The sequence below is a fragment of the Caballeronia sp. ATUFL_F2_KS9A genome (genome assembly GCF_023630765.1).
Classification (GTDB): Bacteria; Pseudomonadota; Gammaproteobacteria; order Burkholderiales; family Burkholderiaceae; genus Caballeronia; species Caballeronia zhejiangensis.
In genome coordinates this window covers 1-115,343 of record NZ_JALQEK010000011.1, presented here as the reverse complement: position 1 = coordinate 115,343, position 115,343 = coordinate 1, and the positions used below count along the sequence as shown (strand labels likewise).

Genomic DNA, 115,343 nt, shown 5'->3' with positions numbered 1-115,343 from the left:
GACGTTATCCCGCCACGGGCGACACACCCACCAAGATCAGCGGCATTCGGGGAAACTGGGCGGTGCTCAAGGTCTTGTTCAAAGCCTGCCTCGGGCATTACAACCCCTGACTGGCCCATTTCGCCACGATGAAACAATTCATTCTGTTCGCTGTCGCCGGAACCGTCGGCTTTCTCGTCGATATCGCAGTGCTCTACCTGATGCTCGCGTGCGGCCTTGGCTACTTCGCGGGCCGGGCGATCTCGTTCATTGCGGCGGTCGTGGTCACATGGCAGATCAACCGGCGTTTTACCTTCGACGCAGAGGCGCCGGGCGGACTATGGCGCGAGTGGTGGCGCTATCTGGTGGCGATGTCGGCGGGCGGCGTGGTGAACTATTGCGCGTATACGGCCGTGGTGCTGCTGCTGCCGAAGACGCACTATCTGCCCGTCATCGCGGTCGCGGCCGGTTCGATCTGCGGCCTGGGCGTCAATTTCCTCTCTTCGAAGTTCTGGGTTTTCAAGCAGGCGTCCGCGTCGGAGTGAGTGTGTCCGGCGCGCAGCATTTGCCTACCAGTTCAGCCGCGCGATGTTCCCGTCGAACGGATCGGTATGGAAGCGATTCTGCCGAGGAAAAGGCCGATGTTGCTCTGATGCTCCGGAACGTGCGAAGCCCATACGCAATCGCATTCGGCGGGGAAGTCGATGTCTGCCCGTGCTTCAAGAAGATCTTCGAATGAAGCCGCGCGCCCCCATGCACCGTCCGATCCCAGGCGCTGAAGGCGCGCCGATTCAGCGGACTTCAGTTCGCCGAAAGCGCCATGCGCCGTTGCGCGAGTCTCGTTCTGACGGCGTCGGCTATCCGAATGCCTCTTCGACGCAGTGGATCTTCGATGATCCGGTGTGTGAATTCGGTAAAGGCGGCCGTCAGCACGATGAAGATCAGAATGGGCGGCAGAATATTGGCCGCATCCAGCATGGCGAAACGATGCGACAACGCGCGCCATATCGCGCTCGCGCAAAAGAGCGCCGGATAGTGGGTGAGATACATCACGTAAGACCGCGCGCCGATGGCGACCAAGATTCGTTTGAGAAGACCCGGGAGCTTGATGTAGTTCGCGTCATACGAGGCGATCCAGACGATCGCAGCGGATACGAACGCGATCAGCCCCGTGGACACCGATCCAATCAATACCTTTGACCCGAGCGTGGCGAGCGCCGCAAACAGGATGGTCAGCACGGGTATCGCGAATAGGCGATGCCGGAGGATGCGCGGGTTCATCGTCGCGTAACCGGGCGTCCTGCTCCACAGCGCGATGAGCACACCCAGCGCGATCGCGTCAGTGCGAAACGCCCACAGCGGAGACGTGACGGGGCGCGGAATGAAGAACTGGGCGGCGACGACCACAAGCATGATCATCGCGAGCAGACGCCGGGAGCAGAAAGCAATGAGAAAAGGAAAGATCAGATAGAACTGCTCTTCGAGCGCCAGAGACCAGTAAATCGCAAGGCTGCCGCATTCGTTCTTTGGCCGGCACATCGCCACTTCGAAATTGGCGACCTGAAGAAGCGCCGTCAAACCTTCCTTGAAGTTGACGTTGAACGGCGCATAGAAACCCGTCTTGTCGAGTGGAAAGCTCAACGCCATGCCAACGACGATCCACAACCACGCCGACGGCGCGAGCCTGAAAAATCGCTTTATCCAGAAGGGAAATGCGAATTCGCCGAACGGCCCGCTATCCGGCCTGCGCGACCGGCTTTGGAGAATGGACCGCGTAATGATGAAACCGGAAATGCAGAAGAAGAGATCGACGCCGCTGCCGAAATTGAAATAGCGGTTGTTGGTCGGAAACTCGGATGCATACCAGAGCAGCGCGGGGAAATGAGCAAGAATCGTGAAGCCGATCGCGACCGCTCTGAGCACTTCGAGGTCTTCGTTCTTGGCATGCTTCGATGCAACGGCGGCGGGCAGGGCGCGATCGTTCTGGGGTCTCATCAGGGGAGGGCGCAACTTTGTAAAAAAAGATGATGCCACAACTCCCACCGTGCCATGCCTGATGTCGATGCACGCCTTCCCCTAAAGCGACGCGCGCTTGAACACGAACCGCGGCACGTTCCGGATGATCAGCATGATCCCCCACCAGAACCACGGCGTATAAACCACGTCCTTCTTCCTGTCGATTCCGCGCACGATATCCCTCGCGACCTTCTCTGGCGTGGCGACGAGCGGCCCCGGCAACGGCAGCCCCGCAGTCATTGGCGTGGCGACGAAGCCCGGCTTGATATCGACGACATGCACGCCGACCTTGAACAACCGCGCGCGCAAGCCTTCGAGAAACGCCTGCAACGCGGCCTTCGCGCTGCCATAAAGATAATTCGACGGACGCCCGCGATCTCCCGCCACCGACGAGATCACCGCGAGCGCCCCGTGCCGCTGCGCCTCGAGCCGATTGGCGATCGGCGTGATGAGCGCAATCAGCGAAAGCGCATTGGTATGAAACTCGCGCACCGCGACGGCGGGATCGCTCTGGCAGGCCGCCTGGTCCGGCAGCGTGCCCGACGCAATCAGCACGATATCGATCGAATCCATGTGCGCGGCGCAGTCAGCGAGCATCGCGGCGTGATCGTCGAGCTTGTCGATATCGAGCCGATACGTGGCAACCGAAGCCGCCCCCCGCGCCGTCAAATCGGCGGCGACCTGCTCCATGCGTTCCTGGTTGCGCGCGACGAGAAAGAAGCGCGCGCCTCTCGCGGCCCATTCTCGCGCGCAGGCGATGGCGATAGCGGACGTGGCGCCCACGATGACGATGTTCTTCATAGGCCGGTCATTCGTTTCCAGAAATGCGACAGCATGGCCGGATCGCGAAGCGATTCGAGCGCCTGCCATCGGGGATAAGCGGCGCGGAAATCGGCGCCCGACATGTGCGCGTCCTTGGCCGGGTAGATGCGTCCGCCGGCATCGCGCACGATCGCGTCGAGCCCGTCGAAGAGCTGCGAATTACGCAATTCATGCTGCGGAAAGTCGAGCGCGAGCGAGGTGCCTTCCATCGGAAACGACAGCAGCCCCGGCGACGGAATGTTCCCGCAGCGCTTGAGCACCGCGAGAAACGAACCCGTGCCGCTCGATGAAATGCGATCGAGCATCGCGCGCACCGCATCGCGCGCGCTCGCTGCCGGCACGACGCACTGATACTGCTGAAACCCCTGCGGCCCGTAGATGCGGTTCCATTCGAGCAGACTGTCGAGCGGATAGAAATAGCCGTCGTAACCGACGCGCGAAAGCTCGATCGCGCGTCGCTGCTTCCGGTAGTACAGCTCGTTGAACGCGCGCAGCGTGAGGCCGTTGATGAGCGAAACGGGCGGCGTGAACGGCACGCGGCGCGTGTTGCGCTGTTCGACATCGAGCGAGCCGTGGATTGCGTGATCGCCCGCCATGAAGATGCCGCGCCCGAGCGCCGGTCCGCGGCTCGCGCAATCGACCCACGCGACGCAATACTCGTGCTTCGCGTCGTACTCTTTCGAGAGATCGAAGAACTCGTCGAGCTTGCCGAAGCGGATGCTCGTCACGTCGATGAGACTCGTGCGGATCGGCATCAGCGAGAACTCGGCCCACAGGATGAGTCCCGTCAGCCCGAGCCCGCCGATCGTCGCATTGAACATCTCCGTGTTCGATTCCGGCGAGCATTCGATGAACGTGCCGTCGCTGCGCGCGAGGCCGAACGCGCGCACATGCCGCCCGAACGTGCCGCGCACGTGATGGTTCTTGCCGTGCACGTCGTTGGCGATCGCGCCGCCCAGCGTCACGTACTTCGTGCCCGGCGTGACCGGCAGCATCCAGCCGCGCGGCACCGCGAGCGCGAGAATCTGCTCGAACGTGATGCCGGGCTCGGCGCGCACGATGCCGCGCGTCCAGTCGGCGGCGATGATCCGGTCGAGCGCGAGCGTCTGAAAGACGTGATTCGAACTCGCGAGGCAGACGTCGCCGTAGCTTCGGCCATTGCCGAACGCGAGCGTCGTGCCGTGTTCGCGCTGCACGTCGCGCCATCGCGCCTGCGCTTCGTCGCGCCAGTGCGCGGCGTGCGCGGTCTGCGGCAGGCGCGGGTAGCGGCCCCAGGAGAGCAGTTCGCTCATCGCTCAGATCGCGAGCCAGAATGCGAAGCCGCACAGCGCGACGACGACGAGGCTCATGCGATCGCGCGCCGCGAACACGATGGGATCGTCGTTCATGCGTCCGCGATGCGTGATGACCCATGTCCGGCTGAACCAGTAGAGCATCAGCGGACAAACCATCCAGATGTATTGCGGATGCCGGTAAAGCACGGTGGTGCGTTCGTCCTGGATATAGAGCGCGAGCACGAGCACCGAGATGTAACCCGACGACGTGCCCAGCGACGACACGATGGCCAGATCGCTCGCCAGATAACCTCGCCCGCGCGCGCCTTCGCGCCCGGACTTCATCATCGCGTGAAGCTCGGTGTAGCGCTTGACGAGCGCGAGGCTCAGGAACGCGAACATCGAGAAAGCTAGCAGCCAGAACGTGAGCGGGACATGGATCGCCGCGGCGCCCGCGACGATGCGCGTGGTGTACAGCGCGGCAAGCACGACGACGTCGATCATCACCTGACGCTTGAGCGCGAGCGAATAGGCGAGCGTCAGCACGTAGTAGCCGAGCAGGACCGCATTGAATTTCCACGACAAGAACGTGAGCGCGATCGAGAACGCGGCGGCGAGCAGGACAGGGCAGAGCGCCATGCCCCATGCGAGCGGCATCGTGCCGGCGGCGAGCGGGCGCCGGCGCTTCACCGGATGCTGCCGGTCGTCCTGCAAGTCGAGCAGATCGTTCAGCAGATACACGCTCGATGCACACAGCCCGAACGCGAAGAACGCAATCACGGCGGACTCGATGGCCGCCGGCGACTTCAGCTGATGCCCTGCGAGCAGCGGCACGAAGATCAGCACGTTTTTCAGCCACTGATGCAGCCGCAGCGACTTGGCCCAGACCTTGAGCGTCGGCGGGCGATTCTCGAAGACCTGTTCGACGTTGTCGTGCTTCGATGCGGCGCGCACGACGCCCGCGTGCGGATTGACCACGTACGCGCGATCGGCGGCGGCCCAGACGGACATGTCATCGTGCGAATTGCCGACGTAATCGAAGCCCTTCTCGCCGTACTCGGCGACGAGCCGGTCGCGCTTGCGATGCGCGGAAAGGTTGACGCGCTCGTCGGTGGCGAACACGCGATCGAAGATGCCGAGATGCTCCGCGATGCGATGCGCGAACGATTCATGGCTCGCGGTGGCGAGCGCGATCGTGCGGCCCGCGGCGCGCATGTCCTTCAGCCAGTTCACGACCTGCGTGTTGTAGGGCAGCGTCGCGACATCGATGCTCACGTGCTCGGCGAGCCGCGACTTGAGCACGGACTTGCCGCCGCTGGAAAGCCACAGCAGCGGCTTGAAGAATTTCTGCGGTGAGGATCTCAGGAAGGCGAATCCGCTCTCGACGAGAATGTCGGAGTGAATCAACGTGCCATCGAGATCGACGACGATGGGCTTGCTCATTCAATTCACGTTGAGATGATTGCTTAAGCCCACGACCGGGCGGAACCGGGCCTGGCCGTCTTCTCAGCGACGGCTTCGGCACCGGCTTTGTCGAGTTTTCCAGGCACATCGTATATGGTGTCGATTTTTCCGCCAAGCAACGTGTGACGTAGCGCCGGAAAAACGCCGAACCACCGAACCATGTTCTGAACACATGCAACTCGCGCTGCTCTACACCTTTTTCGCCGCCATCGCGACGCTTGCCAACATCGGCGCGCAGGATCTGACTACGCGCGTCTATAGCGGCCCCTGGCATGTTTTGCTGTCGGTGTTCGTCGGCACGGGCGTCGGTCTCGTCGTGAAATATCTGCTCGACAAGAAATGGATCTTCCGCTTCAAGGCGGAGAATGCGCGTCACGACGCGACCATGTTCACGCTCTACGTCACGATGGGCCTCGTCACCACAGCGATTTTCTGGGGCGTCGAATTCGGCTTCAATCACGTCTTCGGAACGGCCGAAATGCGCTACGTCGGCGGCTGCATCGGTCTCGCGATCGGTTATGTGATCAAGTACCGCCTCGACAAGCGCTACGTGTTTCGCACGTTCGCCTGACGCGACGCCCCGCCGCCCGCGGTTGCCGAAACCTCCGACATTAAGGACAATCTTGGCGTCTTCCACCCGTCGATGCGGTCCGTTTTCCTTTCGTGGCGCGGACGCCCCATTTGTCCGATGAACGCGAACGCCCCGCCGATCACTCTCAGCATTTCCATCGTCGTCTACCGGCCCGATGCCGCGTTGCTCGCGCGCACCGTCGAAACGCTGGAATCCGCGCTCGCCCAACTGCACGATGTCGCCGGGCGCCCGTGCCTGTATCTGATCGACAACGGCAATCCGGGCGAGCTCGCCGACCTGCCGGCGCCCTCGGATGCCGAATTCGACACCGTGGTGCTCAAAGGGCACGGCAATGTCGGTTATGGACGCGGCCACAATCTCGCCATCGAGCGCGCGAACAGCCGCTTCCATCTGATTCTCAATCCCGACGTCGAACTCAATGCCGATGGCCTGCGCCGCGCGCTCGCCTTTCTGCACGGCTCGCCGGAAACCGGTCTGCTCGCGCCGTGGATCGGCGGCGACGATGGCCGTCAGCAGTTTCTTTGCCGCCGCTATCCGACCGTGCTCGACCTTTTCGTGCGCGGCTTTCTGCCGTCGGCGCTGCGCAAGCCGTTCGCGGGGCGCCTCGCGCGCTACGAAATGCGCGATGTCATCGGCGACAGCAATATCGTGTGGGATCCGCCGATCGTGAGCGGCTGCTTCATGCTCTTCAGAACCGATGTGCTCAAGTCGCTCGGCGGCTTCGATCCGCGCTATTTCCTCTATTTCGAGGACTACGACCTGAGCCTGCGCACGCGCCGCGTCGCGCGCATCGCCTATGTGCCGTCGGTGCGAATCCTGCATCACGGCGGCGGCGCGGCGAAGAAGGGCTCGGTACACATCAAGCTGTTCGTCACGTCGGCGTACCGGTTCTTCAACCGTTTCGGCTGGAAATGGCTATGAGCGAATCCGGCCGACGCATCGCGATAACCGGCGCCAACGGCTTCGTCGGCCGCGCGGTGAGCCGTGCGCTCGCGGCGCGCGGGATCGGCGCGACAGGGCTCGTGCGGCGCGACGCGCAGTGCGAACCGGGCGTCGACGTGCGCCATATCGACGGCCTCGATTCGATCGCGCCCGAAGCCTTTGCCGGTTGCGACGCAGTGATCCATCTTGCGGCGCGCGTCCACGTAATGGCCGACGCCGCCGCCCAATCGCAGGCCGTGTTGAAGGCGTATCGGGCGGTCAACGTCGACGGCACGCTCGCCGCCGCCGAATCCGCGCGGCGAGCGGGTGTCACGCGCTTTGTCATGATGAGCAGCGTCAAGGCGCTCGGCGAAAGCGCTCCGGGCCGCCCGTTCACCGAAGACGACGCGCGCAATCCGCCCGATGCCTACGGCGTGTCGAAAGCCGAAGCCGAAGTGAAACTGCTCGAATTCGGCAGCCGCACCGGGCTGGAAATCGCCATCGTGCGGCCGCCGCTCGTCTACGGCCCCGGCGTGCGCGCCAATTTCCTGGCGATGATGAACGCGATCGCGCGCGGCATCCCGTTGCCGCTCGGCGCGATCGATGCGCGCCGCAGCCTCGTCTCCGTCGACAATCTCGCGAGCGCGACGATCGAATGCGCGCTCCATCCGGCCGCGGCGGGCCGCCTGTTCCATGTCACGGACGGCGACGACCCGAGCGTCGCCGAACTCGCGCGCAAGCTCGGCCAACATCTCGGCAAACCGGCGCGGCTCGTGCCGGTGCCGGTGGGACTCTTGCGCGGCGTCGGGCGTCTGACGGGCAAGACCGCGCAGATCGATCGGCTGACCGGCAGCCTGCGCCTCGATTCGAGCCGCATCCGCGAGACGCTCGGCTGGCAAGCGCCGCAATCGCTCGACGAAGGCCTCGCCGTCACGGCCGCGTGGTTTCGCTCGACGCGCGCGCAATAAACGGTTCTCGCGATCGGAAACGTCCGTCGCGAACGTTAAAATATGCGCGGCTTCGATATCGGCGCGATTTTCGTTATCCGTCAGTTATTTACGACTCATTCCGGCGACCGTTCGCGTATCCTTGCGGGTTTGCCCGGGATAAAAGTCGCCGGGACGATCGGGGCTTCGTTTTCGACAACTCATAACAACGCATGCTGCATTCGTATTTCCAAGCTTCGCCGCCGCTGGCCGCGATGTCGGTCGCGGTATTGGCGTTCGCCGCCTGCGCGCTGATTCTGCGGACGCTCATCCGCACGGGCCTCGCGTGGCGCCTCGCCACCGATATCCCCAACGAGCGTTCGCTGCACGAACGGCCCACGCCGCGCGTCGGCGGCTGGGGCATCGTGCCGGTCGCCGTCGTCGCGCTTCTCGTCGCGGCCCCGTCGATGTGGCTCGTCGCGGCCTGCGCGGTCTTCCTCGCGGCCGTCTCGCAGATCGACGACCGACGCGGTTTGCCCGCGCGCGTGCGCTTCGCGGCGCATATCGTCGCGGTGACGCTCGTGATCGTCGCGCATCCGGCGAACGCGCCGTGGTGGGCGCTCGCATTCGTCGGCTTTCTGATGCTGTGGCTCGTCAATCTCTACAACTTCATGGACGGCTCCGACGGGCTCGCCGGCGGCATGGCGCTGTTCGGATTCGGCGGCTACGCGCTCGCGGCGCTCGCCGGACCCGCGCCGCAAGCCGATCTCGGCCTGGCGAGCGCGGCGATCGCCGGAGCGGCGGCCGGTTTCCTGACCCTCAATTTCCATCCGGCTCGGATTTTTCTCGGCGATGCCGGGTCTATTCCGTTGGGATTTCTCGCAGGCGCGCTCGGGTTCTGGGGCTGGCAACGGGGCGCATGGCCCGTCTGGTTTCCGGCGCTCGTGTTTTCTCCGTTCATCGCGGATGCCACGGTCACGTTGCTGCGACGCCTCGCGCGCGGTGAAAAATTTTGGCAGGCGCATCGAGAGCATTACTATCAGCGCATGGTGCGCCTTGGAATGGGGCACGCGCGCACCGCGCTCACGTGGTATCTGCTCATGCTGGCGGGCATGATCCTCGCGAACTGGGCGCTGTGGTTTTCCGTCACGGGGCAGTGGGCGGCGGTTGCTGGCTGGGCAGTCGTGGTTGTGGCAGCGGGCGCGGTCGTCGACGCGCAGTGGCGTCGTCATGAAACGCGCCATACCGGACAATCTTGAGGGTCCATGCTGATGAATCGAATAAAAGCTACATGGCTATCGGCGGGGGCGTTCGGCTTTGATCTCGTGGCCGTCGTCGGAGCCTGGGTCGTCGCTTACCTGCTGCGCTTCAACGGCAGCGTGCCGCATGATTTCCGCGATGGCGCGCTGCACGCGCTCTTGTGGGTCGTGCCGGTCTACGCCATCGTCTTTCGCGTCTTCGGGCTGTATCGCGGCATGTGGGTGTTCGCGAGCCTGCCGGACCTGATGCGTATCTCCAAATCGATCGTCGTGGGCGCGCTCGTCGTGATGGTGGGCGCGGTGATGTCGCAGCCGACGCCGATCATCCCGCGCTCGGTGCTCATCGTCTCGCCGCTTCTGCTGTTTCTCGCGATGGGCGGCGCGCGCGCGCTTTATCGCGCGGGCAAGGAGTTCTATCTGTACGGCGGTCTGGTCGGTCAGGGCAAGCCCGTGATCGTGCTCGGCGCGGGCACGGCGGGCGCGATGCTCGCCCGCGAGCTTGCGCGCTCCAGCGAATGGCGTCTCGTCGGCCTGCTCGACGACGATCCCGCCAAGCAGGGCCGCGAAGTGCTCGGCCACAAGGTCCTCGGCGGGTTCAGCGACCTCTCCCGATTCGCGGAGCAGTACAAGACCGACTACGTGATCATCGCGATTCCTTCCGCGTCGGTCGAGGAGCAGCGGCGCGTCGCCACGTTGTGCGTGCGCGCCGGCGTCAAGGTGATGGTGCTGCCCGCGCTCACGCCGCTCACCGAAGGCGGCAACTTCCTGTCGCGCGTGCGGCAGATCGACCTCGAAGACTTGCTCGGCCGCGAGCCGGTGAAGATCGACATGCCGCACGTCGAGCAACTGCTCCACGGGCGCGTCGTGATGGTGACGGGCGGCGGCGGCTCCATCGGCTCGGAACTGTGCCGTCAGATTCTGCGTTTCTCGCCCGCGCAGCTCATCGCCTACGACCTCTCCGAATATGCGATGTATCGCCTCATCGAGGAACTGCACGAGAAGTTTCCGGAGTGCTCGGTGATTCCGGTCGTCGGCGACGCGAAGGATTCGCTGCTGCTCGATCAGACGATGGCGCGCTTCACGCCGCACATCGTTTTCCATGCGGCGGCCTACAAGCACGTCCCGCTGATGGAAGAGCAGAACGCGTGGCAGGCCGTGCGCAACAACGTGCTCGGCACGCTGCGCGTCGCGCGCGCGGCGATTCGCCACAACGTGCGCCATTTCGTGCTGATCTCCACCGACAAGGCCGTCAACCCGACCAACGTGATGGGCGCCTCCAAGCGTCTCGCCGAGATGGCCTGTCAGGCGCTGCAGCAATCCGCGCCGCGCACGCAGTTCGAGACGGTGCGCTTCGGCAACGTGCTCGGCAGCGCGGGCAGCGTGATCCCGAAATTTCAGCAGCAGATTGCGAAGGGCGGTCCGGTCACGGTCACGCATCCGGAAATCACGCGCTTTTTCATGACGATTCCGGAAGCCGCGCAACTCGTGCTGCAGGCGTCGAGCATGGGGCGCGGCGGCGAGATCTTCATTCTCGACATGGGCCAGCCCGTGAGAATCGTCGATCTCGCGCGCGACCTCATCCGTCTCTATGGCTTCACGGAAGAGCAGATCCGCATCACGTTTACTGGGCTGCGTCCGGGCGAAAAGCTCTACGAAGAACTGCTCGCCGACGACGAAACCACCACGCGCACGCCGCATCCGAAGCTGCGCATCGCGCAGGCGCGCGGCGTGCCGGACGATTTCATCGACGAATTGCTGCCCTGGCTGATGCAGCATCGCGTGCTCTCCGACGAAGAAGTGCGCCGCGATCTGCGCCGCTGGGTGCCCGAGTATCAGACGGCGACGATGCCCGTGCTGCAAAGCGTGCCCGTCGCGAAGGCGGCGAACGAACGCGGCGCGGCCGGCTGACCGCAACGGGGTCACGCATGACGACGCTCGACGAAGTCCATGCGCTGACCCACGCGGGATCGCTGTTATCGCTAAGCGGCGAGATCGTCGCGCCTTACGATCTCGAAGTCGCGCACGCCGATGCATCCGCTTTCTCCGCGCTGCCCGCCACCATCCTGAACGCGGGCCGCGAACACTTCGACGCCGACTATGCGCGCGAGCGCCGCGTGCATCTCGTCAACGCGTTCGGCGTCACGCTCGGCGATTCGATCATCGGGCTTACGGCGCTCTCCGCCGTCAAGCGCCTTTATCCGCATCTTCGGTTCACGATCTATCGGCCGGCGCGCGCGCCGCGCTACGTGCAGCGTCTTTACGAGCTTGCCGCGCCGCGTCTCGCCGATATCGTCGGTCTGCCCGTGCCGCTCGCGAGCCTGCCTGCCGATGAACCGAAGATCGACGTCGGCAATCAGCTTTTCTGGCCGCGCTTCGCCTCGATGCCGATGATCGACTTCTTCCTTTGGGCGATGGGCATCGCGCCTTCGACCATCGCCGCCGCCGACAAGCGCAATCGCTGGCTCGCCGATGTGCCGCTCAAGCCGATCGCAAACGAGCCATACGCGCTGTTTTGCCCGAACGCGAGCACGCCGGTGCGCAGCATTCCGGCGTCGATGCGCGCGCGTATCGTCGCGCGTCTCGCGGATGAAACCGGCCTGCCGGTGATGGGTTTCGGGCCCGTCGACGATCCGCGTTATCGCGATATCGCGCCGTTTTGCATCGACACGGACGATTTCCTCGCGTGGATCGGGCGCGCGCGCTATCTCGTCACGGCGGATACGGCGGCGCTACACGCCGGCGCGGGATTCGACGTGCCGACGACCGCGTTCTTCACGACGATCCCCGCCAACATGCGCGCGCGCGATTATGCGAACTGCGTCAAGGTGGAATTCAGCTTGCCGCATCTGGAGGGCGTGCACGCGAGCGCGCGGCCCGCCGATCTGCGCGCGCTCGAGCGCGCCTATCGCGATTACGACTGGCGCGCGATGCCGTTCGCGGATGCATCGCCGCAAACGACGCCCGCGTTCAGTTTCCCTTGCTCACCTGAAACGACGGCAGGCGCGCATACAACTCCGCAACCCAGTCGATGAACACGCGCACGCGCCTCGGCTGATGCCGGTTGGCCGCATACAGCACCGACACCACGCGCGGATACGACGGATATTCCCGTAGCACTTCCTTCAACGCGCCGCTTCTGACGAGCGGATCGAGCGTATAGCTCGAGCTTTGAATCAGCCCGAGCCCGTTGGCGCCCGCCGCGATATACGAATCGCCGTCGTTCACGGCGATCTTGTGCTTCATCGCGATGGTGCGGGTTTCGCCATCGACGACGAATTCCCAATTGCGCACGCGTCCCGAGTTGTTCAGCACATAGCCGACGGCGAGATGCTGCTCGAGGTCATCGAGCGACGTCGGCTCGCCGTGCTTTTCGATGTATCCCGGCGACGCGCAGGTGATCTGCGTATACGCGCCGATGCGTTTCGCGACCAGCCCGACATCGCCCACCGCGCCCACGCGCACGACACAATCGACCGCTTCCTCGACGAGATCGACTTGCCGGTCCGTCAGCACCAGCTCGACGCCGATATCCGGATACGCGGCGAAGAATTCCGGCAGCGCGGGAATGATCGTGTTCTTCGCCATCACTTGCGGCAGGCTGACTTTCACATTGCCCTTGGGACTCAGCTTGGAATGCGACAGCGACGCTTCCATGTCGTCCACTTCGCCGAGCACGCGCACGCAGCGCTCGTAATAGGCTTCGCCGTCTTCGGTGATGCTGATGCTGCGCGTCGTGCGATTGATGAGGCGCGCACCGAGATGCGCTTCGAGCGCCTGAAGCGTGCGCGAGACGCTCGCGGGCGGCAGGCGCAGGGCATCGGCTGCCTTGGAGAAACTGCCCGCCTCGACGACTCGCGCGAAGACTTTCATTGCAAGGAAGCGGTCCATGCTCGATCCCGGAAACGTGATCGCGCGCCTCGATGGGCGCGCGAGAGAAAAGAGCCTGCGATCATACTGAAGTTCGTCAGCCCATGCGCTGCGAGTGAACTGACGCGAAGCTCAGAGCCCGAGTCCCTGACAGAGCCGCCACGAGTAGTGCTCGATCATCCGCTGGAACGGCGCGTGATGGCCGTAGGCGATCGACGAAACCGCCAGCAGCGCGCAACCCGCGACGAGTGCGCGCGGCATCTTGCGCGGCGTTTCGAAGACGCGCATGAGGAAGAGGGCGGCGATGACCGCGCCGAGCACCCAGCCCGCGACGACTTCGGCGGGCGTGTGCGCGTCCTGCATGATGCGGCTCGCGCCGATGGCCGCCGCGAGCGCGAGTCCGCCCGCCGCGCCCAGCCGATGCCAGCTTCCGCCGAATGCGCCGAACAGCAAGCCGCCCGCGACGGTGTAGATCGACGCGGCGAGCATCGTGTGTCCGCTGATCATGCGCAACTGGATCGCGGCGATCTCGACGCCGCAGCCGGCATAGAGAATCTTCGACAGACCGACGAGCCCCATGCCGATCGCGAGCAGCACGGCCCAGCGCACCGCGAGGCGCACGTCGACCGTGCGCAGCCACAGCGCGCAGACGAGCGCGAGTGGCAGCAGAAAGGCCGCGTCGCCGAGATTCGAAAGCGTCCAGAGTACCTTTGATTCCATGCGTATTTGTTCTAGGCCGGCTCCGGACGTTTACGAACCGTCGCCCTGTTTTCGGCGGCCTGCCATCCGGTATTCGGTCGGCGAGATCGAGAGCCGCTTGCGGAAGATTTTCGCGAGGCCGTCGCCGCTGCCCGCGCCGCAGCGCCGCGCGATCTTGTCGACCGGCAGATCGGTCGCGGCCAGCAACATGCAGCTCGCATCGAGCCGCGCGCGCAACAGGTATTCCGACGGCGTCAGCCCGATCTGCGCCTTGAAGCGGCGCAGGAAATTGCGCTCGCTCATCGCGGCGACGCGCGCCGCATCGGTGATCGAGATCGGCCGCACGTAGTTCTCGCGGATCCAGCGCGCGGCGGCGTCGATCTTCTGGCGCACGCTGCCGGCTTCGGTATCGTCGAGCACGGTGGCGAGCTTCTGCCACGCGCCCGGAATGGAGCGCTCCGATACTTCACGCGCGAGCGCCGCGCCGTGGTCGCGCTTGATGATCGACAGCGCCGCCGCGATCGGCCCTTTGGGATCGTCGAGCGTGAGCGTTTGTTCCGCGATGAAAAGCGGATTCGACAACGCCGGCGCAAGCGCGCGGCCTTGCGGCTCGCCGGCGAAATCGAGCGTGCGGTTCTGCACGTCGAGATTGGCCGCGGCGAGAATCTGCGCGCCTTCGCCGATCGCCTTGATGAACGGAATCTTCGGCGCCACGCGCGCGAGGCGCTTGCGCAGCGCGGCATCGTTACGCGCATGACGCGCGCCCACGCCGCCCGCGATGAACAGCGCGTCGCATTCGTTCATCCAGCGCGTTTCGAGACTCTCGGTCCAGATCCGCATCGAGCAACTGCTCGCCACGCTCCCGCCATCGCTCGACAGAAACATCAGCGAATAATTCGGCGCCTGCGCGCGTGCGTTGGCGTCGGCGGGCAGATGCACCTGATTCGCGACCGAGAAGACCTCGGAGATCGAGCTGACTTCGACGAGCGAAAAGTCCTCGAAGATCAGAATGCCGATTCGCTTCGCCGCGCTGGTCATATCGGCGGACGGCACGTCGGGCGCGACCGCGCGCACGACCTGAAGCCGGCCCGTACCATTGGCGTACACCATCGACTTCTCCCTGTGCGAACCGCGGCAGGCGTCGTGCCCGGCCGGGGTCCGATCGATGCAGGAACGTAAGTAGCGGGAAAGTGAGCTTACATGGGCGCACTATACGCGGCGCCCGGCAGCCGCCGCGCGCCGAGTCCGAAATTGACGAAGTGTTGGCAGATGATCTCGGTACGCGCCTTTTCGCGCGGATCAGCGGAAGTAGGCCTTGGTGTTTTCGTGCACGTCGTCGCGCGCGAGCAGTTCGTCGGGCATAAGCCATCGATAGTCGCTGTGCTGATCGAACCGGCCGATCGGAACCTTGCTGGAGAGCGTCAGCGCGTAGGCGAGCACGATGTAATGCGTGCCGATGCCATCGGCGCCCGCGAAGTTGTCGTCGTAGAGATGCTTGTAGACGCCGAAGAAGCGTGCGGCCGAACGCTGCGCGCTCGCGACGCCCAACTCGTTGCTGACGATGCGCCTGTAGGCGGCATCGAGCGATTCGTCTTTTCTGATGCGGCCGCCCGGCACGAACCATGTGCCCTGCGCGGGCCGGTTGCGCCGATGCCCCACGAGGATGCGCCGGTTGCCATCGGTGACGATCAGATCGATCGCCACGAGCGGCGCGAGCCGCACGACCGTCAGGAAATCAGCGTTGCTCAGCATCGTTGCTCCGGGTTGGCTTCGGTGAGTCGTGCGTCGCGCAAACGATGCCCGCTGCGACGCCGCATGACCGTGCGTGCGCGCACGCGCGAGGGAATTTCACGACTGAAACAAGCAAGGCTGACGAGCAACGGTCAGCACATTGTCAGCGCGGGCGGCAAACCTGACCGATTTGCGTGTCCGCGCGCTGTACGAAAATTTGCGTGAAGACGATTGCGAACGTACGCGCGATTCGAGCCGCATTCAGCCGATCATTGCAAAACAAGAATTGGGCGATTCGGCAAATAGTGTCAAAGCGTGCGCCGCCGCAAAAATACTAGCCGATGGCGGACGGTGACAGCGCCCGAGTCCCGCGCGCATGCAGGTTCGACGCGATCTCGCGTCCGCTGCAATGCAGCATCTAAGTTCATATGAAAATACCGCATTATGCCTTTGAATAAAAATAAAACGGGTTAATCAAAAATCACGTTGGGGACCTCGATTGCGTTATTAGAAAATCATTGAGTATTAATGCCGCAGCCGTTCGCGGATTTTAATCGGCGTCTGAAATGCGCATTACATATCGTTCCTAAATGTAACGGCGAAACCAAAACTTTCCGATTGCAGCGGTACGAACGTCCGCTTTCGCACACATCGATGTTTCATAAATGAATCAATTCGAATGATCGGGCTTGGCGGCCATCGCATCCGGCGGACCGCGCAGGGCCGTCCTGCGGAGCTTAGTGAGCAACGCTGTGTCCGATCTGGCGGCACGGGAATCAGATTGAGCTAAACCGCCGAATCAATCCTTGTATGACAAATCCGTATTTGTTTTCCATGCATTGAATGCAGGCTTTCCGGAATTTGGGGAAGGATTTCAATGTGCGCTCACCCTCATAGCGGAACAGATTTTGTGGTTTAAGCGCGAAAATCCAGAGCACAAAAAACATTGTCTGCTTATTATTCAAGCCAGCGGATCGATTCCGCCAACACTTCGTTCCAATCGGTCACGGCAACCCGGCGAAGTTCGGGAAGTCCATTGATGCGCCGCAATGACCGAACAACTCTTCCGCGCCTTCCAGGAAACAAGCTGCAGAGGATGACCATGCCTTACGCCACTCTTGAACCCGCAGTCATGGGTTGGACGCCTCCCGCGTCGAACGCCTCGCAGACCGAGGTGCGCCAGGTCGCGATCCTGCTGTTCGACGGCTTTTCGCTGCTCGGCGCGGGAATCGTCGCGGAGGTCTTCCACATGGCGAACGAGCTGTCGTCGGCGAAGTCGCGGCCGGATTGCACGTACGACGTGCGGTTCCTGTCGGTCGAAGGCGGCAACGTGGCGTGCTCGTCGTCGGTGCGCGTCTGGACGGACGGTCTCGATGCGCGCCACTACGGCGGCTTCGACGCGCTTTTCGTCGCCGGCGGCCGTGGCGCGGAAGAAGCGGCGAAGGACGATCGCATCATCGAATGGCTGCGTCGCGTGCAGACCAAGACCACGGTCGTGCGCGCGATTTCCGAGGGCCGCAAGGTGCTCGACGCCGCGGGCATCGGTCAGGCGCAGGACGCGCAGGCGCGCTACGGCAACGCGATGCAACTCGTGCGCGACGAGCAGCAGGGCGACGCCGGCGACCGCTACGAGTCGATGAAGGGCGCGCTTCTGATCGTGAAGCGCGATCTCGGCATCGACGTGTCGCGCAGCGTCGCTGAACGTCTGATGCCCGGTTCGGCCGCGAAGCTCGTGTCGATCCTCGGCGACAGCGGCGTGGCGTCGGCGGGCGACAAGATCCGCGCGGCGGCGCGCTGGCTGCAGGACAACTGCGAACGGCCGATTTCGGTCGTCGATGCGGCGCAGGTGGCCGCGATGAGCGAGCGCAACTTCTTGCGCCGCTTCAAGATCGAGATGGGCATCACGCCATCCGATTATTTGCTGCAGGCGCGCCTCGCCGTGACCTGTGCGCTTCTGACGGATTCGGAACTGCCGGTCGACAAGATCGCGCGCAGAAGCGGCATGGGCAACGGCGACAGGCTCGCGAAGATTTTCCGCAAGCGCCTTCTGATCTCGCCGACGGAGTACCGGATGCAGAGCAGACGCGAGGCGAACGGCTGACCCGCGCGCTTATGTGACGTGGGCCGCTCTGAGCCCGACTATGGCGTAAAACGTCGGACCTTTGGCCGGACCCGATCGGTCCGGCACTTAATCATTTCCCGAACGGTTCGCCGTTCGGACGAACAGGCAGGCAGGAGTTCTTTATGACGAATGAAGCACGCACGGAAGGTGGGGTGAAGCAGGGAGCAGCAGGTGTGGAGGCGGGCCCGGCCAAGGCGGCCGGGCCGTGCCGCCGCCTCGTCCCTGTGATCCTCGCCGGCGGCTCGGGCACGCGCCTGTGGCCGATGTCGCGTGAACAATTCCCGAAGCAGCTGATCGGCGTCGTCGGACGTGACTCGCTGCTCCAGGCGACGGTGTCGCGGCTCAAAGGCTTTGCCGGCAACTTCAAGGTCGATGGCGAGCCGATCATCGTGTGCGGCGAAGAGCATCGGTTCACGACGGAAGAACAGACGCGCGAAGCCGGCGTCGATGCACGCATCATCGTCGAGCCGGCGCGCCGCGACACCGCGCCCGCGCTCACGCTCGCGGCACTTGCCGCGGTGAAGGACGGCGAGGACGCGATCATGGTCGCGATGCCGGCGGATCACTCCATCGCCGATATTCCGGCGCTGCATCGCGCGATCGCGATCGCTGCGGAACATGCGGAGCGCGGCGTGATCGCGACGCTCGGCATTCCGCCGACGCGCCCCGACACCGGCTTCGGCTACATCCGTCTGGGCGCGGCGCTCGATGACGGCGCGCACGAGATCGACCGCTTCGTCGAAAAGCCGGCGGCGGAACTCGCGGCGCAATACGTCGCGGCGGGCACGTACTGGTGGAACAGCGGCATCTTCGTCGTGCGCGCGAGCGTGTGGCTCGCGGCGCTGCAAAAGCTCAATGCCGACATGCACGCGGCGTGCTCGGCCGCCGCGCAGGAGGGCGAGGCCGACGGCAAGTTCTTCCGCCCGCAGGCGGCGCAGTTCGGGCGCGCGCCGTCCGACTCGATCGACTATGCGGTGATGGAGCACATCGGCACGCCGACGAAGCCGTGCGACGGCGTGGTCGTGCCGCTCGTCGCGGGCTGGTCGGATCTCGGTTCGTGGGACGCCGTGTGGGACGCGATGGACAAGGACGAATCGGGCAACGTCGCGAGCGGCCGAGTCGTGTTCGAAGGCGCGACATCGAGCTATGCGCGCTCCGAAGGCGGACGGCTCGTCGCGTGTGTCGGCACGACCAACGTGATCGTCGTCGAGACGGACGACGCCGTGCTCGTCGCGGACCGTTCGCGCGTGCAGGACATCAAGGGGCTGGTTGCGCGCATCCGCGAGCAGCACGCGCCCGAAGCGGATACGCATCGCAAGGTGCGCCGCCCGTGGGGTTTCTACGATTCGATCGAGCACGGGGAGCGCTTCCAGGTCAAGCGCATCGTGGTGTCGCCGGGCTCGAAGCTGTCGCTGCAGATGCATCACCATCGCGCGGAACACTGGATCGTCGTGTGCGGCACGGCGCTCGTCACGCGCGGCGAAGAGCAGTTTCTGCTCTCCGAGAACGAATCGACGTTCATTCCGCTCGGCGTGCGGCATCGTCTGGAGAACCCGGGCAAGGTGCCGCTCGAAATCATTGAAGTGCAGTCGGGGAGCTATCTCGGCGAAGACGACATCGTGCGTTTCGACGACACCTACGGGCGCAGTTGAGCGTTCGAAGGCAGAAGACTTTCTTGCAACCGTTCACAAGAAGAAGACGGGGCTAACGCGAGGAGGAGACTGAAGGGCGGTAAAGGGCTGATTGCGTTCCGGGGAAAAAAACATGCGCGATTTACAGGGATTGCTCGCGCGCCTGTTCGACGTCTTGATGATCGTCGGCGGTGCGGCAGTGGCGTCGCAAATCAGGTTCGAGTACATCGAGGCACACACCTATTCGGTGGCGTTCGTCGCGTTCGCGGCGGCGTTCTCGCTTGCGCTCTTTCCTGGCTTCGGCGTCTACCAGTCGTGGCGCGGCCGCAGCAAGCTTCAGCTTGCGTGTCAGGTCTCGCTCGGCTGGCTCGTCGTGCAGGGCTGCGCGCTCGCGCTGATGTTCTCGCTGCATCGGCTCGACTACGTGTCACGCCTCTGGTTCGCCTACTGGACCGCGATGTCCGGCGGCCTCATGATCGCCGGCCGTCTCATCACGCACGCGATTCTCGCGCACATGCGCAACGCGGGCCTGAACCTGCAGCAAGTGGCGATCGTCGGCTGCGGCAGACATTGCGATTCGATGCTGCGCAAGATCGAGCGTTCGCAGGACACCGGTTTTCGCATGTGCGCGGCGTTCAACGCGGCGGCGGGCAAGTCGCGTCTGAACACGCGCCTGCCCGTGTATGACGATTTCGACGCGTTCGTCGCCTTCGTGCGCGCGCAGAACGTCCATGAAGTGTGGCTCGCGTTGCCGCTGTCGGAGGAGCCCACGATCCTGCGCTTCGTGAACGAATTCCGCGACGATCTCATCAACGTGCGCTTCATCCCCGACGTGCGCAGCCTCGCGCTGTTCGAAAGCGGCGTCACCGATCTGCTCGGCCAGCCCGCGATCAATCTCGTCGCGACGCCGTTGTCGGCGTCGGCGCAGCTGCAAAAGGAAATCTTCGACCGCCTGTTCGCGCTCGGCGCGATCATCGCGGTCTCGCCGGCGCTCATCTGCATCGCGCTCGCAATCAAGCTCACTTCGCGCGGGCCGGTGTTGTTCCGGCAGAACCGCAAAGGCGCGGATGGCCGCGTCTTCACCATCTACAAGTTCCGTTCGATGCGCCTGCACACGGAACAGGCCGGAGTGCTTCGCCAGGCCACGCGCAACGATCCGCGCGTGACCCGTGTCGGAGCGTTCCTGCGCCGCACCAGCCTCGATGAGCTGCCGCAGTTCTTCAACGTTCTGCGCGGCGACATGTCGGTCGTGGGCCCGCGTCCACACGCGCTCGAACATGACGACCTGTATCAAAAGGTCGTATCGGGGTACATCCATCGTTACCGGATCAAGCCAGGCATCACCGGCTGGGCCCAGGTCAACGGTTTTCGTGGGGAAACGGATCGGATCGAAAAGATGGAAGGACGCGTCGCTCACGATTTGTACTATCTGGGTAACTGGTCGTTCGGACTCGATATGAGAATCATCGCCGCAACGATCTTCAAGGGACTACGCCACACCAACGCTTACTGATGCAGGGGACGACCATCATGCACAACCAACAACAACCGGGCACCACCTCCATGGCCGCCAACACCAACGTGTCGCGTATCTTCCGCCTCACGAGCCTGGCTGCGGCAGCTTCCGTCGCCGTGATCCTGACGGGTTGCGGGCTCTCGCCGGGCATGCACATGGAAAAGCCCGCCCAGCTCGTCGAAACGTCGAACGATCAGGGCGATCCGGCCACGACCACCAACATTCCGATCACGACGATCGACGCCGCGCTCGTGAAGAAGATGCGCGCCGCGCAGCCGTCCGTGACGGGCGATCCGAACGCCTCGCTCTACGGCAAGCCCGCGCCTTACAAGCTGGGCGTCGGCGACGTGCTGCAGATCACGGTCTGGGATCACCCGGAACTCGTCGCGGCGCTCGGCCAGCCGGCGAACCAGACGCGCACGTCGGATGCCGCGCCCGGCTTCGTCGTCGATGCCGACGGCAATCTGCAATTCCCGTACGTGAACAAGCCGCTGCACGTCGCGGGCAAGACCGAGACGCAGGTTCAGCGCGAGCTGTATGCCGAGCTGTCGAAGGTATTCGTGAAGCCGCAGGTGACGGTGCGCGTCGCGTCGTTCCGCGCGTCGCAGGTGTATATCGACGGCGATGTCCGCACGCCGGGCGCGCAGCAGATCAACGACATTCCGATGACGCTCACCGAGGCGATCGGCCGCGCGGGCGGTTTCGCGACGACGGCGGATCAGAGCCGCGTCACGCTGATCCGCGATGGCGTCACGTATCACATCAACATGGCCGGCATGACGTCGAAGGGCCGCAGCCCGTCGGACATCATGCTCAAGCCGGGCGATGCGCTGCGTGTCGATTCGCGCGACGAAAACGGCGTCTACGTGATGGGCGAAGTGACCAAGCCGGCCACCGTCATCCCGATGCGCAACGGCAAGCTCACGCTCTCGGACGCGATCTCGCAGGCGGGCAGCTTCAACCCGGAAACGTCGAACCCGCGCGAGCTGTACGTGATCCGCAACGGCGCGACGGACCAGCCGGAGGTCTACAAGCTCGACGCGCTGTCGCCGGTGTCGATGCTGCTCGCGAACAACTTCGAGCTGCAGCCGCATGACGTCGTCTATGTCGACAACAACGGGCTCGTGCGCTTCTCGCGCGTGCTCAACCTGCTGCTGCCGGCGATCAACGCTGGTTTGACGGCGGCCGTGTTGACGAAGTAAGCATCTGGCATCAAGTGTCTGACCGGCGCGCGCGGGGCGCGCCGGAGCATCATGGTTCGACTTAAAAAATATAAGCGAGCGAGATCATGTCGATGAACTTTGATACGCGATACGTGGACGTATCGACGGGTGACGAACTGCGCCTGTCCGATTACCTGGCCGCGGCGATGCTCAACTGGAAGCTCGTGACGCTCGTCATGCTCGCCGTGATTGCGCTCGGCACCTCTTACGCGTATCTCGCGACGCCGACCTACAAGGCCGACGCGATGATCCAGGTCGACGAGCCGGCCAACACGAACAACGCGAACGCCGGCGCCAAGGCGCTGCAAGCCGCCGTTCCGCAACTCACCGAAACGAAGACTTCGACTGCCGCGCAGATCGAACTGCTGCGCTCGCGACTCGTCATCGACGATACGGTGCGGCGTCTGCATCTGGATATCGATGCCTCGCCGCGCGTGTTGCCGGTCGTGGGCAAGCTCGTCGGCAACGTGTTCGCGATGTTGAACCGGCCGATTCCGCAGGGTTATCTGTCGCGCTTCGCGTGGGGCGGCGAAGCCATCGACGTGCCGCTCTTCGACACGCCGAAGGAGCTCTACGACAGGAAGTTCACACTCGTCGCGCTCGAGCGCGGCGCTTACGAACTGCGCGATCCGAACGGACTGATCGTGCTGACGGGGCAGGTCGGCAAGGAAGTGTCGGGTGCGACGCCGCAAGGCCCGGTGACGCTCAAGGTCGACAAGCTCGACAGCAAGCCCGGCGTGCAGTTCGAACTGCAACGCTTCTCGACGATCACGACCATCGACCGTCTTCAGCAGCGCCTGACCGTGGCGGAGACCGCACTGCAATCGGGCATCATCGGCGTATCTCTGGAAGGTAGTAATCCGAAGCAAATCGCGGCGATCGTCAACAACATCGCGAATCGTTATGTGGAGCAGGACACGCAGAAGCGTTCGGCCGAAGCGGAGCACACGCTCGCGTTTCTGGAGCAGCAACTGCCGCTCGTGAAGAAGCAGCTCGATGAAGCCGAGCAGCGCCTGAGCGCGTTTCGCAACAAGCAAGGTTCCGTCGATCTCTCCGAAGAGAGCCGCTTGCTCCTGCAGCAGATCGTCGACAACAAGACGAAGCTCTCCGATCTTCAGCAACAGCGCGCGGAACTGTCGCTGCGCTTCACGGCGAATCATCCGTCGGTGCAGGCGCTCGATGCGCAGATTGCATCGCTCACCGCCGCGCAGACGCGCCTCGGCAAGAACGTGTCGACGCTGCCCGATACCGAGCAGACCGCGCTGCGCTATACGCGCGACGTGCGCTCCAACAGCGAGCTTTACGCGAACCTGCAGAACAGCGCGCAGCAATTGCGCATCGCGAAGGCGGGGCAGGTCGGCAACGTGCGGATCGTCGATCTCGCGCAACCCGCCGACGATCCCGTGCGTCCGAAGCGCGCGCTCGTGATCCTGATCTCGGCGGGCATCGGCCTCGTGCTCGGCATCATCGCGGCGTTCGTGCGCAAGTCGCTGTGGGGCGGCGTCGAGCGTCCCGAGGACATCGAACGGCAACTGGGCACGCGCGTCTTCGCCATCGTGCCGCGCAGCACGCAGCAGCTTCGTCTGCAACGTCAGGTCGGCATGCGCCGCGAAGGCATGCACGTGCTCGCGGCGCAGGCGCCGGAGGATGCGGCCGTCGAAGGCATTCGCAGCTTGCGCACGTCGCTGCAACTGCAGCTCGGCGAAGCGCGCAACAACGTCGTGATGCTGACCGGCTCGCGGCCCGAAGCGGGCAAGTCGTTTCTGTCGGCGAATCTCGCGACGCTCGTCGCATCGACGAGAAAGCGGGTGTTGCTGATCGACGGCGACATGCGCCGCGGCGACATCCACTCGCACTTCGGCGTGCGTCACACGCCGGGCCTATCCGACGTGCTGATGGGCGCCAACGCGATGGACGTCATCGTTCACGACGTGTTGCCCGGCGTCGATCTAATTCCGAAGGGCTCGCTGCCATCGCATCCGGCGGAACTGCTCGCGAGCGATCGGCTCGGCGAAATCCTCGGCGAACTGAAGCAGCTCTACGATCTCGTCGTCATCGATACGCCGCCCGTGCTCGCCGTCACCGACGCGACCGTGATCGGCCGGCACGCGGGCACGAGCCTGCTCGTCGTGCGGCACGGCAAGAATCAGGTGCAGGAAATCGGCGAGACGATGAAGCGCCTCTATCACGGCGGCGTGCACATGAAGGGCGTGCTCCTCACCGATGTGCCGCAATCGAAGGTGCTGATGGGCAGCACCTACGCGGGCTATTACAGCTACGAGAGCATCGCGGAGTAGGTCTTCTCAGTTCAATACGGCGACTTGTAGATGTCGCGCGCACGCGCGGCATTCGACGCCGGCGCCTTCAGACCCGAAGGCGCCGGATAAAGCGTCGCCGCCGCGCTTCGCGGCATCATCATCGCTTTTGCGTCGGCCTTGCGCGTGCCCGGACGCAGCCGCGCGCCGCCCGCCGGATTGCCCACATAGCCGTTCTGTTGCGCGAGCAGCGCGTCCATCGACGGAGTATCGGCCGAATCGCCCGCATACGCGAACGATGGCGCGAAGGCCGCGATGGCCAGCCACAAAAGCGCGTGTTTCATGTGTCTCCTCCTGATCGCGCGATACCGCACGCAAATGGTTGCCGAAAGCGGGCGTCGTTATAATCGCCGTCCGACCTGATTCTTTGGCTTTCCGTCCGTGAAAAAGCTCATCGCTCTCGCAGTCGCTTCCACCGTCCTCACCGCGTGCTCGTCCGTCGAGAAGGAGCAGACGAAGGAACGCACGTTCCTGCTCTCGCAGCAATCGCTCGATACGGCGCAACGCAACGCGACCGTCGCATGCCGCGACGCGGCGCAGTGCGATGCGGCCTGGAAGCTCACGAAGACTTACGTCGAGCAGAATTCGAAGGAACGCCTGACACGCGCCGACAATGCCGCGATCGAAACCGGCGTGCCTTCGGACACCGGCAAGCCGGTGTTCTCGGCGACGCGCGTCCCGAACGGCGACGGCGCGACGATCTCGCTCTTCGCGCAATGCAAGGGCATGTTCGAGGACGAGCGCGCGCGAGGCTCGGATTTCGACGACTGCGCGACGAAGATCATCTCCGTTCAAAACGGCTTCGCGCCTTATCTGCGGGCACATCTGCGCGCGCAGTGAGCGGACGGACCTTATTGCGCGGGCAGCGAACCTGACGCGCGCGGCGGATTCGCCGGACGTATCTCCGTGAGCGGCCCGTCTTGCGGATGCATGTCGGGCGGCGCGCCGTAAAAAGGCGCGCTTTGCTGCGGCGTGCGACCGGCCGCTTCGGCGGCGCGCGCGTGGATGCCATGCGCGATGCGCGCATACGACGCGACGACGAGACCCAGCGCGACACCGAACATCAGCCCCGGAAAACGCTCGCCGAGCGGATTACCGCCGATCGACGTCGCGGGCAGCGCAGCGAGCACGAAGAGCGCACGGCCGAGCACCGGCAGCCAGGGCGCATCGGGCGTGCTGTGCCGCCATGCGCGATACGCCCGCGAACCGCGCCAGAGCGCCCACAGAATGGCGATCGGCAGCGCGAGCCCGAACAGCACGCCGCCCGCGAAGAACTGATAGACCCAGAAGTCGCGGCCGGCCGCCCATTTTTTGAAGGCGTAGAAGTCCTGCTCGCTGATGTCGCCGGCAAGATCCGGCAGATACGACGGCGCGTAGCGATAGTCGTGTCCGTAGCCCATGCCGACGATAGTCGACATCGCCGACGACGTAGTCTGATCGATCTGATCCTTCATTTCCGCGAGACGCGCGATCATCACCGGATCGCGTGCGGGCGGCGCATCCTGCACGAGCGAGAGACGCTTCATCCACGGGGCTCCGATCGTCGGAAAGAACGTGGCCGTCGCGGTGGCCATCGCGATCAGCAGCGTCAGGATCGTGGCCGCGCGCAGACCGACGGCGAAGAACGCGCGCAGCGAAGGCGCGGCGAGCCACGTCGCATAAGCGATCAGCAGCACGGTGCCGACCAGGAGGCCCGGCGTGCCGAACAGAATCTCGATGACGATCGTCGCGAGAAAAAACAGCCCGGCCAGCTTCCCGATGCGCTGCGCGAAGACGATTTCGTGCAGCAACAGCCCTTGCAGGCAAAGGAACGTGACCGGGACGACGCGAATGCTCAAGGTGTCGATGCCGCCAGGCATCGCCATGCCGAAACCGCCGCCGAACACGAGCGATGCGATCATCGACCAGACCATCGCGCGTTCGATCTGCGCAAGACGCTGCGCATCCCACGGACGGCAGCCTACGAAATAGCCGAGCAGCATCAAGAGGAACGGCAGCACGACGCGCGCGTAGTTGCCGGCGTCGTTGCCTTGCAGCCATTGGGTTGCGACGCTGCCGAAGATCGTGAGCAGAAAGAGCGCGCTGACGAACCCGCGCATGCGCGAGCGGCGCGCGAAGCGCGGCGCGATGAGCAGCATCGCGCAGGCGGCGCCCATCGATGTCACGGTGAGCAGAACATCGATGGCCTTGCTGGCCGTCTCGACGCTTCGTAAGTCGAACGCGAGCGGAAGCAGGCAAAGCCAGATCCAGACGACGGCGAACTTGTTGCGCATGACGGCCCCGGCACCCCTATTTTTTGCGTCGAATATAGCAGCGGCTCTTGTCGTGCGCGGTTGCGGCGGCGTCTTGCGACTAGTCTTCGGCGCGAAACGACGGATGCGCGTGTGCGCCGGACCACGCTTCATCGGACGCTTCGAATCGATGTCCGCAAAGCACGGCATTCTGGCGGATCGCCGCCGTTCGATGGACCGAAGATGCAATGGCCGGAAGCGGTCCGATCCGGCTTGAGACCACTCAATATGCGCGATGTGCGTGCTACACGCCGGAACGAGGTGCCCCGCGATGCCGGGGAAGCAGGCCCACGAGGACGCGCGGTTCCGGCCGCGCGAGCCACTCGATAACAATCGACCCTCGCAGAAGGGAAATGGCATGGGCGGTTCGGCGCGACACGCATGCAAGGCCCCGATCGATCGATACGCTCGATTCATCCGGGGACTCGCGATCATCGCCGAGATGAGTGGTCCGCTTCGAGCGCGGCGCGGGAAAGTTTGGATATGATGGGCTCGCTTCATCATCCAGGAGACTTCCCATGTCCGAGACGCTCAGCATCTCCATCCCCGATGGCAATTTCGACGCTTACGTCGCATATCCCGCGCAAACGACCGCGCCGGCCGTGATCGTGATTCAGGAAATTTTCGGCATCAACGCCGACATGCGCGAAACCTGTGACGAATACGCGCGCCAGGGATACGTCGCGCTATGCCCCGATCTCTTCTGGCGGCTGGAGCCGAACGTCGAGCTCACCGATCGCACCGAAGCCGAATGGCAGCAGGCGCTCAAGTACTACAACGCATTCGACGTGAACACGGGCGTCGAGGACATCGCGGCGACGATCGGTTTCGCGCGCGGACTCTCACAAGTGCAGGGCAAGATCGGCTCGGTCGGCTTTTGTCTCGGCGGCTTGCTCTCGTTCCTGACGGCGGCGCGCACGGATGTCGACGCATCGGTTTCGTACTACGGCGGCGGCACGGATCAATACCTCGCCGAACTGCCGAAGATCAAGGTGCCGCTCATGCTGCATCTCGCGGAAGAGGACGAGTTCATTCCCGCCGATGCGCGCAATCGCGTGCTGGCGGCGGTGAAGGGGCAGCCGAATGTCGAGGTGTACACGTATCCCGGCTGTCATCACGCGTTCGCGCGCAATCAGGGCGCGCATTACGACGCGGCGGCCGCGCAACTCGCCAACGGCCGCACCGCGGATTTCTTCGCAAAGCACCTGAAATAAGGCTTCGAATGAAAAACGCCGCCTGGAACTCAGGCGGCGTCGCTTCATTTCTTCACCGTGTGCGGCCGGCGAAACACGAGCCAGCGCGGTGATTTGAAGCGCACGATGCTCATGTAGAGCCACACGTAAGTTGCCGCGAACACGACGACGAAGCAGAACAGATGCACCGTATGCCGCCAGAAGAGCGTCGCGGGAATCACGGCGACGAGACACAGCAGCCACAGATACGGCGACGTCAGCGAATTGCGCCGCGTCAGCTCATGCGCGTTCTTCACGCCGACGGCCCAGCGCATCAGACGCTTGTAGACGAGCATATGCAGATGCACGCCGTCCGGAATGCCCGGCGAAATGCCGCGAATGAACTTCTTGCGATAGATCGAGAAGCACGTCTCGAAGATCGGATACATGAAGAGCAGTACCGGATACCACGCGGAGACATCGCGGTTGCGCATCACGAGCATGATCGAGAGTTCGCCCAGCATGAAGCCGACGAAGTACGCGCCGCCGTCGCCGAGAAAGATCAGCCCGGCGGGGAAGTTCCAGATGAAGAAGCCCATCACCGCGCCCATCATGATGAGCGAACCGGAAAGCACGATCGGATCGTGCACCTGGAACGCCACATAGGCGAGCGAGGCGAACATCATGAAGCTGACCATCGATGCGAGGCCGTTGAAGCCGTCGATGATGTTCACCGCGTTGGCGAGCGCCGCGACGGCGAGCACCGTCACCGCGCATGAAATGACCGCGTAGGACAACAGGAAATCGAGCGGCGGCACGCTGATGCGCGTGACCGCGATGTTCAGGAACGCATAGGCGAGGCCCGCGGCGGCCATCGTGCAGACGAGGCGCGCGAGCGGCGAGACGCGCTTGGTCAGGTCTTCGATCAGCCCGGAGAGAAACGCCGGCAAGCCGCACGCGACGATGCCGAGAATGCCGCCCGATACGGCCGGATAGCCCCATCGCAACTGCACGGCCGATGCCGTGAGCCCGCAGATGATGCCCACGCCGCCGATGCGCGGAACGGGCCGCGCGTGAAACTTCTGCACGCCGGCGAGATCGGTGTCGCCGAGCACGCCTTCCTGCAGGTGTGCGAAGCGCACGATCAACAAGGTCACGAAGAGCGAGACCAGAAAAGCAAGCGCGAAACTGAGCATGAAATAGAACCGATGGAAAAAAGCGGCGCCGCGCGCAAAGCGCAGCGCCTCGACGCTTTTAAGCGAACCCTTGCGGATTCTGCGACTGCCAGCGCCAGTGATCCGCGCACATGCGTTCGATGCCATGCTCCGCGCGCCAGCCGATCAGTTCCGCCGCGGCGGCCGGATCGGCGTAGCAGGCGGCGATATCGCCCGGACGGCGCGGCACGAGCTCATACGGAACCGGCTTGCCCGACGCGGCCTCGAACGCCTTCACGACATCGAGCACGCTATAGCCTTGCCCGGTGCCGAGATTCACGACGAAGCTGCGGTCGAGCTTCTTGAGCGCATCGATGGCCGCGATATGCCCGCGCGCCAGATCCACGACGTGAATGTAATCGCGCACGCCGGTGCCGTCGTGCGTATCGTAATCGCTGCCGAACACGCGCAGTTGCGCGAGCTTGCCGACGGCCACTTGCGCCACATACGGCATCAGGTTGTTCGGAATGCCCGCCGGATCTTCGCCGATCAAACCGCTCTCGTGCGCGCCGACCGGATTGAAATAGCGCAGCGTCGCGATGCGCCACGACGGATCGGACACTTCGAGATCGCGCAGGATCTGCTCGGCGATGAGCTTGCTCTGGCCGTAGGGGTTCGTCGCGGAAAGCGGAAACGATTCGTCGATCGGCACGCTCTTCGGCACGCCATATACCGTCGCGGACGAGCTGAACACGAAGTTGCGCACGCCGCGCGCTTTCATGACCTTGAGCACCGCGAGCAGGCTGCCGATGTTGTTCTCGTAGTACTCGATGGGCTTCGCGACCGATTCGCCCACGGCCTTCAACGCCGCGAAGTGGATCGCGCCGGTGATCGCGTGCGCGTCGAAGATGCGGTTGAGCGCGGCTTCGTCGCGGGCATCGGCTTCATAAAACGTGACGCTCTTGCCCGTGATGCGCTCGACGCGCTTCAACGACTCCGCGCGACTGTTGACGAGATTGTCGATGACCACGACGCCATAGTCCGCGTCGAGTAGTTCGACGCACGTATGCGAACCGATGAAGCCCGCGCCGCCGGTGACGAGAATCGTGCCCTTCGTCGGCTGATTGCCATTCATCTTGTGCTCTCCCGATTGCATGAAATCAAAGTGAAATGCCGGTAATGGCATGTATTGTGCCCTTGTAGCGTTCGACGACATTTTTTTCGTCGAATTCGCTCGCGACCTTTTCGCGGCCGCGCCGCGCCATGGCGGCGCGCTCGTCGGCAGAGAGCGTCAGCATGCGCTCGAGCGCTTCGGTCAGGCTGTCGGCGCTTTTGACCTCGCAGAGCAGGCCGTTCACGCCGTCCTCGACCACTTCGCGGCAGCCGGGAACGTCGGTGGCGACGATCGGGCGGCCCATCGCCGATGCTTCCATCAGCGTGCGCGGCACGCCTTCGCGATACGAAGGCAGCACGACGCAATCCGCCGCGGCGACGAGCGGCCGCACGTCGTTCGCTTCGCCGAGATATTCGACGATATGCTCCGCTTCCCACTTTTCTACGTCGGTGCGGCTGATCGCGCTCGGATTGTCGACGCCGACCGGCCCGAGCAACTGAAAACGCGCGTGCGGAAACTTCGCGCGAATCCTGCGTGCGGCTTCGACATATTCCGCCACGCCTTTATCCCACAACAGACGGCCGATCAGGATGAACACGAAATCCTCGCGCGCGGGCAGCGGCTCGAACGCGAATTCATCGAGATCGACGCCTTCGCCATGCAGACGCCGCGCGCGATCCGGATGCGCGAGCAGATTCTCGTGCAGGAAGGCTTCGTGATCGTCGCGATTGAGGAACCACACTTCGCGCGGAAAGCGGAACGCGAAACGGTACAGCCGCTTCGCGACCTGCGCCGTGCGGCTCTTCTGGATGAAGACGTAGCCGAGACCCGTCGTCACCGCGATCGACGGCACGCGCGCGAGCATCGCGGCAAGCGAGCCGTAGATGTTCGGCTTGATCGTATAGTGAAACACGATATGCGGACGCGTCGCACGATATTCGCGAAAGAGCGCGGCGAGCGTCCTGAGGTCATCGCGCGGATCGGTGCTTTTCGATGCGACCGGCAACTCGACGCAGCGGCAGCCCATTTCGGTGAGCGGCTCGAAGGTGCGGTCGCGCGGCGCGATGATCGTGACTTGCGCGCCGCGCGCGGTCAGCATGCGCAGCACGCCTTGCCGGTAGGTATAGATCGCCCACGCCGTGTTGCACACGAGGGCGATACGAAGCTTCGACTTTTCTTTGGTCATCCGGAAGTCAGGAATAGGTTCACGCGGCGGATGCGCGCTTCAGCAAGCGCGCCTTCAATCCACGCAACGCGCGATACGGCAAAACGAGATGCGCGATGCTCTTCGCGACGCCCGCCCAGTCGAGCGGATTGGTCACGCGCAAATGGCGCAGTTGCAGACGCAGCGTCGACATGATTTGCGCACGCCGTTTGGTCGCGCTGATGCCGCTTTCGTTCAGTTCGTAGAAGAGACCGAACTCGGGCAGATTCGCGCCGTCGTGCCGTTGTAGCAGACGCAGGATCAGATCGAGATCCTCGGCGGCGCGATACTGCGCGCGATAGTTGCCCGCTTCGATCACGGCGTCGATGCGCAGCATCAGCGACGGATGCGTGAAGCATGTGCGCGCGAGCATCATGCGGCGGATCGCGGCGGGATCGGCGGGCGGCGTGAGATCGAAGAGCGGCGCGCCATCGGTCGATACGACGTGCGTCCACATGCCGAGCACCGCGACGCGCGGATGCGCCTCCATATACGCGCGCTGCTTCGCGAGGCGAGCGGGCGTCGCGAGATCGCCTGCGTCGATGCGCGCCGCGTAACGGACGCCTCGCGCGTGCAGCGCCGCGATGCCCGCTTCGAGCGCGCGCTCGATGCCGCCGTTTTTCGGCATGCGCAGAATGTCGATGTTCATGCCGTCGATGACGGGCGCGACGATAGGCGGCGTGCTGCCATCGTCGACGATGAGCACGTTCACCATCGACGTTTCGCGAAACGACGCGAGCGTGCGTTCGACATCGGCCTGGCCGTTGAACGCGGGCATCAGCACGGCGACATCGTGGAGTTCGTTCATGCGCGCAGCCGAAAACGGATGTAGTAGAAATTCACCGACGCCGCCGCGACATAACCCGCCGCGAGTCCGATCAGCGCGCCGTAGCCTTCCATGCGCGGTATCGCGAACCAGTTCACCGCGAACGCGACCGCGAGCGCGAAAAGCCATTTCGATAGCAGCACATACTTCGCCTGATATTTCAGCACGACGAGATTGCCGATCGCTTCGATGCCCGCGGGCACCGAAAGCCACACGGCCCAGCGGAAGATGTCCGCCGCGCCCGCGTAATTCGGTCCGAACACGCGCGCGATGATGAAGCCCGCGAGCGCATCGAGGACGGCCGCGCCTGCGATCATCAGCGCGGCGGTCATCGCGAAGAGGCGCACGAGATTGCGCTTCAGGCGCGCGGTTTCCTGCACGCGATACACGAACGCCGGCGCGATGGTCTGCGAGAGCATCAGCGCGAGCGCGATCCAGTTCTCGTTCAATTGCTGCGCGGCGGAGTAAAGCCCGAGTTCCGCGAACGACACGCGATGCGCGAGCATCAGCCGGTCGAGCTTCAGGAACAAATACATGCAGATGAGGCCGAGCCAGAACACCGTGCCCGCGCTCGCGAAATGTCTGAACAGTGCGCGGTCGAAACGCCAGCCGAGCGTGCCGCCGTGACGGCGCACGTAGTACGCGACGAGCGCGGCGCTGATCGCCGCGGCTTCGAGCGCCCAGAGCCAGCCGAAGCTCGACGGCGCGGCCGCGATGCGCACGAGCGCGAAGACGAGCGCCGCCTTGACGATGGCCGCCGCCATGCTCGCGATGAGCTGCGGCTTGCTGTAGGTGAGGCTTTGCAGCCACGAATTGACGACGCCGATGAACGGCTCGCGAAAGAGCATCGTGACGGCGAGTCCGGCGAGCATCAGCCCGACCATCGGGTCGGTGCCGCCGGCGGCGATCCAGATCCACGTTACGCAGAGTGCGACGACCGACACGCCCATGCGCAGCACGAACGCGCTGCCGAGTACGGCGCCGGTATCGGCGGGCTTGCGGTTGACGATCGTCGGCACGAGAATCTCCGCGCCGCACACCCACGTGATCGGCGCGATGACGAGCAGCAGCGTGTTCGCGTATTGCCATTTGCCGAAGTCGTCCGGGCCGAGGTAGCGCGCGAGCAAACCGGAGATGACGATGGCGACCGCGATCTGCGTGAGCCGCTCCAGCCCGAGCCAGACGATGTTGGCGAGCGCGCGGGCGACGTCCGGATTGCCGGAGCGCGTGAGCGCCTTCATGCGGTGAAGCGCTCGGCGTAATCGGGCACGGCGCGTGCTACCCAAGCCTGACCGCCTCGCGCAAACGTGCGATCGGTCAAGTTTTGTGTGTTTGCACGCAGACGCGCCTCATTCGAAGGCATCGAGGCGAAAGAGCGTTTGAGCATTGGATTAGAATGAACGCGCAGGCTCCAACCGGCTTCGTCAGAGCGAGCGCAACCACCAGAGCGCCGAAAGACAGCGATTATAAGTGCGATCCGTGGGCCGCCCGCTGCGCCGGTTTTGCATCCATTTGCTTCGAATTGTTTCTTTCGTATTGGTTTACCAGACGCATAGGCAGAATTCGATACGTCATCTGGCAGTCGTTCGCGCGCGCTGTGCATTGCAGCGGCGCGCCAACCGTCACGACCTGCATGCCCTCATGGCTGCATCGCCGAGAAACCATCAATTAATAGAGAGGAGGTAGCCATCTCATGAGCCAAGTTTCCCAATCCATTTTCAAGGCCTACGACATTCGCGGGATCGTCGGCAAGACGGTCGACAAGGACGTCGCTAAGAGCATAGGCCAGTCGTTCGGCAGCGAGATCAAAAAGCAGGGCGGCGATTCGGTCGTGGTCGCGCGCGACGGTCGTCTCTCCGGTCCCGAACTCGTCGGCGCACTCTCGGATGGCCTGCGCGCGGCGGGCGTCGATGTCGTCGATATCGGCATGGTGCCGACTCCGGTCGGCTACTTCGCGGCGAGCGTGCCGCTGCCGTTGCCTTCGGGCGAGCGTCGCGTCGATTCGTGCATCGTCGTGACGGGCAGCCACAATCCGCCCGACTACAACGGCTTCAAGATGGTGCTGCGCGGCGCGGCCATCTACGGCGATCAGATCCAAGGCTTGTACAAGCGCATCGTCGATAACGACTTCACGACGGGCGAAGGCACGTACACCGAATTCGACGTGTCGCAGATGTATCTCGACCGCATCGTGTCGGACGTGAAGCCGGTGCGCGCGATGAAGATCGTCGTCGATACGGGCAACGGCGTCGCGGGCGGTCTCGCGCCGCGTCTTTTCAAGGCGCTCGGCTGCGAGCTGGTCGAACTCTTCACGGAGATCGACGGCAACTTCCCGAATCATCATCCGGATCCGGCGCATCCGGAGAATCTGCAGGACGTCATCAAGGCGCTCAAGGAAACGGACGCGGAAGTCGGCTTTGCGTTCGATGGCGATGGCGACCGTCTCGGCGTCGTCACGAAGGACGGGCAGGTCATCTATCCGGATCGCCAGTTGATGCTGTTCGCGCAGGAAGTGCTGTCGCGCAACAAGGGCGGCCAGATCATTTACGACGTGAAGTGCACGCGCAATCTCGCGAAGTGGGTGCGCGAGCAGGGCGGCGAGCCGGTCATGTGGAAGACCGGCCATTCGCTTGTGAAGGCGAAGCTGCGTGAAACGGGCGCGCCGCTCGCGGGCGAAATGAGCGGCCACGTGTTCTTCAAGGATCGCTGGTACGGCTTCGACGACGGTTTGTACACCGGCGCGCGTATGCTCGAAATCCTGTCGCGCGTGGCCGATCCGAGCAAGCTGCTCAACGATCTGCCGAATTCGCTTTCCACGCCTGAACTGCAATTGAAGTTGCAGGAGGGCGAGAATTTCGAGCTGATCGCGCGTCTGCAGAAATCGGCGAAGTTCACTGGCGCGGACGACGTGCTGACGATCGACGGTCTGCGTGTCGAGTACCCGGATGGGTTCGGGCTGGCGCGTTCGTCGAATACGACGCCGGTCGTCGTGATGCGCTTCGAAGCGGACAACGACGCGGCGCTTAAGCGCATTCAGGAAGATTTTCGTCGGGTGATTCTGGCGGAGAAGCCGGACGCGCAGTTGCCGTTTTAAAAAGTTGATGAGATATCGGCGGCTTTCCGGAGCATGGAGGCCGCTGATTTGTTTGCGGACGCTGGGCGACGTCGCCGGGTGAGGCAACTGTTATTCGGAACAGGCGACCGTCAACACTAGTGATGCATGCCCGCACCAAGCCCGTGATGACAGGTTTACTTTCCTCAAGAAACGCAGTTTCGGCTCTCGCCTTCTTCGCTTCTGCCGCTATCAGATAGCACTGCCCAGTGCATCAGGCAGGCTTGGCACAGTGCATGAATAGGCGGAACCAGAGAAAAGTGACAAGGCACCAAGGGATCTACGGCACATGACCAACAATATGTGCCAGGATATGCCGCGGGCGTCGGCGGAGGGTCCTGCAAAGGCTGGACTATCCTTTCTAATTCGAGAGCTACCAGCAATTAATCGATCCTCTCTGGCATTGTTCGATCTCGGTATTGGACAGTGCTCGCTCCCGGATAGCATTCATGGCCTCCTCGGACTGTATTTCCATCGAAACTGCTATCCCCGTTGAGTCATCATTCCAATTGAAGCCAATTGCGCGGTGCAGATCCAGCCTTTCGCCCTTCACTCTATAAAAGTATCTTATGGCTTGAAATTCACCGCTGCTCGACGTCAAGCCGGAAAAATAACCCTGCATGAATCTGTCCTTGGCCAACAAGGGAGCACTTCCGAGATCAGTTATAGATCGTCCGTCCTTCGAGATCTTCCAATAGTGCATTCCGTTTGCATCGCGCCCTTCGCCAGTGGTGACACCAAGGCCTTGACTGATGCCATTGTCGAAATCGATCAATGAATCCAGCGAAAGCTGATAGGCTGAGTCCGCATAGACTGTTCTTGCCCAGGCGCGCTTTTCAGCTCCGACTAATACCGTCAGCGTGATCGTCCCGCCGCCTTCGTCGTCGGGGCAGGCTTCAACGAGTACGCGGCCGTTACTGACTTTAGATAGTGATAGATTCGCGCGTTGACATGACGCAAAGACGCTAGCCGATAGACAGCAAGAAATAGCGCCAATGGCGATTATGAATTTGCGTCGCATAAAATGTCCTTTGCCTTTTGGGAGCGAAGCTTCTTAGCCCGCTCACATGACCTCGGGTACGTGTCGTGGCATCGGTCGACAATGGGTTGAAATCTAAACTTCTTACCTGAAGCCGACAGCGCAATTTCTTCATCGGTTCAACCGTCTAGTTTCCGTCCTGCAAAGCTTCGGTTCGTTCCCGTCATAGTACGTGCTCACGAGTACATGCTTAAGGCGATCGACCCGCAAATTGACGAACTCATCCGCGCATTTCGGACGTATTTCCACGAAACCACGTCTGATTGGCGAGTAGAGAAAAACACGCGATATCGTGCTCGTTGCCATTCCTTCGTCCAAATACCACACAGAAAAGCCCCTGGTTCCATCGAAGCCGTAATCATCCACGCCAATATGAGGAGCGCTCTCTGTATCGAGTTCTATGTCTTGGGACGTTAAACCAAAGATGGTATCGCGGACATCCACATGTACCGACCGATCCTTCAATCGAACGGATGCTGACGCTGTTTCGGTCACTTTAAACGTCACGGTCTGAGCCGAGGCCCTTGCTAGTGCAAATAGGAAGGCGCAGACGACAATCATTAATGGTTTGTGGATCTTCATATCAATCGTCGCTCCTGGTCAGATCGGGCTTAATCGTGGTTCGTCGAGTAGGCGCGATTATTTCCGGGAAATAGCCGAGCGTTGCGTCCCATAATCCATTCATTATAAAAATGGTATAAGCCTGTCGTTCGTTGTATCCATTGAAACCGCCGTTGACCAGCCTGTTGATGAGTCCAATATTATCGGCGGAGTATTCTTTATCTGCGACGCGATTGATATTCTGACCTTGCGAGAATGCCTTTGAAACCCAGTAGAATCCTCCAGAATCACAGGCTAACGGAGGCTCCTCCGCAATGCGATCAGGATCGAAACGAGGGAACCAACGCATAGGCATCCCGCCATCTCGAGGATTGAAATTATAGTGCTCAGACGTCTCGGTAATTCTGACGGGCGAGTTAGGAAGTCGCTCAACGTAAGGCCCAACGTGCGCAGGCAATGCCCGATACGTTCCATACTCTGAAAAATTTCCCGCCCAAGTCAGTTGCATAATCCCGCGTCCGTAGAACGGTCCATAAAATTGAGTCGCTGGATTTACCGCCGAGTACTTACCGAAACCCCACTCACTCAACAATCGCCTTACGCCTCCCAAATTCCGCCACTGGGCAGTCTCCAGCAGAACCTGAGCGAGAAATATTGCAGTTCTACGGGCGTCTGCTCCCAGATATTTTCGAATCGTCTGATTCAGCGCGATTACATGATTTTGTATGCGCGCGATTGCAGTGGATTTTGTGATGACATACGTTGAATTGTTCGTTGTTATTGCTGATGCGGGCGATCCGTTATTCGTGTAATACGGATAGCGAGGAAAAGTGTTGGCGAACTCCTTGTGATTCAACCACCCACACTTCCTAAAATGCCGAATAAACGCAAGCGGATGAAAGAACCAAAATTTCTTTCCTTCGCCAAGCGGCGTTTGCGCCAGGAACTGACACCGCTTCACGAAGTTGATGAAGTTCTCGTAACCGTGCGGATCAGTATCCTTGCGTTTGCCAAAAAATCCCTCCGGCTCGTTCAACCAGCCGTAGCGCTGATCGTTGTTGCTCGCATCCCATTCGCTCCGGGCGTGACAGATGAACCCTTTGAGCTTGGCGCGCACGCTCACATCGCGCTGTACTAGCGCCGCTACCTGCTGATCGTGGCTGAATTCTGACGTCATATCGCTCGGAGTAATCGGCTGCGAATCGGTCGCACCCGCAATTCGACACAACGTGTCGTATCCGCACAGCCCATCCTGATCGAACGGCGTATTGCCATCTTCGATCTTCTGCCAGTGCATGAACGACGGAAAGTCCGCATCCGAAAGCTTCTGGATGCCGGCCTGATTGATGTCGATATAGCCCGTTTTGCCCTCAGCAAACGGCACCGAGACCCATGTAGCCTGTTCAGTGGCAGTCAAGGTCGGCGTATCCGTGCTCAGGATTCGCCCGAAACGCAATAACTCGAAGCCTTCGCTCGGACAGGTTCCATAGAGCGCAGTGGCACGCTCATAAAGGCCGTACTCGTATTCCTCGAATTTGTCCCGTGCGAAATCGGATGTCACCGGAACAGGCTTACCGTCTCCGCGATCAATCCACGCACGCATAAAGCGCTCGCCACGATTGAAATACGTCTCGACATAAAGCGTGCTGTTTTCGTTCAACGCACCAGTGTCCAAAGCCGGAAAGAACGGCTTGGGCGAGCGGCCCTTAGTTTTCAGATCACCTAACCCCGCCGGCACGCTGACGAACGTCGAACCGCCCGGAATCACAAAATACGTGCTTCCCCAGTAATCCTTCGACGCCGGCGTCGTTGGCTGCGCTTCGCCTAATGCGACCTTATGCCCGTCTTGCTCAAAATATGCGATGAAATCCTCCTCGGTCATGAAGATCTCAAAGTGCAGATGAGCCTCGCCCTGATACCGGCCGCGAAAACCCAACCGATCCTTCCGAAAAACCTTCTTGCCCGCGCCCGCCTGCACACCGTCCGTCTCGGCGAGCAGCCACGCGGGCAGCGCATTGGGCGAGCTGTCCGAAGCAGGATGGTTCGGCTGCGGGCTCAGTTCATTCGTTTTCACCAGATCAAGCAGGTGCATATACAGCGAATAGAACGTGATGGTGCGGCCTTCACCGGTATCGGTTACATGCTTGAGCAGTACGAATCCGATGTTGCTGTTCAATGCCTCGGTGCCATCGGCGTTTCTCTGTCCGTCCGAGATGGCCTTCAACGACACGCGATAGGCGACGACCTCTCCGTCTGCGATCGCGCGCACGGGCTCAAGCTGGCCGAGCCCTCCGAACGGCACCACGTGCATGCCGCAATGCCAGCGACGATCGAACGCGATAGGAAATACGCCACTGTGCGACAACTCGAAAGTATCGACCACATCCATCATCGGGTCGGTCTTCCATTTCTCAGCGGGCATGTTGAGGCCTTCAGCCGGAAGGAACGGCGGGCTGATTATCATGATTTAGCGTTACTAAATATACAGTGCGACAGAACTGAATCTTTCTCGGCTTATGGAGCAGCAGCGCGCCAATGCGACGACGTCCGAGTTCCGCTCAGCCAGCATTATTTCAGACCTGAACCGCCGCGAAAGTCACGAACTGTGCCCGTTCAGCAGGCAAGCCGCGCTAAAATCCCCGTTTTCCTGCTCACCGCGCCGCGCCGTCCGCGCTTCTCCATCTCAGCGTGCAAAAGATCCTGATCGTCCGCGTGTCGTCGCTTGGCGACGTCGTCCACAACATGCCGGCCATCGCCGACATCCGCCGCCGCTATCCCGATGCGCAAATCGACTGGCTCGTCGAGGAAAGCTTCGCGAGTCTCGTCGAACTCGTACACGGCGTGCGCCGCGCGATTCCGTTTTCGCTCAGGCGCTGGCGCAAGGCGTTCACGTCGCCGGCGAACTGGCGCGAGATCGGCAAGTTCAAGCGCGAGCTCGCCGCCGAAAAATACGATCTCGTCATCGACTGCCAGGGTCTCATCAAGACCGCGTGGGTCGCGAGCTGGGCGCGCGGGCCGCTCGTCGGCCTCGGCAATCGCACCGACGGCGCGGGCTACGAATGGCCGGTGCGCTTCTTCTACGACCGGCGCGTGCCGATCGAACCGCGCACGCACGTCGTCGAGCGCACGCGGCAACTCGTGGCGGCGGCGCTCGACCTGCCGAAGCCGCAAACGACCGACGACATCGACTTCGGCCTCGACACGCGACGCGCGACGCTCGCCGTCTCCGCGCTCGGGCTGAATCTTCCCGTGCCTTACGTCGTGTTCGTGCACGCCACCTCGCGCGCCGACAAGCAATGGCCCGAAGCCGCGTGGATCGAACTGGGCCAAGCGCTCGTGACGCGCGGCGCGTCGATCGTGCTGCCGTGGGGCAGCGAGGCCGAACGCGCAACGAGCGAAAAGCTCGCGAAGGAATTCGGCGCGGCCGCGATCGTGCCGCCGAAGATGTCGCTGCCCGCGGTCGTCGGGCTGATCGACGGGGCCGCGGCGACCGTCGGCGTCGATACCGGTTTGGTGCATATTGCCGCGGCGCTGAAGCGCCCGACCGTCGAGTTGTACAATTTCTCGACCGCATGGCGCACCGGCGGCTATTGGTCGCCGAACGTCGTCAATCTCGGCGACGCGAGCCGGCATCCGACGCTTTCCGAAGTGAAGACCGCGCTCGCGGGCTTCGGCCTGCTGTAGTTTTCACCGCGCTGCGCTGTGTGCGGGCAACTCAAGGTCGTAGACACATGACGGAATCTCAAATCATCGAAGTCGCCTCGGGCGATTGGCAAGGCAAGAACCTGTCCGTGCCGCGCGAGACGCTGCTCGCCGGCGTCGAGAACGGCAAAGTGCTGTATTTCCCCAACCTGCGCTTTCCGATCGAAGGCGGCGAGCTTTCGCTGCTCGATCCGGGCATCGCGGATCCGAAGCGCAAGAACATCAGCCTCGCGCCCAACGGCGGCGCGTTGAACGGCGTGCTCGGCGACAGCGTGATGCAGTCGGCGGTGCGCTCGCTCATCAAGCGCTATCAGGATCATGCGCGTTCGCTCGTCGACGGGCTCTTTCCCGAATACGACGGAAAGCTGCGCGTCGCGCCCACGAGCCTCAGGCTGCGTCAGGTCGAGACGCGCGAAACATCCTGGCGAAAGGACGATGCCCGTCTTCACGTCGATGCCTTCCCGTCGCGGCCAACGCACGGCGAGCGCATCTTGCGCGTGTTCACGAACATCAATCCGAAAGGCGCGCCGCGCGTGTGGCGCGTCGGCGAGCCGTTCGAGGACATGGCGAAGCGTTTCCTGCCCGGCATCAAGGCGCAGGCGCCCGGCTCGGCGTGGCTGATGAATCTGCTGCACATCACGAAGTCGCCGCGCAGCGAGTACGACCATCTCATGCTGCATCTGCATGATGCGATGAAAGCCGATCTCGACTATCAGAAAAATTCGCCGCAGGAGACGATGCCGTTTCCGCCCGGCTCGGTGTGGGTCTGCTTTTCCGATCACACCTCGCATGCGGTGATGTCCGGCCAGTTCATGATGGAGCAGACCTTCTTCCTGCCCGTCAAGGCGATGGCGCGCCCCGATCACGCGCCGCTCGGCATTCTCGAACGCCTGAAGGGCCGGGCGCTCGTTTGAGCGGCGCCGCCTCGTCCGCCGCTACGCCGGGCGCATCGGCTTCCGTGCTCCGGCTCGTCTATCGCGCGCTCTGGTGGATCGTCGCGCCGCTCGCGGTGCTGCGGCTCTACATCCGTTCGCGAAAGGAGCGCGGTTATCGCGAGCATATCGGCGAGCGTTTCGGCCACATCGCGCCGCGCCGCGCCGACGATCTCGCGCCGCTCATCTGGGTGCACGCGGTGTCCGTGGGCGAGACGCGCGCGGCGCAGCCGCTCATCGACGCGCTGATGAAAGCGCATCCCGAAGCGCGCGTGCTGCTCACGCACATGACGCCGAGCGGCCGCGCGACCGGCGTCGAGCTTTTCGGCGACCGCGTGTTGCGCAGCTATCTTCCCTACGATCTGCCCATTCTCGTGCGGCGCTTTCTGCGCGCGTGGCGGCCGTCGCTCGGCATCGTGATGGAAACCGAAGTCTGGCCGACGCTCATCGACGAATGCAAACGCGCCGACGTGCCGCTCGTCTTGACGAACGCGCGCATGTCGGAACGTTCGTACCGGCGCGCGGCGAAGTTCGGGCGCGCGGTGCGCGAGGTGTTTGGCGGCTTTTCGCGTGTGCTCGCGCAGACGCCGTCCGATGCCGAGCGGCTCACCGCGCTCGGCGCGCGCAATGTCGCCGTGCTCGGCAATCTGAAGTTCGACATGACCGCGCCGCCCGAACTGATCGCGCGCGGTCACGCGTGGCGCGCGGCGATCGGCGAGCGGCCCGTGTGGGTCGCGGCGAGCACGCGCGAGGGCGAGGAAACGCTCGTGCTGCGCGCATTCTCGGCCCTCAACGTGCCCGATGCGTTGCTGATTCTCGTGCCGCGTCATCCGCAGCGTTTCGACGAAGTGTCCGCGCTGATCGCGAGTCTCGGGCTGACGAGCGCGCGCCGGTCGGTGTGGGCGCCGAAGCCCGTCGCGGCGGGCTCGGGCGCGGACGTGCCCGAGCCGTTGCCGGCGAGCGTGCAGGTCTTGCTCGGCGATTCGATGGGCGAGCTCGGCGCGTATTATGCGGCCGCGGATCTGGCGTTCATCGGTGGAAGTCTGTTGCCGCTCGGCGGGCAGAATCTGATCGAAGCGTGCGCGGCAGGTGTGCCGGTGCTGATCGGCCCGCACACGTTCAACTTCACGCAGGCGACCAACGATGCGATCGCGGCGGGCGCGGCGTTGCGCGTGCAGGATCCGCAGGAGCTCGCGCGCGGTCTGCGCGAGATTTTCGGCGACAAGGCGCGGCGTCTCGCGATGAGCGCGGCGGCTTCGGCGTTCGCGGCGCGGCATCGCGGCGCGACGGAGCGTACCGTGAGCGTGCTGAGCGCGCTGCTTGAAGAGGACAGCGACGCGGCGAAGTGATCCGACGCGATCTCGCTGTTTCCTGCCGCCAACTGCGCTTTTCCTCAGATGAATCTTGCGAAGTAAGTTCGGAGGATAATGAACTTCCTCGAGCCGATCCTTTCGAACGCATAACAAGCGGCCGGGTGCCTGCGAACGTGCTTCCAATTTTCTTCGAGGACGCGCATGCAAGATCTCATCAAGTCCGTCGTCAAGGACATGTTGCCGCCAAGACTGTTGCGCCTGCTGCGGCCATCCCCAGGACCGACCGATGCATGGGGCACCGTCCGTTACGGCGCGCATGGCCTGATTCTTCCCGGCAATCGGCGCTTCGAATACCGGCCTTGTCCGGCGGATCGCTCGGTTTGTCGGCAGATCTTCTTTCTTCGCGAATACGCGACGGATCATCTCATGCGCGCGAAGGAAATCGCCGCGTTCTATGAGGCTTGCGAAAATCCGCTGATCGTCGATGCGGGCGCCAATATCGGCGCCGCCGCAGTGTGGCACGCGCTCACTTATCCGAAAGCGAAGATCGTCGCCATCGAGCCGGACATATCGAATTTCGCGCTGCTCAACAAGAATGCACAGGCGTTTCCGTCGATCAAACCGCTCAACGCCGCGATCGCGGCCAAGCGCGGCACGCTTTATCTGAACGATCCGGGCGGCGGCGAGTGGGCGTTTCGCACCGCGGAGCAGCCCACCGAGAAAGGCTATGCCGTCGATGCGCTCACGCTCGAAGACGTGATGCCGTCCGGCACGACGCCGTTCATCCTGAAGATCGATATCGAAGGCGCGGAGGCCGACCTGTTCTCGCGCCATTGCGATGCGCTGAACATGTTTCCGGTCATCATCATCGAGCTGCACGACTGGATGCTTCCCGGCGAATCGAACAGCCGCAACTTCCTGCAATGGCAAGTCGCGATGAAGCGCGACTTCGTGCAGGTCGGCGAGAACGCGGTCTCGATATCGAATTCGATCGCGCTGCCGTAACGCGTTGTCGTCACGCGATTTTCCGCGTCAAGCCAGCAGCAAACCCTTCTTCTCGATGAAGCGGATGACTTCGTCGAGCCCATCGAGCGCCTTCAGATTGCACATCACGAAGGGCCGCTCGCCGCGCATCTTCTTCGCGTCGCTCGCCATGATGTCGAGATTCGCGCCGACGTGAGGCGCTAGATCGGTCTTGTTGATGACGAGCAGATCCGACTTCGTGATGCCAGGCCCGCCTTTGCGCGGAATCTTCTCGCCGCCCGCGACATCGATCACGTAGATAGTCAGATCGGAGAGTTCGGGGCTGAAAGTCGCCGCGAGGTTATCGCCGCCCGATTCGATGAACACGATATCCGCATCCGGAAACTTCGACACCATGCGATCGACGGCTTCGAGATTGATCGACGCATCTTCGCGGATTGCCGTATGCGGGCAGCCGCCCGTCTCGACGCCCATGATGCGCTCGGCCGGCAGCGCGCCCGCGACGGTCAGCAGGCGCTGATCTTCCTTCGTGTAGATATCGTTGGTGATGGCGACGAGATCGTATTTCTCGCGCATCGCCTTGCAGAGCATTTCGAGCAGCGTGGTCTTGCCGGAGCCGACCGGCCCGCCGACACCGACACGCAACGGCGGCAGTTTCTTGGTTCGGCGAGCGGCGGAAGAGTAAGCGGGAGCGTTCATGGAGTGTCGGTTCAGGAGCGGAAAAGCCGCGAATATTGCGATTCGTGCCGCGCGGACAAAACGCCGAGCTGCGGCGCGAAGGTGTTGATGTGTTGAGGCGCTGTATCGAGCGCGCGGCGCACGGCGGCATCGATCGGCTCGCGCAACGCGACGATGATGCGCTGTCCCGCGAGCTGGCCGAGCGGCACGGCCTTGAGCGCGGCGGCCGCCTGATTCTCGACCCAGCTGAATGCGTAGGCCGCGAGCGCGGCGTCGGGTGCCGCATCGTACGCGAACGCGGCGAACGCGAAGGCGGTCGGCTGCGCGATCGGCTTGATCGCGGCGAGCGTCGCGCGGCGTGCTTCGTCGCCCCATTCGAGCGACACGCACAACTGCGCGAGCGACCAGCCCATCTGCTCCGTTTCGCGTCTCAATTCCGCCGATTCGCGGCTCCCGATGTATTCATCGTTCGCGGCGCTCAGCGCGGCTTCGTCGTGCGAACGCCAGTGTTCGATCTGATGCGCGAGCATCGGCAATTCGCCGCGCGCGAGCACGCTGGAAAGGCCGTTCGCGATCCAGTCGCGCGCGCTGTCGCCGTCGTGGATCAGGCCGTGCTCGATCGCCGCTTCGAGCCCTTGCGAATAGCTGAACGCGCCGATCGGCAATGCCGGCGACGCGAGATGCAACAGCGCGGTGAGCTCAGCGATGCGCATGGCCGTGGTGATGATGACCGTGATCGTGATCATGATCATGACTATGATCGTGGCCGCACGACGAATGATCGTGATCGTGCCCGTGATGCTCGTCGAATACCTTCTGCGCGAGCGCGTAGTCTTCGCTGAATGTCTCGTCGTGGCCGTGCTTGTGTCCGCCGCCGTACGCGCCCGTTTCGGGCTGGAACGGCTGCGATTCGTGCGCGACGAGCACGCCTAAGCGCTTCAGCATGTCTTCGAGCACGGGATCGGCTTCGAGCTTCAGATACTCCGCGCCGACTTCGACCGGCGTATGCCGGTTGCCGAGGTGATAGGCCGCACGCGTCAAGAGACGCACGCTCGGCGCACGCACGATGAGCACGTCCTCCGCCGCCGCGACGACGCGCACGAAGCCGCCGTCGTCGGCGACGAGCATGTCGCCATCCGCGAGCACGGTGCCGCGCGGCATGACGAGGGCGACTTCCTCGCCGTTGTCGAGCGTGGCGGCGAGGCGGCTCTTGCAGCGCGCATCGAAGGGAAGAGTCAGCGTGGGCGCGCGTTTTTTGAGGACGTCGGCAAGCTTCGCGGTCAGACGTTTGTCGATGGTACGCATATCAGAACAAGAAGTAACGCTGCGCCATCGGCAGAACGGTGGCGGGATCGCATGTGAGCAATTGTCCGTCGGCGATCACCTGATAGGTCTGCGGATCGACGCTGATGGACGGCTGCCATGCATTGTGAATCATGTTGGCCTTCGTCACATTGCGGCAGTTCCTGACCGCGACGATCTGCTTTTGCAAGCCATAACGATCCGCGATGCGCGCCTCCATCGCCATCTGCGATACGAATGTCAGCGACGTCTTGCCGAGTGCGCCGCCGCGTGTCGCGAACATCTCGCGATAATGCACCGGCTGTGGCGTCGGAATGGACGCGTTCGGGTCGCCCATTTGCGCGACCGCGATCATGCCGCCCTTGACGATCATCGCGGGCTTCACGCCGAAGAACGCGGGTTCCCAGAACACGAGATCGGCCCACTTGCCCGGCTCGATCGAGCCGACTTCATGCGCGATGCCGTGCGTGATTGCCGGATTGATCGTGTACTTGGCGACATAGCGCTTCGCGCGGAAATTATCGTTACGCGCGCTGTCTTCGGGCAACGCGCCGCGCTGCACCTTCATCTTGTGCGCGGTCTGCCATGTGCGAATGATGACTTCACCGACGCGGCCCATTGCTTGGGAATCCGAAGAAAGCATCGACAGCGCGCCGAGATCGTGAAGGATGTCTTCGGCCGCGATGGTCTCGCGACGAATCCGCGATTCCGCGAACGCGATGTCTTCCGCGATCGACGGATCGAGGTGATGGCACACCATCAGCATGTCGAGATGCTCATCGAGCGTGTTGACGGTGTAGGGGCGCGTCGGATTCGTGGAAGAGGGCAGCACGTTCGATTCGCCCGCGACCTTGATGATGTCCGGCGCATGGCCGCCGCCCGCGCCTTCTGTGTGATACGTGTGGATCGTGCGGCCCTTGAACGCGGCGATGGTCGTTTCGACGAAGCCCGCTTCGTTCAGCGTGTCGGTGTGGATGGCGACTTGCGTGTCGGTGTCGTCGGCGACGCTCAAGCAATTGTCGATCGCGGCGGGCGTCGTGCCCCAATCCTCGTGCAGCTTCAGGCCGATCGCGCCCGCTTTCACCTGCTCGATCAGCGGCTCCGGCAGGCTCGCGTTCCCCTTGCCGAGAAAGCCGAGATTGACGGGCCAGCCGTCGGCGGCCTGCAGCATGCGCTCCATGTGCCACGGGCCCGGCGTGCAGGTTGTCGCGTTGGTGCCGGTCGCGGGGCCGGTGCCGCCGCCGAGCATCGTCGTGACGCCGCTCGCGAGCGCTTCGTCGATCTGTTGCGGGCTGATGAAGTGAATGTGCGTATCGACGCCGCCTGCCGTCACGATCATGCCTTCGCCCGCGATCACTTCCGTCGCCGCGCCGATCGCGATGTTCACGTTCGGCTGAATGTCCGGATTGCCCGCCTTGCCGATGGCGAAGATGCGTCCACCCTTGATGCCGATATCGGCCTTCACGATGCCCCAGTGATCGAGGATCAGCGCATTGGTCACGACGGTATCGACGACGTCGGCGGCGGGGCGCTGCGACTGGCCCATGCCGTCGCGAATCACCTTGCCGCCGCCGAACTTCACTTCTTCGCCGTAGGTCGTGAAGTCGCGTTCCACTTCGATGATGAGATCGGTGTCGGCGAGGCGCACGCGGTCGCCGGTGGTCGGGCCGAACATTTCCGCATAAGCGCGGCGGCCGATGCGTAGCGTCATATCTGTCCTTTTTTAGAGCGGGCCCATGACGAGCGCGTTGAAGCCGTACACATGGCGATCGCCGGCCAGCGCGACGAGTTCGACGGTGCGTTCCTGACCGGGTTCGAAGCGGACTGCCGTGCCCGCCGCGATGTTCAATCGGAAGCCGCGCGCCTTCTCGCGCTCGAATTTGAGCGCCGCGTTGACTTCGTAGAAGTGGAAGTGCGAGCCGACCTGCACCGGCCGGTCGCCATGATTCGCGACGACGACCGTAACCGTCTCGCGGCCCGCATTGAGCTCGTGCTCGCCATCGTCGATGAAATATTCGCCGGGGATCATGGTGTCAGGGAATCGGATGATGAACGGTGACGAGCTTGGTGCCGTCGGGGAAGGTCGCTTCGATCTGGATGTCGGGAATCATCTCGGGCACGCCTTCCATCACGTCGTCGCGCGTGAGCAGCGTGGTGCCGTAGTGCATGACTTCGGCGACGGTCTTGCCGTCGCGCGCCGCTTCCATCAATGCCGCCGATATGAACGCGACCGCTTCCGGATGATTGAGCTTGAGGCCGCGCGCGCGGCGACGCTCGGCGAGCAGGGCCGCTGTGAAGATCAGCAGCTTGTCCTTTTCTCTGGGCGTGAGTTTCATGGGCTTCTTCTATGGAGAAAAGTGTTTCGGGCTTTGCAATGCTAGCACCGGAATGCCGCGTCTCATGCGCTTTTAAGGGGCTTTCGGTAGGCTTTCGGCTTACTGGATGAAGCGCTGCAACTCCACGGTCGACGGCCGCTCGAAGATGGCGTCCGGCGCGCCCGATTCCCACACGCGCCCCTGATGCATGAACACGACCTTGTCGCTCACCTTGCGCGCGAAGCGCATTTCGTGCGTGACCATGATGAGCGTCATGCCGTCGCGCGCGAGGTCTTCGACGACCGCTAGCACTTCGCCGACGAGTTCGGGATCGAGCGCCGATGTGATCTCATCGCAGAGCAGCACGGTCGGCTTCATCGCAAGTGCGCGCGCGATCGCGACGCGTTGCTGCTGACCGCCCGAAAGCTGATCGGGAAAAGCATCGAACTTGTCGCCGAGACCGACGCGTTCGAGCACGGTATGCGCCGTCGCGCGCGCCTTCGCCCTGTGGATCTTCCTGACGACGGTCTGCGCGAGCATCACGTTTTCGCCCGCGGTGAGATGCGGAAAGAGGTTGTACTGCTGAAACACCATGCCGACTTTCAGCCGCAGCGCGCGCAGGTCGGCATGACGCGCATCGATATGCTCGCCGTCGATTTCGATCGAGCCTTCGTCGATGCTCTCCAGACCGTTGAGCGTGCGCAGCAACGTGCTCTTGCCCGAGCCGCTGCGCCCGATGATCGACACGACTTGTCCGCGCTCGACGGCGAAGTCGATGCCCTTCAGCACCTGATTCGCGCCGAACTGCTTCTGAAGATTGCGGGTTTCAACGAGCGGCATTCCATTTCCTTTCGAGCGTGCGCGCATAGCGCGTCAGCGGATAGCAAAGCAAGAAGTAGATAACGGCGACGAGCCCATACACGAGAAACGGCCGGAAAGTTGCGTTCGAAATCATCGTGCCGGCCTTCGTCAGTTCCGTGAAGCCGATGATCGATACGAGCGCCGTGTCCTTCACCGCCTGCACCGCGAAGCCGACCGTCGGGCCGACCGCGATGCGCGTCGCTTGCGGCAGGATCACGTGACGAAGCTGCTCCATGTAACTCATCGCGAGCGACGACGATGCTTCCCACTGGCCCTTCGGCACCGCTTCGACCGCGCCGCGCCAGATCTCCGCGAGATACGCGCTCGTGAAGAGCGTGAGACCGACGCTCGCCGCGAGCCACGGCGACACGTCGATGCCGAGCAAGGGCAGGCCGAAGAACACGAGGAACAACTGCATGAGAAGCGGCGTGCCCTGAAAGAGCTGGATATAGCCTTTGACGAGCATGCGCAGCACTTGCGATTTCGACACGCGCATGACGAGCAGCACGAAGCCGACGATGCCGCCCAACACGAACGACACGATCGACAGCACGACGGTCCAGCGCGCCGCGAGCAGCAGGTTCTCGAAGATCTGCGCGAGCGTGAATTCGATCATCGCGCGGCGCTCCGGTGGTTCATCAGAAAGCGCTTGCCCATGGCGTTCAATGCGGCGCGCAGAGCGAGCGCCATCACGAGATACGCGGCCGTGATGAAGAAGCACGTCTCGAACGCGCGGAAGTTGCGCGACTGGATATAGCTCGCGGCATACGTGAGATCGGGCACCGATATCTGCGAGACGACCGCCGAGCCGAGCATCGTAATGACGATCTGGCTCGTCAATGCGGGGAACACTTTGGCGAGCGCTTGCGGCAACACGACATGACGGAACGTCTCGCCACGCGACATCGCGAGCGATGCCGCCGCTTCGAGATGACCCTTCGGCACGGCGGCGACGCCCGCGCGCACGATCTCGATCGAGTACGCGCCGAGATTGAGCGTCATCGCGAGAATGGCCGCGACATATTCGCTGAGATGAATGCCGAGCGCGGGCAGGCCGAAGAATACGAAGAACAGTTGCACGATGAACGGCGTGTTGCGGACCGCTTCGACATAGCCGCCGACGATCGCCGCGAGCCACGCATGCCGGCTGGTGCGCGCGGCGGCGCCGAGCACGCCGACCGACACGCCGAGCGCCGTCGAGACGGCGGTCAGCGCGAGCGTGGTCGCCGCGCCGCTCGCGAACATGCCCGCGTACTGCGCTAGATCGGCGAATTGAAGTTCATAGGCCATACGATGCCGCGCTCCCGATCAAAGGGTCGCGGGCAGCGGCTGGTTGAACCACTTCTTCGACATCGTGTTGAGCGTGCCGTCCTTCTTCGCCTGCGCGATGGTGTCGTCCACTTTCGACATCAGGCGCGGCTCGTTCTTGTTCATGCCGACGAAGCACGGCGAATCCTTGATGATGAACTTCGCTTCCGGCCGGCGCGGCGGATTCTTCGACAGGATCGCCGCCGCGACGATGTTGCCCGCCGCGATCAGTTGCACCTGTCCCGAGAGAAAGGCCGAGATGGTCGCGTTGTTGTCCTCGAAGCGCTTGATGGTCGCGTTGGGCGCCATCTGCGAGAGCGCGATCTCTTCGAGCGCGCCGCGCGTGGCGCCGACGGTCTTGCCGGTGAGATCGGCGGGGCTCGTCACCTTGATGTCGGCGGGGCCGAACACGCCTTGAAAGTAGGGCGCGTAAGCCGTCGAGAAGTCGAGCACCTTCTCGCGTTCCGGCGTCTTGCCGAGCGACGAGATCACGAGATCGACCTTGTTGGTCGTCAGATACGGGATGCGGTTCGCGCTGTTGACGGGCACGAGTTCGAGCTTCACGTTCATCGACTTGGCGAGCAGCGCGGCCATGTCGACGTCGTAGCCTTGCGGTTTCATGTCGGCGCCGACCGAGCCGAAGGGCGGATAGTCTTCGGGCACGGCGACGCGCAGCGTGCCGTTCTTCGCGATGGTGTCGAGCGCGTCGGCATGCGCGGCGAGAGGCGCGAGGGAAAGCAGCAGCGCGACGAGTGCGGTGCGCCGCGTGCGGGAAAAAGTCGTGAGCATCGATGATCCTTCGGTCTTGAACGGCCGCGTTGGAATGCGCGGCTCTCGAGCGAAGGCTTAAAGCGAGAGTCGTGCCATCGATGCTTATTTCTTATGCTGTCAGCGTTTGCCGGTTACGCATATATCGCCGCGCACAACGGATGTGCAGACGCGTGCGCTTCGTTGGTGCGTACTAGGTAGTCCACAAACGCAGAGGTCGCGCATCGACGCCATGCACGAGCGGACGAAGACGCGACCAGCAATCGGTGAGTGCGTTTTGCAGCGGTTCCATGGAGCGGCTGATCGCGCGCACGATCAGCACGCCCGGCGCGACGCACGATGCGCCTGCGCGGAGCTCATCGTCGAAGGGCAGATGTGCGGCGAGGGTCTCGGCGAGGGCATCGTCGCATGCGGGGCCGATCGCCCAGAGCGTGCCGTAAGCGGGGAAGCCCGCGAGACCTTGAGCGGAGTCGCGCAGCGGATCGCGCGCATCGAGCAGCGTGCGTTCGAACCAGAGCGTCGAACCATTGCGATGCGCGATACGCGATGTCGCCTTGATATGCCCTTGCGTCCACTTTTCGCCGGCGGCGGCGCGGCCGAGCAGCATCGCGTCCCAGCCGATCGCGCTCGCGCCTTCATCGAGTGTCAGGTTGAATTCGAGTTCGACGTTCGACGATTCGAACACGATGTTGTTTTGCGGCAGCCAGTCGAGCTTCGCATGCGCGGCGAGATCGATATCGATGCGCTGCGTCGCGAGCTTGCCGTTGGCCTTGTACCACTTGGTCGCGCCGGGCGTCGTGATGACGGCGTGCGTGTCTTGGTGCAGACGAACGTCGATGGAAAGACGATCGCCGCCCGCGACGCCGCCGGGCGGGTGCACGATCACCGAATGACAGATATCGCCTTCGGGATAGAGCGGCCGTTGCAGCCGCAATGGGCCTTCGTGCTTGCGATGAACGCAGACGGTGCGGCCGTGCTGACGCGCGTAGCCGAGTTCGAGCGAGCCGCGCCAGATGTTCGGATCGGCGAGTGTTGCGTGCGATTCGTGGTGCATGAGCGATGCGTTTTTCTAGAGCGGAGCCTCGATCATACGGCGATCAGCTCGCGCACTCCATGCGCGTCCATTTCCGAGCCCGCGCCGCCCGCGACGATTTCGCCGCGGCTCATGACCCAGTATCGATCGGCGAGTTCGCGCGCGAAGTCGTAATACTGCTCGACGAGCAGGACGGTCATGCCCATTTCGTCGACGAGTTGCCGAAGCGTTCGGCCGATATCGCGGATGATCGATGGCTGAATGCCTTCGGTCGGCTCGTCGAGGATGAGCAGTTGCGGCTCGCTCATCAGCGCGCGGCCGATTGCGAGTTGCTGTTGTTGACCGCCGGAGAGATCGCCGCCTCGGCGGTTCTTCATGTCTTTGAGGACGGGGAACAGCGCGTAGATGTGATCGGGAATCTTCGATGGCGCTTTGCGGCTCGCTGCGCCGACGAGCAAGTTTTCTTCGACGGTGAGACGGCCGAAGATGTCGCGGCCTTGCGGCACGTAGGCGAGGCCGTTTGCGACGCGCGCGTGGGTGGGCATCGAGGAGAGCTTGTTGCCGCGCCAGGCGATGGTGCCGCTTTTTGTCGGGACGACACCCATCAGGCAGCGAAGGAGCGTCGTTTTGCCCACGCCGTTGCGGCCCAGCAGGACGGTGAGTTTTCCATCGGGGACGGTGAGTTTCACATCGCGGAGGATGTGGCTGCCGCCATAGTATTGGTTCAGGTTTTCGACTTCTAGCATTTGCTTTGTCTCTTGGTCTGCGCTTGTTTGCTTACGCTTGCGTGGAATCCTGTGATCGCGTCCGTCTATTAGCACTGCCCCGCACAGGGGCAGTGCTAATCGACCACTAAGAAAACAGGCTTCCACGACGTCCCACGCCGACATAAAACACTAACGCCCAAGATAAGACTCAATAACGGCCTCGTCCCGTTTGACGTCATCGAGCGTGCCTTCGGCAAGAACACTCCCCTCAGCCATAACAGTAACCTTCCCGCTATCTCCCGAAAGCGCAGCAACAAACTCCATATCATGCTCGACGACCATCATCGAACACGACCCACGCAGCTTGTTGAGCAACTCCGCGAGTTCCATCGTTTCATGATCGGTCATGCCGGCCGCAGGCTCATCGAGCAGCAAGAGAGCAGGCTGCTGCATCAACAACATGCCGATTTCGAGCCGCTGCTTCTGCCCATGCGACAACTCGCCCGCAAGCCGCGTCGCCTGATGCTGAAGGCGAATCAGCTCGAGCGTCTCTTCGATGCGAGCCTGCGCGGCACCATCCAGCCGCGCCCTCAACGATGCGAACCAGCGCTTGTCCGTCTTCATCGCGAGTTCGAGGTTCTCCCACACCGGATGATTCTCGAACACAGTCGGCTTCTGAAACTTGCGCCCGATGCCCGTGCGCGCAATCACCGGCTCCGACATGCGCGTCAGATCGAACGTCTGCCCGAGAAAAACCTTGCCGTCGTCGGGACGCGTCTTGCCGGTGATGACATCCATCATCGTCGTCTTGCCCGCGCCGTTCGGGCCGATCACGCAGCGCAACTCGCCCACATCGATCGACAACGTCAGCTTGTTCAGCGCGCGAAAGCCGTCGAAGCTCACGGTGACGTCCTCGAGATAGAGGATCGTGCCGTGCGATACATCGATCTCGCCGGGCGCGAGCACATGCCCCAGGCCCGACGACACGTTGATGTTCTTGTGGCTCGTCTCCGGAATCGGCGGCAAATCCACGATCAATGCGTTATGTGCAGTCATTCGGCAGCGTCTCCATGCGCCTTCTTGCGGCGCGCGAGATCGATCAGTCCCATGATGCCGTTCGGCAGAAGCAAGGGCACGAGCGTGAAGATGAGGCCGAGGAAAAACAGCCAATACTCCGCGAAATAGGCGGTGAAAAAGCTCTTCGCGCCGTTGACGGCGAACGCGCCGACGATCGGTCCGATCAGCGTGCCGCGTCCGCCGACCGCGACCCAGATCGCCATTTCGATCGAGTTCGCGGGCGACATCTCGCTCGGATTGATGATGCCGACCTGCGGCACATACAACGCGCCCGCGATGCCGCACAACACCGCCGACACCGTCCAGATGAAGAGCTTGTACGCGAGCGGGCTATAGCCGAGGAACATCAGGCGCGCTTCGCCGTCGCGCACGCCGGTGACGACTCGCCCGAGCTTCGACGTGACGATCCATCTCGCCGCGAGAAACGCGAGCACGAGCACCGCGAACGTGATCAGAAAGAGGGCAGTGCGCGTGCCCGGATGCGTGATTGGAAAGCCCGCGATGCGCTTGAAGTCGGTGAACCCGTTGTTGCCGCCGAAGCCCGTTTCGTTGCGATAGAAAAGCAGCATCGCGGCGAAGGTCATCGCCTGCGTGATGATCGACAGATACACGCCCTTCACGCGCGAGCGGAACGTGAAGAAGCCGAACACCCACGCAAGCACGCCAGGCACGAGGACGACGAGCAACAGCGCATACCAGAGATGTTCCGTGCCCTCCCAGTACCACGGCAGCTTGTGCCAGTCGAGAAACACCATGAAGTCGGGAAGATCGCTTTGATACGTCCCCTCGCGGCCGATCGAGCGCATCAGGTACATGCCCATCGCGTAGCCGCCGAGCGCGAAGAAAAGCGCATGGCCCAAGCTCAGAATGCCGCAATAGCCCCATACGAGGTCGAGCGCGAGCGCGCCGATTGCGTAGCACATGAGCTTGCCGACGAGCGTCATCGCATAAGCCGAGAGATGGAACGTGCTCGTTTCCGGCAGCACGAGCGCGCTGACGGGCACGAAGATCACCATCGCGATGACGAGCGCGATCAACGCGAGCCAGCCTTTCTTCGGCAAGAGCGCGGCGCGCGGCGGCAGGCCGAGCGCGAAGCCCGCGCGCGCCGCGCCCGGATCGGGTTGCGGCGTGACGTCGAGGTTCGTGCCGACATTGGTCGAGGCGGTCATGTCTCAAGCCTCCGCGCTGCGGCCCTTGAGGGCGAACATGCCCTGCGGACGCTTCTGGATGAACAACACGATGAGCACGAGCACCGCGATCTTCGCGAGCACCGCGCCCCAGAACGGCTCGACCGCCTTGCTGACGAGCCCGAGCCCGAAGCCGCCGATCACCGTGCCCGCGAGCTGGCCGACGCCGCCGAGCACCACCGCCATGAACGAATCGATGATGTAGCTCTGTCCGAGATCGGGCCCGACGTTGCCGATCTGCGAGAGCGCGCAGCCGCCGAGTCCCGCGATGCCCGCACCGAACGCGAACGCGTACGAATCGACACGCGCTGTCTTGACGCCGACGCACGCGGCCATGCGGCGGTTCTGCGTCACCGCGCGCACGAAGAGGCCGAGGCGCGTCTTCGTGAGCACGCCCCACGCGATCGCGACGACGGCGAGCGAGAACGCGAGGATCGTCAGACGGTTGTACGGGAGGATGAGGTTCTGCATCACGGTGACGCCGCCGCTCATCCACGAGGGATTCGTCACCTGCACGTTCTGTGCGCCGAAGAGCGTGCGCGTCGCCTGAATCAGGATCAGGCTGATGCCGAAGGTCGTCAGCAGCGTTTCGAGCGGACGTCCGTAGAGATGCTTCAGCACGAGCCTTTCGAGCACGATGCCGACGAGCCCCGCGGCGATGAACGACGCAGGCACCGCGAAGAGCGGATACCAGTTGAACGCGGCGGGCGCGTAATGCTGCACGAGGTTCTGCACGACATAGGTCGCATAGGCGCCGATCATCAGGAACTCGCCGTGCGCCATGTTGATGACGCCGATCAGCCCATATGTGATCGCAAGCCCGAGCGCCGCGAGCAGCAGCACGCTGCCGAGCGAGAGGCCCGCGAAGATCGTGCCGAAGATTTCGCTGCGGCGCTGAATCGAATCGAGTGCGTAGATGCCTTCCTGAGCCGCGTTGCGTACGCGTTCGTCGGGTTCGTTGAACGTGCCGTCGGCCTTCTTCGCGACGATCGGGCGCAGCAGTTCGTACATGTCGAGGTCATGGCGCGCCGCGACGAGTTGCGCGGCTTCGAGACGCCTGTTCACGTCGGGATCGTGCAGCGCGGTCATCGCCCAGAGCGTGTCGAGGCGCTTCTTTAGTTCGGAATCCTTTTCGATTGCGCGGGCTCGGTCGATCATCGGCTTCATCGATGCGTCCGGGTTCTTCAGCAACGCAGCGATGGCGTCGCGGCGTTTGGCCGTATCGGGCGATGCGAGCTGCAGCCCCGACAACGCGCCCGCGACCTTCGTGCGCAGCAGATTGTTCAGCGTGATCGGCTGCGCATCGGGCGCTTCGGCGGTCTTGCCGGTGATCGCGTCCTTCGTGCCGTCATCGGTCTGAATGTAGACGTGACCGTTATCGGTCGCGACGAGCGAGCCATCGGACAGCGCGCCGAGCACGGCGATGGAAGGCGCATCGGCATTGGCAATGAGCTTGTCGATGGCGGCGGTCTTGGCTTCGAAGTCGTCGCCGGCGAGCGGGGCGAGATCGTCGTTGGTGAGCGCGTGGGCCGCGAGCGACGTCATCGCGAGGATGAGCGCAAAGAGCGCGCGCTTGAGGGAGCCGGTCATGTGGGCCTTTCCGTTAGAACTCGAAAGGCCGCGCGCATCGCATGAAACGCGCGGCCTCGCTGCATCGACGTCAGGCGTTACGCGACACGCACACGCTGACGGCGCAGGAACGCGGGAATCGAGCTGACGACATCCGGCTTGCCCTCGTTGCCCGCGATATACGGGCTCCACGGCTGCGCGCGTATGGCGGTCTTCGTCTTCCAGACGACGTTGAACTGACCGTCGCCGCGAATTTCGCCGATCATCACGGGCTTATGCAGATGATGGTTGCCGTCCATCGTCAGCGTGAAGCCGGAAGGCGCGGCGAAGGTCTGACCGACCATCGCGGTGCGGACCTTGTCGACATCGGCGCTCTTCGCCTTTTCGACGGCCTGTTTCCACATGTGGATGCCGACGAAGGTCGCTTCCATCGGATCGTTGGTGACGCGCTTGTCGCCGCCCGGAAGGTTCTGCGCCTTTGCGTACGCGAAGAATTCCTTCTCGAACTTCGAGTTGTTCGGGTTCTTCACCGACATGAAGTAGTTCCATGCGGCAAGATGGCCGACGAGCGGTTTCGTGTCGATGCCGCGCAGTTCCTCTTCGCCGACCGAGAACGCGACGACAGGCACGTCCGTCGCTTTCAGGCCCTGGTTGCCGAGTTCCTTGTAGAACGGTACGTTCGAATCGCCGTTGATCGTAGAGATGACAGTCGTCTTTCCCCCTTGGGCAAAGGTCTTGATGTTCGCGACGATGGTTTGATAGTCGCTATGTCCGAACGGTGTGTAGACCTCCTGAATGTCTGCATCTTTCACGCCCTTGGAGTGAAGGAACGCGCGCAGGATCTTGTTGGTCGTGCGCGGGTACACGTAGTCGGTGCCGAGCAGGAAGAAGCGCTTGGCGCTGCCGCCTTCCGGTCCCATCAGATATTCGACGGCGGGAATCGCCTGCTGATTCGGCGCGGCTCCCGTATAGAACACGTTGCGGGACATCTCTTCGCCTTCGTACTGCACGGGGTAGAAGAGCAGGCCGTTGAGTTCCTCGAACACCGGCAGCACGGACTTGCGCGACACCGAGGTCCAGCAGCCGAACACGACCGCGCACTTGTCCTGCGTGAGAAGCTGACGCGCCTTCTCGGCGAAGAGCGGCCAGTTCGAAGCGGGATCGACGACGACGGGCTGAATCTGCCGGCCCATGACGCCGCCGCTCTTGTTGATATCGGCGATGGTCATGAGTGCCGTGTCTTTCAGCGACGTCTCGGAGATCGCCATCGTGCCCGACAGCGAATGGAGGATGCCGACCTTGATCGGACCGGTATCGGCGGCGTGGGCTTTCGTGATCGGAAGTTGGCCCGCAAGGGCGAGCGCGCCCGACATGGAGCCGAACTTCAGCAGACTGCGTCGTTTCATTTCTGTGTTCCCCTTGCCGATGTGGTTGTTTGAGCAATGACGATTGCTCGGAGCGTTCTGCAAGGGGTATGCCAATTGGGGTCTTTTGCCCTAATGGCGGGGGTTTGCGGGGAATCGCAGGGAAGTTTTACTTCGGGGGATGTGGGTTAGCGGGCGAGGTTTTGGTGCATGCACGGGGGATGTGCATCGTTGCGGTGCGGGTTTCGTTCTTTTTCGCCGGCTTCCGATTACGCGTCGGTCTATTGGGACTGCCCTGCACAAGGGCAGTGCCAAAGACCGACGCGATCACAGGCTGCCGCGAAAAAAAGCGGAACGCAACCTTACCGATTAACCAACCGCGCCGGCACACTAAGCACAAGCACAGCCCCAAGAACGAGAAAACCCGCGAGCATATACATCCCACTCGAATTAGAAGCAGTGACCTGCTTCAACCACCCCACGAGATAAGGACTCAAAAACCCGGCGAGATTCCCAAGCGAGTTGATCATCGCAATACCCGCAGCCGCCCCGGTGCCGGCAAGAAACGCCGTCGGCAGACTCCAGAACAGCGGCAGCGTCGTGAGAATGCCCATCGTGGCGAGCGTGAGGCCGAGCATCGCGAGCGTCGTGTTGTTGAACCACACCACCGACAGCACCAGTCCGATCGCACCGATCAACGCCGGAATCGCGATATGCCAGCGACGCTCGCCGGAACGATCCGCGCTGCGCGCCGCGTACAGCATGCCGATCACCGCCGCGCCATAAGGAATCGCGGAGAGCAGGCCGACATGCAGCGCATCCTTGATTCCCATCGACTTGATGATCGTCGGCAGCCAGAAGCTCACGCCATACAGTCCCATCACGAACGAGAAGTAGATGATGCTCATCAGCCACACTTTCGGGCTCGACAAGATCTTGCCCAGCGACAGATCTTCCTTCTGGACGTTATCCGCCGCGATGTTGCGTTCGAGCAGTTCGCGTTCTTCCTGCGTGAGCCAAGAAGCCTTCGAGATACGATCGTCGAGCTTCAGGAACACGACGATGCCGACGATGATCGACGGAATGCCTTCGAGCAGCAGCAGCCATTGCCAGCCGTGCCAGCCGTTCTTCATGTGGAACGCATCCATGATCCAGCCGCTGATCGGCCCGCCGATCAGACCCGAAAGCGCGATCGCCGTCATGAACAGCGTCGTGATGCGCCCGCGCCGCTGCGCCGGAAACCAGTACGTCAGATAAAGAATGATGCCGGGGAAGAAGCCCGCTTCCGCCGCGCCGAGCAGAAAGCGCATGACGTAGAACATCGTCGGCGTGGTGATGAACATCGTGAGCGCCGAAATGACGCCCCACGTAATCATGATCCGCGCGATCCACACGCGCGCGCCGACGCGATGCAAGATGATGTTCGACGGAATCTCGAAGATGAAGTAGCCGAAGAAGAAAATGCCCGCGCCGAAGCCGTACACGGCATCCGACAGTTGCAAATCGGCGGCCATCTGCAGCTTGGCGAAGCCGACGTTCACGCGGTCGAGATACGCCACCACATAACAGATCAGCAGAAGCGGCGCGAGACGCCAGACGACCTTTCGGTAAGTGGCCTCCTCGAACGCGGAAGGCGTGCCCGCGCCGGGGCGCGGCATGGGTTTGGCGGTGCTGGCCATGATGCTTGTCTCCAATATTTTTTGTGTGCGCCAGGCGAGCGGACGGGCCCGCTCGCGATTACAGGCGCGTAAGGATTCTAGCCCGTCGGCCGCACCGCAAAACGCCCGTTTCTGCTAGGGAAAGCACCGATGCCCGCGCCCGCCGCACACGGCGCGCGGCGTGCGCGGGCAAGCGTCAGACGCAGCGTCCGCCGTCCACTTCGAGCGCGACGCCGGTGATGAACTCGGCATCGTCGGATGCGAGATAAAGCGCCGCGTTGGCGATGTCCTGAGGCGTCGAAAGCCGGCCGAGCGGTATCGTCGCGAGAAACTTGCGGCGGTTCTCGGGCGTGTCCTCCATGCCCATGAACTCGGAGAGCAGGGCGGTCTCGCCCATCACCGGATTGATGCAGTTCACGCGGATGCGGTCCGCGCCCAGTTCGACCGCGAGCGCCTTGCTCGCGATGATGACCGCCGCCTTGCTGCCGTTGTACCAGACGAGTCCCGGACGCGGCCGCACGCCCGCCGTCGACGCGATATTGATGAACGCGCCGCCGCCCCGTTCGCGAAAGTACGGCACGAACTGCTCGACGCTCCAATAGATGCTCTTCACGTTCACCGCGTAGACGCGGTCGAATTCGGCCTCGGTGACGTCGAGAACGGGCTTGTTACGGTGCGTCGTGCCCGCGTTGTTGACGACGACCTGCACGCTGCCGAAGTCCCCGATCGCGGCATCGAAGAGCGTTTGCCAGTCGGCGCGCTTCGTCACATCGCCTTGAACGGCGATCGCGCGGCCGTGCTTCACCTCCGGCGACGATGCGAGCGCGATCTCGCTCGCGACGCGCTCGGCGGCCGGCCCGTTCAGATCGTTGACGACGACGTTCGCGCCCTCACGCGCGAACGTCTTCGCGATGCCTTCGCCGAATCCCGAGCCGCCGCCCGTCACGATGACGGTTTTGCCTTGCAGTCGCATGCGTGTCTCCTTATCCGTGTTTGATGGCGATGGTCTTGAGCGTCGTGAAGCCGTACAGCGCCTCGAAGCCTTTCTCGCGTCCGTGTCCCGAATGCTTGACGCCGCCGAACGGCAATTCGATGCCGCCGCCCGCGCCGTAGTTGTTGATGAACACCTGTCCGGAACGCACGCGGCGCGCGAGCCGCATCTGACGCGCGCCGTCGCGGGTCCAGATGCCGGCGACGAGCCCGTAGTCGGTGCCGTTGGCGAGTCGGAGCGCGTCGGCTTCGTCGTCGAAGGGCATCGCGGCGAGCACCGGGCCGAACACTTCCTCGCGCGCGAGACGATGCGTCGGCGGGACGTCGCGCAACAGCGTCGGCGCCTGATAGAAGCCCGCTTCGGGCGCATCGCCGACGACTTCGCCGTGCGCGGCCATCGGAATGCCGTCGTGCTGCGCATCGGACAGAAAATCCCACACGCGCTGCTGCTGCTTCGCGCTGATGAGCGGGCCGCAGTCGAGATCGAGCTTGCTCGGACCGACCTTCAGCGCCGCGAACGCCTCCGAGAGACGATCCAGCAAGGGTTCGTACGCCGCGCGCTCGATCAGCACGCGGCTGCCCGCCGAGCACGTCTGTCCGGCGTTCTGCACGATCGCGGCGACGAGCACGGGGAGAGCGGCGTCGAAATCGGCATCGGCGAATACGATTTGCGGCGACTTGCCGCCGAGTTCCAGCGTGACGGGGACGTGATTGTCGGCGGCCATCTTGGTGACGGCCGCGCCCGTCGCGGGCGAGCCGGTGAACGAGATGTGATCGATGCCCGGATGCCGCGCGAGCGCCGCGCCCGCTTCGTGACCGTATCCGGTGACGATATTGAGCGCGCCATCCGGCAGGCCGGCTTCCGCCGCCAGTTCCGCGATGCGCAACAGCGACAGGCACGCGTCCTCCGCCGGCTTCACGACGCACGCGTTGCCCGTGGCGAGCGCCGCGCCGACGCTGCGCCCGAAAATCTGCAGCGGATAGTTCCACGGCACGATATGCCCGGTCACGCCGTGCGGCTCGCGGATCGTGAGCACGGTGTAGCCGTGCTGATAGGGCAGGGTTTCGCCGTGGAGCTTGTCGGCGGCGCCCGCGTAAAACTCGAAATAGCGCGCGATGCCGGTGGCGTCGGCGCGTGCCTGCTTCAGCGGCTTGCCGGTGTCGCGCGCCTCGACCTGCGCGATCTCCTCGTGGCACGCGCCGATCAGCATCGACAGGCGCGCGAGGATGCGCCCGCGTTCCGCCGCGCTCGTCGCGCCCCAGCCGCCGTCGAAGGCCGCGCGGGCGGCGGCGACCGCGCGGTCGATGTCCGCCGCGGTGCCCCGCGCGATCTGCGCGAAGATCTGGCCATCGGACGGATCGACGACCGGAATCGTCTCGTTGCCCGATGCCGCGATCCAGCGGTTATCGATGAAATGCTTCGCGTCTTCCATGCATGTCTCCTGAAATCGGATGTTCTGGAGCCGGAAACCGATTATCGCGCCAACCGGGAACGCGCGTCGGGCGTGCGGGGTCGATTGGCTATAATGGCGAAATCACGCGCAGACAAGCGCGACGGGCCGCAAGACACCGTCCGCCCGTGCGATTCCATCTCCGATCTCAACTTCTCCAGAGAGCGCTCATGAGCTTCAACAACGTACCTCCCGGCAAAGATCTCCCGCACGATTTCAACGTCATCATCGAAATTCCCGCGCAGAGCGATCCGGTCAAATACGAAGCGGACAAGGACATGGGCCTGCTCGTCGTCGACCGTTTCGTCGGCACCGGCATGCGCTATCCGGCGAACTACGGCTTCATTCCGCAGACGCTCTCCGGCGACGGCGACCCGGTCGACGTGCTCGTCATCACGCCGTATCCGCTGCTGGCGGGCTCGGTCGTGCGTGCGCGCGCGGTCGGCATGCTGCAGATGACCGATGAATCGGGCGTGGACGCGAAGCTCGTCGCGGTGGCGCACGACAAGGTCTGCCCGATGACGGCGAACATCAAGTCGATCGACGACGTGCCCGAGTATCTGAAAGACCAGATCAAGCACTTCTTCGAGAACTATAAGGCGCTCGAAAAGGGCAAGTGGGTGAAGGTCGAAGGCTGGGCCGGCATCGACGCCGCGCACAAGGAAATCTCGGAAGGCGTCGCGAACTACAAGAAGTAAGCGCGTTCTCCGACAAAACGCCGCCGCGGTGTCACCCACGCGGCGGCGTTTTTTATTCTTCTTCGCTTGCTTCGGTCTGAGGCAACAACGACTCCAGCGTCCTTTCCCCCGCAATCAACGCGCGCTTCTGCTGCGCGGTCAGTTGCTTGACGCGATATTCCGCGCGCAGCGCCTCCGATTTCCCCGCCAGTTCGAACGACGCCAGCACGCGCACCGGCTTTCGCGCCCGCGTGTAGCGCGCGCCCTTGCCGCTCGCGTGCGCGGTGAAGCGCGCCTCGACGTCCGTCGCGATGCCCGTGTAGAGGCTGCCGTCGGCGCATTCGATCAGGTACAGAAACCAGGGCATGGGAGAACGATGAAAGATTTGCCGCGCATTATCGCCGAAAGCACCGCGCCGGGGCGTTTTGTCCGCATCGGCGCGCCGCTGCGACTTGCGCGAGAATAGCCGCTTTCGGGCGCGCTCTGCGATGGTTCGAGCGCGCTCGTCGGTCAATCACAGCGAGGTAGCCTGTTGAATCGCGAGGTCGAAATTCATGTGGTCGATGCGCTCGCCGACATCGCCGCCGACGACTGGAACCGGCTCGCCGGCGAAAACCCGTTCGTGCGTCACGCGTTTCTCTCGGCGTTGCAGGATACGGAGTGCGCCGTCAAGCGCACCGGCTGGCGCGCGCATCATCTGATACTGAAGCGCGGCGGCGAATTTGCCGGCGCGATGCCGCTCTACATCAAGTCGCATTCGCGCGGCGAATACGTGTTCGATCACGCCTGGGCCGATGCCTTCGAGCGCCACGGTCTGCGCTACTACCCGAAGGCGCTGTCGGCGGTGCCGTTTTCGCCGGTCACGGGCCCGCGCCTCATCGCCGCGCATCACGAGGATCGCGTGCTGCTCGCGCGCGGCGCGATCGAATTGACGCGGCGACTCGAACTGTCGTCGCTGCACGTGCTGTTTCCGCACGCGCAGGATGTCGAGGCGCTCACCGACGCGGGCTACATGCTGCGCGAAGGCGTGCAGTTCCACTGGGAGAATCTGCCCGGCGATGGCTACGCGAGCTTCGACGCCTTCCTCGCGACGATGAGCCACGACAAGCGCAAGAAAGTGAAGCAGGATCGCCGGCGCGTGGCGGATGCGGGCGTCACGTACAAGTGGCTGCGCGGTGGCGAAATCGACGATGCCGCGCTCGACTTCTTCTACGACTGTTACGACAACACGTATCGCGAGCACTGGAACGCGCCGTATCTGACGCGCGAGTTCTTCGGCCGCATTCACGCCGATGCGCCCGACAGCATGCTGCTCGTCATCGCCGAAGCGGACGGCGAGCGCCTCGCGTGCGCGCTCAACATGATCGGCGGCGACACGATGTACGGCCGCTATTGGGGCACGCGGGAGTTCGTCTCCGGGCTGCACTTCGAGACGTGCTACATGCAGGGCATCGCGTATTGCATCGAACATAGGCTCGCGCGTTTCGAGGGCGGCGCGCAGGGTGTGCACAAGATGTCGCGCGGACTGTTGCCGACGCCGACATGGTCCGCGCACTGGATCGCGGATCAGCGTTTCGCGCACGCGATCGCCGAATTTCTCGATGCCGAAACGCAGGCGATGGATCAGCACATCGAGGAACTCGAAGCGCACACGCCGTTCAGGAAGAAAACCTGAGATGCGATAATCGATTCGACCCCCTTCGCTGCAACTCGCGCACATCCATGTCAGCCATGAGCAGAAATTTCTTCAACCTGTACAGCCACGATTTCGCGCGCGTCGCGGTCGGCGTTCCGTCCTGCAAGGTCGCCGATCCCGCGTTCAACGCGGCGCAGACGATCGAACTCGCGAAAGAAGCCGCCGCGCACGGCGCGGTGCTCGTCGCGTTTCCCGAGCTCGGGGTGTCCGCGTATACCTGCGACGATCTCTTCCATCAGCGCGCGTTGCTCGACGCGTGCGAAGACGCGCTGCAAAGCATTCTCGACGCATCGAAGCAACTCGATATCGCGATGATCGTCGGCGCGCCGGTGCGCGCCGAGCACAAGCTCTTCAACTGCGCGATCGTCATCGCCGGCGGCTTCATTCGCGGCGTCGTGCCGAAGAGCTATCTGCCGAACTACGGCGAGTTCTACGAGGCGCGCCAGTTCAGTCCCGCCGATGCCGCCGCCGAAAACACGGTCACGCTATGCGGTCAGGACGTGCCGTTCGGCGCGTCGCTGCTGTTTCAGATCGAGGATCTTCCGCTCTTCCGGTTTCACGTCGAGATTTGCGAGGACGTTTGGGTGCCGATTCCGCCGTCGTCGTTCGCGGCGCTTGCGGGCGCGACCGTGCTCGTGAATCTGTCGGCGTCGAATATCGTCGTGGGCAAGTCGGCTTATCGGCATCAGCTCGTCGGGCAGCAGTCTGCGCGTTGCGTCGCGGCGTATCTGTACACATCGGCGGGCAATGGCGAATCGTCCACCGATCTCGCCTGGGACGGGCAAGGCCTCATCTACGAAAACGGCGAGCTGCTGGCGGAGTCCGAGCGCTTCTCGGACCAGTCGCACCTCATTTACGCCGATATCGATCTCGAACGCCTCTCGCGCGAACGCATGCGGCAAACCACGTTCGGCCGCTCGACGCATCGCCACGCCGGCGAAGTCGCGCAATTCGACGTGATCGAATTTCCACTATCGATTCCCGACGATGAAAAGCTGCCGCTCGAACGCCGGGTCGCGCGCTTTCCGTACGTGCCCGCCGATGCCGCGCGCCGCGACGAACGATGCAACGAGGTCTACAACATTCAGGTGCAGGCGTTGCTGCAACGGCTGCAATCGTCGGGGATGTCGAAGGTGGTCATCGGCATATCGGGCGGGCTGGACTCGACGCATGCACTGCTCGTGTGCGCGAAAGCGATGGACCGCCTCGGTCTGCCGCGCTCGAACATCCTCGCCTATACGATGCCCGGCTTCGCCACCAGCGACCGCACGCTCAAGCAGGCGCGCGAGCTGATGGAAGTCGTCGGCTGCACGGCGAGCGAGATCGACATTCGTCCGAGCTGCGTGCAGATGCTCGCCGACATCGGCCATCCGCACAGCACGGGCGCCGAACAATACGACATCACGTACGAGAACGTGCAGGCGGGCGAACGCACGAGCCATCTGTTCCGGCTCGCGAACTTCAACCATGCGATCGTCATCGGCACGGGCGATCTGAGCGAGCTCGCACTTGGTTGGTGCACCTACGGAGTGGGCGATCACATGTCCCACTACAACGTGAACGCGAGCGTGCCGAAGACGCTGATCACGCATCTGGTGCGCTGGGTTGCCGAGTCGGGACAGATCGGCGGAAGCGGAACCGATGTGCTCGAAAACATCCTCTCCACCGATATCAGCCCGGAACTCATCCCCGGCAAGACGAGCGGCGTGGTGGAGCAGAAGACGGAGAGCGTCATCGGCCCGTACGAATTGCAGGACTTCAATCTGTACTACACGTTGCGCTTCGGCTTTGCACCAACGAAGGTCGCGTTTCTCGCGTTGCATGCATGGCGCGATCGCGATGCGGGCGCGTGGCCGGAAGGCCCGACCGTTACGCGGAATCAATACGACATCGGCGAGATCCGCAAAAATCTGCGCATCTTCCTGGATCGGTTCTTCCGCACGAGCCAGTTCAAGCGCTCATGCGTGCCGAACGCGCCGAAGGTCGGCTCGGGCGGCTCGCTTTCGCCGCGCGGCGACTGGCGCGCGCCGAGCGACGGCCAGGCGACGGTGTGGCTCGCGGACCTCGAACGCGTGCCGACGAAGGAGTGATATCCGACGTCCTCGCGAATATACGGACCGCCTGCTCGATGAAACGCGGCTAGAATCGAAAACATCTGTCCCGCGCGGGACACGACCTTTTTTCGAACCCCTTGAATCGATCTTTACGCGAGGCACGCCATGAAACGCATCACCGCCATCATCAAACCGTTCAAGCTCGACGAAGTTCGCGAAGCGCTGGCCGAAGTGGGCCTGACCGGTCTCACGGTCACGGAAGTGAAGGGCTTCGGCCGTCAGAAGGGGCATACCGAGCTTTATCGTGGTGCAGAGTATGTCGTCGACTTCCTGCCGAAGGTGAAGATCGAAGTCGTCGTCGCGAACGATCAAACCGATCAGGTCATCGACGCGATCATCGGCGCCGCGCGCACGGGCAAGATCGGCGACGGCAAGATCTTCGTCGCCGATGTCGAGCGCGTGATCCGCATTCGCACCGGCGAGGAAAACGAAGCGGCAGTCTGAGCGCCGTCGTTCTTTCGTTTTCATCGAGGCCCGCCATTTGCGCGGGCCTTTTCTTTGCGCTTGCACCAGCGCGATGCGCGTCCAAAAGATCGCTTGCCGGAGGGCAGGAATCCGCGTCCGTGCGGTAACATCGGCTATCCCATTATCATTTTGTAAGGAAATAGTTGATGCATCACGCGATCGGCTTCATTCAGGATCTCGCAGTGATCATGGCCATCGCGGGCGTGGTGACGGTGCTCTTTCACCGTCTGCGGCAGCCGGTCGTGCTGGGTTATATCGCGGCGGGCGTGATCATCGGGCCGTACACGCCGCCGTTCAATCTGATCCACGACGAAGCGACCATCCAGACGCTCGGCGAACTCGGCGTCGTCTTCCTGATGTTTTCGCTCGGGCTCGAATTCAGCTTGCGCAAGCTCTTCAAGGTCGGCGCGACCGCTTTCGTCGCCGCGCTTTCGGAAATCGTGCTGATGATCTGGGTCGGCTACGAGATCGGGCGATGGTTCGGCTGGAGCTCGATGGACTCGCTCTTTCTCGGCGCGATGCTCGCGATCTCGTCGACAACCATCATCGTGAAGGCGCTTTCCGAACTCGGTATGAAGGGCGAGCACTTCGCGCAGATCGTGTTCGGCATTCTGATCGTCGAAGACATACTCGCGATCGCGATGCTCGTGCTGCTCTCCGGCATCGCGCAGACGGGGTCCGTAAGCGCTGGCGTCGCGGTCGTCACGCTCGGCAAGCTGCTGCTTTTCATGACGGTGTCGCTGGTCGTCGGCATTCTCACGGTGCCGCGCGCGCTCAACTACGTCGCGAAGGCGAAGAGCGACGAGATGCTGCTCGTCACCGTGCTCGGCTTCTGCTTCGGCTTCTGCCTGCTCGTCGTGAAGCTCGATTATTCGATCGCGCTCGGCGCGTTTCTCATCGGCGCGATCATGGCGGAGTCGCGGCATCTCGCGCGCATCGAGCATCTGATCGCGCCGGTGCGCGACATGTTCTCGGCGATCTTCTTCGTCACCATCGGTTTGCTGCTGAACCCGACGGTGCTCGTCGACTACGCGTGGCCGATCGCCGTCATCACGATTGCCGTCGTGCTCGGCAAGATCGTGTCGTGCGGGCTCGGCGCGTTTCTCGCCGGCAAGGACGGCCGCACGTCGATGCGCGTCGGCATGAGCGTCTCGCAGATCGGCGAGTTCTCGTTCATCATCGCGTCGCTCGGTCTGTCGCTGAAGGTCACGAGCAGCTTTCTCTATCCGATCGCGGTGGCCGTGTCCGCGCTCACGACGCTCTTCACGCCGTATCTGATCCGCGCCGCCGATCCGCTCACGATGCGCCTTTCCCGCGCGATGCCCGCGCCGCTCGCGCATACCTTCGGCCTGTATTCGCAGTGGCTCGCGAGCCTGACGCCCGCGTCCGGCGGCCCGACGCTTTTCTCGATGACGCGGCGCATCGTCATGCAGATCGCGGTGAATCTCGCGCTCGTCGCGGCGATTTTTCTCGGCGCGTCGTATGCGGCGCCGTTCGCGTCGGGCTATCTCGCGCGCTGGCTCGACACCGATAACGCGCAGCGCGTCGTGCTGTGGGGCGCCGCGTTGGTGATCGCGCTGCCGTTTCTCGTCGCGGTGTATCGCAAGCTCGAATCGCTCGCGCTGCTGCTCGCCGAAGTGAGCGTGCAGCCCGCGAAAGCGGGGCGCTTCACGAGCGCGATCCGTTCGGCGATTTCCGGGCTCATTCCGATCGTCGCGATGTTCGGCGTCTTCCTGCTCGTCGCGGCACTGTCGGGCGGGATCCTGCCGCCGTTCGGGTTGATGGTCGGCGTGCTCGTGTGCGTCGCGCTGTTGCTGACGGTGTTGTGGCGCTGGTGCGTGAAAATCCACGCGACGATGCAGATCGCCTTGCGCGAGACCTTCGAGGAGCCGCGCGACCATTGAGGGTTTTCGTCACGGGATAGCCCCGACAGCGGCCCGCACCGGGTTCCCGCGATAATGTGAGCCAATGTGACCAAATGTGTGCTGGTTTGCCCCGTGCAGGTCTCAGGCGGATAATCGGGGTTTGTCCACTCTCCTTATGGCGTTCGAGCGCCTGAATCAGGAATGAGCGATAACAAAACGTCCAACGACGCAAGCAGCACCGACGCCCGCCGCAGCGGCGCCGATTCACAAGCCGCCCCGCGCAGCGCGAACCCGACGGCCTCGCCCGAAGCCGCCGCCGCGGCCTCGGCGCCCGGTCCGCAGGCGAGCGCGACCGAACGGGCATCGACGGATGCGCCTTCGAGCGCGTCGAACGTCGAGCCGGCCGACACGGCGCAAGCCCGCCGCGACGACGCGCTGCAGGACGCTCGCGAGGCGCGCGCATCGGCGGCTAGCGCGACCGCCGCGCAGGAAGCCGCGGTGCGCGAGAAGCAGCGCGCATCGGCGAAACCGCGTGCGAGCCTCGCCGAAAACTTCGAGGCCGCGACCGATGCGGAAGCCGCCAGCACCGCGAACGCGCAATCCGCGTCATCCGATTCCCCGACTGGCCGCGCCACCGTTCTGCCGCCCGAATTCACCGAGGCGCCGGACTTCGGCAAGCTCAATCCGCCGCCGCTGCCCGCCACCGAGCAGACGTCCGCGCAGCCTCAACCCGCGTATCTCAAGCAATCCGATTCGGCGTGGTCCGTCTTTGGCCGCGTGATCGCGGCGCGCGCGCGGCAGATTTTCGATCGCGCGGGACAGCGCATGACTCAGCGCACGTTGCGCATCGGCGTGTCGGCGCGGATCTTTCATCCGGAGCCGGGCGCGAAAGGCTTGCGCGGCAAGACGCTGCAATATCTCGAGGAATCCATCGCGCATTGGGTGATGTCGCGCGACGTGCTCGTGTTCATGATTCCGACGGTCGGCAATCAGGGCATGCTGCACACGAGCAATATCCGTCTGCGCGACTACGCGAAGCATCTCGACGGCCTGCTGCTGCAAGGCGGCGCGGACGTCTCGCCGCAGTCGTACGAAGAAGCGACGACGCGTCCCGAATGGCCGGGCGACCGCGTGCGCGATATGTACGAACTGGAGTTGCTGCATGAGTTCGTCGAGTCGGGCAAGCCGGTGCTCGGCGTGTGCCGCGGCTGTCAGCTCATCAACGTGGCGTTCGGCGGCACGCTTTACGGCGACATCGCCACCGATGTGCCCACGGCCGGCATCCACGTCAACGAGCAGTACGACCAGCATAGGCATTCGATCCGCTTCCCCGAAGGCTCCACGCTCGTCAACATGTTCCCCAACCAGCGCGAGGCGATCGTCAACTCGATCCACCATCAGGCGGTGAAGACGATCGGGCGCGATCTGAACATCGAGGCGGTGTCGGCCTCCGATGGGATCATCGAGGCGGTGCGCTACCGGAAGGCGCCGTTTGTCGTCGGCGTGCAGTGGCATCCGGAGTTTCATCGCGCGGGCGGCGCGGAACTGCTCGATTGCACGCCGCTGCTCGATACGTTTCTGCGCGTCGCGCGCGAAACACGCTTCTGACGCGAGACGCGTTTTCGACGTCGCCAAGCAGGAAGGCCCGCTCGGATCGAGCGGGCCTTCTTCGTTTTCAGATGCGTATCGCGCAGATCAACGCGACGGCGACGCGCTCACCGGCGCGAGTCCGGCTTCCGTCTGCTTTTGAAGCTGCTCGACCTGCAACTGCAGCGTGCGCAGCTTACGTTCGGCTTCGAGCTTGTCCGTCTGCAGCACGGCCGATTCGGCCTGCAATTGCTGCTGACGTTGCGACACCTGCGAATCCTGCTGCTGCGCGAGTTCGAGATCGGCGGTGAGACGGTTGGCGCGATCCGCCGATTTCGCGATCACGCGATCGAGCAGCGCTTTCTGCGCCTGCAATTGCGCGCGGCGGATTTCGCCATCGGCAAGCTCGAAGCTCTTGCGTGAGAACTGCGCGTAAATCGTTTCCGCGCGGGCCGCGTCCTGTGTCTTCACGACGCGCCACAAGCGCGCGTCCTGCGACAGCGCGACGTAATACAGCATTTCCTGCGCGAGGAAGTAGAGCCGCGCCCCGTAACTGCCGTTGCGCGTGGCGCGCAACTCGGTGAGGCTTCCCGCCTGCACGAGACTCTGCAACTCGGCGATGTTCCCCTCGACGCGCGGCGCGTTCGAGTTGGCGGTCAAGTCGGAGAGGTCTACGGGCGCGGGTTGCGCGGGCTCGCTTGCGGCGGATTTCGCCGCCGTTGCGGGCGCCGCGAACGTGCTGCCGAAAGGCGCAAGGAAACCACACAGGGACAAGGCGAGGGCGAGCGTCGCGTAACGGAGATGATGACGTAGTTGCTTCATGTTGGCGTCGTGGCCGGGAATGGTTGATCGTTCTGATGCGTATTGCGCGCTTCAGCGCGCGCTGTTCGCGGATGCGCGACCGGACGAGGCCGCGTTGCTGTCGAGTGTCGGTGAGTGCTGAAGCATCGCGTAGAGCGTGGCCGGATTCGTCGATTCCGACGCCTTCGACTGGCTCGCGATTGTTGCGGCCGGCGTCGAGCGCGTGCGCCGCGCGGGTCCGTGCTTGGCGGACCGGCTCGCGATTTTTTCGACCCGCGTCGCCAGCGCCGGTCGCGCCGATTCCTGCTTCACGACGCGCGCGTCCGACGCAGGGATGCGGTAAAAGGCCGGCTTCCCTCGCGGCGTCAGTACGGCTCGCACACGACCGCCGTTCTTTTCCGGTCCTGCCGTCGATGCCGCAGGTGACTTCGGATTGTCAGCAGTCACGATTCCTGGCGCGACGGAGTCATTGGCGGTTGCGGCCGGGAGCGAGGCGGGAGGCTCCGCGACCGAAGGCTGCGCGTCCGTCGCGGGTTGATCGGCCGTCGATACGGCGGTCGCCGCGACCGGCGCCGGAGCCGATGCGGGCTCGGCTTGCTGCGTGCGCGTCTCGCTCTGCGCGGCCGGTGCGGCGTCGCGCTTCGAGTCCGACGGATATCCGAGCACGAGCCATACGATGAACACGCCGCAAGCCGCCGCGATCGCAGTCGCGACCGGCGCGCTCAGGCGATAGGTCCGCGCGGTCTTCGGAGCGTTGACCGCCAGTTGGATGGGATCGGTGCGCGAGTCGCTGGCGTTGCTCGGGGCATTCGAGCCTTGCATGAGGCGCAGCATCGCGCGGGGAATGTCCTCTTTGCCGAACACGCCCCACAGGCTCGTGGCGCGATAGGGCGAACTGGTGTCGGACAGGCTCAGCGCCGGCACATAAGCCGTGGCGAAGCGCGCGGCGAACAGCGCGACTTCGGATTCCGACTGGACAGGTCGCGCGCACGCGGGCGTCCACTCGCAACCGAATTTCAAGGACGGATCCTTCAGCACGCGCAGCGCCGGCAGACGCAGATTGCCTTCCACTACGATCAAGGGTTCGGACATGAAGATTCCACATGCATGCGCCCGGGCGTGGGCAACGCGACAACTCACCCGGACCATCGTGGTGTATGGAGACAGCACCGCGGGTTCGACGCGAGAATCGCCGAAATTTCGACCCGCGATCATACGAAACGGTCACGTCCCCGACGACCAGAAGATTCCTATTGTCGATTTTTGACAGGAATGCTTATTGACCGAGCCGATCCTCGTGTGCTCAGTCGAGCGGATACACGTATCGAAGAGAGAAAAGCGCGACGCCCGCCATGTGATCCGCTTCGCGCGCCGCGAGTTGCCAGCCGCGCGATTCGTAAAAGCCGATCGCCGCGGCGTTCTGTTCGAGCACGGAAAGATACAGTTCCCGCGCCCCGCGCGCGCGTGCCCAGCGCGCCGCTTCCTCGAGCATCGCGGTGCCGGTGCCGAGGCCGCGATGTCCCGGCAGCGCGTGCAGATTGTCGACGAGCACGCTGCCCGCCGCATCCGGCTCGACGAGACAGATGAAGCCGACCGGCTCGCCCTCGTGCTCCGCGATGAACACGGTCGCCGCGCCGGCCGCGACATCCTTCATGCGTGCGATCCAATGTTCGGCGCGCTCCGCGCTCAGATCGCGGTCGAGATACTCGTCCGGCAGGATGCCCCGATACGCCGACGCCCAACTCGACGCGTGCATCGAGGCGATGAGGGCGGTGTCTTCGGCGGTCGCCGTGCGTAGCCTGATATTCGCGTTCATCTTTTGAGGTGCTGTCAGTTAAAAGTTAGGCATACGTAATCGTATTTTAAGCTTTATTTCGGCGATATTGCGCGAAGTTGTGTACAGTCGCGAGCGGCGCGGCGTTAAGATTGTCGACGTTGCGCTTACAAAAGATGGCACAAGTCGTCCCGTCGTCGCGGCCGGCCGAGCACGGCGACCGTCTACGGTCTTGCGGCCACGCCGAAACCAAAAACTGAAGTGCGCCCACAGCTCTTTCGAGAAATTCATGTCCACAGCCCACGTAGCACCCGCCAACGAGTCGAAGTTCAAGACGGTGTTTCGCGTCGTCAGCGGAAACTTCCTCGAAATGTATGACTTCATGGTCTACGGCTATTACGCCTCGGCGATCGCCAAAACCTATTTTCCGAGCGGCAACGAATTCGCCTCGCTGATGCTCGCGCTGTCCGTCTTCGGCGCGGGCTTTCTGATGCGGCCGGTCGGCGCCATCGTGCTCGGCGCCTATATCGATCATCACGGCCGGCGCAAGGGCCTGATCCTCACGCTCGGGCTGATGGCCGCCGGGACCGCGTGCGTCGCGCTCGTGCCGGGCTACGCGACCATCGGTGCGCTCGCGCCGGTCATCGTACTAGGCGGGCGGCTGCTGCAAGGATTCTCGGCCGGCGTGGAGCTGGGCGGCGTCTCCGTGTATCTGTCCGAAATCGCGACCAAGGGCAACAAGGGCTTCTATTGTTCGTGGCAGTCGGGCAGCCAGCAGGTCGCCGTCGTGTTCGCCGCCCTGATCGGCGTCATCATGAACCGGCTCCTTCCGCCCGAGCAGATGACCGCGTGGGGCTGGCGCGTGCCGTTTTTGATCGGCTGCCTGATCGTGCCGTTTCTCTTCATCGTGCGGCGCTCGCTGCGTGAAACAGACGAGTTCCTCGCGCGGAAGCATCGTCCGAGCATGGGCGAGATCGCGCGCTCGATCGGGCAGAACTGGGGCGTCGTGCTGGCCGGCATGGGCATGGTCATCATGACGACGGTGTCGTTCTACATGATCACCGCGTACACGCCGACCTTCGGCAAGGAAGTGCTGAAGCTCTCCGCGATCGATGCGCTCGTCGTGACCGTATGCGTCGGCATCTCGAATCTCGTCTGGCTGCCGCTGATGGGCGCGGTCTCGGATCGCGTCGGCCGCCGCCCGGTGCTGCTCGTCTTTACGATTCTCACCATTCTGACGTCGTATCCGGTCGTGCAATGGCTCGTCGCGGAGCCGTCGTTCGTGCGTTTGCTGATGTGCGAACTGTGGCTCTCGTTCCTGTACGGCAGCTACAACGGCGCGATGGTGGTCGCGCTGACCGAAGTAATGCCCGTCGATGTACGCACGACCGGCTTCTCGATGGCCTATAGCCTCGCGACGACCATCGGCGGTTTCACGCCCGCGATCTCGACGTATCTGATCCACGCGACCGGCAACAAGGCCGCGCCCGGACTGTGGATGGGACTTGCCGCGGTGTGCGGCCTGATCGCGACGCTCGTGCTGTATCGGTCGCCCGAGGCGCGCAATCAGTACAAGACGGCGTGATCCGGCTGAACAGTCGAAAAAAATCCCCGCCGATGAAGCGGGGATTTTTTATGCGGGAAGCGCCGCCAGCGCCGCCGCGGTGTCGTCGATGACTTCGCGCCATTGCCCCGGCGCGCGCTGACGCACGAGCCGCGCGCCCGGATACCACGCGCATTCGGCGCTGCCGATGCCCCAGCGCCAGTCGGCGGCGAACGGCAGCATTACCCAGAGCGGCTTGCCGAGCGCGCCCGCGAGGTGCGCGACGGACGTATCGACGGAGACGACGGCGTCGAGCCGATCGACGATCGCGCCCGTATCGGCGAAGTTTTCGAGCCGGTTTTCCAGCAGATGAATCGATGCCGCGTTCGGATGCGCGCCCAGCAAGTCACGCTCGCGGCCCGTGACGAACGGCTGCAGCACGACCCAGTCGATGCCTTCGAGCGCGAACAGCGGCGCGAGCTCGGCGACAGGGATCGAGCGCGTTTCGCCCGGCTGCATCCGTCCGGACCAGGCGATGCCGATCTTGCGCTTGTGCTGGCCACCGATCGAGCCGCGCCACTTGCGCCGGTATTCGGCGGGCACGACGAGATAGGGCGCGCGCGCCGGGATCGCGTCGAGCGCGGTCATGCCGAGCGCGAGCGGCAGGCTTAACAGCGGACAGAACGCGTCGGCGTGCACCGGGACGCCATCGGACTTGCTCTTCAGTTCCACGCGCGCGGCATGCGCGGCAGGCGCGAGCAGCGGCACGAGCGCGGGCTGCACTTCGAGCACCAGCTTGCCGGCGAGCTTCGCCGCGAACGGCACGAAACGCGCGAACTGCAAGGTGTCGCCAAAGCCCTGCTCGGCGCGCACGAGCAGCGTGCGGCCCGGCATCGGTTCGCCGTTCCAGCGTGGCAGGCGCGGCGGCGGCTCGCTGCCGGGCGTCTGCAGACGCCACTCGTAACCGGCGAGACCGCGCGCGTAATCGCCGATGGCGAGCAGGGCCAGCGCCCGGTTCAGATGCGCGGCGGGCATCGAAGGATCGATGCGCAACGCTTCGTCGAATGCGCGCAGCGCCGCCTGATGCGCGCCGAGCGCAAGCCGCGCGTTGCCGAGGCACAGCCAGGCGACGCCGTATTTCGGATCGAGCCCGACCGCGCGCTCGAAGTGCGCGATGGCGTCATCGTGACGGCCCAGCTTCGCGAGCGCGTGACCAAGCCCGAAATAGCCCGGCGCGAAATGCGGATGCAAGGCGACGGCTTTCTGCAGCGCTGGCAGCGCGTCTTCCGGATGGCCGTGCGTTTCGAGGAGATTGCCGAGATTGAAGTGCGCGGCGACGTAGTTGGGCTCGGCGTCGAGCGCGGCGCGAAAGTGCGCGATCGCGCCGAGGGTATCGCCGAGCGCGTTCAACGCCATGCCGAGATTGTTGTGCGCGCCGGCATGACGCGGACGCAGCGCGAGCGCGCGCCTGAACGCCTGCGCGGCGTCTTTGAAGCGCTGCAGCGCGGAAAGCGAGTTGCCGAAGTTGTTCCACGCGGCGGCGTCGTTCGGCTGCAGGCGCAGCGCCTTCTCGAACGCGTCGGCGGCGTCTTCGTGACGGCCGGCCGCCGTGTAGGCGTTGCCGAGGTTGTACTGCGCGAGCGGAAAGCCCGGCGCGAGCGTGAGCGCGTTGCGAAAGCGCTCGATCGCGTCGTCGAGACGGCCGAGCGCCTTCAGCGCGTTGCCGAGATTGAGCTGCAGGCCGGCATCGGTCGGGCGCAGGTCGACCGCGCGGCGCACGAGCTCGGCCGCCTCCGCGTGCTGGCCCTGTTGATGGCGCAGCACGCCGAGATAGTGCAAGGCGTCGACATGATGGGGTTCGGCGGCGAGCGCGGCCTGATAGTCGCGCTCCGCGTCGGTCAGGCGACCGTCGCGATGGGCCGCGAAACCGCGGGCGAATACGGTGTCCATGACGGGGAAACTGCTGTCCCGGAAAAGCAAACCTCGCATTTTCCCACACCGGGGACAGCGCCCTGCCAAAGCGACGTTGACTTGTTGCGGCGATGGCACTTAACATATGAACATCTATTCATATGTTGACGATGTCCGTGGCTTCCGATCCGGTTTCCGATTCTTCCGCCGCCGTCCCGATCACTTCGGATGACCGCGTCGTGCCGCTCGCCGATCTGTTCCGTCTGCTCGGCGACCCGACGCGCCTGCGCATCGTGCTCGCGTGCGTCGAACGCAAGCGCGCGGTGGGGGCGATCGCGGAGTTGCTCGGGTTGTCCGCGTCGCTGGTGAGCCATCATCTGCGGCTCTTGCGCGCGGCGCGAATCGTGCGGGCCGAACGCCAGGGCAAGCAGGTTTTCTACGTGGCGGCGGATCGCCATATCAGCACGATGCTCGCCGAGTTGCGAGAGCACATCGCGGAGCCGCAGGCCGATGCCGCGGACATCGAATGACACTCACCGAACAACGAGCACGCCGATGAGCACGCATCAGCACGACAAACACGAGCATCACGACGGGCACGAGCACGAGCACGGGCACGCGCACGGGCACGGGCACGGGCACGGCGGACATGGACATCACCATCATCACGCGCCGCAGGAAGGGCAGGGCCGCACGTTCGCGCTCGCGGTCGGCCTGAATCTGCTGATCGTGATCGTGCAGGCCATCTACGGCTTTCTCGCGCATTCGACCGCGCTGCTCGCCGACGCCGGCCACAATCTCTCCGATGTGCTCGGCCTGCTGCTCGCGTGGGGCGCCGTGTGGCTCGGCAAGCGCCGGCCGAACGCGCGCTATACGTTCGGTCTCGGCAGCTCGTCGATTCTGGCGTCGCTCGCCAACGCCGCGCTCCTGCTGTTCGCGTGCGGCGCCATCGTCCTCGAAGCGATCGAGCGTCTCTTCAACCCGGCGCCCGTCGCGGGCCTCGACGTGTTCATCGTCGCGACGCTCGGCATGGTCGTGAACGGCTTTTCCGCGTGGCTCTTCATGCACGGCAGCAAGGAAGACCTCAACGTGCGCGGTGCGTTCCTGCACATGGCCGCCGATGCCGCGATCTCCGCCGCCGTCGCGGTGAGCGGCCTCATCATCCTGTTCACGGGCGCGAGCTGGCTCGATCCGCTGATGAGCCTGATCGTCGTGTCGGTGATCGTCTACGGCACCTGGGGACTCGGGCGCGACGCGATGCGCCTCGCGATGGCCGCCGTTCCGCCTTCGGTCGACATGTCGCGCATCGAGCGATATCTGACCGGGCTTCCCGGCGTGCGCGACGTCCACGACCTGCACGTCTGGGCGCTCTCGACGACCGAAAACGCGCTCACCGTGCATCTCGTGATGCCGCAAGGCCATCCCGGCGATGCGTTCGTGCAGGACGTCGTCACGACCTTGCGCAGCGAATATTCGATGCATCACGCGACCGTGCAGGTCGAGTTCGGCGAGGCATGCCAGGCGTGCGTGCTCAGCGAGCGCGGCCACGCCCACTGAGCGAGCGGTTCGCGGGCGTACACTAGAGCGCGTGACGTTTCAGGGAGGACCGACTGCATGTTCGCGCCAAAGCTGAATCCGAACGACAAGCTGGACGTGGCGCCCGTTCTCATCGTCGGCGCCGGTCCGACGGGCCTCGCCGCCGCGATGAGTCTCGCGCGCGCGCACATTCCGGTGAGGCTCGTCGACCGCGCGCGCGAGCCGTCGCCGCATTCACGCGCGATCGGCATTCAGGCGCGCACGCTCGAACTCTTCGAACAGCATCGCGTCGTCAAGCCGTTTCTCGAGCTCGGCCATCGCGCGCGCGTCGCGAATCTCTATTCCAACGGCCAGCGCCTCGCGCGCCTCGATTTCGATCCGCTGCAGACGCGTTATCCGTATCTGCTCTTTCTCGAACAGTCGCAGACCGAACGTCTGCTCGCCGAGCATCTGGCGGGCTGTCGCGTCGATATCGAGCGCGGTGTCGAAGTGGTCGATGTGTCGCAAGGCTCCGCCGGTCTGCACGCGACGCTGCGCCATCCGAACGGGCGCGACGAGCTGCTGCGGCCTTCGTATCTGATCGCCGCGGACGGCGCGCACAGTTTCGTGCGGCATCGGCTCGGCATCGGTTTCGACGGCAAGACGTTCGATCAAACGTACCTGCTCGCCGATCTCGATGCGGACTCCGACTGGCCCGACGACGAATTTCACATCTTCGCTTCGGGCGAAGGCTTGGCCGCGCTCTTTCCGATGGGCGGCGACCGCGCGCGCCTGATCGCCGATCTGCCCGCGCCTGCCGCAAGCGCGGTCAACGCGGCCGGCGCGAAAGCCGGCCCGACGCTCGACGAATGCCGCGCGCTCGTCGAGCGGCGCGTGCATCACAAGATCGCGCTGTCGAACATGACGTGGTCGTCGTACTTTCATCTGAATAGCCGCATGGTCGACAAGCTTCGCGTGGAGCGCGTGTTCCTGGCCGGCGATTCGGCGCACGTGCATAGTCCCGCCGGCGCGCAGGGCATGAACACCGGCATTCAGGAAGCATTCAATCTCGGCTGGAAGATCGCTCGCATGCTCGCGGGCAACGCGCCCGAGCGGCTGCTCGACACTTATCACATGGAGCGGCATCCGATCGAGCGCGACGTGCTGCGGCAATCGAGCATGCTCACGCAGATGGCAGGCGCCGAGCATGGCCCGATGAAGCTGATGCGCGATCACGTGATGCCCGCGCTCGCCGCGATCGGTCCGTTGCGCGACGCGATGCGGCGCACGGTCAGCGAGCTGTCGATCAACTATCGCAAGAGTCCGCTCACGCTGGAGCGTCTGCTCGACGGCGGTCCGCGCGCGGGCGAGCGCGCGCCCGATGCGCGTGTGCATGTCGTCGACGGGCCGCTCGGGCGTTTGCCGGGCGTCGGCTGTCTTTACGATCTGCACGATCCCGGCTGCTTCTCGCTGTTTCTGCTGGTGAATCCGTCGGGCGAGGACGATATCGCCCTCGCGCCCGCGACGATCACCGTCGCCCACGCGATGCGCGATCCCGATCTCGACGGCCTCGCGCAGTCCGTCGAAGCGATCCTGCCGAACGCGGTGCGCGTGTGGCGCATCACCGATACGCAAGGCGACGGCGCGAACTCGCTCACCGACAACTATGGCCGCACGCGCCCCGCGTTCTATCTCGTGCGTCCCGATGGCTATATCGCGGCGCGCGGGCGGGCGCCGTCGGATGTGCACGCGCTCTTGCGTCACTGCGAAACGTGGTTCGGCGCGCAGGAGACGAACATCGAGCGGCAGCCGCAACGCGAGTATCGGGAGGATTGAAAAAGCCCTGCGGTGCAGGGCTTCGAGGGTTTCAGGCGGTCGCAGCTTTCGGCGTCAGATCTATTCGATGCAGACTGAGCGCCTCGCGCACGATCGGCTCCATCGTCGCGCTCGCTTCCGGATTGTCGAGCGCGGCGAGAATCGCGAGCCGCATGCGCGGCTCCCAGAACCGGCGGATGTGGTCCGCGACGCTATCGACGGCTTCGGGGCGGTCCGGCATCGAATCGAAGAATTCGCCGATGCGGTTCGCCATCTCGATCAGGTTATCGACATCCATTGCTTATTTTCCTGAAGAAGTCGTGGCGAGGTTGAGCAGTTCGAGCTGCTGCGTGTTGAAGCGCGAATACTCCTTCTGCCATTGCGACGGCTGCTCGACCGGCATCACCTGCACCGCCGTCACCTTGTACTCCGGACAGTTCGTCGCCCAGTCGGAAGAATCCGTCGTGATGACGTTCGCGCCCGACTCGGGGAAGTGGAACGTCGTATAGACGACGCCCGGCTGCATGCGCTCCGAGATCTTCGCGCGCAACACGGTCTGCCCCGCGCGCGACTCGATGCCGACCCAGTCGTCCATCTTGATGCCGCGATCTTCCGCGTCGACCGGATGGATCTCCAGGCGATCCTCGTCGTGCCATTGCGAGTTTTCGGTACGACGCGTCTGCGCGCCCACGTTGTATTGCGACAGGATGCGCCCCGTCGTGAGCAGCAGCGGATATTTGCGCGTGACCTTTTCCGGCGTCGCGACGAACTTCGTAATGACGAAGCGTCCCTTGCCGCGCACGAATTCGTCGATGTGCATGGTCGGCGTGCCGTCCGGCGCGCGCTCGTTGCACGGCCACTGGATGCTGCCGAGCTCGTCGAGACGTTCGTACGAGACACCGTGGAACGTCGGCGTGAGACGCGCGATCTCGTCCATGATCTCGGACGGGTTCGCGTAGTTCATCTCGTAGCCGAGCGCGCGCGAAAGCTTGATGGTCACTTCCCAGTCGGAGAAGCCCGCGAGCGGCGGCATCACCTTGCGCACGCGCGAGATGCGGCGCTCGGCGTTGGTGAAGGTGCCGTCCTTTTCGAGGAAGGTCGAACCGGGCAAGAGCACGTGCGCGTACTTCGCCGTCTCGTTCAGGAAGATGTCCTGCACGACGATGCATTCCATCGACGACAGCGCATCGGCGACGTGCTGCGTGTTCGGATCCGACTGAACGATGTCCTCGCCCTGGCAATAAAGGCCCATGAAGGTTCCGTGCATCGCGGCATCGAACATGTTCGGAATGCGCAGGCCGGGTTCCGGCTGCAGCTTCACATCCCACGCTTCTTCGAAGAGCGAGCGCGTCGCAGCATCGCCGATATGCCGATAGCCCGGCAGCTCGTGCGGGAACGAGCCCATGTCGCACGAGCCCTGCACGTTGTTCTGGCCGCGCAGCGGATTCACGCCGACGCCTTCACGGCCGACATTGCCGGTCGCCATCGCGAGGTTCGCGATGCCCATGACCGTCGTCGAGCCTTGCGCGTGCTCCGTGACGCCGAGGCCGTAATAGATCGCGCCGTTGCCGCCCGTCGCGTACACGCGCGCGGCTTCGCGCACCAGTTTCGCGGGCACGCCGGTGACGCTTTCCATCGCTTCGGGCGAGTTCTCTTCCGTCGCGACGAAATCGCGCCATTGGCCGAACGCGCGCTCCTCGCAGCGCTCGGCGATGAAATCGTCCTTCAGCAAGCCTTCCGTGACGATCACGTGCGCGAGCGAATTGACCATCGCGACGTTCGTGCCGGGGCGCAATTGCAGGTGATACTGCGCCTTGACGTGCGGCGTATCGACGATATCGATGCGGCGCGGATCGATCACGATCAGCTTCGCGCCTTCACGCACGCGGCGCTTCAGCCGCGAGCCGAAGACGGGATGGCCGTCGGTCGGATTCGCGCCGATCACGATGATCACATCCGACTGTTCCACCGATGCGAACGTCTGCGTGCCCGCCGATTCGCCGAGCGTCGTCTTGAGGCCGTAACCGGTCGGCGAATGGCAGACGCGCGCGCAGGTATCGACGTTGTTGTTGCCGAACGCCGCCCGCACGAGCTTCTGCACGAGATACGTCTCTTCGTTCGTGCAGCGCGACGACGTGATGCCGCCGATCGAATCGCGTCCGTACTTGTCCTGAATGCGGCGGAACTCGCTCGCCGCATAGTTGAGCGCTTCGTCCCACGACACTTCGCGCCACGGATCGGTGATCTTCGCGCGGATCATCGGCTTCTTGATGCGGTCCTTGTGCGTCGCGTAACCCCATGCGAAGCGGCCCTTCACGCACGCGTGGCCTTCGTTCGCCTGGCCGTTCTTGTTCGGCGTCATGCGCACGACGGTGTTGCCCTTCATCTCCGCCTTGAGCGAGCAGCCGACGCCGCAATACGCGCACGTCGTGATGGCGGAATGCTCCGCCTGGCCGAGCATGATGACGCTCTTTTCCTGCAGCGTCGCGGTCGGGCACGCGGCGACGCACGCGCCGCACGACACGCATTCGCTTTCCATGAACGGCACGTTTTCGCTCGCGGCGACGCGCGATTCGAAGCCGCGTCCGGCGATGGTCAACGCGAACGTGCCTTGCGTTTCCTCGCACGCGCGCACGCATCGATTGCAGACGATGCACTTCGACGGATCGTAGGTGAAGTACGGGTTCGACTCGTCCTTCTTGTCCTTCAGATGGTTTGCGCCTTCGTAGCCATAGCGCACTTCGCGCAAGCCGACGACGCCCGCCATGTCCTGCAACTCGCAATCGCCGTTGGCGGGACAGGTGAGGCAGTCGAGCGGGTGATCGGAGATATAGAGCTCCATCACGTTCTTGCGCAGCGATTGCAGCTTGTCGCTTTGCGTGCGTACTTTCATGCCCGCTTCGACGGGCGTCGTGCACGATGCCGGATAGCCGCGCTTGCCTTCGATCTCGACGAGGCACAGGCGGCACGAACCCCACGGTTCGAGCGAATCGGTGGCGCAGAGCTTCGGCACGTTGACGCCGGCTTCGATCGCGGCGCGCATCACGGACGTGCCGGCCGGAACCGTGACGCTTTCGCCGTCGATTTCCAGCGTCACGTCGACATCCGCATGACGCAGCGGCGTGCCGTAGTCGGTTTCGTCGAACGGATCGCGGCGCTGCACCGATGCCGCGCTCTTGCACGCGCAGTTGCCGGAGCCGCAGCCGTTGATGGTGTTGGACATGTTTGTCTCCTTTTCTTTACGCCGCCTTCTGCGCGGGCGTGCGGGGCAAGCCGAAATCTTCGGGGAAGTGATCGAGCGCGGACATCACCGGAAACGGCGTCATGCCGCCCATCGCGCAGAGCGAGCCGGACACCATCGTGTCGCACAGTTCGCGCAAGAGCGTGATCTGCTTCACCGACGTATCGCCCTCGCGAATCTTCGCGATGACTTCCTCGCCGCGCGTCGAGCCGATGCGGCACGGCGTGCACTTGCCGCACGATTCGAGCGCGCAGAAGTGCATCGCGTATTGCGCGAGCTCGGCAAGGTTCGACGTGTCGTCGTGAACGACGAGCCCGCCGTGGCCGACCACCGCGCCGACCTTCGCGTACTCCTCGTAATCGAGCGGAATATCCCACTGGCTTTCCGGCAGATACGTGCCGAGCGGACCGCCGACTTGCACCGCGCGCGCGGGACGTCCGCTCGCGGTGCCGTCGCCGTAGGTATAGATCAGCTCGCGCAGCGTCACGCCGAACGCGAGTTCGACGAGTCCGCCTTGCTTCACGTTGCCGGCGATCTGGAAGGGCAGCGTGCCGCGCGAACGGCCCATGCCGAAGTCGCGATAGAAGGCCGCGCCCTTCGCGAAGATGATCGGCACCGTCGCGAGCGTGATGACGTTGTTGATGACCGTCGGCTTGCCGTACAGACCCGTGAGCGCGGGCACCGGCGGCTTCGCGCGCACGATGCCGCGCTTGCCTTCGAGCGATTCGAGCAGCGCCGTTTCCTCGCCGCACACGTACGCGCCCGCGCCCTTTGCGACATACAGCTCGAACTCGTGCGACGTGCCGAGCACGCTCGCGCCGAGCCAGCCCGCGTCGCGCGCCTTGTCGATCGCACGGTTCAGCGTCGCGATCGAATGCGGATACTCGCTGCGCACATAGATGTAGCCCTTGGTCGCGCCGACCGCCACGCCCGCGATGATCATGCCTTCGATCAGCATGTACGGATCGCTTTCCATGACGAGGCGGTCGGAGAACGTGCCGGAGTCGCCTTCGTCGGCATTGCAGACGATGTATTTCTGGTCCGCCAGCGCGCCGCGCACGGTCTTCCATTTGATGCCCGCCGGAAACGCCGCGCCGCCGCGTCCGCGCAGGCCGGAATCGAGCAGCGCTGCGCAGACGGCGTCGCCGTTCATGTCGAGCACGTTGCGCAGGCCATCGAGTCCGCCGAGCGCGACGTAATCGTCGATCGACAACGGATCGGTAATGCCGATGCGCGCGAACGTCAGACGCTGCTGGTTCTTCAGATACGGAATCTCATCGACGATGCCGACGTTCTTTTCATGCGCGCTGCCTTCGTGGAAGCCCGCATCGAAGAGCGAGGCGACGTCTTCCACGTCGACGTTCGAATAGCCGATGCGCCCGTCCGGCGTCTCGACCTCGACGAGCGGTTCGAGATAGAAGAGGCCGCGCGAGCCGTTGCGCACGAGTTGGACGTCGAGGCCGCGCTTCAGCGCTTCGCTCGCGATGGCTTGCGCGACGGCGTCCGCGCCCAGCGCGAGCGCGGCGGAATCGATCGGTACATAGATGCGGGTCATGCCGTCACCTCCGCGACTTTCGTCTGCGCCGCTGCATACAGGCGGTCGAACTTCGCCGGCGTCACGCGCGCGTGCAGTTCGCCGTTGATCGTCATCGCCGGGGAGAGCGCGCATTGACCGAGGCAGAACACGGATTCGAGCTCGGTCTCTTCGGCATGGCCGCTGTCGAAGCGGCAACCCGTGTGTCCTTCGATGTGATCCTTCAGCGCTTCCGTGCCCATGCTGCGGCACGCTTCCGCGCGGCAAAGCTGCACGGTCACGCGCGCGGGCGGGGCGGACCGGAAGTGATGGTAATACGTGACGACGCCATGAACTTCTGCGCGCGACAGCGACAGCGTTTGTGCGAGCGGCGCGATCGCCGTCTCCGGCACATAGCCGACTTCGTCCTGGATGGCGTGAAGAATGGTCATCAACGTCGCGCCTTGTACTGCGTGGCGACGCACGATTTCAGCGGATGCAGCGGCGGAAAGCTGCGGATGTGTCATGGGGCTCCTCCAACACTCGGCATATGTTTTGTTGGTACATATTTGGACGGATATAATTACGGGTGCCGAGCCTGTAAAAGAACAATAGGCGTCGTGATATATCTTGGCAATAGGAAGGGGGAGTGCATATGGTGGACGTCGAATGCCGCGCGGAGCTGATCCTGCGCGACGCGGATGGCCGGGAAACCAGTCTCAGCGCGGTTGTGCCGCTTTTGAAGCTCGTCGCGCAGACGGGCAGCATCGCGAACGCCGCGAGCGCTAAGGGTTTGTCCTATCGTCACGCGTGGGGTTTGTTGCGCGAAATCGAAGCGCGGCTGGGCGGTGCGCTCATCACCAAATCGCGCGGTCGCGGCTCGGTGCTGTCCGAACTGGGCGAATCGGTATTGCGCGCGCAGCGCGTGTGCGGCGAGCGGCTCGAAACGCCGTTGCAGGCGGTGGCGAACGATGTGGCCATCGAGCTGAACCGGCGTCTCGCGGGCGGCGTCAGCCAGGTGCGGATTCACGCGTCGCACGGTTACGCGGTCGCGGCGCTCGTGCGCGCGCTGGGCGATCAACGCGTGCCGGTCGACATCAAATATCGCGAGAGCGCCGAAGCGGTGAGCGCCCTCGCGCGCGGCGAGTGCGAACTGGCGGGCTTTCACTTGCCGATCGGCGAATTCCGTTCCACTTGCGCGGACATTTATCGGCCGTTTCTGGACCGGAACAGGCATCAGCTCATCCGGCTCACACGCCGCACTCAAGGGCTGTTTCTGCCGAAGGGCAATCCGAAGCAGATTTCCGGCTTGCGCGATCTCGCGCGCGGCGACGTGCGCTTCGTCAATCGTCAGCCGGGTTCGGGCACGCGCATGCTGCTCGATCTGTCGTTGCGTAGCGTGGGCGTCGATCCCGATCAAATCAACGGCTACGCGACCACCGAGCTCACGCATTCGGCGATCGCCGCGTTCGTCGCGAGCGGCATGGCCGATCTCGGCTTCGGCGTGCAGCCCGCCGCTCATCATTTCGCGCTCGATTTCATCCCGATCATCGACGAGGATTACTTCTTCGCGTGCGAGCGCGCCCGGCTCGACGAGGCGCAGCTCGCGTCGGTGCTGCGCATTTTGCGCAGCGACGGCTTCACGGAGAGCGTCGCTCATCTGGAGGGCTACGATCCGGCGCACTGCGGCTTGCTCGTCGATGTCGACGAAGGCCTGCACGGCTGAAACGGAAACACGCTGTAAAAGAGCGGGGCGGACGCAAAACTGCCATCGACGGCGAATTGAGCTAACCTAACGCTTTGCTGTCGACTTCACTGCCATGAAACTCTCGTTGCTTGCTTGTTCTTCCGCCGCGCTCGTCGCTGGCGCGATCTATATGGTTCCCGTCGCCTTTGCCCAGAACTCGCCGGGCGTGCCGGGCGGCGTGCTGCAGGACCAATTCCGTTTGAACGAGCATCCGCAGATGCAGTTCGCGGCGTCGGCGCCGTCGGCGAAATATCAGCAGGGCAAATCGGCCATGCGCCGCCGTGGCGATAACGGCGATCCGAACGGCTGCAATCTGAAGTGTCCGCAGGACGGTTCGAATTAAGGCAAAAAAAGACCTCGCACGGAGCGAGGCCAAGGTACTTGGAATGACACCTGGCCCGCCGCAAACCGCCGACGTTCCGAAGTGCAGCTTCAGAATAGGCTGAGGCTCGGACGGCGAGAATCGGAGTTTTCTGAGTAAACCGGCTTCCGATCTGTTGGTCATTGACACAAAGCAACAGCATTCGGACCGCTCCGATACGAACGCAGCGCGTGGCCGCCTATTCTCTCGGACGTAGCGATGGTTGTCTCTGTCCTCGCTATGTCTCTCAAGGATGTTTGCCCCGCCCCCGTGCGGGGCTTTTTTTTCGTCTGTCGTTGTGCCTGCCGTGCGGCCAAAGAAAAACCCGCGATGCTTGCGCGATCGCGGGTTTCACGGGGGTGTTTTGGTGGAGGCGGCGGGAATCGAACCCGCGTCCAGAAGCGCTCTACGACCAGTTCTACATACTTAGTTCTGTCATTTGATTTAACCGTAACGACGCGGACGAACACGCTGCGTTACGGCGATTCACTAGATTTTCGACTCGGGCGTCGTGACGCCACCAAAGCTTATCTGACGTATATGACCTCTCGTGGTATTGCTACCCTAACCCGTCAGCGAATTAGTGAGAGGACGGCTAGCCCTTAGGCTGCCAGTGCGAACGTATCGTCGTTTGCAGTTACGTTTTTCCCATTGATTAACGAGGTGACGGGTCCTCGGTATGCCCTGACCGCTTCACAACCCCTGTCGAAACCAGGTCGCCCCCAAGCGGAAGAGAAATTATCCCACGAAAAGCCATATGAGGCGAATCGCGGGACTTTCAAGTCAGGCGATGTCACGCAGCAGATGCTGCAACTCCTCAGGCGAATCGACGACGTGATTGGCGTGCCAGCGGCGCGGCGGAATATCGTCGCCGCAATAGCCGTAGGCTGCCGCCACGGTGATCATGCCAGCTGCGAAACCGGCCTGCACGTCGCGCAAATCGTCGCCGACATAGACGATGCGCTCCGGCGCCACATCCAGCAGCTCGGCCGCGTGCAGGAGCGGTGCCGGATGCGGCTTCGAATGCGGCGTCGTGTCGCCGCAGACGAGGCAGCCCGCGCGCGTGTCGAGTCCCAGCAAGGCCACGAGCGGCGCGGCGAACCGCGTCACCTTGTTCGTGACGATGCCCCAGCGCACGCCGCGCGCATCGAGTTGATCGAGTATCTCGGCGATGCCCGGAAAGAGCGTCGTCTCGATGCACAAATCGGCTTCGTAATTGGCGAGGAATTCCTCGCGCATCGACGCGAAGTCGTGATGCTCCGGCCCGATCTCGAACGCGCCGCCGAGCAGACCGCGCGCGCCCCCCGACGCGAACGGCCGCAACGTTTCGAGCGGGCGCATTTCGAGGCCGCGATCGTGCCGCATCTTGTTCACCGCGGCGACGAGGTCGGGCGCGGTGTCGGCGATCGTGCCGTCGAGGTCGAACAGCACGGCCTGGCACAGCCCGAGGCCATCGCCTTCGGCAAGGCGCTGGGGCAGGGGATTCGTGTCTTCCGGAAGGGGCGTGGTATCGATGGTGCCCGTAGACAAGGGATCGTCGTTGGTCATGGCGTCAGGCTTCGCGGCGGCAAGCCATCATGTAGTTGATGCTCGTGTCGTTCGACAGGCCGAAGTGCCTGGAGATCGGCCGATACGTGATGCCCTTGATATCGACGGGCAAGAGCGAGGCGGCGCGCGCGAACGTGGCGAGCTCCGACGGTTTGATGAAGCGCGCGTAATCGTGCGTGCCGCGCGGCAGCATGCGCGCGATGTATTCCGCGCCGATGACGGCGAACAAATACGCCTTCGCGTTCCGGTTCAACGTGGAGAAGAATACCCAGCCGCCCGGCTTCACGAGCGCGGCGCAAGCGGCAACGGTGCCCGCGGGATTCGGAACGTGCTCGAGCATCTCCATGCAGGTGACGACGTCGTATGAGCCCGGTTCGCGCGCGGCGAGCGCTTCCGCCGAGATTTCTTCGTACGCGACCTCGACGCCGCTTTCGAGACTGTGCAGATCCGCGACGCCGAGCGCGCTCGACGACAAGTCGATGCCTTTGACGTTCGCGCCGCGCGTGGCCATCGACTCGGACAAAATGCCGCCGCCGCAGCCGATGTCGAGAACGCGTTTGCTCATCAGATGCGCGTGCGCGTCGATCCAGTCGAGCCGAACCGGGTTCAGTTCATGCAGCGGCTTGAACTCGGCGTTCGGGTCCCACCAGCGATGCGCGAGCTCGCTGAATTTCTGCAGTTCGTGGGGATCGACGTTGGTCATGTTCGGGAGTGCCTTGTTTGAGTCGTGAATCGATTAGGACCGAGTATATAGGCGACGCAATGGGCGGGCAAAACGCGCCATAGCCGAAGCCTACCTGAATCGGCGGCCCATTAAACGAATGCGCGAAATGCTTCGGGCATAAAAAAACCCCCGCCGAGGCGGGGGTTTGATCTGCGGCAATCCTGCTCGCTATTACTGCTGCGGCTGACGCGTCGTGCCGACAACTTCGACTTCCACGCGACGATCCGGTGCGAGGCAAGCGATGAGTTGCTTGCGATTCTTCTGTTGGCAGCTACCCTTCGTGACCGGGTCGCGCTTGCCCTTGCCTTCCGTGTAGATACGGTTCGCTTCGATGCCCTTGCTGACCAGGTAAGCCTTCACAGCTTGCGCACGGCGCAGCGACAGACGATCGTTGTACTTGTCCGAACCGATGCGGTCGGTGTAACCCGTTGCAACCACGACTTCGAGGTTCAGCGCGCCGATCTTCGATGCCAGGTCGTCAAGCGCCGTCTTGCCAGCCGGCTTCAGAACAGCCTTGTCGAAGTCGAACAGGGCGTCAGCTTGATACGTGATCTTCTGCGTCGTGATAGCAGGCGGCGGCGGAGCGACCGGCGTCGGCGGCGGTGCAACTTGCGCGACCAGCGCGCCGTCGCACTTCGCGTTTGCCGTAGCCGGCGTCCAGAATGCGTCGCGCCAGCACAGTTCGTTCGTGCCGTTCATCCACACATACTCGCCCGTACCGTTCACCCAGTTGTCATTCACGGCTTGTCGCGAGGCCGGCACCGACTGTGCCGAGGCCGATGCAGCCATAACTGCGGTAGCTGCAATGAACGCGAGCTTTGAAAGTTTATTCATATTTCTCCTCTCGAAATTGAGATTACCGCAGGTTTACTGCGAGCCTGTAGACGAAGACAAGTCATACATTGCTCGAAGTATAACATTCCCTACGGAACAAAACGCGCTGTATAGACTTCGAGCAGTGTCTAAGTTTGTGCGTTGGCATTTTGCCATATCGTTCCCTTGCAACGATAAAAATATCCCCGCACGCTGCACGCCCGCAACCTTATGTGGTGCATGCGCAACAAGAAGGGGACAGGAGACGGTCAGGCCCGAAGAAGGCGCGAAATCCGCGCATATTGCGTGCCTGAATGCCATTTCCTGCGTGTTTTTATCGCGGGTACTTTATCGATCAGCAAAAAGACGAGGCGGCATGATAGCCCGCCGAAGTGACGAAAGGACGGAAATCGTTCCCCGGTTTTTGTAAGTAATTGGTACGACGTTGCGCAATGCGAACTCGGCGTGCACATTCCGGCTGGACGGGCGCAACACACTGTATGTATACAGCAGTCGTCAGGGCGCTAATGTCGCGCATGGTAGAATCTCCTGATGCGCTGCGTTCGCACGCATAAATATGACATGCGCAGCATATGCACCGTACGCGGCGCTCAGAGGCGTGCGCCGCATATGGGGGCGCGCAGCGTACGCCGGCTACGCCCCGCGGCAGCCTCATGTCGTGCGGCTGACGGGCGAGTTTCGCGAAATCGTCGCGCGCTGCCGTGTCGCCGCTGCATAGTTCAAGACACGGATAATGGATCAATTCGCCAAAGAGACTCTGCCAATCTCCCTCGAGGAGGAAATGCGCCGCTCGTATCTCGATTACGCGATGAGCGTGATCGTCGGGCGGGCGCTTCCCGATGTACGCGATGGCTTGAAGCCGGTGCATCGTCGGGCGCTCTACTCGATGCACGAGCTGAACAACGACTGGAATCGCGCGTACAAGAAGTCGGCGCGTATCGTCGGTGACGTCATCGGTAAGTACCATCCTCACGGCGACGCGTCCGTCTACGAGACGATCGTTCGGATGGCGCAGCCGTTCTCGCTGCGCTACATGCTGGTCGATGGCCAGGGCAACTTCGGTTCGGTCGACGGCGACAACGCCGCGGCGATGCGTTACACCGAAATCCGCATGGCGAAGATCGGCCACGAGCTTCTGGCCGACATCGACAAGGAAACGGTCGACTTCGGGCCGAACTACGACGGCAGCGAAAACGAGCCGCTCGTTCTGCCGGCGCGCATTCCCAATCTGCTGATCAATGGCTCGGCCGGCATCGCGGTCGGCATGGCGACCAACATTCCGCCGCACAACCTGCGCGAAATCGTCGACGCCTGCCTGCATCTGCTGAATACGCCCGAGGCCACCGTCGACGAACTCATCGAGATCGTGCCGGCGCCGGACTTCCCGACCGCCGGCATCATCTACGGCGTGGCAGGCGTGCGCGACGGTTATCGCACGGGGCGCGGGCGCGTCGTGATGCGCGCGGCCACGCACTTCGAAGAGATCGACCGCGGCCAGCGCATGGCCATCATCGTCGACGAAATTCCGTATCAGGTGAACAAGCGCACGCTGCTCGAGCGCATCGCCGAACTCGTCAACGAGAAGAAGCTGGAAGGCATTTCCGATATTCGCGACGAATCCGACAAGTCGGGCATGCGCGTCGTGATCGAGCTGAAGCGCGGGGAAGTGCCGGAAGTCATTCTGAACAACCTGTACAAGCAGACTCAGCTGCAGGACACGTTCGGCATGAACCTGGTCGCGCTCGTCGACGGCCAGCCGAAGCTCCTGAACCTGAAGGAGATGCTCGAGTGCTTCCTGTCGCATCGACGGGAAGTGCTGACGCGGCGCACTGTATACGAACTGCGCAAGGCCCGCGATCGCGGGCACGTGCTCGAAGGTCTCGCTGTCGCGCTCGCTAACATCGACGAATTCATCGCGATCATCAAGGCCGCGCCGACGCCGCCTATCGCGAAGCAGGAACTGATGGCGCGTCCGTGGGATTCGTCGCTCGTGCGCGAAATGCTCACGCGCACCGAGACCGAGGCTTCGGGCGGCCGCGCGGCGTATCGTCCGGAAGGGCTGAATCCGGCATACGGCCTGCAGGAAGACGGTCTGTATAAATTGTCGGACGTTCAGGCGCAGGAAATCCTGCAGATGCGTCTGCAGCGCCTGACGGGTCTGGAGCAGGACAAGATCGTCGGCGAGTATCGCGAAGTGATGGCGCAGATCGCCGACCTGCTCGACATCCTCGCGCGGCCGGAGCGGATTCGCCAGATCATCGTCGAGGAGCTGGGCCAGATTCGCGCCGAGTTCGGCGACGACCGCCGTTCTCGTATCGAGATGAACGCGACCGAGCTCAACACCGAAGACCTCATCACGCCGACGGACATGGTCGTCACCATGTCGCATTCCGGTTATGTGAAGTCGCAGCCGCTTTCCGAATATCGCGCGCAGAAGCGCGGCGGTCGCGGCAAGCAGGCGACGCAGATGAAGGAAGACGACTGGATCGACACGCTCTTCATCGCGAACACGCACGATCACATGTTGTGCTTCTCGAATCGCGGCCGCGTGTACTGGATCAAGGTCTATGAAGTGCCGCAGGGCTCGCGCAACTCGCGCGGCCGTCCGATCGTCAACATGTTCCCGCTGCAGGATGGCGAGAAGATCAACGTCGTCCTGCCGGTCAAGGAATTCTCCGTCGACAAGTACGTATTCATGACGACCGCGCTCGGCACGGTCAAGAAGACGCCGCTCGAAGCGTTCAGCCGTCCGATGAAGAAGGGCATCATCGCGGTCGGTCTCGACGAGGGCGATTACCTCATCGGCGCCGCCATCACCGACGGCCAGCACGACGTCATGCTGTTCTCCGACGCGGGCAAGGCCGTGCGCTTCGACGAGAACGACGTGCGCGCGATGGGCCGCGAGGCGCGCGGCGTGCGCGGCATGCAGCTCGAAGACGGGCAGCAGGTCATCGCGATGCTCGTTGCGGGCGGCGAGAATCAGTCGGTGCTGACGGCGACCGAGAACGGCTATGGCAAGCGCACCCCGATCAACGAGTACACGCGTCATGGCCGCGGCACGAAGGGTATGATCGCGATCCAGACGTCGGAGCGTAACGGCCGCGTCGTCGCGGCGACGCTCGTCGAGCCGGAGAGCGAGATCATGCTGATCACGACCGCGGGCGTGCTTATTCGCACGCGAGTTTCGGAAATCCGCGAAATGGGCCGTGCAACTCAAGGTGTTACACTCATCAGCCTTGACGAGGGTACGAAGTTGTCGGGACTGCAGCATATCGCCGAAGCGGAAGCCGAGGCCGAACTCGAGGCAGACGCCGGTTCGGAAGATTCTGCAGCGAAACCGGGTGACGCGGAAAATGGTGAAGGCGAAGAAAACGCCTGATATTTTTTGTGTCTCAACGCTCTCGTTATCGCTTTTGAAAGCTCGGATTGGTTAAGCTGCGCGACGTGACATGAGCGGGTTGCCGGCGTCGAAACGACAGGCAACGCTCGTCGCCAGTGCTGAACTGGATATTTTTTACAGGGAGTAATAATGCAAGGACGTTTCAAGCAGTGGATGTTGCTGGCCGCTTTCGTGCCGACCTTCGCGATGGCTCAGTCGCTTCAGAATCAGGCGCCCGCGCAAACGGCCGCACCGGCAGCCGCAGCAGCACCGGTTGATCCGGCCAAGCAAGCCGCGATCAAGGACCTGCTCGACGCGATCGACGCGCAGAAGCTGGTCGGTGCGATCGGTAACAGCGCGCAGATGCAATCGAAGCAACTCGTGCCGGCGATCCTCTCGGACGCGCTGTCCGAGAACAAGACGATGAACGACAAGCAGAAGCAAGCCGCCGTTCCGACGCTGCAGAAGAACGCAGTGCCGAAGCTGGTCGACTCCGCCGGCCAGGTTTTCGCCACCGACGCCTTCCGCAAGGACGCGATGCAAGCTCAGTACGACGCATACGCGAAGTACTACTCGACGGACGAGATCAAGGATCTGACCAACTTCTACAAGAGCACGACTGGCCGCAAGTTCATCCAGGTTCAGGACCAGGTTGGCCGCGACGTCGTGAATGGCCTGATGCAGAAGTACATGCCGCAAGCCATCAAGGCAACGCGCACGCAAGCCGATCAGGAAGTGGCGAGCGTCAAGCCGAGCGCCAAGTAAGCTCGATGACGTCGGCCTGACGGGAATCCGCCGGCGGGGCTCACCGCCCCGTGCATTGGCGGGTTTTCAGGACAGTGCGATAATGGCTGTTTGCGCGCGAGCGCAAGCAGCCATTTCTTTTTCGGGCGCGAAAACGGTGATTGCGCGGTCTTCGCTGCATTTGCCGCGCAATTCGCGCCTGCCGAATCGGATTTCCGGGATCTCCAGATGCGCGTGTTCAATTTCTCCGCCGGCCCAGCCGCCATGCCAGAAGAAGTCCTGAAGCAGGCAGCCGATGAAATGCTCGACTGGCAAGGCAGCGGCATGAGCGTGATGGAAATGAGTCACCGCGGCGCGGAGTTCATGTCGATCCACGAGGCCGCGCTCACCGATCTGCGTGAACTGTTGGACGTGCCGGCGTCGCATCGCATTCTGTTTCTGCAGGGCGGCGGCATCGGCGAAAACGCCATCGTGCCGATGAATCTGCTCGGCAAGCGGCAAACCGCCGACTTCGTCGTCACCGGTTCATGGTCGACGAAGTCGTTCAAGGAAGCGCAGAAGTACGGCACGCCGCATCTCGCGGCGAGCGGCAAGACCGAAGAAGGCTTCACGCGCGTGCCGGCTTTCAGCGAATGGAAGCTGTCGGACGATCCGGCCTACGTGCATCTGTGCAGCAACGAAACCATCGACGGCGTCGAAGCCTTCGAGATTCCCGATCTGGGCGACATCCCGCTCGTCGCCGACGCGTCCTCGCACATCCTCTCGCGCCCGATGGACATCGAGAAGTTCGGCGTGCTCTTCGGCGGCGCGCAGAAGAACATCGGCATGGCGGGCGTGACCGTCGTGATCGTGCGCGAAGACCTGCTCGACCGCGCGCTGTCCATCTGTCCTTCGGCGTTCGAGTGGAAGACCGTCGCCGAGAACAACTCGATGTACAACACGCCGCCCACGTATGCGATCTACGTCGCCGGTCTCGTGTTCAAGTGGCTGAAGAAGCAGGGCGGTCTCACGGCGATCGAAGCGCGCAACGTCGAAAAGGCGAAGCTGCTGTACGACACCATCGATTCGAGCGATTTCTACGTCAACAAGGTCGAGCGCCCGAACCGTTCGCGCATGAACGTGCCGTTCTTCCTCGCCGACGAATCGCGCAACACCGATTTCCTGGCCGGCGCGAAGGCGCGCGGGCTGTTGCAACTGAAGGGCCACAAGTCCGTCGGCGGCATGCGGGCATCGATCTACAACGCGGTGCCGATCGAGGGCGTGAAAGCGCTCGTCGATTACATGAAGGAATTCGAGCGCGAAAGCGCTTAAACCTGGCTTCAAACATCAAGCACCGCATGGACGACGATCTCAATACAAGACTCAAACCGCTGCGTGAGCGCATCGATGCGCTCGACGCGCAACTCATCGCGCTGCTGAATCAGCGCGCTTCCGTCGCGCTCGAAGTCGGCGAAGTGAAGAAGCATTTCAATGCGCCCGTGTTTCGTCCGGAGCGCGAGATGCAGGTCATCGCGCGCCTGCAGGAAATGAGCGACGGGCCGCTCGCCGACGAGCACATCGCGTCGATCTGGCGCGAGATCATGGCCGCGAGCCGCGCGCTCGAACAGACGATCAGCGCTGCGTTCCTCGGCCCGGTCGGCACCTATAGCGAACAGGCGATGTTCGAATACTTCGGGCATTCGATTCAGGGCGTGCCGTGCCCGTCGATCGACGAAGTGTTCCGCGCCGTCGAGGCGGGCGCGGCGCAGTACGGCGTCGTGCCGGTCGAGAATTCGGCAGAAGGCGCGGTGTCGCGCACGCTGGATCTGCTGCTGCAGACGTCGCTCTTGATCGGCGGCGAACTCGCGTTGCCGATCCATCACAATCTGCTGACCGCGTCCGGCACGCTCGACGGCGTGAAGCGCGTATGCGCGCATCCGCAGGCGCTCGCGCAGTGCCAGCGCTGGCTGTCCGCGAACGCGCCGCATCTGGAACGGCAAGCGGTGTCGAGCAACGCGGAAGCCGCGCGCATGGCGGTCGAAGATCCGACGGTCGCGGCCATCGCGGGCGATCGCGCCGCGACGCATTACGGCCTCGGCGTCGTGTTCTCGATGATTCAGGACGATCCGCACAATCGCACGCGATTCGTGATCGTCGGCAAGCAGCCGACGGATTCGAGCGGCCACGATCAGACGTCGCTCATCGTCACGGTGAAGAACGAATCCGGCGCGGTCTTCAAGCTGCTCGAGCCGCTCGCGAAACACGGCGTTTCGATGACGCGCTTCGAGTCGCGTCCCGCGCGTTCGGGCGCGTGGGAGTACTACTTTTATATCGACATCGAAGGCCATCGCGACGATGCCGCGGTTGCGGCCGCGCTCGACGAACTCGGGCGCAAGTCCGCGTTCCTGAAGATTCTCGGTTCGTATCCGCGGGCGCGTTGAGCGGCCGCTTCGTTTTCAGCTTCAGGCTGCATCGATGTTCTCTTTCAATAAACTGGTTATCTTCGGCGTCGGCCTGATCGGCGGATCGCTCGCGCGCGCGTTGCGTGAGCGCGCGGGGCTCGAAGGTCGCGTCGTCGGCGTGGGTCGGTCGCGTGCGTCGGTCGAGCGCGCGATCGAACTCGGCGTGATCGACGAAGCCGCCGCGCTCGACGACGACGCCGCGCTCGTCAAGGTGCTCGAAGGCGCCGACGTGGTGCTGCTCGCCGCGCCCGTCGCGCAGACCGAGCCGCTGCTCGCGCGCATCGCGCCGTTTCTCGACGCGCGAACCATCGTCACCGACGCCGGCAGCACGAAAGCCGATGTCGTCGCTGCGGCGAAGCGCGCGCTCGGTGCGCGCGTCGCGCAGTTCGTGCCGGGCCATCCGATCGCCGGGCGCGAGTCGAGCGGCGTCGATGCGGCATTGCCCGATCTGTACGTCGATCGCAATGTCGTGCTGTGTCCGCTGCCGGAAAATGCGGCGGATGGCGTCGAACGCATCGCGTCGATGTGGCGCGCGAGCGGCGCGTGCGTGCGTCAGATGAGCGAGGCGCAGCACGATCGCGTGTTCGCGTCGGTGAGTCATTTGCCGCACGTGCTCTCGTTCGCGCTCGTCGATCAGATTCTCGACACGCCCGATGCCGATCTGAAATTCTCGTTCGCCGCAGGCGGCTTTCGCGATTTCACGCGCATCGCGGCGTCGAGTCCCGAAATGTGGCGCGATATCTGTCTCGCGAACCGCGCCGCGCTGCTCGCCGAGCTCGACGATTACACCGCGGTGCTCGCGCGTTTTCGCGCGGCGATCGACGCCTCGGACGGCGCGGCGCTCGAAGCGGCGTTCGCGCGTTCGCGCGTCGCCCGGAAAGAATGGCAGGAACGCGGCGGCATCAAGCCTTCGAACGACATCGCCGCCAAGTAAGCCGCGAAACAAGGAAACAACATGGAACATCTCGATCTCGGACCTTTCTCCCGCGCGTCCGGCACCGTGCGCCTGCCCGGCTCGAAGAGCATTTCGAACCGCGTGCTGCTGCTCGCGGCGCTTGCGCACGGCGAAACGTCGATCACGAATCTGCTCGATTCTGACGACACGCGCGTGATGCTCGCCGCGCTCCGGAACCTGGGCGTCGCCGTGCGCGAGGACGGCGAGCGCGTGATCGTCGGCGGGACGGGCGGCGCGTTTCCGTCGAAATCGGCGGAGCTGTTTCTCGGCAACGCGGGTACGGCGGTGCGTCCGCTGACCGCGGCGCTGGCCGTGAACGGCGGCGAATATCGTGTGCACGGCGTGCCGCGCATGCACGAGCGGCCGATCGGCGATCTCGTCGACGGGCTGCGTCAGATCGGCGCTGCGATCGATTACGAGCTCAACGACGGCTTCCCGCCGCTCAGGATCCACGCCGCGAAGATCGCCATCGACAAGCCGATCCGCGTGCGCGGCGACGTGTCGAGCCAGTTTCTCACCGCGCTCCTGATGAGCCTGCCGGTCGTGGAAGGCCGTAACGGTCCCGTTACGATCGAGATCGAAGGCGAACTCATTTCGAAGCCGTACATCGAAATCACGATTCGTTTGATGGAGCGCTTCGGCGTCACGGTCGAGCGCGACGGCTGGGCGCGCTTCACCGTTCCCGCCGGCGTGAGCTACAAGTCGCCGGGCGCGATCATGGTGGAAGGCGATGCGTCGTCGGCCTCGTATTTCCTGGCGGCGGGCGCGATCGGGCATGGACCGGTGCGCGTGGAGGGCGTCGGTCGTTCGAGCATTCAGGGCGATGTCGGCTTCGCGGACGCGCTGAACCGCATGGGCGCGAACGTGATGATGGGCGAGGACTGGATCGAAGTGCGCGGCGTCGAATCGGACGATGGCAGGCTCGCGCCCATCGACATGGATTTCAACCTGATTCCCGACGCCGCGATGACGATCGCCGTGGCCGCGCTCTTCGCCAGCGGCACGACGACGCTGCGCAATATCGCGAGCTGGCGCGTGAAGGAAACGGATCGCATCGCCGCGATGGCGAACGAGTTGCGCAAGGTCGGCGCGACCGTGGAAGAGGGTGCGGATTATCTCGTCGTCACGCCGCCGGCGAAACTGACGCCGAACGCCGCGATCGACACCTACGACGATCACCGCATGGCGATGTGCTTTTCGCTCGTGAGCCTCGGCGGCGTGCCGGTCCGCATCAACGATCCCAAATGTGTGGCTAAAACCTTTCCGGACTACTTCGACCGCTTCTCGACGCTCGTGAAAGCGTAACGGGAGCGCTGTACCGTGAAACGCGATGACTTCGACTTCCATGACCGTAATAACGGGCCAGAACGGCCAGACTCAATGAAACCGACCCGTCCTTTCGACCCAACACCAGTGATTACCATCGACGGGCCGACGGCGTCGGGCAAGGGCACGGTCGCGGCGATCGTCGCGGCGACGCTCGGCTTCCACCTGCTCGACAGCGGCGCGCTCTACCGGCTCGCGGCGCTCGCGAGCATCCGCTACGAAGTGGACAAGGACGACGCCCCCGGCCTTGCAAAACTGGTCGAGGCGCTCCATATCACGTTCCGCGAAGGTTGCGCGCAGCTCGATGGCGCCGATGTCTCGGGCGAAATCCGGCAGGAAGAAGTCGGCAACCGCGCCTCCGCCATCGCCGTGCATCCCGAAGTGCGCCAGGCGCTCGTCGCGCGCCAGCGGGCTTTTCGCAAGCGCCCCGGCCTCGTCGCCGACGGCCGCGACATGGGCACGGTCATCTTCCCCGACGCCACGCTGAAGGTGTTCCTGACTGCAAGCGTCGAGGCGCGCGCGGCGCGGCGGTATAAGCAATTGATGCAAAAAGGTTTTTCTGCTAATATGGATGACTTGCTGCGAGATTTGCGCGCACGCGATGCCCGGGACATGAACCGGAGCGCCGCGCCGCTCAAGCCCGCGGCGGATGCGAAGACGCTGGACACCTCCGGTTTGTCGATCGATCAAGCGGTCGAGCAGATCATCGGCTGGTTCAGCGAGATTCGTGTAGTGCAGTAGAAGTAAGGTGCTCTGCCGGGAGGCAGGGCGTGTGTTAAACCATTTAACCCCGTATGGCGTTGCGCATCTGGGTAAAACCCGCCGGTTCATTCCGAATCACCGCGCAAAGGCCGTGCAAATATCGATTTTTATGTCCGACCTGCAAACCTCCACCCCGAATACCGAATCCTTTGCGGCTCTGTTCGAAGAGTCGCTGACCAAGCAGGACATGCGCGCCGGCGAAGTGATCTCCGCCGAAGTCGTGCGTGTCGACCACAACTTCGTGGTCGTCAACGCTGGTCTCAAGTCCGAAGCCTATATTCCGCTCGAAGAATTCCTGAACGACGCGGGTGAAGTGGAAGTGCAGGCGGGCGACTTCGTTTCCGTCGCGATCGACGCGCTGGAAAACGGCTATGGCGACACCATCCTGTCGCGCGACAAGGCGAAGCGCCTCGCTTCGTGGCTGTCGCTGGAAAAGGCGCTGGACAACAACGAACTCGTGACCGGCACGATCACCGGCAAGGTCAAGGGCGGCATGACCGTGATGGTCAACGGCATCCGCGCGTTCCTGCCGGGTTCGCTCGTCGACACGCGTCCGGTCAAGGACACGACGCCGTACGAAGGCAAGACGCTCGAATTCCGCGTCATCAAGCTCGATCGCAAGCGTAACAACGTGGTGCTGTCGCGCCGCGCGGTCATCGAAGCGACGCAGGGCGAAGAGCGCGCGAAGCTGCTCGAGACGCTGAAGGAAGGCGCGATCGTCGAAGGCGTGGTCAAGAACATCACCGACTACGGCGCGTTCGTGGACCTCGGCGGCATCGACGGCCTGCTGCACATCACCGACATCGCATGGCGCCGCGTGCGTCACCCGTCGGAAGTCCTGTCGGTTGGCCAGGAAGTCACCGCCAAGATCCTCAAGTTCGACCAAGAGAAGAACCGCGTTTCGCTCGGCATCAAGCAACTGGGCGACGATCCGTGGGAAGGCATCTCGCGCCGTTACCCGTCGGGCACGCGCCTGTTCGGCAAGGTCACGAACATCACCGACTACGGCGCATTCGTCGAAGTGGAATCGGGCATCGAAGGCCTCGTCCACGTGTCGGAAATGGACTGGACCAACAAGAACGTTGCTCCGTCGAAGGTTGTTCAACTGGGCGACGAAGTCGAAGTCATGGTTCTCGAAATCGACGAAGACCGCCGCCGTATCTCCCTCGGCATGAAGCAGTGCAAGCCGAATCCGTGGGATGACTTCAGCCGCAACTTCAAGAAGGGCGACAAGATCAGCGGCGCCATCAAGTCGATCACCGACTTCGGCGTGTTCATCGGTCTGCCTGGCGGCATCGACGGTCTGGTTCACCTGTCGGATCTGTCGTGGTCGGAAACCGGCGAAGAAGCCGTTCGCAAGTACAAGAAGGGCGACGAAGTCGAAGCCGTGGTTCTGGGCATCGACGTCGACAAGGAACGCATCTCGCTCGGCATCAAGCAGCTCGAAGGCGATCCGTTCAGCAACTTCGTGGCGATCAACGACAAGGGCGCTATCGTCGACGGCGTTGTGAAGTCGGTCGATCCGAAGGGTGCGGTCATCACGCTGTCCGGCGAAGTCGAAGGCTACCTGCGTGCTTCGGAAATCGCGCAAGACCGCGTGGAAGATGCGCGCAACGTGCTGAAGGAAGGCGAGAAGGTCAACGCGATGATCATCAACATCGATCGCAAGTCGCGTGGCATCAACCTGTCGATCAAGGCGAAGGATTCGGCCGAACAGCAGGAAGCCATGCGCAGCCTGCAGGGCGACTCGAACGCCGCCGCGACCGGCACGACCAACCTCGGCGCGCTGCTCAAGGCCAAGCTCGACGGCCAGAACAGCTAAGCCCTTAACGGCACAGCTGCAGAATGACCAAATCGGAATTGGTCGCCCAGTTGGCGTCGCGATTTCCGCAACTTGTCCTCAAGGATGCGGATTTCGCGGTGAAGACGATGCTGGATGCGATGTCGGAGGCTCTGGCCAACGGTCATCGCATCGAGATTCGCGGCTTCGGCAGCTTCGGGCTCAATCGTCGTCCGTCGCGCGTCGGGCGCAATCCCAAGTCGGGTGAAAAGGTGCTGGTGCCGGAGAAATTCGTGCCGCACTTCAAGCCGGGCAAGGAATTGCGCGAACGCGTCGACGGCCGCGCGGGCGAGCCGCTGAAAGCTTCGAATGACGACGATGCCGACGATCTCTGATCGGCACGCATCGTGACTGATGATCCTTCAGGATTTTCGGTTCGCGGCGTCGGCCTGCGAGGCAATCGACCAGAAAAGCACCCTTCGGGGTGCTTTTTTTTTGCGCGGCGTTTCGATAGCAGCGATCCAGCGCGACGGGTGCGTTGTTTGCTAAAAATTCATGCGTCGAGCGGGCGACTGCCGGCGCCCGGGAGCATCAATTACAATACCGGTCACTTTGACCTGGGTGTTCAACCGCGCAGGCCCGGCCGAAACGGAAGGGCCGTCTGGTGCAACCGCTCTTGCGAGACCCTACATGAAATTCATCGTCTGGCTGATCCGCGTTCTGGTATTCGTGCTGTTGCTGGTGCTGGCGCTCGCCAATACCCAGCCCGCGACGCTGAACTTTCTCGCGGGCTACGCGTGGCAGGCGCCGCTTATTCTGATCGGCCTCGCGTTTTTCGTGGTGGGATTGCTCGCGGGGCTCGTGTCGGCTGTGCCGGCCAGGGTGCGTCTGCGCATGGAGAACGGGCGTCTGAAGCGCGAGCTGCGCGTCGCTCGCGAGACGCCGGTGGTGAAGGAAGAACCGCCGATGCCGCCGCTCATCTGACCTTTCGCGCAGACATCTGACACTCAACGACTAATCGCATGGATCTAGACTTCTGGTGGCTGCTTGTCATCCCCGTCGCTTTCGCGCTGGGGTGGATGGCGTCCCGCTATGACTTGAAAGCGCTGTTGTCCGAAAATGCGAATCTGCCGCGCTCGTATTTTCGCGGCCTCAATTTTCTGCTCAACGAGCAACACGACAAGGCGATCGATGCGTTCATCGAAGTCGCCAAGCTCGATCCCGAAACGATCGAACTGCATTTCGCGCTCGGCAATCTGTTTCGCCGTCGCGGAGAGACCGATCGCGCGATTCGCGTGCATCAGAATCTGTTGAGCCGCGCCGATTTGCCGGTCGCGGAACGCGATCACGCGCTCTACGAACTCGGACAGGATTTCCTGAAGGCGGGCCTGCTCGATCGCGCCGAGGAAACGTTCAAGTCGCTCAACGCCGGCGAATATTCGCTCGGCGCGCAGCGCGCGCTGCTGACCATCTACGAGATCGAAAAGGACTGGCCGAAATCGATCGCGACGGCCGAGCAGATCGAAAAGATGGGCGCGCCCTCGCTGCATATGGAAATCGCGCATTTCCACTGCGAGCTGGCCCAGGAAGCGCTTCAGCGCAAGAATCCAGATGGTGCGCGCGCCGAACTGAAGCTCGCGCTGGCATCGAACCCGGACAACGTGCGCGCGACCATCCTGGCAGGCGATGTCGAAGCGGCCGCCGGCAACGTCGATGTGGCGATCGCGCACTGGAAGCGCGTCGAGGAGCAGAACGAGGCGTATCTGCCGCTCGTCGCCGAGAAGCTGATGAAGGCGTACGCCGCGCTCGGGCGCAAGGAAGAGGGCGTCGATCTGCTGATCGATTACGCGACGCGCTATCCGTCGAACGATCTGCTCGATGTCGCCTACAAGCACGTTCAAGAGTTGCGCGGTCTCGAAGCCGCGCACGAGCTGGCACGCAAGCAGATGCAAAGCGCGCCGAATCTCGCGGGCATGACGCGTCTGCTCGAGGCGCAGGAGGCGACGGCCGACGAGCCGCGCCGCGGCGAGCTCGAACTGATGCGTAATCTGGTGAAACAGCGCACTAAGAATCTGCCGCGTTATACGTGTCAAACTTGCGGGTTCCGTGCGCGTCTATTCTATTGGCAATGCCCCGGCTGCAGCGGCTGGGAGACGTACGCGCCGCGTCGCGTCGAGCCGATCACGAGCTCGGCCTGAGCCAGCGCGGCGAGCATGACATCGGGCGGCGCGAGAATGCGCCGCTTCTGCCACCGGCATTTCAGGAACAACCGGAAAGCGTATGAAAGTGACCATCGTCGGCACGGGTTACGTCGGTCTCGTAACCGGCGCGTGCCTTGCCGAAATCGGCAATGACGTGTTTTGCGTGGACGTCGATCCGCGCAAGATCGAAATTCTCAACAATGGCGGCGTGCCGATCCACGAGCCGGGCCTTCAGGAAATGCTGAGGCGCACGCGCGCGGCAGGCCGCATCCAGTTTTCCACCGACGTGAAAGCGAGCGTCGAGCACGGCGACATTCAATTCATCGCGGTCGGCACGCCGCCCGACGAAGACGGCTCAGCCGATCTGCAATACGTGCTCGCCGCCGCGCGCAATATCGGCAAGTATTCGAACGGCTTCAAGGTGATCGTCGATAAATCGACGGTGCCGGTCGGCACGGCGCTGCAAGTGAAGCGCGTCGTCGAGGAAGAGTTGCGGGCGCGCGGGCTCGGCGAGTCGGAGAAGCACGGCTTCTCGGTCGTGTCGAATCCGGAGTTCCTGAAGGAAGGCGCGGCTGTGGACGACTTCATGCGCCCGGATCGCATCGTGATCGGCATCGACGACGACCGCGCGGGCAACCTCGCGCGCGAGAAGATGAAGCGCCTCTACACGCCGTTCAACCGCAATCACGAGCGCACGCTGTACATGGACGTGCGTTCGGCCGAGTTCACGAAGTACGCCGCCAACGCGATGCTCGCGACGCGCATCTCGTTCATGAACGATCTGTCGAATCTCGCGGATACCGTCGGCGCCGACATCGAATCGGTGCGGCGGGGCATGGGCTCGGATCCGCGCATCGGCTATCACTTCCTGTATGCGGGCTGCGGCTATGGCGGCTCGTGCTTCCCGAAGGACGTGCAGGCGCTCGCGCAAACCGCGCGCGAAAACGGCCACACGCTGCGCGTGCTCGAGGCGGTCGAAGCGGTCAATAACGATCAGAAGGAAGTGCTCGTCAACAAGATCGTGAAGCGCATGGGCGAGGATCTGCGCGGGCGCACGTTTGCCGTGTGGGGCCTCGCATTCAAGCCCAATACCGACGACATGCGCGAGGCGTCGAGCCGGCGCATCATCGAGGCGCTGCTGCAGCGCGGCGCCACGGTGCGCGGCTACGATCCCGTCGCGCGCGACGAGGCAGAGCGCGTGTTCGCGCTCGATCTCGCGGATCGCCCCGACGACTTCCAGCGCCTGCATCTCGTGAACACGCAACAGGATGCGCTGACGGACGCGGACGCGCTCGTCATCGTGACCGAATGGAAGGAATTCAAGAGCCCGGATTTCTGGCACTTGAAGAGCGCGTTGAAGACGCCGGTGATCTTCGACGGCCGCAATCTGTATGAACCGGAAGCGATGGCCGAAATGGGCATCGACTACTTTGCAATAGGACGTCCCCATGTCGAACTCGACCGCAACGGCAGCCACAACTAACGCCGATATTCCCGTCGTCCCGCTTGCGCGCGTTTCGGCGGCGCGCGTGCTCGTGGTCGGCGACGTGATGCTCGACCGCTACTGGTTCGGGGACGTCAACCGCATCTCGCCCGAAGCGCCCGTGCCGGTCGTGCACGTGCAGAAGAAGGAAGACCGCCTCGGCGGCGCGGCGAACGTCGCGCGCAACGCGGCGGCGCTCGGCGCGCAGGCCGGCCTGCTTTGCGTAGTGGGACATGACGAGCCGGGCGAGCGCATCGTCGAGTTGCTCGGGGAAAGCAAGGTCGCGGCGCATCTCGAGCGCGATCCCGAACTGCTCACGACCATCAAGCTGCGCGTGCTGTCGCGTCAGCAGCAGTTGCTGCGCGTCGATTTCGAGAACACGCCGAATCATGAAGTGCTGCGCGCGTGTCTCGAACGGTTCACCGAGATCCTGCCGCAGCACGACGTGATCCTCATGTCCGATTACGCGAAGGGCGGCCTCACGCACGTCACGCAGATGATCGCCGACGCGAAACGCGCCGGAAAGCCCGTGCTCGTCGATCCGAAGGGCGACGACTGGGACCGTTATCGCGGCGCGACGCTCATCACGCCGAATCGCGCGGAGCTGCGCGAAGTCATCGGCCAGTGGAAATCGGAAGAAGATCTGCACGAGCGCGTGAGGAAACTGCGTGCGGAGCTCGATCTTTCAGCGCTGCTCCTCACGCGCTCGGAAGAGGGCATGACGCTCTTCACCGAGGACCAGGTGCTGCACACATCGGCCGAAGCGCGCGAAGTGTATGATGTCTCGGGCGCCGGCGACACCGTCATCGCAACGGTCGCGACCATGCTGGGCGCGGGTGTGCCGCTCGTCGACTCGATCGTCTATGCGAACCGCGCGGCGGGCATCGTCGTGGGCAAGCTCGGTACGGCGACCGTCGACTACAACGAACTCTTCGCCTGACCTTATCTGAAATAACGCCATGACCATCATCGTTACCGGTGCAGCCGGCTTCATCGGCAGCAATATCGTCAAGGCGCTCAACGAGCGTGGCGAGAATCGCGTGATCGCGGTCGACAACCTCACGCGCGCCGACAAGTTCAAGAATCTCGTCGATTGCGAAATCGACGATTACCTCGACAAGACCGAGTTCGTCGAGCGCTTCAAGCGCGGCGATTTCGGCCGCGTGCGCGCGGTGTTCCACGAAGGCGCCTGTTCGGACACGATGGAAACCGACGGCCGCTACATGATGGACAACAACTTCCGCTACAGCCGCGACGTGATGGACGCGTGCCTCGCGCAGGGCGCGCAGTTCCTGTATGCATCGTCGGCGGCGACATACGGCGGATCGAGCCGTTTCGTCGAAGAGCGCGAAGTCGAGAAGCCGCTCAACGTGTACGGTTATTCGAAGTTCCTCTTCGATCAGATCGTGCGGCAGGTGCTGCCGAAGGCGGAAAGCCAGATCGCCGGCTTTCGCTATTTCAACGTGTACGGCCCGCGCGAAACGCACAAGGGACGCATGGCGTCGGTCGCGTTCCACAACTTCAATCAGTTCCGCTCGGAAGGCAAGGTCAAGCTCTTCGGCGAGTACAACGGCTATGCGGCCGGCGAGCAGACGCGCGACTTCATCTCGGTCGAAGACGTCGTGAAGGTGAATCTGTTCTTCTTCGATCATCCGGAGAAGTCGGGCATTTTCAATCTCGGCACCGGGCGCGCGCAGCCGTTCAACGACATCGCGTCGACGGTCGTGAACTCGCTGCGCGCGTTGAACGGCGAAGCGGCGCTCTCGCTCGCCGAACTCGTGCAGCGCGGGCTGATCGAGTACGTGCCGTTCCCCGACGCGCTGCGCGGCAAGTACCAATGCTTCACGCAGGCGGACCAGTCGAAGCTGCGCGCAGCCGGTTACGACGCCTCGTTCCTTACGGTTCAGGAAGGTGTCGATCGCTACGTGCGTTGGCTATTCGGCCAGCTATAAACGCGCTTCGAGCCACTCTAAACTGGGTCTCACGGTTGGCGCTGGTGCCGCCGGTTCTTCACGGAGACTCAGTCATGTTCAAGCAAGCACTCTCGTCGATCGCTGCGTTCGCGCTCATCTTTTCCATCGGTAGCGCGTTCGCGGCCGTCGACGTCAATACCGCCAACTCCGACGCGCTGCGCGGCATCAAGGGCATCGGTCCGGCGAAGGCGAAAGCCATTCTCGATGAACGTCAGGCGCACGGTCCGTTCAAGGACGCGAGCGATCTCGGCACGCGCGTCAAAGGCATGGGCGGCAAGACCGTCCAGCGTCTGGAAGCGGAAGGACTGACGATCGGCGCAACGACGAAGACCGCGGCCGTCGCCGCACCGCCTGGCGGCGCCAACTCGGCTGTCGCGACGCCGGTTTCGGCGTCCGCATCAGCTAAACCGGTCATTGTGAAGAAATAAGCACGGCCCGGAGGCGCGCCCTGGTGCGCGGCGCGCCATCGATCTCCTTCAGCCTTCGGATGTCTTGGGCTCCCCGCGGACGGCCTCCTCGCGGGCTTTTTGCATGCGCGGACGGCGCGCGCGAGCGGCATTCCATCCGTGCATCAGGGATGCGCCGGCATCGGCGGAACCGGTGGGCTACAATCGACGAATCCCTATATCAAAATCCGCGCGGAAAGGCAGTGTCGTCCGCGGGGAATCCGAATCGGCTCCGCATATGGCTTACATGACTATCGAAGACACGATCGGCAACACGCCGCTCGTGCAACTCGTCCGCATCGTCGACGATGAAATTCGCAGCCGCAACAACGTCGTGCTGGGCAAGCTCGAAGGCAACAATCCGGCGGGATCGGTGAAGGACCGGCCGGCGCTGTCGATGATCAGGAAAGCTGAAGAGCGCGGCCGCATCAAGCCGGGCGACACGCTCATCGAAGCAACGAGCGGCAACACCGGCATCGCGCTCGCGATGGCCGCCGCGATGCGCGGCTACAAGATGGTGCTGCTGATGCCGGAAGATCTGTCGATCGAGCGCCGCCAGAGCATGGCCGCGTATGGCGCCGAAATCGTGCTGACGCCGGTGACGGGCGGCATGGAATACGCACGCGATCTCGCCGATCAGATGCAGCGTGACGGCAAAGGCATCATTCTCGATCAGTTCGCGAACCCGGACAATCCGCTCGCGCATTACGAAGGCACGGGCCCGGAGCTGTGGCGTCAGACCGAAGGCCGCCTTACCCACTTCGTCTCGTCGATGGGCACGACCGGCACGATCATGGGCGTGTCGAAGTATCTGAAAGAGCAGAACGAAAGGATCGAGATCATCGGCGCTCAGCCGGAAGAAGGCTCGCGCATTCCGGGCATCCGCAAGTGGCCGGAAGCGTATCTGCCGAAGATTTTCGATCGCAGCCGCGTGGATCGCGTGGAGAACGTAAGTCAGGCGGCCTCCGAAGCGATGGCGCGACGCCTCGCATCGGTCGAAGGCATTTTCGCGGGCATTTCGTCGGGCGGCGCGTGCGAAGTGGCGCTGCGCATCGCGCGCCAGGTGGAGAACGCGACGATCGTGTTCATCGTCTGCGATCGCGGCGATCGTTATCTTTCGACGGGCGTGTTCCCGGCGTGATGCCGCGCATCCTGATCGCGCAATGAGAGAACCCCGGCGAGCCGGGGTTTTTTACGTCTGTAGCGGACAAACGTCACTGCGAATTCGCGCCCGTGTCGCCCGCGACCATGCGCGCCTTGACCGCTTCGCCAAGCTGATACACCGCGAGCGCGTAGAAGAAGCTGCGGTTGTAACGCGTCAGCACGTAGAAGTTCTTCAGCCCGAGCGTGTATTCGGTCGCGCGGCCGGGCGTGGGCAAATCGACGACGGTGAGCGGCGTCGGCGCTTCTGCGTCGATATTCAAGCCCGGCTCGTTGAGCAGCATGCCGGCCTTCGTCAGTTGCGCGAGCGACCATTTCGGTTCCGGCGCGCCATCGGCGGCGGCCTGCGCGATGCCCTGACTGCCGACATCGCCGGCGATGCGCCACACGACCGGCCGGCCCGGTTCCCAGCCGTTCTGCTTCAGATAGTTCGCCACACTGCCGATGGCGTCTGCCGGGCTCGTGCGCAGATCGATGCGGCTGTTGCCGTCGTAATCGACCGCGTATTGCACGATGCTGCTCGGCAGGAACTGCGGAATCCCGATCGCGCCCGTGTACGAACCGAGGACGGTCGTCGGATCGATCTGCGAATCGCGCGTCCACACGAGCAGGTCTTCGAGATTCTTGCGGAACGTCGCCATGCGCTCGACGCGGTTCGGCGTGTTCGGGTAATCGAAGGTGAGCGTGGTCAGCGCGTCGAGCGCGCGGAAGTTGCCCATGTACTTCCCGTAGATCGTCTCCACGCCGATGATTCCGACGATCACCTCCGGCGGCACGCCGAATTGCTCGGACGCGCGCTGCAGCGTCGCCTGATTCGCGCGCCAGAACTTCACGCCGGCGTTGATGCGAACCGGCTCGATGAAACGCCCCTGGTACGCGCGCCAGTTCTTGGCCTGCGGCGTGGGCGACGGCAACACCAGTTTCGCCGCGGTCGCCGAATAGCTCACGCGCGCGAACAGGTCGTGCAGCGCGGACGAATCGAAGTCGTAGCGCGCGACCATGTCATTGATGAACGCATCGACATTCGGATTGTTCGCGTAGCGCTGCGGCACGATCTCTTCTTCGAACACCTGCCCTTGCGGCGTCGCGGCCTGCGGCTGCTGCGACTGCGCAAAGGCACTGTTCCCGGAGAGAAAGCCGAGCGCGCAGACGAGGGAAGCAACGAGTGCGCGCTTTGCCGGCCTGGATGAAGCCGTGAAGACGAACGGAGCAAACTGGAAAGTCATAGTGTGCGTGGTTGGGGGCGGTTGGGGCGATGCCGGATGCGCGAGTGGCCAAAAACGCCTGTGAAGTCGAATCGATGCAACGATTCTCAACGGAACGCAACAGCCTGCAACATGCCGCGCGCAATCGCTCGGCCGGCAAGGCGTCGGGGCAGTATAACCGACGCTTCGCGCCCATATCGGCCATGTGCCCGGGCGAGGGCGGCCGTGCCGGACGGTGTGGTAACTTAACGTCAATTACGCGACAAGTGGTCGCGTATGACGAAAAAATACGAGACGAGAGCCGACGACAAGCGGCATTGCGAGACATCATGGCCACCGGCTTCTACTCCCACCCCGACTGCCTCCAGCACGACAACGGCCAATGGCATCCCGAGTGTCCGGCGCGCCTGCAGGCGATCGAAGACCAGCTGATCGCGAGCCGGATCGATTCGCTCATCGAGCGCGAGGAAGCGCCGCTCGCCGACGAAGCCGACCTCGCGCGCGTGCATACGCAGGCGCACATCGACTACATCAAGAGCCGCACGCCGGAATCGGGCCGAAGCGAACTCGACCCCGATACGTCGATGTGCCCCCAGTCCTATCGCGCGGCGTTGCGCGCGGCGGGCGCGGCGGTCGCGGCCACCGATGCCGTCATCGAAGGCCGTTACGACAACGCGTTTTGCAGCATCCGGCCGCCGGGCCATCACGCCGAGCCCGCGCGCGCGATGGGCTTCTGCCTCTTCAACAACGTCGCGATCGCCGCGCGGCATGCGCTGGAAGTGCACGGCCTGCAGCGGGTCGCGATCGTCGATTTCGACGTGCATCACGGCAACGGCACCGAAGCCGCGTTCAGCGGCGATTCGCGCGTGCTGATGTGCAGTTTCTTCCAGCATCCGTTCTATCCGTTTTCCGGCGCCGACAATCACGCGGCGAACATGGTCAACGTGCCGCTCGCCGCGCGCACTAAGGGCATGCAGGTGCGCGAGGTCGTCGACATGATGTGGCTGCCGCGGCTCGAAGCGTTCAAGCCGCAGATGATCTTCGTCTCGGCCGGCTTCGATGCGCATCGCGAAGACGACATGGCGAACATGGGTCTCGTCGAGGACGATTACGCGTGGATCACCGAGCAGATTCGCGGCGTCGCGAAGCGCCACGCGCAAGGGCGCATCGTGAGTTGTCTCGAAGGCGGCTATAACCTGTCGGCGCTGGGCCGCAGCGTCGTTGCGCATCTGCGGGTGCTGGCGGAAATCTAGCGGGCGCGAGCGCGCGCGTAGTCCGCGCGCACGAGCGTCCAGTCGATCAGCTCGCGGATCACGCGCTCGCGGTCGAGATCGTTGAGCGTTTCGTGGGCGCTGCCTTCGTGGACGATGAGCGTGGTGTCGGTCGATCCCGCGTTGGCTTCGAACTCGCGGCTGCCGGCGGGATCGCAGATCGCGTCCGCGCTGCCGTGAAAGACGAGAAGCGGCAGCTTGATGTCGCCGCGCTTTTCCGCCACGCGCTCCATGCCGGCGAGAATCTGCGCGGCAGTGCGTGCGCAGACGGCTGCGTGATGCACGAGCGGATCGCGCTTGTACGCTTCGACGACGCCCGGCGCGCGCGACAGCAGCGCCGGATCGATGCTGAACGCGGCGACGCGCGGCGCGACCACGCCCACGATGCGGCTCAGTTTGGCCTTCCAGCGCGGCGTGCCCGTTCCGATCTTCAACGCCGGGCTCGACAGGATCAGACCGGCCAGCTTGTTCGCCTGCGCACGCTCGGCGGCGTAGAGCGCCGCGATCGTTCCGCCCATGCTGTGGCCCATCAAAAAGAGCGGCGTGCCGGCGGGCGGCGTGGCCGCGCACGCTTCGAGCAGGACATCGGTGTCGCGCAGATAGTCCGTGAAGACGCGAACCCACGCCCGTTCGCCCGACGACTTCCCGTGTCCGCGCAGATCGATCGCGATCAGCTCGATGCCCGCCGCGTTCAGCACGGTCGCGAGCGCGTCGTAACGGCCCGCGTGTTCGCCGAGACCGTGGACGAGCGCGATCCGCGCGTTGAGTTCGATGCCCGGCGCGGGGTGCCAGCGATGCAGAAACAGTTCGACGCCGTGGCGCGTCGTGACGGCGCTCGTCGAATAGATAGTGCGTGACATGGCGCGGTAAATATCTCCACGTTATTAGCCGATCTGAAATCATTATTAAACAGAATGTAACGCGTCCTGTAAAATCCCCGCCACGATACGAACAGCTAAGAACGAGCGGCGGCCGGCGGCGCGGGTGGGTTCCACCCGACAAGCCTTCCGCCGTTTGCATTTTCATGATCGAAATACGCAATCTTTCGCAGCGTTTCGCGGGGCCCCGAGGCTGGGTCGAAGCGCTGCACAACGTCAATCTGACGATTCCCGCCGGCGAAGTGTTCGGCATCATCGGGCGCAGCGGCGCGGGCAAGAGCACGCTGGTTCGCACGATCAATCTGCTGACGCGGCCGAGCGAAGGCAATGTGATCGTCGACGGACGCGATCTCACGACGCTCGGCAAGGACGATCTGCGCGCCGCGCGCCGCGACATCGGCATGATCTTTCAGCATTTCAATCTGCTGAGCTCGCGCACGGTGTACGACAACGTCGCGCTGCCGCTCGAACTCGCCGGCAAGAAGCGCGCGGAGATCGAAGCGGCCGTGTTGCCGCTGCTCGATCTCGTCGGCCTCACGACGCACAAGGACAAGTATCCCGCGCAGATAAGCGGCGGACAGAAGCAGCGCGTCGGGATTGCGCGGGCGCTCGCGAGCAAGCCGACAGTGCTGCTCTCCGACGAAGCCACGTCCGCGCTCGATCCCGAAACCACGCGCGCGATTCTCGATCTGCTGCGCAAGATCAATCGCGAGCTCGGGCTCACCATCGTGCTCATCACGCATCAGATGGAAGTGATCAAACAGGTCTGCGATCGCGTCGCGGTGCTCGACGCCGGGCGCGTGGTCGAAGAGGGCAAGGTCGTCGATGTATTCATGCAGCCGCATCACGAAGTCACGCGCGCACTGATCGGCGACGTGATCGCGCACGAGTTGCCGCCCGCATTGAAGGCACGCGTGATCGAGCGGCTCAAGACCGGCAGCGGTCATTTGCTGCGGCTCGCGTTCACGGGCTCGGGCGTCGATCAGCCGATTCTCTCGGAGACGATCCGCCGCTACGAACTCGATTTCAACATCCTGCACGGCCAGATCGACGAGATTCAGGGGCAGGCGTTCGGCTCGCTCGCGGTGCTCGCGGGCGGTCAGCCGGTGAAGATCGCCGAAGCGATCGAATATTTGCGCTCGCAGGGCGTCGTCGTGGAGGAGTTGTCCCATGTTGAGTGAAATGTTCGACATGTTCGTCCAGTCGTTCTGGGAAACGCTGATCATGGTCGGCATCTCGGGACTCGTCGGCGCGGCGGTCGGTTTGCCGCTCGGCGTGCTGCTCTATCTCACCGATCGCGACGGCGTGCTGCAGAACATCGGCGTGAATCGCGTGCTCGGCGGCATCGTGAATGCGGTGCGGTCGACGCCGTTCATCATCCTTCTCGTCGCGGTGATTCCGTTCACGCGGCTCGTCGTCGGCTCGTCGATCGGCACCGCGGCCGCCGTCGTGCCGCTGACGATCGCCGCTGCGCCGTTCATCGCGCGGCTCGTCGAGACGGCACTGCGCGAAGTGGATCGCGGACTCATCGAAGCCGCGCAGGCAATGGGCGCGACGACATCGCAGATCGTCTTCAAAGTGCTGTTGCCGGAATCGCTGCCGGGCGTCGTCGCTGGATTGACGATCACGTTCGTGTCGCTCGTCGGCTATTCGGCGATGGCGGGCGCGATCGGCGGCGGCGGTCTCGGCGATCTCGGCATCCGCTATGGTTATCAGCGTTTTCTTCCTGAAGTGATGATCACGGTCGTCGTGATTCTCATCGTGTTCGTGCAGCTCGTTCAGTCGTTCGGCGACTGGCTCGTTCGTCGTCTCAGTCACAAATAACCACTCAAGAAACCATGCAACGTCGATTCATTCTGAAGTTCGCCGCCGCGCTGTTGAGCGCAACGCTGTTCAACGGTGCCGCGCACGCCGATGAAGCCATCAAGTTGGGCGTGACCGGCGGCCCGCACGCGCAGATCATGGACGTGGTGAAGCAGGTCGCCGCGAAAAACGGGCTGAAGATCACGGTCGTCGAGTTCTCGGATTACGTGCAGCCGAACGCCGCGCTCGCCGCCGGCGATCTCGATGCGAACAGCTATCAGCATCTGCCGTATCTCGACGCGCAAGTGAAGGATCGCGGCTACAAGCTCGTCAAGGTCGCCGATACGGTGACGTTCCCGATGGGCATCTACTCGAAGAAGCTGAAGTCGCTGTCGGCGCTTGCCAACGGCGCGCGCATCGCGGTGCCGAACGATCCGACCAACGGCGGCCGCGCATTGCTGCTGCTGCAGAAGCAAGGTCTCATCAAGCTGCGCGCGGATGCGGGTCTGAAAGCGACGCCGCTCGATATCGTCGAGAATCCGAAGAAGCTGAAGATCGTCGAACTCGACGCCGCGCAGATTCCGCGCTCGCTCGACGACGTCGATGCCGCCGCCATCAATACGAACTTCGCGATGGAAGCGGGCCTGAAGCCGAAGTCGGACGCGATCGCAATCGAAGATCCACGCGGTCCGTATGTGAACATCATCGCGGTTCGCGCGGCCGACAAGGACAAGCCGTGGGTTGCGAAGCTGATCGCGGCGTATCACTCGCCGGAAGTGAAGCAGTTCATCGAAGGCAAGTACGCCGGCGCGGTGATTACGGCCTGGTAATCGTTTTCATGGTCGGATTCGGGTTTCCGTGGATATAAATAGAACGATCGTTCGATAAAATTCGGCTCATACCTATTGCACGATCGCCGACCCCACCCGCTTTTGGAGGGGTGATCTTACGCGTCACTCGTATAATGGCGCTGGGTTGACGTAATCGTAACTTTGGAGCGTGTGCATGAAAATTCTGGTGCCAGTCAAGCGCGTGGTCGACTACAACGTGAAGGTCCGCGTGAAATCGGATAACACGGGTGTCGATATCGCCAACGTGAAGATGTCGATGAACCCGTTCGACGAGATCGCCGTGGAAGAGGCGGTGCGTCTGAAGGAAGCGGGTGTTGCTACGGAAGTGATCGCTGTGTCGTGCGGCGTGACGCAATGTCAGGAAACGTTGCGGACAGCGTTGGCTATCGGTGCGGATCGCGCGATTCTGGTCGAATCCGCCGATGAACTGCAGCCGCTGGCGGTCGCGAAGATCCTGAAGGCATTGGTCGATCAAGAGAAGCCTGAGCTCGTCATCCTGGGCAAGCAGGCCATCGACGACGACTCGAATCAAACCGGCCAGATGCTCGCTGCACTGGCGGGTTTGCCGCAAGCGACGTTCGCATCGAAGGTCGTCGTTGCCGATGGCAAAGCCACGGTATCGCGCGAAGTCGATGGCGGCGCCGAAACGCTGTCGCTGAAATTGCCCGCAGTCGTCACCACCGATCTGCGTCTGAACGAGCCGCGCTACGTGACGCTGCCGAACATCATGAAGGCGAAGAAGAAGCCGCTGACGACGGTGAAGCCCGCCGATCTCGGCGTCGATGTCGCGCCGCGTCTGAAGACGCTGAAAGTCGTCGAGCCGCCGAAGCGCAGCGCGGGCATCACGGTGCCCGACGTGAAGACGCTGGTCGAAAAACTGAAAACCGAAGCGAAGGTGATCTGAACATGACGATTCTCGTAATT

General features: G+C 63.4%; 104 protein-coding genes and 1 other RNA gene (1 of these 105 running past the window's edge). 53 read left to right on the top strand and 52 right to left on the bottom strand.

Annotated elements, in window-relative coordinates; translation table 11 throughout:
• Together NCS67_RS09890 and NCS67_RS09885 are read left to right on the top strand one after the other, a co-directional pair.
• Positions 1–110, top strand: partial view of a glycosyltransferase family 2 protein gene (locus tag NCS67_RS09890; protein ID WP_250435036.1) — the end only. 709 nt of this gene lie to the left of the window's left edge; only the last 110 of its 819 coding nucleotides appear in the window; its start codon lies beyond the left edge, outside the window; its stop codon occupies positions 108–110.
• An 18-nt stretch (positions 111–128) separates the two neighbouring features.
• The gene (locus tag NCS67_RS09885) at positions 129–524 is read left to right on the top strand and encodes a GtrA family protein (protein ID WP_250435035.1); all 396 of its coding nucleotides are present in this window, start codon (positions 129–131) and stop codon (positions 522–524) included.
• Positions 525–780: 256 nt separating this feature from the next.
• Here the strand turns inward: NCS67_RS09885 and NCS67_RS09880 are convergent, their stop codons facing one another.
• The 4 genes from NCS67_RS09880 to NCS67_RS09865 form a co-directional block, all read right to left on the bottom strand.
• Positions 781–1,974: an acyltransferase family protein gene (locus tag NCS67_RS09880; RefSeq protein ID WP_250435034.1), complete on the bottom strand. Its 1,194-nt coding sequence runs from the start codon at positions 1,972–1,974 to the stop codon at positions 781–783.
• Positions 1,975–2,055: 81 nt separating this feature from the next.
• Positions 2,056–2,796 carry an SDR family oxidoreductase gene (locus NCS67_RS09875; RefSeq protein WP_250435033.1) on the bottom strand — a complete coding sequence of 247 codons (741 nt, stop codon included), beginning with the start codon at positions 2,794–2,796 and terminating at the stop codon, positions 2,056–2,058.
• The gene (locus NCS67_RS09870) at positions 2,793–4,109 is read right to left on the bottom strand and encodes an FAD-binding oxidoreductase (protein ID WP_250435032.1); all 1,317 of its coding nucleotides are present in this window, start codon (positions 4,107–4,109) and stop codon (positions 2,793–2,795) included. The genes NCS67_RS09875 and NCS67_RS09870 overlap by 4 nt, the downstream gene beginning before the upstream one ends.
• A 3-nt stretch (positions 4,110–4,112) precedes the next feature.
• Positions 4,113–5,534 carry a UbiA family prenyltransferase gene (locus NCS67_RS09865; RefSeq protein ID WP_250435030.1) on the bottom strand — a complete coding sequence of 474 codons (1,422 nt, stop codon included), beginning with the start codon at positions 5,532–5,534 and terminating at the stop codon, positions 4,113–4,115.
• A 193-nt stretch (positions 5,535–5,727) separates the two neighbouring features.
• Between NCS67_RS09865 and NCS67_RS09860 the strand changes: the two genes are divergently transcribed.
• The 6 genes from NCS67_RS09860 (at position 5,728) to NCS67_RS09835 (ending at position 12,285) form a co-directional block, all read left to right on the top strand.
• Entirely contained in the window at positions 5,728–6,126 is a 399-nt protein-coding gene (locus tag NCS67_RS09860; protein ID WP_008342550.1) for a GtrA family protein, read from the top strand.
• A gap of 117 nt (positions 6,127–6,243) precedes the next feature.
• Positions 6,244–7,068, top strand: coding sequence for a glycosyltransferase family 2 protein (locus NCS67_RS09855; protein WP_034474349.1), 825 nt, complete (start codon positions 6,244–6,246; stop codon positions 7,066–7,068).
• Positions 7,065–8,036 carry a UDP-glucose 4-epimerase family protein gene (locus NCS67_RS09850; RefSeq protein ID WP_250435028.1) on the top strand — a complete coding sequence of 324 codons (972 nt, stop codon included), beginning with the start codon at positions 7,065–7,067 and terminating at the stop codon, positions 8,034–8,036. Before NCS67_RS09855 ends, NCS67_RS09850 begins: the two co-directional genes overlap by 4 nt.
• Before the next feature lie 191 nt (positions 8,037–8,227).
• Complete coding sequence (locus NCS67_RS09845) at positions 8,228–9,253, top strand: MraY family glycosyltransferase (protein ID WP_051996840.1); 1,026 nt, start codon at positions 8,228–8,230, stop codon at positions 9,251–9,253.
• Positions 9,254–9,265: 12 nt separating this feature from the next.
• Positions 9,266–11,161: a polysaccharide biosynthesis protein gene (locus NCS67_RS09840; protein ID WP_175980403.1), complete on the top strand. Its 1,896-nt coding sequence runs from the start codon at positions 9,266–9,268 to the stop codon at positions 11,159–11,161.
• A 17-nt stretch (positions 11,162–11,178) separates the two neighbouring features.
• Positions 11,179–12,285 carry a glycosyltransferase family protein gene (locus tag NCS67_RS09835; protein ID WP_250435026.1) on the top strand — a complete coding sequence of 369 codons (1,107 nt, stop codon included), beginning with the start codon at positions 11,179–11,181 and terminating at the stop codon, positions 12,283–12,285.
• Here NCS67_RS09835 and NCS67_RS09830 read toward each other — a convergent pair.
• From NCS67_RS09830 to NCS67_RS09815, 4 genes are all read right to left on the bottom strand, one after another.
• Positions 12,221–13,141, bottom strand: a complete 921-nt coding sequence (locus NCS67_RS09830; RefSeq protein WP_033537194.1) for a LysR family transcriptional regulator — start codon at positions 13,139–13,141, stop codon at positions 12,221–12,223. The genes NCS67_RS09835 and NCS67_RS09830 overlap by 65 nt on opposite strands.
• Before the next feature lie 111 nt (positions 13,142–13,252).
• On the bottom strand, positions 13,253–13,840 hold the full coding sequence (locus NCS67_RS09825; protein ID WP_250435025.1) for a phosphatase PAP2 family protein: 588 nt from the start codon (positions 13,838–13,840) through the stop codon (positions 13,253–13,255).
• Between the two features lie 30 nt (positions 13,841–13,870).
• Positions 13,871–14,929 carry a GlxA family transcriptional regulator gene (locus NCS67_RS09820; RefSeq protein WP_034472789.1) on the bottom strand — a complete coding sequence of 353 codons (1,059 nt, stop codon included), beginning with the start codon at positions 14,927–14,929 and terminating at the stop codon, positions 13,871–13,873.
• A gap of 189 nt (positions 14,930–15,118) precedes the next feature.
• Positions 15,119–15,571, bottom strand: coding sequence for a GDP-mannose mannosyl hydrolase (locus tag NCS67_RS09815; protein WP_250435024.1), 453 nt, complete (start codon positions 15,569–15,571; stop codon positions 15,119–15,121).
• A gap of 1,081 nt (positions 15,572–16,652) precedes the next feature.
• Here NCS67_RS09815 and NCS67_RS09810 point away from each other — a divergent pair.
• From NCS67_RS09810 to NCS67_RS09790, 5 genes are all read left to right on the top strand, one after another.
• Positions 16,653–17,651, top strand: a complete 999-nt coding sequence (locus NCS67_RS09810) for a GlxA family transcriptional regulator (protein ID WP_033537200.1) — start codon at positions 16,653–16,655, stop codon at positions 17,649–17,651.
• Positions 17,652–17,794: 143 nt separating this feature from the next.
• Positions 17,795–19,324, top strand: coding sequence for a mannose-1-phosphate guanylyltransferase/mannose-6-phosphate isomerase (locus NCS67_RS09805; protein ID WP_239295211.1), 1,530 nt, complete (start codon positions 17,795–17,797; stop codon positions 19,322–19,324).
• A 112-nt stretch (positions 19,325–19,436) separates the two neighbouring features.
• A complete protein-coding gene (locus tag NCS67_RS09800; RefSeq protein WP_008342527.1) occupies positions 19,437–20,816 on the top strand; it encodes an undecaprenyl-phosphate glucose phosphotransferase in 1,380 nt (459 codons plus the stop codon).
• A 50-nt stretch (positions 20,817–20,866) separates the two neighbouring features.
• Positions 20,867–22,021: a polysaccharide biosynthesis/export family protein gene (locus NCS67_RS09795; protein WP_008342525.1), complete on the top strand. Its 1,155-nt coding sequence runs from the start codon at positions 20,867–20,869 to the stop codon at positions 22,019–22,021.
• Between the two features lie 86 nt (positions 22,022–22,107).
• The gene (locus NCS67_RS09790) at positions 22,108–24,339 is read left to right on the top strand and encodes a polysaccharide biosynthesis tyrosine autokinase (RefSeq protein WP_250435023.1); all 2,232 of its coding nucleotides are present in this window, start codon (positions 22,108–22,110) and stop codon (positions 24,337–24,339) included.
• 11 nt (positions 24,340–24,350) lie between these two features.
• Here the strand turns inward: NCS67_RS09790 and NCS67_RS09785 are convergent, their stop codons facing one another.
• Positions 24,351–24,641, bottom strand: a complete 291-nt coding sequence (locus NCS67_RS09785) for a hypothetical protein (protein WP_008342521.1) — start codon at positions 24,639–24,641, stop codon at positions 24,351–24,353.
• Positions 24,642–24,738: 97 nt separating this feature from the next.
• On the opposite strand from NCS67_RS09785, the gene NCS67_RS09780 reads away from it, so the two are divergent.
• Complete coding sequence (locus NCS67_RS09780; protein WP_250435022.1) at positions 24,739–25,197, top strand: hypothetical protein; 459 nt, start codon at positions 24,739–24,741, stop codon at positions 25,195–25,197.
• 11 nt (positions 25,198–25,208) lie between these two features.
• On the opposite strand, the gene NCS67_RS09775 is transcribed toward NCS67_RS09780, so the two are convergent.
• A complete protein-coding gene (locus tag NCS67_RS09775; protein ID WP_250435021.1) occupies positions 25,209–26,630 on the bottom strand; it encodes a hypothetical protein in 1,422 nt (473 codons plus the stop codon).
• Positions 26,631–27,166: 536 nt separating this feature from the next.
• Here NCS67_RS09775 and NCS67_RS09770 point away from each other — a divergent pair.
• Positions 27,167–27,862, top strand: coding sequence for a dienelactone hydrolase family protein (locus NCS67_RS09770; protein ID WP_008342514.1), 696 nt, complete (start codon positions 27,167–27,169; stop codon positions 27,860–27,862).
• 44 nt (positions 27,863–27,906) lie between these two features.
• On the opposite strand, the gene NCS67_RS09765 is transcribed toward NCS67_RS09770, so the two are convergent.
• The 5 genes from NCS67_RS09765 to NCS67_RS09745 are packed head-to-tail and all read right to left on the bottom strand — an operon-like array spanning position 27,907 to position 33,359.
• The gene (locus NCS67_RS09765; protein ID WP_033537192.1) at positions 27,907–29,016 is read right to left on the bottom strand and encodes an MraY family glycosyltransferase; all 1,110 of its coding nucleotides are present in this window, start codon (positions 29,014–29,016) and stop codon (positions 27,907–27,909) included.
• A 58-nt stretch (positions 29,017–29,074) separates the two neighbouring features.
• The gene (galE, locus tag NCS67_RS09760) at positions 29,075–30,109 is read right to left on the bottom strand and encodes a UDP-glucose 4-epimerase GalE (protein WP_034472825.1); all 1,035 of its coding nucleotides are present in this window, start codon (positions 30,107–30,109) and stop codon (positions 29,075–29,077) included.
• Between the two features lie 25 nt (positions 30,110–30,134).
• Positions 30,135–31,274 carry a glycosyltransferase family 4 protein gene (locus NCS67_RS09755; protein ID WP_034472774.1) on the bottom strand — a complete coding sequence of 380 codons (1,140 nt, stop codon included), beginning with the start codon at positions 31,272–31,274 and terminating at the stop codon, positions 30,135–30,137.
• A gap of 19 nt (positions 31,275–31,293) precedes the next feature.
• Positions 31,294–32,100: a glycosyltransferase gene (locus NCS67_RS09750; protein WP_175980397.1), complete on the bottom strand. Its 807-nt coding sequence runs from the start codon at positions 32,098–32,100 to the stop codon at positions 31,294–31,296.
• Positions 32,097–33,359, bottom strand: a complete 1,263-nt coding sequence (locus NCS67_RS09745) for an oligosaccharide flippase family protein (protein WP_034472769.1) — start codon at positions 33,357–33,359, stop codon at positions 32,097–32,099. Before NCS67_RS09745 ends, NCS67_RS09750 begins: the two co-directional genes overlap by 4 nt.
• Before the next feature lie 452 nt (positions 33,360–33,811).
• Here NCS67_RS09745 and NCS67_RS09740 point away from each other — a divergent pair, with 452 nt between their 5' ends.
• Positions 33,812–35,212 (top strand): phosphomannomutase/phosphoglucomutase, encoded by a 1,401-nt coding sequence (locus NCS67_RS09740; protein ID WP_008342501.1) that lies wholly within the window; start codon positions 33,812–33,814, stop codon positions 35,210–35,212.
• Positions 35,213–35,603: 391 nt separating this feature from the next.
• Here the strand turns inward: NCS67_RS09740 and NCS67_RS09735 are convergent, their stop codons facing one another.
• The 3 genes from NCS67_RS09735 to NCS67_RS09725 all read right to left on the bottom strand — a co-directional run bounded on the left by NCS67_RS09735 (position 35,604) and on the right by NCS67_RS09725 (position 39,294).
• Complete coding sequence (locus NCS67_RS09735; RefSeq protein WP_250435020.1) at positions 35,604–36,251, bottom strand: hypothetical protein; 648 nt, start codon at positions 36,249–36,251, stop codon at positions 35,604–35,606.
• Positions 36,252–36,380: 129 nt separating this feature from the next.
• Positions 36,381–36,851 (bottom strand): YajG family lipoprotein, encoded by a 471-nt coding sequence (locus NCS67_RS09730; RefSeq protein ID WP_250435019.1) that lies wholly within the window; start codon positions 36,849–36,851, stop codon positions 36,381–36,383.
• 1 nt (position 36,852) lies between these two features.
• Positions 36,853–39,294 carry a hypothetical protein gene (locus tag NCS67_RS09725; protein WP_250435018.1) on the bottom strand — a complete coding sequence of 814 codons (2,442 nt, stop codon included), beginning with the start codon at positions 39,292–39,294 and terminating at the stop codon, positions 36,853–36,855.
• 224 nt (positions 39,295–39,518) lie between these two features.
• Between NCS67_RS09725 and waaC the strand changes: the two genes are divergently transcribed.
• The 4 genes from waaC (at position 39,519) to NCS67_RS09705 (ending at position 43,782) form a co-directional block, all read left to right on the top strand.
• Positions 39,519–40,514 carry a lipopolysaccharide heptosyltransferase I gene (gene waaC, locus NCS67_RS09720; protein ID WP_034472764.1) on the top strand — a complete coding sequence of 332 codons (996 nt, stop codon included), beginning with the start codon at positions 39,519–39,521 and terminating at the stop codon, positions 40,512–40,514.
• Positions 40,515–40,561: 47 nt separating this feature from the next.
• The gene (kdoO, locus tag NCS67_RS09715) at positions 40,562–41,446 is read left to right on the top strand and encodes a Kdo hydroxylase KdoO (RefSeq protein ID WP_175980396.1); all 885 of its coding nucleotides are present in this window, start codon (positions 40,562–40,564) and stop codon (positions 41,444–41,446) included.
• Positions 41,447–41,490: 44 nt separating this feature from the next.
• Positions 41,491–42,813, top strand: coding sequence for a lipid IV(A) 3-deoxy-D-manno-octulosonic acid transferase (gene waaA, locus NCS67_RS09710; protein ID WP_239295229.1), 1,323 nt, complete (start codon positions 41,491–41,493; stop codon positions 42,811–42,813).
• A gap of 165 nt (positions 42,814–42,978) precedes the next feature.
• Positions 42,979–43,782, top strand: a complete 804-nt coding sequence (locus NCS67_RS09705) for an FkbM family methyltransferase (RefSeq protein WP_034472761.1) — start codon at positions 42,979–42,981, stop codon at positions 43,780–43,782.
• Positions 43,783–43,809: 27 nt separating this feature from the next.
• Here NCS67_RS09705 and ureG read toward each other — a convergent pair whose 3' ends face one another.
• The 19 genes from ureG to NCS67_RS09610 form a co-directional block, all read right to left on the bottom strand.
• Positions 43,810–44,460, bottom strand: coding sequence for an urease accessory protein UreG (ureG, locus tag NCS67_RS09700; protein ID WP_034472760.1), 651 nt, complete (start codon positions 44,458–44,460; stop codon positions 43,810–43,812).
• 11 nt (positions 44,461–44,471) lie between these two features.
• Positions 44,472–45,152, bottom strand: a complete 681-nt coding sequence (locus NCS67_RS09695; protein WP_250435066.1) for an urease accessory protein UreF — start codon at positions 45,150–45,152, stop codon at positions 44,472–44,474.
• Positions 45,139–45,744 carry an urease accessory protein UreE gene (gene ureE, locus NCS67_RS09690; protein WP_250435016.1) on the bottom strand — a complete coding sequence of 202 codons (606 nt, stop codon included), beginning with the start codon at positions 45,742–45,744 and terminating at the stop codon, positions 45,139–45,141. Before ureE ends, NCS67_RS09695 begins: the two co-directional genes overlap by 14 nt.
• A gap of 1 nt (position 45,745) precedes the next feature.
• Complete coding sequence (gene ureC, locus NCS67_RS09685) at positions 45,746–47,452, bottom strand: urease subunit alpha (protein WP_175980394.1); 1,707 nt, start codon at positions 47,450–47,452, stop codon at positions 45,746–45,748.
• 12 nt (positions 47,453–47,464) lie between these two features.
• A complete protein-coding gene (locus NCS67_RS09680) occupies positions 47,465–47,770 on the bottom strand; it encodes an urease subunit beta (protein WP_008342484.1) in 306 nt (101 codons plus the stop codon).
• Positions 47,771–47,774: 4 nt separating this feature from the next.
• A complete protein-coding gene (locus tag NCS67_RS09675) occupies positions 47,775–48,077 on the bottom strand; it encodes an urease subunit gamma (protein ID WP_008342482.1) in 303 nt (100 codons plus the stop codon).
• Positions 48,078–48,176: 99 nt separating this feature from the next.
• Complete coding sequence (locus tag NCS67_RS09670; protein WP_008342480.1) at positions 48,177–48,896, bottom strand: amino acid ABC transporter ATP-binding protein; 720 nt, start codon at positions 48,894–48,896, stop codon at positions 48,177–48,179.
• The gene (locus tag NCS67_RS09665) at positions 48,883–49,533 is read right to left on the bottom strand and encodes an amino acid ABC transporter permease (RefSeq protein ID WP_008342479.1); all 651 of its coding nucleotides are present in this window, start codon (positions 49,531–49,533) and stop codon (positions 48,883–48,885) included. The genes NCS67_RS09670 and NCS67_RS09665 overlap by 14 nt, the downstream gene beginning before the upstream one ends.
• Positions 49,530–50,207 (bottom strand): amino acid ABC transporter permease, encoded by a 678-nt coding sequence (locus tag NCS67_RS09660; protein ID WP_250435014.1) that lies wholly within the window; start codon positions 50,205–50,207, stop codon positions 49,530–49,532. Before NCS67_RS09660 ends, NCS67_RS09665 begins: the two co-directional genes overlap by 4 nt.
• Positions 50,208–50,225: 18 nt before the next feature.
• Complete coding sequence (locus NCS67_RS09655) at positions 50,226–51,014, bottom strand: transporter substrate-binding domain-containing protein (protein WP_008342474.1); 789 nt, start codon at positions 51,012–51,014, stop codon at positions 50,226–50,228.
• Positions 51,015–51,186: 172 nt separating this feature from the next.
• Positions 51,187–52,047, bottom strand: coding sequence for an urease accessory protein UreD (locus NCS67_RS09650; RefSeq protein WP_250435013.1), 861 nt, complete (start codon positions 52,045–52,047; stop codon positions 51,187–51,189).
• Between the two features lie 32 nt (positions 52,048–52,079).
• Entirely contained in the window at positions 52,080–52,772 is a 693-nt protein-coding gene (gene urtE / locus NCS67_RS09645) for an urea ABC transporter ATP-binding subunit UrtE (RefSeq protein WP_008342470.1), read from the bottom strand.
• A 150-nt stretch (positions 52,773–52,922) separates the two neighbouring features.
• Positions 52,923–53,789, bottom strand: coding sequence for an urea ABC transporter ATP-binding protein UrtD (urtD, locus tag NCS67_RS09640; RefSeq protein ID WP_008342468.1), 867 nt, complete (start codon positions 53,787–53,789; stop codon positions 52,923–52,925).
• A complete protein-coding gene (urtC, locus tag NCS67_RS09635; protein WP_250435012.1) occupies positions 53,786–54,979 on the bottom strand; it encodes an urea ABC transporter permease subunit UrtC in 1,194 nt (397 codons plus the stop codon). Before urtC ends, urtD begins: the two co-directional genes overlap by 4 nt.
• Positions 54,980–54,982: 3 nt before the next feature.
• Positions 54,983–56,587 (bottom strand): urea ABC transporter permease subunit UrtB, encoded by a 1,605-nt coding sequence (gene urtB, locus NCS67_RS09630; RefSeq protein WP_008342464.1) that lies wholly within the window; start codon positions 56,585–56,587, stop codon positions 54,983–54,985.
• A gap of 77 nt (positions 56,588–56,664) precedes the next feature.
• Complete coding sequence (gene urtA / locus NCS67_RS09625) at positions 56,665–57,972, bottom strand: urea ABC transporter substrate-binding protein (RefSeq protein WP_008342462.1); 1,308 nt, start codon at positions 57,970–57,972, stop codon at positions 56,665–56,667.
• Between the two features lie 320 nt (positions 57,973–58,292).
• Positions 58,293–59,609, bottom strand: a complete 1,317-nt coding sequence (locus tag NCS67_RS09620) for an MFS transporter (protein WP_008342460.1) — start codon at positions 59,607–59,609, stop codon at positions 58,293–58,295.
• Between the two features lie 175 nt (positions 59,610–59,784).
• Positions 59,785–60,561 carry an SDR family oxidoreductase gene (locus NCS67_RS09615; RefSeq protein ID WP_008342458.1) on the bottom strand — a complete coding sequence of 259 codons (777 nt, stop codon included), beginning with the start codon at positions 60,559–60,561 and terminating at the stop codon, positions 59,785–59,787.
• A gap of 10 nt (positions 60,562–60,571) precedes the next feature.
• A complete protein-coding gene (locus NCS67_RS09610; protein ID WP_250435011.1) occupies positions 60,572–62,011 on the bottom strand; it encodes an aldehyde dehydrogenase family protein in 1,440 nt (479 codons plus the stop codon).
• A 188-nt stretch (positions 62,012–62,199) separates the two neighbouring features.
• Between NCS67_RS09610 and ppa the strand changes: the two genes are divergently transcribed.
• On the top strand, positions 62,200–62,727 hold the full coding sequence (gene ppa, locus NCS67_RS09605; protein WP_008342456.1) for an inorganic diphosphatase: 528 nt from the start codon (positions 62,200–62,202) through the stop codon (positions 62,725–62,727).
• 52 nt (positions 62,728–62,779) lie between these two features.
• Here the strand turns inward: ppa and NCS67_RS09600 are convergent, their stop codons facing one another.
• Complete coding sequence (locus tag NCS67_RS09600) at positions 62,780–63,073, bottom strand: GIY-YIG nuclease family protein (RefSeq protein ID WP_008342455.1); 294 nt, start codon at positions 63,071–63,073, stop codon at positions 62,780–62,782.
• A gap of 165 nt (positions 63,074–63,238) precedes the next feature.
• Between NCS67_RS09600 and NCS67_RS09595 the strand changes: the two genes are divergently transcribed.
• The 5 genes from NCS67_RS09595 (at position 63,239) to NCS67_RS09575 (ending at position 70,454) form a co-directional block, all read left to right on the top strand.
• Positions 63,239–64,381, top strand: coding sequence for a GNAT family N-acetyltransferase (locus NCS67_RS09595; protein WP_250435010.1), 1,143 nt, complete (start codon positions 63,239–63,241; stop codon positions 64,379–64,381).
• Between the two features lie 56 nt (positions 64,382–64,437).
• Positions 64,438–66,492, top strand: coding sequence for an NAD(+) synthase (locus NCS67_RS09590; protein WP_250435009.1), 2,055 nt, complete (start codon positions 64,438–64,440; stop codon positions 66,490–66,492).
• Positions 66,493–66,621: 129 nt separating this feature from the next.
• Positions 66,622–66,960 (top strand): P-II family nitrogen regulator, encoded by a 339-nt coding sequence (gene glnK, locus NCS67_RS09585; protein ID WP_008342452.1) that lies wholly within the window; start codon positions 66,622–66,624, stop codon positions 66,958–66,960.
• 167 nt (positions 66,961–67,127) lie between these two features.
• Complete coding sequence (locus tag NCS67_RS09580) at positions 67,128–68,885, top strand: cation:proton antiporter (protein WP_034472734.1); 1,758 nt, start codon at positions 67,128–67,130, stop codon at positions 68,883–68,885.
• Positions 68,886–69,047: 162 nt separating this feature from the next.
• Positions 69,048–70,454, top strand: a complete 1,407-nt coding sequence (locus NCS67_RS09575) for a gamma-glutamyl-gamma-aminobutyrate hydrolase family protein (protein ID WP_008342450.1) — start codon at positions 69,048–69,050, stop codon at positions 70,452–70,454.
• 87 nt (positions 70,455–70,541) lie between these two features.
• Here the strand turns inward: NCS67_RS09575 and NCS67_RS09570 are convergent, their stop codons facing one another.
• From NCS67_RS09570 to NCS67_RS09560, 3 genes are all read right to left on the bottom strand, one after another.
• On the bottom strand, positions 70,542–71,255 hold the full coding sequence (locus NCS67_RS09570) for a DUF2968 domain-containing protein (protein ID WP_034472732.1): 714 nt from the start codon (positions 71,253–71,255) through the stop codon (positions 70,542–70,544).
• 51 nt (positions 71,256–71,306) lie between these two features.
• The gene (locus NCS67_RS09565; protein ID WP_250435008.1) at positions 71,307–72,326 is read right to left on the bottom strand and encodes a hypothetical protein; all 1,020 of its coding nucleotides are present in this window, start codon (positions 72,324–72,326) and stop codon (positions 71,307–71,309) included.
• Between the two features lie 211 nt (positions 72,327–72,537).
• Positions 72,538–73,050, bottom strand: a complete 513-nt coding sequence (locus NCS67_RS09560; RefSeq protein WP_250435007.1) for a GNAT family N-acetyltransferase — start codon at positions 73,048–73,050, stop codon at positions 72,538–72,540.
• 247 nt (positions 73,051–73,297) lie between these two features.
• Between NCS67_RS09560 and NCS67_RS09555 the strand changes: the two genes are divergently transcribed.
• Entirely contained in the window at positions 73,298–74,593 is a 1,296-nt protein-coding gene (locus tag NCS67_RS09555) for an MFS transporter (RefSeq protein WP_250435006.1), read from the top strand.
• Positions 74,594–74,641: 48 nt separating this feature from the next.
• Here the strand turns inward: NCS67_RS09555 and NCS67_RS09550 are convergent, their stop codons facing one another.
• Complete coding sequence (locus NCS67_RS09550) at positions 74,642–76,501, bottom strand: tetratricopeptide repeat protein (protein ID WP_008342444.1); 1,860 nt, start codon at positions 76,499–76,501, stop codon at positions 74,642–74,644.
• A 131-nt stretch (positions 76,502–76,632) separates the two neighbouring features.
• On the opposite strand from NCS67_RS09550, the gene NCS67_RS09545 reads away from it, so the two are divergent.
• Genes NCS67_RS09545 through NCS67_RS09535 form a run of 3 tightly spaced genes read left to right on the top strand, consistent with a single transcriptional unit; the run spans position 76,633 to position 79,813 of the window.
• Entirely contained in the window at positions 76,633–76,992 is a 360-nt protein-coding gene (locus tag NCS67_RS09545; protein WP_085955275.1) for an ArsR/SmtB family transcription factor, read from the top strand.
• A 25-nt stretch (positions 76,993–77,017) separates the two neighbouring features.
• Positions 77,018–78,019: a cation diffusion facilitator family transporter gene (locus tag NCS67_RS09540; RefSeq protein ID WP_250435005.1), complete on the top strand. Its 1,002-nt coding sequence runs from the start codon at positions 77,018–77,020 to the stop codon at positions 78,017–78,019.
• Between the two features lie 57 nt (positions 78,020–78,076).
• Positions 78,077–79,813 (top strand): FAD-dependent monooxygenase, encoded by a 1,737-nt coding sequence (locus NCS67_RS09535; protein ID WP_051996560.1) that lies wholly within the window; start codon positions 78,077–78,079, stop codon positions 79,811–79,813.
• A gap of 31 nt (positions 79,814–79,844) precedes the next feature.
• Here the strand turns inward: NCS67_RS09535 and NCS67_RS09530 are convergent, their stop codons facing one another.
• The 4 genes from NCS67_RS09530 to NCS67_RS09515 are packed head-to-tail and all read right to left on the bottom strand — an operon-like array spanning position 79,845 to position 85,073.
• The gene (locus NCS67_RS09530) at positions 79,845–80,090 is read right to left on the bottom strand and encodes a formate dehydrogenase subunit delta (protein WP_008342440.1); all 246 of its coding nucleotides are present in this window, start codon (positions 80,088–80,090) and stop codon (positions 79,845–79,847) included.
• Between the two features lie 3 nt (positions 80,091–80,093).
• Positions 80,094–83,015: a formate dehydrogenase subunit alpha gene (gene fdhF, locus NCS67_RS09525; protein WP_034472719.1), complete on the bottom strand. Its 2,922-nt coding sequence runs from the start codon at positions 83,013–83,015 to the stop codon at positions 80,094–80,096.
• 16 nt (positions 83,016–83,031) lie between these two features.
• A complete protein-coding gene (locus NCS67_RS09520) occupies positions 83,032–84,588 on the bottom strand; it encodes a formate dehydrogenase beta subunit (protein ID WP_250435004.1) in 1,557 nt (518 codons plus the stop codon).
• Positions 84,585–85,073: an NAD(P)H-dependent oxidoreductase subunit E gene (locus NCS67_RS09515; protein ID WP_008342437.1), complete on the bottom strand. Its 489-nt coding sequence runs from the start codon at positions 85,071–85,073 to the stop codon at positions 84,585–84,587. Before NCS67_RS09515 ends, NCS67_RS09520 begins: the two co-directional genes overlap by 4 nt.
• 128 nt (positions 85,074–85,201) lie before the next feature.
• Between NCS67_RS09515 and NCS67_RS09510 the strand changes: the two genes are divergently transcribed.
• Together NCS67_RS09510 and NCS67_RS09505 are read left to right on the top strand one after the other, a co-directional pair.
• On the top strand, positions 85,202–86,272 hold the full coding sequence (locus NCS67_RS09510) for a substrate-binding domain-containing protein (RefSeq protein ID WP_008342436.1): 1,071 nt from the start codon (positions 85,202–85,204) through the stop codon (positions 86,270–86,272).
• A 94-nt stretch (positions 86,273–86,366) separates the two neighbouring features.
• Complete coding sequence (locus tag NCS67_RS09505; RefSeq protein WP_008342435.1) at positions 86,367–86,636, top strand: hypothetical protein; 270 nt, start codon at positions 86,367–86,369, stop codon at positions 86,634–86,636.
• A 383-nt stretch (positions 86,637–87,019) separates the two neighbouring features.
• Here NCS67_RS09505 and ssrA read toward each other — a convergent pair.
• From ssrA to ompA, 4 genes are all read right to left on the bottom strand, one after another.
• Positions 87,020–87,378, bottom strand: a transfer-messenger RNA (tmRNA) gene (gene ssrA / locus NCS67_RS09500).
• Positions 87,379–87,437: 59 nt separating this feature from the next.
• On the bottom strand, positions 87,438–88,202 hold the full coding sequence (gene gph / locus NCS67_RS09495) for a phosphoglycolate phosphatase (protein WP_008342397.1): 765 nt from the start codon (positions 88,200–88,202) through the stop codon (positions 87,438–87,440).
• Between the two features lie 4 nt (positions 88,203–88,206).
• Positions 88,207–88,905 (bottom strand): bifunctional 2-polyprenyl-6-hydroxyphenol methylase/3-demethylubiquinol 3-O-methyltransferase UbiG, encoded by a 699-nt coding sequence (gene ubiG / locus NCS67_RS09490; protein WP_008342396.1) that lies wholly within the window; start codon positions 88,903–88,905, stop codon positions 88,207–88,209.
• 192 nt (positions 88,906–89,097) lie between these two features.
• Entirely contained in the window at positions 89,098–89,760 is a 663-nt protein-coding gene (ompA, locus tag NCS67_RS09485; protein ID WP_033537188.1) for an outer membrane protein OmpA, read from the bottom strand.
• Positions 89,761–90,493: 733 nt separating this feature from the next.
• Between ompA and gyrA the strand changes: the two genes are divergently transcribed.
• From gyrA to cysM, 16 genes are all read left to right on the top strand, one after another.
• Complete coding sequence (gene gyrA / locus NCS67_RS09480; protein WP_075583528.1) at positions 90,494–93,139, top strand: DNA gyrase subunit A; 2,646 nt, start codon at positions 90,494–90,496, stop codon at positions 93,137–93,139.
• A gap of 150 nt (positions 93,140–93,289) precedes the next feature.
• Positions 93,290–93,904: a DUF2059 domain-containing protein gene (locus NCS67_RS09475; protein ID WP_008342389.1), complete on the top strand. Its 615-nt coding sequence runs from the start codon at positions 93,290–93,292 to the stop codon at positions 93,902–93,904.
• Positions 93,905–94,111: 207 nt separating this feature from the next.
• Positions 94,112–95,194: a 3-phosphoserine/phosphohydroxythreonine transaminase gene (serC, locus tag NCS67_RS09470; RefSeq protein WP_250435003.1), complete on the top strand. Its 1,083-nt coding sequence runs from the start codon at positions 94,112–94,114 to the stop codon at positions 95,192–95,194.
• 26 nt (positions 95,195–95,220) lie between these two features.
• On the top strand, positions 95,221–96,303 hold the full coding sequence (gene pheA, locus NCS67_RS09465) for a prephenate dehydratase (RefSeq protein ID WP_034472713.1): 1,083 nt from the start codon (positions 95,221–95,223) through the stop codon (positions 96,301–96,303).
• Positions 96,304–96,337: 34 nt separating this feature from the next.
• Positions 96,338–97,258: a prephenate dehydrogenase gene (locus NCS67_RS09460; RefSeq protein ID WP_250435002.1), complete on the top strand. Its 921-nt coding sequence runs from the start codon at positions 96,338–96,340 to the stop codon at positions 97,256–97,258.
• A gap of 21 nt (positions 97,259–97,279) precedes the next feature.
• Positions 97,280–98,584, top strand: coding sequence for a 3-phosphoshikimate 1-carboxyvinyltransferase (gene aroA, locus NCS67_RS09455; RefSeq protein ID WP_008342383.1), 1,305 nt, complete (start codon positions 97,280–97,282; stop codon positions 98,582–98,584).
• A gap of 75 nt (positions 98,585–98,659) precedes the next feature.
• Positions 98,660–99,346 carry a (d)CMP kinase gene (gene cmk, locus NCS67_RS09450; RefSeq protein WP_008342380.1) on the top strand — a complete coding sequence of 229 codons (687 nt, stop codon included), beginning with the start codon at positions 98,660–98,662 and terminating at the stop codon, positions 99,344–99,346.
• A gap of 112 nt (positions 99,347–99,458) precedes the next feature.
• Entirely contained in the window at positions 99,459–101,189 is a 1,731-nt protein-coding gene (gene rpsA, locus NCS67_RS09445) for a 30S ribosomal protein S1 (RefSeq protein WP_174447740.1), read from the top strand.
• Positions 101,190–101,212: 23 nt separating this feature from the next.
• The gene (locus NCS67_RS09440; protein ID WP_008342376.1) at positions 101,213–101,542 is read left to right on the top strand and encodes an integration host factor subunit beta; all 330 of its coding nucleotides are present in this window, start codon (positions 101,213–101,215) and stop codon (positions 101,540–101,542) included.
• 295 nt (positions 101,543–101,837) lie between these two features.
• The gene (locus NCS67_RS09435; RefSeq protein ID WP_008342374.1) at positions 101,838–102,131 is read left to right on the top strand and encodes a LapA family protein; all 294 of its coding nucleotides are present in this window, start codon (positions 101,838–101,840) and stop codon (positions 102,129–102,131) included.
• Between the two features lie 38 nt (positions 102,132–102,169).
• Positions 102,170–103,345, top strand: coding sequence for a lipopolysaccharide assembly protein LapB (lapB, locus tag NCS67_RS09430; protein ID WP_008342373.1), 1,176 nt, complete (start codon positions 102,170–102,172; stop codon positions 103,343–103,345).
• Between the two features lie 82 nt (positions 103,346–103,427).
• The gene (locus NCS67_RS09425; protein ID WP_034472707.1) at positions 103,428–104,831 is read left to right on the top strand and encodes a UDP-glucose dehydrogenase family protein; all 1,404 of its coding nucleotides are present in this window, start codon (positions 103,428–103,430) and stop codon (positions 104,829–104,831) included.
• On the top strand, positions 104,797–105,771 hold the full coding sequence (gene rfaE1 / locus NCS67_RS09420) for a D-glycero-beta-D-manno-heptose-7-phosphate kinase (protein WP_008342371.1): 975 nt from the start codon (positions 104,797–104,799) through the stop codon (positions 105,769–105,771). The genes NCS67_RS09425 and rfaE1 overlap by 35 nt, the downstream gene beginning before the upstream one ends.
• A 19-nt stretch (positions 105,772–105,790) precedes the next feature.
• Positions 105,791–106,783: an ADP-glyceromanno-heptose 6-epimerase gene (rfaD, locus tag NCS67_RS09415; protein WP_008342370.1), complete on the top strand. Its 993-nt coding sequence runs from the start codon at positions 105,791–105,793 to the stop codon at positions 106,781–106,783.
• A gap of 74 nt (positions 106,784–106,857) precedes the next feature.
• On the top strand, positions 106,858–107,232 hold the full coding sequence (locus NCS67_RS09410; RefSeq protein WP_008342369.1) for a ComEA family DNA-binding protein: 375 nt from the start codon (positions 106,858–106,860) through the stop codon (positions 107,230–107,232).
• 256 nt (positions 107,233–107,488) lie between these two features.
• On the top strand, positions 107,489–108,391 hold the full coding sequence (gene cysM, locus NCS67_RS09405) for a cysteine synthase CysM (RefSeq protein ID WP_250435001.1): 903 nt from the start codon (positions 107,489–107,491) through the stop codon (positions 108,389–108,391).
• A 73-nt stretch (positions 108,392–108,464) separates the two neighbouring features.
• Here the strand turns inward: cysM and mltB are convergent, their stop codons facing one another.
• Positions 108,465–109,637, bottom strand: coding sequence for a lytic murein transglycosylase B (mltB, locus tag NCS67_RS09400; RefSeq protein WP_008342366.1), 1,173 nt, complete (start codon positions 109,635–109,637; stop codon positions 108,465–108,467).
• Between the two features lie 308 nt (positions 109,638–109,945).
• Here mltB and NCS67_RS09395 point away from each other — a divergent pair, with 308 nt between their 5' ends.
• Positions 109,946–110,869, top strand: coding sequence for a histone deacetylase family protein (locus NCS67_RS09395; protein ID WP_008342364.1), 924 nt, complete (start codon positions 109,946–109,948; stop codon positions 110,867–110,869).
• Here the strand turns inward: NCS67_RS09395 and NCS67_RS09390 are convergent.
• Positions 110,866–111,747 (bottom strand): alpha/beta hydrolase, encoded by an 882-nt coding sequence (locus NCS67_RS09390; protein WP_250435000.1) that lies wholly within the window; start codon positions 111,745–111,747, stop codon positions 110,866–110,868. The genes NCS67_RS09395 and NCS67_RS09390 overlap by 4 nt on opposite strands.
• Positions 111,748–111,911: 164 nt before the next feature.
• On the opposite strand from NCS67_RS09390, the gene NCS67_RS09385 reads away from it, so the two are divergent.
• The 4 genes from NCS67_RS09385 to NCS67_RS09370 all read left to right on the top strand — a co-directional run bounded on the left by NCS67_RS09385 (position 111,912) and on the right by NCS67_RS09370 (position 115,323).
• A complete protein-coding gene (locus NCS67_RS09385) occupies positions 111,912–112,946 on the top strand; it encodes a methionine ABC transporter ATP-binding protein (protein WP_008342360.1) in 1,035 nt (344 codons plus the stop codon).
• On the top strand, positions 112,936–113,589 hold the full coding sequence (locus tag NCS67_RS09380) for a methionine ABC transporter permease (protein ID WP_008342358.1): 654 nt from the start codon (positions 112,936–112,938) through the stop codon (positions 113,587–113,589). Before NCS67_RS09385 ends, NCS67_RS09380 begins: the two co-directional genes overlap by 11 nt.
• 14 nt (positions 113,590–113,603) lie before the next feature.
• Complete coding sequence (locus NCS67_RS09375) at positions 113,604–114,398, top strand: MetQ/NlpA family ABC transporter substrate-binding protein (RefSeq protein WP_008342356.1); 795 nt, start codon at positions 113,604–113,606, stop codon at positions 114,396–114,398.
• A gap of 175 nt (positions 114,399–114,573) precedes the next feature.
• A complete protein-coding gene (locus NCS67_RS09370) occupies positions 114,574–115,323 on the top strand; it encodes an electron transfer flavoprotein subunit beta/FixA family protein (RefSeq protein WP_034472697.1) in 750 nt (249 codons plus the stop codon).
• Positions 115,324–115,343 lie beyond the last annotated feature (20 nt).

Coding starts and splice junctions, on each gene's coding strand:
- NCS67_RS09515 (WP_008342437.1), bottom strand. CDS start 85,073: ATGACACATCCGCAGCTTTCCGCCGCTGCATCCGCTGAAATCGTGCGT.
- serC (WP_250435003.1), top strand. CDS start 94,112: ATGCGCGTGTTCAATTTCTCCGCCGGCCCAGCCGCCATGCCAGAAGAA.
- NCS67_RS09670 (WP_008342480.1), bottom strand. CDS start 48,896: ATGCCGCTCGTTGAAACCCGCAATCTTCAGAAGCAGTTCGGCGCGAAT.
- NCS67_RS09770 (WP_008342514.1), top strand. CDS start 27,167: ATGTCCGAGACGCTCAGCATCTCCATCCCCGATGGCAATTTCGACGCT.
- NCS67_RS09825 (WP_250435025.1), bottom strand. CDS start 13,840: ATGGAATCAAAGGTACTCTGGACGCTTTCGAATCTCGGCGACGCGGCC.
- NCS67_RS09870 (WP_250435032.1), bottom strand. CDS start 4,109: ATGAGCGAACTGCTCTCCTGGGGCCGCTACCCGCGCCTGCCGCAGACC.
- kdoO (WP_175980396.1), top strand. CDS start 40,562: ATGACGGAATCTCAAATCATCGAAGTCGCCTCGGGCGATTGGCAAGGC.
- NCS67_RS09665 (WP_008342479.1), bottom strand. CDS start 49,533: ATGATCGAATTCACGCTCGCGCAGATCTTCGAGAACCTGCTGCTCGCG.
- NCS67_RS09695 (WP_250435066.1), bottom strand. CDS start 45,152: ATGCGCATCGCTGAGCTCACCGCGCTGTTGCATCTCGCGTCGCCGGCA.
- NCS67_RS09475 (WP_008342389.1), top strand. CDS start 93,290: ATGCAAGGACGTTTCAAGCAGTGGATGTTGCTGGCCGCTTTCGTGCCG.
- NCS67_RS09860 (WP_008342550.1), top strand. CDS start 5,728: ATGCAACTCGCGCTGCTCTACACCTTTTTCGCCGCCATCGCGACGCTT.
- NCS67_RS09680 (WP_008342484.1), bottom strand. CDS start 47,770: ATGATCCCCGGCGAATATTTCATCGACGATGGCGAGCACGAGCTCAAT.
- NCS67_RS09545 (WP_085955275.1), top strand. CDS start 76,633: ATGTCCGTGGCTTCCGATCCGGTTTCCGATTCTTCCGCCGCCGTCCCG.
- NCS67_RS09375 (WP_008342356.1), top strand. CDS start 113,604: ATGCAACGTCGATTCATTCTGAAGTTCGCCGCCGCGCTGTTGAGCGCA.
- NCS67_RS09530 (WP_008342440.1), bottom strand. CDS start 80,090: ATGGATGTCGATAACCTGATCGAGATGGCGAACCGCATCGGCGAATTC.
- NCS67_RS09580 (WP_034472734.1), top strand. CDS start 67,128: ATGCATCACGCGATCGGCTTCATTCAGGATCTCGCAGTGATCATGGCC.
- NCS67_RS09460 (WP_250435002.1), top strand. CDS start 96,338: ATGTTCTCTTTCAATAAACTGGTTATCTTCGGCGTCGGCCTGATCGGC.
- NCS67_RS09440 (WP_008342376.1), top strand. CDS start 101,213: ATGACCAAATCGGAATTGGTCGCCCAGTTGGCGTCGCGATTTCCGCAA.
- NCS67_RS09615 (WP_008342458.1), bottom strand. CDS start 60,561: ATGCGACTGCAAGGCAAAACCGTCATCGTGACGGGCGGCGGCTCGGGA.
- NCS67_RS09750 (WP_175980397.1), bottom strand. CDS start 32,100: ATGAACGAACTCCACGATGTCGCCGTGCTGATGCCCGCGTTCAACGGC.
- NCS67_RS09650 (WP_250435013.1), bottom strand. CDS start 52,047: ATGCACCACGAATCGCACGCAACACTCGCCGATCCGAACATCTGGCGC.
- aroA (WP_008342383.1), top strand. CDS start 97,280: ATGGAACATCTCGATCTCGGACCTTTCTCCCGCGCGTCCGGCACCGTG.
- NCS67_RS09845 (WP_051996840.1), top strand. CDS start 8,228: ATGCTGCATTCGTATTTCCAAGCTTCGCCGCCGCTGGCCGCGATGTCG.
- NCS67_RS09535 (WP_051996560.1), top strand. CDS start 78,077: ATGTTCGCGCCAAAGCTGAATCCGAACGACAAGCTGGACGTGGCGCCC.
- NCS67_RS09730 (WP_250435019.1), bottom strand. CDS start 36,851: ATGAAGATCCACAAACCATTAATGATTGTCGTCTGCGCCTTCCTATTT.
- urtD (WP_008342468.1), bottom strand. CDS start 53,789: ATGACTGCACATAACGCATTGATCGTGGATTTGCCGCCGATTCCGGAG.
- urtC (WP_250435012.1), bottom strand. CDS start 54,979: ATGACCGCCTCGACCAATGTCGGCACGAACCTCGACGTCACGCCGCAA.
- NCS67_RS09425 (WP_034472707.1), top strand. CDS start 103,428: ATGAAAGTGACCATCGTCGGCACGGGTTACGTCGGTCTCGTAACCGGC.
- NCS67_RS09655 (WP_008342474.1), bottom strand. CDS start 51,014: ATGCTCACGACTTTTTCCCGCACGCGGCGCACCGCACTCGTCGCGCTG.
- NCS67_RS09875 (WP_250435033.1), bottom strand. CDS start 2,796: ATGAAGAACATCGTCATCGTGGGCGCCACGTCCGCTATCGCCATCGCC.
- NCS67_RS09380 (WP_008342358.1), top strand. CDS start 112,936: ATGTTGAGTGAAATGTTCGACATGTTCGTCCAGTCGTTCTGGGAAACG.
- NCS67_RS09815 (WP_250435024.1), bottom strand. CDS start 15,571: ATGCTGAGCAACGCTGATTTCCTGACGGTCGTGCGGCTCGCGCCGCTC.
- NCS67_RS09560 (WP_250435007.1), bottom strand. CDS start 73,050: ATGAACGCGAATATCAGGCTACGCACGGCGACCGCCGAAGACACCGCC.
- NCS67_RS09390 (WP_250435000.1), bottom strand. CDS start 111,747: ATGTCACGCACTATCTATTCGACGAGCGCCGTCACGACGCGCCACGGC.
- NCS67_RS09410 (WP_008342369.1), top strand. CDS start 106,858: ATGTTCAAGCAAGCACTCTCGTCGATCGCTGCGTTCGCGCTCATCTTT.
- NCS67_RS09805 (WP_239295211.1), top strand. CDS start 17,795: ATGACGAATGAAGCACGCACGGAAGGTGGGGTGAAGCAGGGAGCAGCA.
- NCS67_RS09800 (WP_008342527.1), top strand. CDS start 19,437: ATGCGCGATTTACAGGGATTGCTCGCGCGCCTGTTCGACGTCTTGATG.
- NCS67_RS09435 (WP_008342374.1), top strand. CDS start 101,838: ATGAAATTCATCGTCTGGCTGATCCGCGTTCTGGTATTCGTGCTGTTG.
- urtA (WP_008342462.1), bottom strand. CDS start 57,972: ATGAAACGACGCAGTCTGCTGAAGTTCGGCTCCATGTCGGGCGCGCTC.
- urtE (WP_008342470.1), bottom strand. CDS start 52,772: ATGCTAGAAGTCGAAAACCTGAACCAATACTATGGCGGCAGCCACATC.
- fdhF (WP_034472719.1), bottom strand. CDS start 83,015: ATGTCCAACACCATCAACGGCTGCGGCTCCGGCAACTGCGCGTGCAAG.
- NCS67_RS09725 (WP_250435018.1), bottom strand. CDS start 39,294: ATGATAATCAGCCCGCCGTTCCTTCCGGCTGAAGGCCTCAACATGCCC.
- NCS67_RS09830 (WP_033537194.1), bottom strand. CDS start 13,141: ATGGACCGCTTCCTTGCAATGAAAGTCTTCGCGCGAGTCGTCGAGGCG.
- ureC (WP_175980394.1), bottom strand. CDS start 47,452: ATGACGCTACGCATCGGCCGCCGCGCTTATGCGGAAATGTTCGGCCCG.
- NCS67_RS09575 (WP_008342450.1), top strand. CDS start 69,048: ATGAGCGATAACAAAACGTCCAACGACGCAAGCAGCACCGACGCCCGC.
- NCS67_RS09850 (WP_250435028.1), top strand. CDS start 7,065: ATGAGCGAATCCGGCCGACGCATCGCGATAACCGGCGCCAACGGCTTC.
- NCS67_RS09395 (WP_008342364.1), top strand. CDS start 109,946: ATGGCCACCGGCTTCTACTCCCACCCCGACTGCCTCCAGCACGACAAC.
- ubiG (WP_008342396.1), bottom strand. CDS start 88,905: ATGACCAACGTCGATCCCCACGAACTGCAGAAATTCAGCGAGCTCGCG.
- NCS67_RS09820 (WP_034472789.1), bottom strand. CDS start 14,929: ATGGTGTACGCCAATGGTACGGGCCGGCTTCAGGTCGTGCGCGCGGTC.
- NCS67_RS09745 (WP_034472769.1), bottom strand. CDS start 33,359: ATGAAGGCGCTCACGCGCTCCGGCAATCCGGACGTCGCCCGCGCGCTC.
- NCS67_RS09370 (WP_034472697.1), top strand. CDS start 114,574: ATGAAAATTCTGGTGCCAGTCAAGCGCGTGGTCGACTACAACGTGAAG.
- NCS67_RS09880 (WP_250435034.1), bottom strand. CDS start 1,974: ATGAGACCCCAGAACGATCGCGCCCTGCCCGCCGCCGTTGCATCGAAG.
- NCS67_RS09735 (WP_250435020.1), bottom strand. CDS start 36,251: ATGCGACGCAAATTCATAATCGCCATTGGCGCTATTTCTTGCTGTCTA.
- NCS67_RS09835 (WP_250435026.1), top strand. CDS start 11,179: ATGACGACGCTCGACGAAGTCCATGCGCTGACCCACGCGGGATCGCTG.
- urtB (WP_008342464.1), bottom strand. CDS start 56,587: ATGACCGGCTCCCTCAAGCGCGCGCTCTTTGCGCTCATCCTCGCGATG.
- NCS67_RS09675 (WP_008342482.1), bottom strand. CDS start 48,077: ATGAAACTCACGCCCAGAGAAAAGGACAAGCTGCTGATCTTCACAGCG.
- ureE (WP_250435016.1), bottom strand. CDS start 45,744: ATGCGTACCATCGACAAACGTCTGACCGCGAAGCTTGCCGACGTCCTC.
- NCS67_RS09600 (WP_008342455.1), bottom strand. CDS start 63,073: ATGCCCTGGTTTCTGTACCTGATCGAATGCGCCGACGGCAGCCTCTAC.
- NCS67_RS09810 (WP_033537200.1), top strand. CDS start 16,653: ATGCCTTACGCCACTCTTGAACCCGCAGTCATGGGTTGGACGCCTCCC.
- ppa (WP_008342456.1), top strand. CDS start 62,200: ATGAGCTTCAACAACGTACCTCCCGGCAAAGATCTCCCGCACGATTTC.
- NCS67_RS09620 (WP_008342460.1), bottom strand. CDS start 59,609: ATGGCCAGCACCGCCAAACCCATGCCGCGCCCCGGCGCGGGCACGCCT.
- NCS67_RS09555 (WP_250435006.1), top strand. CDS start 73,298: ATGTCCACAGCCCACGTAGCACCCGCCAACGAGTCGAAGTTCAAGACG.
- NCS67_RS09550 (WP_008342444.1), bottom strand. CDS start 76,501: ATGGACACCGTATTCGCCCGCGGTTTCGCGGCCCATCGCGACGGTCGC.
- NCS67_RS09590 (WP_250435009.1), top strand. CDS start 64,438: ATGAGCAGAAATTTCTTCAACCTGTACAGCCACGATTTCGCGCGCGTC.
- NCS67_RS09775 (WP_250435021.1), bottom strand. CDS start 26,630: ATGCGCAACAAGTTCGCCGTCGTCTGGATCTGGCTTTGCCTGCTTCCG.
- glnK (WP_008342452.1), top strand. CDS start 66,622: ATGAAACGCATCACCGCCATCATCAAACCGTTCAAGCTCGACGAAGTT.
- gph (WP_008342397.1), bottom strand. CDS start 88,202: ATGACCAACGACGATCCCTTGTCTACGGGCACCATCGATACCACGCCC.
- NCS67_RS09840 (WP_175980403.1), top strand. CDS start 9,266: ATGAATCGAATAAAAGCTACATGGCTATCGGCGGGGGCGTTCGGCTTT.
- NCS67_RS09855 (WP_034474349.1), top strand. CDS start 6,244: ATGAACGCGAACGCCCCGCCGATCACTCTCAGCATTTCCATCGTCGTC.
- pheA (WP_034472713.1), top strand. CDS start 95,221: ATGGACGACGATCTCAATACAAGACTCAAACCGCTGCGTGAGCGCATC.
- NCS67_RS09790 (WP_250435023.1), top strand. CDS start 22,108: ATGTCGATGAACTTTGATACGCGATACGTGGACGTATCGACGGGTGAC.
- rfaD (WP_008342370.1), top strand. CDS start 105,791: ATGACCATCATCGTTACCGGTGCAGCCGGCTTCATCGGCAGCAATATC.
- NCS67_RS09540 (WP_250435005.1), top strand. CDS start 77,018: ATGAGCACGCATCAGCACGACAAACACGAGCATCACGACGGGCACGAG.
- gyrA (WP_075583528.1), top strand. CDS start 90,494: ATGGATCAATTCGCCAAAGAGACTCTGCCAATCTCCCTCGAGGAGGAA.
- NCS67_RS09520 (WP_250435004.1), bottom strand. CDS start 84,588: ATGACCCGCATCTATGTACCGATCGATTCCGCCGCGCTCGCGCTGGGC.
- cmk (WP_008342380.1), top strand. CDS start 98,660: ATGAAACCGACCCGTCCTTTCGACCCAACACCAGTGATTACCATCGAC.
- NCS67_RS09885 (WP_250435035.1), top strand. CDS start 129: ATGAAACAATTCATTCTGTTCGCTGTCGCCGGAACCGTCGGCTTTCTC.
- mltB (WP_008342366.1), bottom strand. CDS start 109,637: ATGACTTTCCAGTTTGCTCCGTTCGTCTTCACGGCTTCATCCAGGCCG.
- ompA (WP_033537188.1), bottom strand. CDS start 89,760: ATGAATAAACTTTCAAAGCTCGCGTTCATTGCAGCTACCGCAGTTATG.
- NCS67_RS09795 (WP_008342525.1), top strand. CDS start 20,867: ATGGCCGCCAACACCAACGTGTCGCGTATCTTCCGCCTCACGAGCCTG.
- cysM (WP_250435001.1), top strand. CDS start 107,489: ATGGCTTACATGACTATCGAAGACACGATCGGCAACACGCCGCTCGTG.
- NCS67_RS09505 (WP_008342435.1), top strand. CDS start 86,367: ATGAAACTCTCGTTGCTTGCTTGTTCTTCCGCCGCGCTCGTCGCTGGC.
- NCS67_RS09565 (WP_250435008.1), bottom strand. CDS start 72,326: ATGTCCGAACCCTTGATCGTAGTGGAAGGCAATCTGCGTCTGCCGGCG.
- NCS67_RS09705 (WP_034472761.1), top strand. CDS start 42,979: ATGCAAGATCTCATCAAGTCCGTCGTCAAGGACATGTTGCCGCCAAGA.
- NCS67_RS09765 (WP_033537192.1), bottom strand. CDS start 29,016: ATGCTCAGTTTCGCGCTTGCTTTTCTGGTCTCGCTCTTCGTGACCTTG.
- NCS67_RS09610 (WP_250435011.1), bottom strand. CDS start 62,011: ATGGAAGACGCGAAGCATTTCATCGATAACCGCTGGATCGCGGCATCG.
- NCS67_RS09570 (WP_034472732.1), bottom strand. CDS start 71,255: ATGAAGCAACTACGTCATCATCTCCGTTACGCGACGCTCGCCCTCGCC.
- NCS67_RS09510 (WP_008342436.1), top strand. CDS start 85,202: ATGGTGGACGTCGAATGCCGCGCGGAGCTGATCCTGCGCGACGCGGAT.
- NCS67_RS09865 (WP_250435030.1), bottom strand. CDS start 5,534: ATGAGCAAGCCCATCGTCGTCGATCTCGATGGCACGTTGATTCACTCC.
- lapB (WP_008342373.1), top strand. CDS start 102,170: ATGGATCTAGACTTCTGGTGGCTGCTTGTCATCCCCGTCGCTTTCGCG.
- galE (WP_034472825.1), bottom strand. CDS start 30,109: ATGAATGGCAATCAGCCGACGAAGGGCACGATTCTCGTCACCGGCGGC.
- NCS67_RS09385 (WP_008342360.1), top strand. CDS start 111,912: ATGATCGAAATACGCAATCTTTCGCAGCGTTTCGCGGGGCCCCGAGGC.
- NCS67_RS09785 (WP_008342521.1), bottom strand. CDS start 24,641: ATGAAACACGCGCTTTTGTGGCTGGCCATCGCGGCCTTCGCGCCATCG.
- NCS67_RS09660 (WP_250435014.1), bottom strand. CDS start 50,207: ATGGCCTATGAACTTCAATTCGCCGATCTAGCGCAGTACGCGGGCATG.
- rfaE1 (WP_008342371.1), top strand. CDS start 104,797: ATGTCGAACTCGACCGCAACGGCAGCCACAACTAACGCCGATATTCCC.
- ureG (WP_034472760.1), bottom strand. CDS start 44,460: ATGAACGCTCCCGCTTACTCTTCCGCCGCTCGCCGAACCAAGAAACTG.
- NCS67_RS09740 (WP_008342501.1), top strand. CDS start 33,812: ATGAGCCAAGTTTCCCAATCCATTTTCAAGGCCTACGACATTCGCGGG.
- NCS67_RS09755 (WP_034472774.1), bottom strand. CDS start 31,274: ATGACCAAAGAAAAGTCGAAGCTTCGTATCGCCCTCGTGTGCAACACG.